Origin of the sequence: Vibrio sp. Y29_XK_CS5 (assembly GCF_024181835.1) — a bacterium.
GTDB classification, from domain to species: Bacteria; Pseudomonadota; Gammaproteobacteria; order Enterobacterales; family Vibrionaceae; genus Vibrio; species Vibrio harveyi.
In genome coordinates, this window is record NZ_JAMZAM010000001.1 from 631,019 (window position 1) to 746,361 (window position 115,343).

Below are 115,343 nucleotides of genomic sequence, written 5' to 3' on the forward strand. Positions count from 1 at the left end.
TGGTGGTGTGCAGTGCCGAGCATCCACGAATTCATGATGCTTGTTCTGTAGAACAATTTTTGGCGGAAGAACACGTCGTGGTTTCGCGTTGGCATGCGCGTAAAAGTTTGATGAATGAGGAAGATATTGCAGACCTAGCGCAAAGGAATATCGTGTATCGCGCATCTGGTGCAATGGAAATGCTGCCAGTCATTAATGGTAGTGAATACATCGGTATGCTGCCGTTGTCGACCATTCAACACTTTTCAAAAACGTATAATATTAAAGCTGTCCCGCTTCCTTTTAGTGACAAAATTCATGACCTTTGTGCAATCTGGCATTCTAGTCGTCACAATGAAAGTGCGCATCAATGGTTGAGAGCTCAACTCAAGCAAGCAGGGAAAGCAATCGAAGAGTAAAGGACCAGTATGAAGACAATACGAGCCATTCTAAACGGTAAGAAAGCCGGAACGCCTGAGCTTCGCAGTGAGATCATGCGAATGCGAGAACAAGGTGTGGATCTGCAAGTTCGGGTCACTTGGGAATCACAAGACATGACTCGTTTAGTGAGTGAAGCGGTCAATCAAGGAATGAAACGTATTGTTGTTGCTGGTGGCGATGGCACCGTTAACGAAGCGGTAACAGCTTTGAATCAGATTGAGGCGAACGTTCGTCCAGAATTGGCCATTATCCCCATGGGTACGGCGAATGACTTCGCGACAGCTACGAGAGTCCCAACCATGATTCGAGAAGCCATCGAACTTGCCGTCAATGGTGACGCTGTTGCGGTAGACTGCGTTCAAGCTAATGATCGCTATTTTATGAACATTGCTGCAGCTGGCTTTGGTGCAGAAATTACCGCTGAAACACCAGTTGAACTGAAAAACTTTCTGGGTGGTGGTGCCTACACATTAACCGGTCTAGTGAAGGCGCTTGGCTTTAAACCTTATGATGGCTCCCTCACAATTGAGCAGGGCAGTTATCAAGGGGAGATCTTGGTTGGGGCGTTTTGTAATAGTCGCCTTGCGGGAGGAGGTCAAGAGCTTGCGCCAAATGCATTGATAGATGATGGCTTAATGGACATTACTTTGGTGCATCCATTCTTGCCCCATGACCTACCTCAGGTCATTGATGAAATTCAAAATCCAACTGAGACTGGGCAGTTTGTTAAGCATACTCAGGCGAGTTGGTTGGAGATCGATTTCCCTAAAGCACTGCCTTTAAATCTTGATGGTGAGCCTTATCGTTCCCGTAAAATTCGATTTGATGTTAGATCTAAAAGTATTCGCTTGGTCCTACCGCCTAATTGCCCATGCTTGAGCGTTTGTTAAGAGATGCACAAAAGCCACCCAATGCGGTGGCTTTGTACTTAACAAGAGTAAGGATCTCGTTTGAACGTGTGGCTTATAGCTTTTGAATCGTATCGACGTCGATTTGAGTCTTTGTCCATTCAGAGTCTACTTCACCACGAATGGCAACGCGATCTTGCGGTGATACGTCTTGACCCATCCAGTCTTCGTTATCGATCTCGACTTGAATCTCACCTGTGTTGTCTTTGAATAGGTAAGTCTCATTACCAAGTGCTTGAACGATGTTACCTGTCAACAGTACATAGCTATCATCAGATGCATTTTGCGCCGCTTTTACAGTGCTGATTGCTGCGGTTTCAGGACCGTTGAAGGCAGCCAATGCAGAGCCAGAAATTAGGGCTAATGTTGTCGTAATAATCAGTTTTTTCATGCTAATGGCTTCCTAAGTTAGAAGTAGTAAGTAGAGCCTACGTTGATTGATGCTGTGTTTGCGTAGCTATCAAGCTGGTATTTTGCGTTCGCGCCGATGGTCAATTGAGGGAAGATTTTGTATTCCGCACCGATAGATAGCATTGCACCGAGCTCATTATTTTTTTCAGAACGGTGGAACAAGGTGTTGTTCATTTCGACGTCGTCATTCATAACAAGCTCATGTTCTTCTGATTTGCTTGCTTTGGATTCGTACTGAGTGTAAGTCAAACCTGCTTTAACTTTTGTTGTCCACTTTTCGTTTAACGCATAGCTAAACACAGGCGCTAACGTAATTTGTTTGGCTTTGATTGAAGCGTCCCAATCCATTTCATGATGGTATTTTTGACCCTTGATATCGACAATTCCAAGATTTTTGGAACGACCATCATCAAGATCAAATTGGTTATAACCCAGTTCTACAGCCCAAGAATCATTGATAGAGTAGCCAATGAAGCCACCAAAAATACCGTCTTCCAATTCAGGATTCAGATTCACACCGTCAGCTTGAAAAGATGGTTCAAAATCGTGATCTGTGGTGCCGAATCCGTATTCCAAACCCACGTAAGGTGCTGCTGCAACCGAAAATGAGCTTGCTGCGAGAATCGTCAGGACTGTTTTTTTCATTATATATTTACCTCTTCGTTTCGATGGGAGGCATTTTGTGTGAAGAGTCGTGAAGTGTTCGTGAAGAAAAGACTAACGTTTGAAAATTAATAAAAAAACTCCTCACTAAGGAGGAGTTTGTCAGTTGCAAAGGTATAGTTAATACACCGTGCACCACTCATTTTTCATGTCAATGAGGTGCCAGTTATCACGCTGATTGGCTTCATCCATTGCTTTATCTAAATGACCCACACTGGACTTGCGGTCGTATTTCCACTCACGCTCTTCGTCGGTATGGTGAACGATCATCGCCATAGAGTTTGGTTGACTGGTTGCCCATTGCATCATCGCGTGGTCACCGTCTGAGTTACCAATCGCGAGAACGGGTTTCTTACCGATGATGTGCTGAATGTTCTCAACTTTACCGGCTTTGTCATCAATCGTGAGGATTTCACCTAACTTGGTCACGGTTGGCTTACCGTCGTTGTAGTCGTACTTGTATTTTAGCGCGCTGCCAATGATTTGCTCTTCGGGAATACCGTACACCTCTGGTGCCCAAACGCGCATAAAGTCCACACCGCCACCTGATACGATGTAAGTCTTAAAACCATGCTCTTGCAGGTAGGTGACCATTTCGCGCATTGGTTTGTATGTAAGTTCGGTATAAGCTTTGCCAAAGCGTGGATCTTTCGCGACTTTCAGCCAATCGGCGACTTTTTGCTGATATTCCTCTACCGTCATACCACTATGAGTGACCTTGACGATCTCAAGTAGTGCTTTTTCACCGCCTTTGAAGACGCCTTCAATATCGTCATTCAGTACAGATTTAAATGGTTCTTGCGTCTTCCATTCTGGATGGTCTTTTGCCATCAGTTTCACTTCGTCTAGCGCATATGCCAGTTGGAAGTAAAACGGTTTTTCTGACCATAACGTACCGTCATTGTCGAACACCGCGATGCGGTCTTGTTCCGCAATGAAGGTTTTTTTCGAAGCATCAGTAGATTGATCAACATAGTTAACAATTGCGGATTTACTCGCGCCATCTTTCCAAGAAGGTAGTAAGTTTGGATCGCAATCTAAAGCCATCGCTGAGAATGATAAACCAGATAAGACTGCAAGGGCACAGATGTGTTTCTTCATATTATTATTTACCTAAGTTTGAATGTATTGTTTGTATACATTTGAGGTTAAATGAGAACAACGTAGATTTAGCCTCTTTCCCCTAACCATTTCCCTAACCAAGAGACGTCTTAATTGGTAAGAATGCGCAAAGGGGCAGTCACGTCGTTTCTCATGCGTAATCGTGCTTAATCAGCATCTTTCGCAAGGCGAAGTCCCATGTCCGACATAATTATAGACTGGCTGGCGAAGTCTCGGCGGAAATTCTCTGATTCATCAGAATCATAGGCAAAACTGCCGCCTCGTACGGATTTGTGTGCTAAGCCTGCTTTTTCGTCTTTAGCGTTGTTTGGATTTTCGGTTGGACCAAAGCGGTAGAAGGTGTCGTCATAAGCATCAATAACAAATTCACCAACGTTGCCTGTCATGTCATAAAGACCGAGTTCATTGGGTTGCTTTTGACCAACGGGGTGAGCTTGGTTTTTAGAGTTGTCGGCATACCACGCCACATCAGCAATGTTGTTCGAGCCTGCGTAAGTGAAACCTTGGCTCTTGTTACCGCCTTTCGCGGCAAACTCCCATTCCGCTTCTGTCGGTAAGCGGTAGTTTTCACCTGTGAGTTCGTTCAACTTCTCGATGAAGTAATTTGCCTGCTGCCAACTCAAGTTATTAACCGGAATGTTTGCGCCTTGGAAGTAACTCATTGAAGAACCCATGACAGATTCAAACAATTCTTGAGTGACCTCGAATTTGGAAATGTAGAAGCCGTCTACCTTTACTTCGCGTGCTGGGGTTTCTGCCTTCTTGGCGGAGTCGCTGTCCGATCCCATGACAAATGAACCGCCTTCCACCAACACCATGTCTTGATCAATGTTGAGCGCGATAGGGTGCGGTGATTGAGTTGCACAACCACTCATTAATACGCTGAATGATAGAATGGAAAGTGCGGTTAACGATTTGCTTTTAAATGATTTCATCAATAGTTTCTCGCCAAAAAAGTCACGATAAATATTAGCAATAAACGCTATGAAAAAAGGTTATAAACGGTATAACAAGCCTCTTGTATTAATGGGATTTATGATTAGGTCATCAAGGTGAGAATGGCACGCTTATGAGCGTTCTCAGCTGCATTTCATAACGAAAAAGGTGACGTATGCACATTACTCAAGGCCCTCAGTTCAGCGGTAAAGCCTCTAAGCGTTTACATGTCATGGCAAAACCTATTGGGGCGGCTTGTAACATTGATTGCACTTACTGCTATTACCTCAGCAAACAGGACTTACTTGAGTACAAAAAAGGCTGCACGCCTGTGATGGATGAAGAGACGTTAGAAACCTACATTCGTCAGTACATTGAAGGGCAGAACACGCCGGAAATCATCTTCTCTTGGCAGGGTGGTGAACCAACAATGTTGGGCTTGGATTACTTTAAAAAGATTGTTGAGTTTCAATCTAAGTACAAGCCTGAAGGCGTGGTCATTTCTAACGATCTACAAACCAATGGCACATTGCTCAACGACGATTGGTGTGCATTTCTGAAAGCAAATAACTTCTTGGTCGGTTTGAGTATCGACGGCCCAGAAATGATGCACAACGCTTACCGAACCAACCGCGCAGGTCGTGGTACCTTTAACCAAGTGATGAAGGCTGTTGAACTGCTGCACAAACACGAAGTGAAGTTCGCAACGCTGACTTGTGTAAACAATCTAACCAGCCGCAATCCTCTTGAGGTATACCGATTCCTGCGTGATGAAGTACGCTCACCGCAAATGCAGTTCATTCCCATCGTGGAACAAAAAACGTTCCGTACTACCGCACCTCAAACATGGCAGCCGCAAGAGCAACTGAAACAAGGCGACAAGCGTCTTATTCCTGGTCACAAAGACTCTGTAGTAGAGCCTTGGTGTGTGGCAGACGAGGCGTGGGGTAACTTCCTTATCGCGATTTTTGATGAGTGGATTCAACACGACATTGGCAAAGTGTTTGTGCAGTACTTTGAAGCGAGTGTAGAGACTTGGATGGGGCGCAAAAACCCACTTTGTACACTGGGCGAGATTTGTGGCAAAGGCTTGGCAATGGAACCAAACGGTGATGTTTTTGCTTGTGACCACTACGTTTATCCAGAGTACAAGATTGGCAACATCCACCACGAAAAATTAGACAAGTTGGCCTATGGTCCTGAGCAGCAAAAGTTTGGCTTTGCCAAGACTCGCTCGTTAACCAAGCAGTGCCAACAGTGTGATTACCAATTTGCTTGCTACGGTGAGTGTCCGAAAAACCGTTTCATCCGCACCAAAGACGGTGAACCCGGGTTGAACTACCTGTGTGCAGGTTGGAAAAAGTTCTTCTCTCATGCTGATAAGGCAATGGCATACATTCTTCGTGCAACGGGTAACCCTGTGGCACATGGCAAATACAGTGATGCAGTGTTACGCCAACAAGCGGTGAAGCGTCCTGTATTCGAAACCAAATTTTAAGGGGATTGATATGACATTCTCAAAAACACTGTTAGTTGTCGCTTTAGGTATCACCGCAAGCCAATCTGTCATTGCACAAGATGAAACCTTGCTCGCACCAGACCAAGTCTCATCAGCGAGCGTGACAAGCGCTCAAAAAGCAAACTCAGCGCAGATGTCGCCACAGCAAATGGTTGCGAAGCTGTCTTATCAAGCGCAGGACATCAAACAACCCGTTGAAAAGCGTATTGAAGCACTGCACGAGTTGGCGAACTACCCAAGTCAAAACGCGCTGGTAGCGGTTGCACGCAGCCTTCAAGACCAAGACCCTGCGGTTCGTGAAGCCGCGATTGTTGGAGCAGAGCCATATACGATTGAACATCGTTGGCGCATGATTGAGCCATTATTGAGTGACCAAGAAACCATGGTTCGCATTACTGCGGCGACCAACTTAGTGCGTGATTTTTCTAACGTGAGCAGCGAGCAAAAGCAAACGCTTGAAGCCCCGGTTGCTGAACTGATCAGCTATTTAGAGAACAAGCAAGATAACGGTTCCAAACTGTTATTGGCGGATGTCTATCGTTGGCATCATGAATGGGATAAAGCGGATAAAATCTATCAAGCTTTGGTGATCAATCAGCCGGAGAATTCACAGATCTGGTTAAGCTTGGCGGACAACTACCGAGCGCAGCAACGCGATGCCGATGCAGTAAAGACGCTGGATTCTGCAATTAAGCTTCATCCTGACAACGCATCTTTGCATTACTCGAAAGCGTTAACGCTTGTGCGTCTTGATGACAAGAAGAGTGCAGCTTTAGAGATTGAGAAAGCAGCCAACATGGCGAAAGATAACAGTTACTTCTGGTACCTCAATGGTGTACTGCAAGAAGAGTACAATCTAGACAAATCGGTGAAGTCTTTTGAGCAAGCGTATTTGATTTCTGGCGCGCCGGAGCAGCTTTATGCGGTTTGTGACATTTATGTTCGCTACGACAACCCGAAAACAGACGAGTGCTTGGGCGAACTAGAGAAAGTCGCACCAAGCTACGTGATTGATCAATTGAAAGAGAAGAAAGGGCAGAAGAACGCCAAAGTAAGTAGCTAAGACCATTCTGGCTCTTTTCTAAGCTTGTGCTGTTATACCCAAGTAACCTCAAGATGCTAGGTTCAGCGAGAATGACTTGGTTTGTAGACGCGGCGGCGATTTAAAGATCTAGTCACTCTAAATCAAGAATCGACAACAAAGTATACAAGCCAAGACAGCTCGCCCTTCGGGAGCGTGTCATTGCCCCGATCTCTGCGTCAAATAACTTGGAAAGAGCTGGCTATTACGCGGCGTCGTTTTCCTTGACCTCGAATCAATGACAGCGCTCTGAATCCTGCATCTTGAAGTCACTTGGGTATACATAACAGACTGAGAACGGTACATTGAGGCGATTGAACTCCTTGATCCAACGCCATTGGTTATCTTGGAGTTTATCGCCTGGGCCTTTCACCTCTATCCATTCAAATTTCCCTTCTTTAAATGCAATCAAATCCGGCATGCCGTTTCGATAGAGTTTCAGATCACTTAACTGCACGTTAAACAGTTCGACCAACAGGTCATTAGGGATGTGTTCAAGAGCTAGGGATATCAGCTCTTCGTTCACGTATGCCCAACTGACGAAGGGATTACTGATCCCAACTTTATCTCGGTATGTATCAAACAACGCCTGCGTCTTCCCTTGTTGAACTTGCTCAAGCGCATTGTCGATAAGTTGCTTCCTTTTGTCGGCAAAATTGGCGTGATACAAATCCAATGGTCGATGTTGATAAGCGTTAATAAATGCCCCCTCTATTGGTGCAAAAATCGCATCCCACAAAGTTAAGCCTAACAAGCCGTTGAGTAGGGTATTCTCAGAATAGAAAACGGTCCAACCTAAACTTTCGAAATGTGCTTTGGTTGCCAGTTCAACACGTTGCTGTGATAGATCCAATTCGATGTGGTATTCGCTGCATTTAGGCTTGGAGGCTCTCGGGACTTTAAAGCCCTGTTTACGTTTAACGCGTTGTTCAAGCTTTTGTGCCACTTCAAACTCGGAGACATCAATAGGGTGGGTGAGTATCTCCGTGACAATGTCACTAAATAAATCGTTTTGTTCTAATTTGTCGTAGATGCGAGCACGACGCTCTCGGCTTGGGGCGAGTGTGGTCGTCTCAAACAACGCAATTGCAATCTCAAGTTCGTTTATGCGCTCGTAATCACGGGCAATGTCGTTAATCATGTGTTCACGTTTACGGTCGACGTAGCGATGTTCAACCCGTTCTGGCATCGCTTCGATAAGAACATCGAGATTCGCTTTTTGTTTTCTGTCGCATTGCCAATAAAGGTTGGAGAGCTGGCTGAGCTCAATAAGACGGTCGATTTGCTCTCTGCTCTCGAAAAATCGACGCGCTTTACTTAACTGGTATTGTTCGAATTGGTGTAAGCCTAAATCATCGAGCACGAACTGGCTGAGGTCTTGATGGGTATTAGCAAAAAACAGCGTCAGCAAAACATCAATCATGTGTGCGGAGTTCAGCTTAATCACCGTGAAACCCAGAGCCTCAAATAGCTCGAAACGCTCTTCACTTAGGCATGCCACTAACGCCTCTTTCTTGAGGGATTTAGGATGCTCAGGATAGAGTGTGGCGATCTCTGGCTTGGTCAGTAGATTCGCTGCTAATTCTTGCGTTGTTAGGTCAGGGGAGAGCGAGACAAAATCATGAGCTGCCAATTCATCCAAAGCAGACTGGATATTCTCGATTTCTTGATAGTTGAGTTTGTCGCTGCGAAACCAGCACCCTTTACGGCTGTATAGACGAACAAGAAGACACTGTGCGGGTTTGTTTAAGCTTTCAAACGCGGATAGCCATTGGTGCTCATCTGAGCAAAGTAAGTCGCTGTACCACTCGGTAGCGTGCTGTGTGAGCATAAAGAAGTTATCGAGATAGTAATCTGGCGCGAGTTCGACGGTGTTTTCCATAACCAACTAACAATAAAAAAAGCTTAACCCTTAGGTTAAGCCTTTTTCGAATCAATTTCTGCAGATCTACTAGATAAATAGAACTGGACTGGCAATTAAGCGTTTTTCAGTTGTGCTACTTTCGCTTCAGTCAGTGGCTTAGTGATGAACGCCAGTACGATACATACCGCCATCATTGCCGCTGAGATAGTGTAAGCAAGCGTGTAACCGTCACCGTTAGTCATTGAGAAACCAACAACAGCAGCACCGATTGCACCACCGATACCCCATGCTGTGTATAGCACGCCGTAGTTAGTACCGTAGTTCTTCAGACCGTAGAATTCAGCCGTTAGAGTAGGGAATACTGCTAGAAGCGTACCGTAGCCTACTGCTGCGATTGCTGTACCGATGATCAGCGTAAACTCAGTTTTGAACGTTGCGAACAGAACCATGTTGATGCCCTGTAGAACGAACGCTAGAAGAAGAGTACGAACGCCACCGATCTTGTCTGCAAGCATACCTGCTGCTACACGACCGCCTGAGTTAAATACCGCAAGGATAGACGCTAGGTAAACCGCGTTTGGCAGGTTCGCTTGAACGCTTGCAATAGTCGTGATGTTACCGATGATCATAAGACCAACAGAAGCTGCAAATGCGTACATGATCCATAGAGAGTAGAACTGTGGCGTTTTAAGCATTGCTTTCCAAGTTAGGTCGTCAGACTTCTTCACAACCTTAGGCGCTTGACCTTCTTTTACTTTAGGCTCTGCTGGCGTGTAATCCGATGGTGGGTTGTTGATTGTTGCAGCTAGAGGAACTGCGATAGCAAGGATACCAACACCAAGAACTAGGAAGCTCGTTTGGATGCCCATGCTGTCAATCAGCGCAGAAGTCACAGGAGCTAGGTAGATAGCTGCTAGACCGAAACCTGCTGCGATGATGCCGTTAACCATACCTTTCTTAGATGCGTGGAACCACTTCATTGCTGAAGGAGAAAGACACGCATAACCAAAACCGATACCTGCACCAGTGATCACACCGAAAGTGATGTTCAGCATTAGTGGTGAGTTAACAAAACCAGACGCGATCATGCCTAGACCTGTTAGAACAGTACCTAGAATAAGGATCAAACGTGGACCCATACGGTCTTGAAGAATACCTGCAACAAGAAGACAGATAGAGAAAGTAATAGTTGCAGTCGCGTAAGGTGCAGATGCTTCTGCTGCGCTCCAGCCTGACTCAGTCACTAGTGCTTTGTTGAATACACTCCAAGCATACAGGATGCCAAGACAAAGGTTGATACAGAATCCTGCTAGCAGGATGCGCATAGCTTTATCAATCTTGCTCATTTTTGTTCTCAGTAATACCTCTTGGCAGATAGCAAAGAGGAGTCGGTTTAAAGATAGGGTTTACTCAAAATAAGTTTGCATTTTTCAACGCATAACGTAATGAGCGCGGATTATAACCAATAAATGTGTGATTGGAATCTCTTTTTACCCCTATTACTAAAAATAATTCGAAGCATTAAAAATGGTTGTAATGAGAGCGTTTTATATATGAAGGAAATGTTGATCTAACGTAAAGAATCGTTGGTTTGGTAGTGAGATCCTAAGTGAAACAAGGTTTATAGCTAGAGCATGGGTATTTGGCTCACAGTTTAAGCAAAAAGTTTTAAAATATTTTAGTGTTAATGTTCTGTAACAAAAGTGGGCAAAATAGAGACTGTTTTCTGTAAGTGCAGGATCTAAAGGGTTTATAAATTAGAGAATGTTAACTGCTTGTAATAACTTGATTCAAAAGGAGGGAGTGAACATAAATTGAGCAAAAAATGTGCTTGTAATTGCTAAATAGATAAGCAAAATAGGGCGCAAAATGAGTTTTCATTAATGAAAGGATGCTTTTCTCTACTCGTAGTGAGGTGACTTATGAAATTGTTCCTATTACTTATGGCTTCTGTTTCTGCAGGTGTCGCATCAGCAGATCACATCCATTCATTCATGCTAGGTCTTTCTATTGCATCGCTTGCAGTAGGTAGCTGCTACTTCTTCGCATTCCGTAGTTCGCGTTTCCCACAGCTTGCTTTGTTCTTACTGATCTGTGGCATGTTATCTAAATTGACGATTACGGTAATTGGCGTAATGTGGGGTATGTCAGCCGAGCTGATTACATCTCCAATCGTGTTTGCTTTGTCTTACTTGTTCTTCTCACTAGCGGTAACTTACTTGTGGTTCAGCTATCGTCAAAGCATCACTAAGATTCCAGAGCGCTTTAAAGCTGCTTAATCAGCGTCACTTATAGCCGAATACAAAAACGCCAGCGATCATCGCTGGCGTTTTACTTTTTGCAGTTAAAGCGTCACGGTAAGCGGCGGTTCTGGAACTTCCAAGAAACACGCTATCACGCGGTACAATTCGCCTTCCGCGACGGTGATCTTACCATCAGACTCAATTGCTAAACGACACGCCTTAACGAACTGTCGCCGTTGAAGGGGTTTAAGTTGCAACAACAGCTCCAATGCAGCGCGACTTAAACGCCAGTTGTTGTTTGGCGCTTCCAATGTCGTTTCTGCAAATCCTAGCGAGGTGAGCGAAGCGTTGAATGCGCGTTGTGCGCCTTCTCGTTCTGAATGCGTGACCCACGCCAATTCACGTAGCAACCAGTGCACGCTTTCTTGGAGTTGCTTGAATGTCTTGTTTTGGCGAGTAGAGCCAAAAGGCGCAAGAAGCTGCTTTTCCAGCAAGTTAATGACGCACCATTCACCCAGTGAGTAGTGATTGTCCGTTTGAGACAACTCTCGCAACACTTGGCAAAGTCTGTTTTTCTGACCTTCACTCATTGATTTAAGTGCTGGGATGGCGAGCTCTAGCAGAGGAAGTCTTAAGTGCAGGGGCAAATCGTAATCCAGCCATGGTAACAGCTTTGCGTGCGAGACCATTGGAATATGACCTTTGATCATCTCACGTTGCACATCGCTGCCATCAAAGATCAGGAGCAATGCAATAAAGCGCGAACTGTAGGGTTCACGGGCAATGTCTACCAAGTCTTGGGGCAATTGGCTGATCAGTTGTTTTCCTGTGTCACTTAGTTCTGAGGAAGTTGGAGTGACACTTTGTGGTTCATGGTCTTGAGAGCCGAAATCGGCATCCGAAGCAAATCCGCTGACTTGTTCATGGGCAAACGTCGAAGCTTGGCTATGATTTCTGCGCGAAAAACTGCCGTCCCAGTTGGGTTCAATGCGACGGATTCGTTCTTCGAGAGGCGGGTGAGTAGCGAAGAAGCCGGTGAAGCCAGACAAACTGCTTTGTCCAAACATCATGTGGCTCATTTGGCTGCTCGCTTGTGCATCCAAGCTAGAGCCAGATGCGTGACCACCAATCTTTTTCAACGCACCTGAAATACCTTGGTCATTACGAGTAAACTGAACTGCACTCGCGTCCGCCAAGAACTCACGTTGTCGTGAGATAGCTGCTTTGATCATTGAGCCAAATAAAGTACCAACCCAACCGAGCACCAAACACACAACCGCGATCAGCATGATGACAGCGAAGCCTTTATCGGAATCGGAAGAGCTTCTTGATGAACGGCTAGTGTAGTGTGTATTGTCGAGAACCAAGTGACCCAAGTGCGCAATACAAGTAATGCCGAACAAGACGCCAATCAAGCGCGTGTTCATGCGCATGTCGCCATTCAATACGTGGCTGAACTCGTGAGCAATGACGCCTTGCAGTTCATCACGAGAAAAGCTGTCGAGCGCACCTTGCGTGACACCTATAACGGCATCATCAATGCTCATACCTGCAGCAAAAGCGTTAATGCCTCGCTCTTCTGGCATCACATAAACAGGGGGGACAGGAATGCCAGAAGCAATCGCCATCTCCTCTACCACATTAAGTAATTGGCGGTGTTTTGTGTCCGTTGTATTTGAGGAAATAAGCTTACCTCCAATACTTTCAGCGACGCCACGACCGCCATTGGAAGAAAGTTCAGATAGGCGGAACATAGAGCTGATTGCGACGACCAGTGCCACACCTGCAAAGCACAGCAAGGTGTAAGTAATAGCGGTGCGTTGATCAAATGGCTCGCCGGTTACTACGTAATAAATAGTAATGGATAGTACGCTGACTAAACTTGTGATGATTAATACTGCTAAGGAGAACAGAAACACCAAAAGCCCGGTACGCTGACGTGCGGTATCTTGATGGTCGAAAAAATCCATTAGAACTCAACCTTTGGCGCTTCTTGGATTGCTTCGCTGTCTGCAAACTCCAGCAACTTACCATCTTGGAAGCCAAACATATTGGCAAACAAGACTGGTGGGAAAGTCTGTTTGTAAGTGTTGTAGCTGGTAACCGCATCATTGAAAGCTTGGCGAGCAAAAGCGACTTTATTCTCCGTGCTGGTTAGTTCTTCTTGCAACTGAGTCATGGTTTCGTTGGCTTTCAGTTCTGGGTAAGCTTCAACGACGACGTTTAACTTACCTAGTGCATTTTGTAGCATGCCTTCTGCTTGTGCCAGTTGGCTAATTGCCGCATCGCTGTCTGGCGCGTCACTTGCTGCTTTCAAACCCGAAATTGCCTGGTTACGCGCTTGGATGACTCGCTCGAAGGTTTCTTTTTCGTGTTCCATGTAACCTTTCGCTGTGCTGACAAGATTTGGGATCAGGTCGTAACGACGTTTTAACTGAACCTCAATCTGAGCAAAGCTGTTTTTAAAGCGATTACGCAGCGTCACTAGTTTGTTGTAAATACTGACCGCAAACACCGCGATAAGCAAAATGATGACGATGAAAACAATAAGTGAAGTCATAGTAAGTTCCATTTTGTGAATGTATTTGGACTTTATATAAGTAGTTGAGATATTAAGCAAATTAGACTTACTTATAATGTGCAATGTTTTGTAATTATGGGACGTATTGCGTATTCAGTACGAGGTATCAAAGAGGGGAAAGGTGGTGACAAGGTCTGTGGAATACAAATAAAAAAGCCCGACAAAACTGCCGAGCTTTTACGAACTAGATGATTGTGATTAGCGCTTACGCTGACATTGGTACAAGAACCATAGTACCGATGATCACAGTAATCAGACCCGCTAAAACTGGCACTGATGTGCGTTTTACTACCTCAAATGGGCTGATGTTTGCCATACCTGAAGTAGCAACGATTACGCCAGATACTGGCGAGATAGTACGACCTAGGTTAGAAGCTTGTAGCATTGGGATGATTAGGAACGCAGGGTTCAAACCCATTTTCGCAGCCAGTGAAGGAGCAAGTTCAACAAACGCGTAGAATGGTGCGTTACCAGAACCCGTTGCAATTGCTGCCGCCACGGTTAAACCTGTTAGGATAAGCATTAGTGCGATACCGCCTGCGCCTGCGTTATCCGCTAGGTGAAGAAGGTTGTCGATCGCACCGATAGACATAAGACCTTGAGCAAACACACCAGCAGCAACCAAAAGCATTACTACACCCTTAAACGCATCCGCCATGCCTGTGTAGCACGAGTCTAGATCTTCAAGAGATTTCTTACCGTCGAATTTATTAACAACGTAATGAATAACCGCACCTAAGAAAATCGAGCCAACCACGATCGTGTAGATATCTAGGCTTAGACCAGGGATTGTGCGACCGTTGAATAGGAAAACACCGATGATAGGTAGGAAAGGTAGCGCAGCGTAGAATGCTGGAGCATCTGCTTTGATCTCAGACACGTCGATTCTTTCCATTGGTGTGTTATCTTTCTTATCTAGGTATTTGTTCCAGAAGAAAGCGGCTGCCGCCATTACGATGATTGCACAGATAGAAACAGGAAGTACGGTTTGAACCGCAAATACGTCAAGCGCGAGACCAGATTTTTCTGCTGCGATAACCACGTCACCTGATGTTGGCGAAAGAATGATTGCCGCTGGTGAAGCACACACTGCTACTGCCGCTGGACGAGAAATACCCATTGCCGTCATCATAGGGAATAGGGTAGCCATTAATAGCACGCCCAGACCTGTTGCTGAACTCACTGCAAGAGACATCAAACATGCCACGATGTAAGCCGCTACCAAAAGGACGTATGGAGACTTGATAACAGAAAGCGGTTTAGAGAACTGTTTTACAACAACATTGTTTGCGCCGATATGTGTCATGTAAGACGCAAAACCACAAAGTAGCATGATTTGCATACCAAGACCGCCACCACGGTATTGAAGCATGTATTTTACGTACTCTAGTGCGTCCGTCACCATATTACCCGTTGAGGTTACTTTTGATGGCAGAACGTCATGGCCAAGAATGCCAGTCATAAGAAGCAAACTAATACCTGCGGTTAATAACACGCCAGCAGCTTTGTAGCCTTTGACAATGAAATAACCCACAGCAATGGTCACTACCAAGCCAATTAAGAGCTCTAACATAGGGTTGTCTCCAGATATTATGAAAAAAAGAAAGAAACTGTTTCAGTTTATGTCTGGGAATTTACAGAATTCTTTCCTGTGGCACGAGACTAAATTAGAGCTAGCATGATCTAAAACAAATAATAGATTAATAAATAATTGCATTGGATTATATTGTTTAAATTACGTTTTTTAGGTGTTATGTACTAGTTTTCTGGATTTTAAAGAAACGAAAATATGAACATTCAATCGAATAAAAATCGTACTAAATGATTAAAAAGTGAGAAAAGCGATAGTTCGAGCTAGATCACGTTAAAGGGGCTTGGTTGAACAAAAAAGCTCCGAATTAACGGAGCTTTTGTTTTGACGTCTTTATATTGAAGCGCGAGTTACACGTTACGCGTAGCGACGCACTAAGAGATTCCAACTGCGTTGTTGACGTTCAAATTCTTCCTTAATTTGTTGGTATTTTAATTTGGAAACGGATCGCTCATACTTTTTCACTACTGTTGCAGTTTTCTCACCAAGCACTTCTTTGCGCGCTTCGTAGTACTCCTGCATGTGATGTACTAATGCGTCGAACTCCTTCTGAAGCTGATCACGAATCGACTGGCTGTTTGGCTTACTCTCTAGTTTTTCTTTGGCTTTCTTCAATAACTGCGTCGCGCGTGCTTTTTCTATGCGAAACGTTGACGTCGTACGAAGCTTCGTTGTTAACCCCAGCCAAGAACAAGATTTGATCAGCCATTTGGTTGGATCGTAGTGCCACCAGTAAACGCCATTACGGTAATCGTTCTCAAAGATGTGATGGAAGTTGTGGTAGCCCTCACCAAAGGTAAAGAATGCCAAAATGCCATTGTCACGAGCAGTGTTCTTATCGGTGAAGGTTTGTTTACCCCAAACGTGCGCCAATGAGTTGATAAAGAAAGTGGTGTGATGGCTCAAGAACAGACGAGCAGCACCGACAATTAGGAACATTCCCCAGATATCACCGTATAGAAGCCCAAGAGCCAGTGGGAAACCAATGTTCGTTGCGATAGCCAAAGGGACATAATATTTGTGCTGCCACACGACGATTTTATCTCGCTTCAAATCTCGACAATTAGTGTACTCGTTCTCTTTTGATTTGTTGTAATCACGAAGCATCCAACCGATATGTGAATACCAGAACCCACGTTTTGCTGAGTATGGGTCTTTGTCGTTGTCGTCGACATGTTTGTGGTGAACACGATGATCGGATGACCAATGCATTGCACTGTTTTGAAGAGAGAAAGCACCACCGATGGCAAAGATGAATCGTAAAACTGGGTGAGCTTCGTAGGTTTTGTGACTCCAAAGGCGGTGATAGCCCGCTGTAATAGAGAGGTTGGTGAAACTAAAGGCAATAATGCCCCAGATCAGATGCTCCCAGCCTAAACCGAAGTGGTATGCATACCAAGGTAGTACAATAAAGGTGAGAATAAAACTGGCGGAAAATATCAATATATTCAACCAGATAAGTGGTGGTTTATTATGCTTCACAATGTGTCCCTAACTTTGAGCTAACAACTGTACGCCAGAATATCAGCGTACACGTGTAAGTCAAACTAAAGTTCGATGACTTTGTTTCGAGTTGTGACATTTCTATCGTTAAGCGAAAACTCGCAATAATTGGGTTTCGTTGGTGGGATATTTTGCTTTTAAACGAATAATGAGTAGTATTAATCAATGAGCTGTGGCTATAGATTTGTAAAATCTGCCAATAATATGCAGTTAATGAGGTGGAAAATGCCAAAGCTCGTTAGAGAAGCAATACAAGAACATAGGAATACGTAATGGAATTACGATTAGCGGAATATAAGGATTATGAACGCATCGCGCAGTTACACGCAGACAGTTGGAAGCGCCATTACCGTGGTGTGTTGAGTGATGGCTATTTGGATAGCGAAGCCATCGACGACAAACTGTTGATATGGCAAACGCGCTTAACCAATCCACCATTCAACCAACACATTGTTTTAGCCGAAGAGGGTGGTCTTCTTCTTGGTTTTGTTTGTGTGTTTGGTAATCATGATTTTGAACGTGGCAGCTTTATTGAAGCATTGCACGTAGATGACAGTTATCGCGGAAGAGGTATAGGCAAACAGCTACTTCTTGCGGTAGCGGAATGGCACCAGCAATACTTTAAGGACAGTGGTTTGTATCTTGAAGTCGTCTCTCAGAATGAACCTGCGGTTGAGTTTTATCAACATATTGGCGGGCAAGAGTGTCAGGAGCGAAACTGGAAAACTCCGGGCGGAAATGAAGTACTCGAAAAAGTGTTTCGTTGGTCTAACGCGCAATCACTAGTGAGTGGCATTGAAGAGAATGTTATTTACTCGTAACTCAGATTGAGTTTCCTTTAAACATACAAAGAGCAGCACGTCGCTGCTCTTTTTTGTCTGCATAGGGATACCACTTAGAAGGTGAGTCCTAGTGCTTTGAGTTCTTGTTCACATTGTTCAGCATTCTCAAATTGAATCGCAGAGATTCCAAGTTTTCGAGCGCCTTCTACGTTATAAGGCATATCATCAAGAAAAACCGTCTCAGCGGCGATAAGTTGATGAGTATCAAGCAAGCTCTGATAGATCTCAGGCTGAGGTTTTAGCAAACCAAGTTCGGCGGAAACCGTCGTTCCATCAAATAAAGGCCAAAACTCATAGGTTGTTTTTAAGTGTTCAACAATCTCAACAACATTATCGGTTAATGCATACACGGAATAACCAGCACTTTTGATGCGTGTGAGGAGTTCTACGCTGCCAAAGATCAGAAGTTGTGTTTGCTTAACATAGTAAAAGAATCGCTCACATTCGTTGTGAGACAGCTGTTTCTCTGATTGATAACGCTCTTTTGCCTCAGCTTCTGTGATTAAGCCTTTGTTTAAATCTAACCATATATCGTTTGCGAATAATGCTTTAGCTTTTGCCTCAGCATCAACGTGGTAGCCCAATGTCAATCTGACGATTTCTAAAGGTGACCATCTCACCATGACGTTGCCGATATCAAATACGACATTCTTAATTGAGTTAGCTTGCATAGGTATCCTTGGGTTAATTTGATTAGGTACGTGTTCAAATTCCGGCAATATCTTAATTGCAATATGTTTATGTAAAAATTGTTGCGTATAATCCGGTTTTTCAAATACTTTTCGATGTTATTTGACTAATTATCACCTTTATGAATGTAACGGATTGAATTTAAAGCAGACCGTCATAAACTTTTGAACAACACCTCGCTGTTTATGTGCGATAACTAATATATAATTATAAGAAAACAATGTAATAGACAGTTAAACGTTAGGGCTGAGTTAATTAAGTAATAATATGGACGCGATTCGCAAAGTTTATCAGTACGCAGAGCCAAACCTTACCTTAGTAGGGTGGATGGGCTTTGTGGGCTTCCCAATTTATTACGTGGTATGGGAATTCATGTTCCCACAACCGTATGAAAACTTGCCACTGAGAATTCTCTGCTCTTTCTTGTTCTTTGGTATCATTTATCGTAACCGCCTACCATTCGAGTGGCGAAAGTATCTGCCGGCTTTTTATCAAGTCGCAATTACCCTTTGTTTACCTTGTTTCTTCTTCTATATGTTGTTGATGAACAACTGGTCAAATGTTTGGGTAATGTCGTTTATGTCGGCGATATTCCTTCATATTTTGTTGGTTCATATTACTTGGGTTATGTTTGCCCAGACCTTTGCTGGTATTGGCTTGGCGACGTTTTTCGCTTGGGTAGCTCAAGGCTTTCATATTGAGCTCACCATGGATTGGACGCATGTACCAATCTTCTTGTTCATTTATCTATTTGGTAACTTGTTCTACTTCCGAAACCAAGTGGAGCACGAAGCTAAAGTTTCCTTGGCTAAGTCTTTTGGTGCGGGCATCGCCCATGAAATGCGAAACCCACTCAGCGGCTTGTTGACTTCAATTGATGTGATTCAATCAGTGTTGCCCAACCCGAAAGAGGGAAGAAAAGCACAATACGAGCTGAGTGACGAAGATGTGACCTTATTGCGTGAAGTCAGTGACGATGCAATGAAAATCATTCACTCAGGTAACGAGACCATTGATTTACTGCTAACTTCAATTGATGAAAACCGAGTGTCGCGTTCGACGTTCCAGAAACACTCGGCTCAATCTGTCGTTGAAAGTGCAATTGAAAGTTTTAGCTACAAACGAGCGACTGACCGTTTTGCCATTTCGTTGGATATGCGTAGTGAATTTGATTTCTTGGGCAGTGATACGCTGTTGAAGTACGTCATGTACAACTTGTTTAAGAATGCATTTCACCACCGAAGTTCGGAAGATTTTCATATCCACGTTACCATGTACAGTGACGATTTCAGCAATCAAATTGTGGTTACGGATAATGGTTCAGGCATCGCGCCTGATGTGTTACAAAGCATTTTCCAAGACTTCTACACTACAGGCAAATCGGGTAGTTACGGCTTAGGTTTGCCTTTCTGTAAAAAGGTGATGCGTTCATTTGGGGGGGACATTCGGTGTCAGTCAGAAGTGGGCGAGTGGTCGCAATTTACGATGACCTTCCCGGCTATTAACTCAAATGAAGTCAAAGAGATCAAAAGTGAGTTAATCAAGCTAAAAACCACACTCTTTGTGAGTGAGCAAAACATTCTAGTGTCTAAAATGACGGACATTGCTCGGTTTATGGGCTTTAGCCTTACGGTGTTAGACGTTGATGCTCTGCTCAAGAAGAAAGAATATGAATTTGAATACGATTTGATCTTTGTCGATATCGAAAGCCTAGACGCCCGAGGCAGTCATATGGACAAAATGGAGTCACTATTTTCATTCACTGAAGCTCGTATTGTTTATCTGTTTGAGCACCACCCAATTCAGAGAGCCAGAAAGGCATCTTTTGCGCCGATTTGGGTGGAAACACAAGCGTGGTTACTCAACACAAAAGCAACCATTGATCGTTTGCTATACGACGCCAACTATGTGGTTCCTCAGGTATCAACGAAGCCGCTAGATGCAACGAACAAACGAACGATTATGGTCGTTGATGATAACGAATCCTTGCGTAAGTTCACGGCAATGTTACTTGAGAAGCAAGGGTTTGAAGTGATCCAAACCGAAGACGGTCAGCAAGCTATAAGCGCATTAGATACAAATGACATTGATCTCATCTTAATGGACATCGAAATGCCAGTGATGGATGGGGTAGAGACATCTCGTCGAATTCGAGCGTCAAACAAACCTTATGCTTCCGTGCCTATCATTGCCCATACGGGAGACAGTTCACCAGTGACTCTCGATAAAATTGGCTCATCTGGCATGTCAGATTTTATTGTCAAACCGGCAGATAAAAACAGACTGTTCGATAAGATAGCGAACTGGATTTAATTCCATCGCCTAACGTACTCATTGCCTAGCATCATTATTGAAGAACGGAATGACGATAGAGCTCAGCATTGTGCTGAGCTCTTTGTTTTTCGGCAGCGACAAGCTTCCATTCAATTGTGCCGTTATCGATTCGTTATGCGAATTCTAGTTCTGGATGGTTAAATGCTTCCTGACAAGCGGTAAGTACGTGGTCCACATCGCGAGAAGTCATATCTGCATTGATTGAAAATCGGATGATGTTTTTGTTCTTACCTGTTGCTGGGCGACAGAATACTGCACCAAACACATTACGTTCTTCAAGAAAGTCACGTACACGTTCCGTATTTCTCTCGCTACCGCACTCCAAAGCGACAATTTGAGATTCACTACGGATATTAAAGCCAATTTGTTTTAATCCTGTTCTTAGCTCTTTAGCTCGGTTGAACAGTAAGGTTCGTTTATCGTCAGCCCCCTTAATCACCTCAAGCGTTTTTTCTAAGCGAATCACTTCTTGTGGCAACACCGTCGAACTAAAAATCGCTGGATACGCGACAAATGGGAGTGTCTTAGCTAGCTTTTCAGGACCAAGAATAGCCCCCGCACGGTATGCGAATGTCTTAGCCAAACTTACCGTAATGAAATCAACTTGATCGGTTAACCCTAACGCTTTCACAAGACCAGCGCCATTTGGACCGTGAGTTCCAAGTGAGTGGGATTCATCGACGACCAATGCACAATCAAATTCACGTGCCATTTCGTAGATGTCGTGAAGTGGGGCGATAGTACCAATCGTGCTATAGACCGAATCGACAACAATCACACCGGAGCCATGACGTTGGATCTGTTTACGCAAGTGGTTCATATTGTTGTGCATAAATGCATGCGCGTGTGCTCCCGCTGCTCGAATGCCTTCCCATAACGACATATGCGCAAAAAAGTCGATATAAACGGGCGTATTTGGTGGGCAAATCGTTTGCAACAACCCGATGTTTGCCGCCCATCCTGATTGTGAGAGCAAGCAGCTTCCCATTCCCACGTAATCGGCGAGTTGGGTTTCAAATGCAGGCTTGGAAGTATCATCTTGCAGGAAGATTGCAGACATTACTACGTTGTCGTCATGCTCGGTAATTGCATCACGATGTGCCTTTTGAATCAGTTGGTTGTGGGATAACGATAAGTAGTCGTTGCTTTGCATGACCACCGCTCCGGATTGTGGTCGCTTACCCAAAACCAAGTGCTTCTGGTTCTCGTTTTGTTCGATCAAGTCTTGAATATAAAAGTCTAGGCGTTCCTCAACAAAAGAAGGAAGAGGTTTCGTTTTCAGTTTATCACTCATAATAATTTCTCTTAGTAATACGAAAAACGCCAGCGCTGACAGTTATATAGTTTTAACTGATATGAGAGATGTGTCATTGCCAATGTTGCATAAGTTTGCGTACGCTTGCAAACTCGGTATTTAAGGGTTGGGTGCGGTTTGGAATTCCTTACCTTTCGGGAGTCTAACTATGATGGAGCTTAGAAAATAACCGTTAAAATACATAGTAAATCACTATGAATTTGTTTGGTTTTTTCTACAAAAATTAACGAATAGATGTCAAATCACAACGCCATTTTGTGGCGTTTTAGAGTGGTTCGTTCCATTTAATGTGGTTAACGAGTCTGTGGATTTTCAAGCTGATAAAAAAGATATACCCACGTGACTTCGCGATGATGTCTTCAAGATGAGGATTTCAGAGTGTTGTCATAGATTCGAGAGCAAGTACAACAACTAAGTGGAGTATCAAGCTCTTTTCAGATTGTTATAAACCTGGAAAATCGGCGAAAAAAGCGCGTATAAAACGCGCTTTAAAACAGTGATTGGATAGGAACTATCGTTTGTTACGTAGGTAACGCTTGCGACGTTCTTCCTTGCGTTTTGCTTTCTCTTCTTCTTTACGAGCGGTTTCGATTTCTACTTCGATCAGCTCTTGAGTAATCATCTCTGGCAACTCAAGGGTGATTTTCCCTAAGGTGCCCTGACGAAGTTCGTGTAGAAGGATTTCAGATACCTTGTGTAGGTCAACACGACCACCCGCACGAAGTGCTCCACGACGACGACCAATTTCTTCCATGATTTCGATATCAGACTCTGGAAGCTCTTCGATTTGATAACGCTCTTTAAGCTTCTCTGGGTAATGAGCAGCTAGGTATTCGACCGTGTAAAATGCCACTTCATCGTATTCCATTGCGGTATCTTTCACCGCACCTGTTGCTGCGAGTCGGAAACCACTGTGCGGGTTTTCAACTTTTGGCCACAAAATTCCTGGGGTATCTGAAAGTACGATGCCATTTTGTAGGTTAATACGCTGCTGACGACGAGTGACCGCTGGTTGGTTGCCTGTTACGGCAATCGTGCGACCGGCAAGAGTATTGATAATGGTCGATTTACCAACGTTTGGAATACCCATGATCATGGTACGAATGTTCTTACCAATTTCTTCACGGTGAGGCGCTAGCTTGCGGCAAAGCTCCATAATCTTATGTACTTCACTCGTCTCTGACGTAGTGATTGCCATTGCTTTTACGTTTTGCTCTTTCTCAAGGTGATCAATCCACACTTGAGTTAACTCCGGATCGGCAAGGTCGCGTTTATTCAGTACCTTTACTACTGGTTTGTCACCGCGAATTTGGGAGATCATCGGGTTTTCACTACTGAAAGGAATACGAGCATCCAGTACTTCGATGATCACATCCACTTGCGGGATCGCTTCTTCGATTTCTTTACGCGCTTTGTGCATGTGGCCAGGAAACCACTGGATAGAGTTGTTAACCATCTGAAAAATCGCCTTATTGTTTCATGGTTATGCTGGTGGGTTAATCAATTTACCTACATCACTAACGAAGATGTTAAGGGGAGCGGGGTATGTTTCCCCACTCAATACCACTACAGCGAGTCATGTGAGGATCTTAACACTTTATTGGATGGGCGGAAATGTTAGAGCAAGCTGACATCGCGATATTTAAGGGCTTGAGCGTTGCTTTGGCTTCGCTTTGGTTAGTTTCGAATCGAATATCAATGCCTCGGTAATGATGTGCCTTATCACGATAAAGAAAATGACATCCGGGTGATTCGAGCGTCAGACCAACAAGGTGAGTTATGAGGCATGTTTGTTTAATTCTCTGATCAGCTCTGCGCGTTCAGTCCTTGCTGCTAACATCATTTGCATGTTCACCAGAGGAGAGGGTACTTTTCTGATGTATTGTGCGTAATCAACAGGAACGCCATCAACGATCAACTCTATGTGCAGGTGAGGTCCGGTTGTTCTGCCTGTGTTACCTGAGCGACCAATAGCTTGTCCTTTCGTTACGTGGTCACCTACGCGAACGTTGCTGCGTGATAAGTGCAAGTAGCGGGATATAGAGCCATTTGTGTGACGGATGTTTATATAGTTGCCTGCAAAACGATTGTAGCGTGATTTGATGACGACACCGTCTGCAATACTTTTTATCGGCGTTCCAATTGGGACTGCATAATCTGTCCCTAAATGAGGAACAATCAAACCGGTTACTGGATGTCTTCTCTTTAAATTAAAGCCGGAGCTAATTTTGTAAGCTTTCGCTAGTGGAAATGAATAATAAGGCTTTTGAATTAGCTTATTTCCATATTCATCGTAAGCATTGTCTTTACCATCATTAATAATGAAAAAGTCTCTTTTACTACCGGAGTAGTAAAAAGAACTAATGTATCTTTCATTATAACTATTGGTTTTGATTTTTACTGAAAATCGGTCGCCTTTCTGTGCTGAACCAATAATGTTGAACTCATCTTCGATTAACTTGAACAAAGATTTGATCTCATGCGGGGATAATCCGGAATTAATTAAAGAGGCAACAAAGGAGTAATCAATAATGCCTGTGGTGATCTTGGTGCGTTGAAAGTGTGCTTCATAAGTCTGCTCGATACTATTACTATTTATCTTATTGTAACTTTCTGTTTTTGCAGTTGATTTTGTGGGAGTGGTCTGAAGTTCTGGGGTGAGAAAGTAATGAGTCAAAGATACGCCAGCAATGATAACGAATGCAATAAGAACAAGGGGTAAAGCAATATGCTGAGTCTGCTGTCTTAATATTAAACTTGTCATTAAATCGAAATTATGCTTATAGGCGAAAAATTGAGGGGAGTATAATATTTAAAATAAAATCTTACACGCCGTTAAGGGCAATTCCTGTGTTTTTACTAATTAAATAACGATAGATGTGAAGTGGCGCTGCTAAAGAGATTGAAAACTGCCTATTTCCTTAGCGTTTATGTTTGATTTTATGGTTATTTTGTCACGTTGAGAAAATTCTAGACAATAATATAATCGCGGCAAAATATACTCTGCCAAATTACTATGATCACTAAAAATACGCTAAAACCAACGTTAGGTCTCATGGCTGCTTCACTATTATTGAGTGCATGTGGCGGTGGGGGTGGGGGTGACAGCACGCCGCCAGCTAGGAAGACAGGAAGTATCTCAGGAAACGTTTTTGACGCTCCCGTCAATGGTGCGAAGATCGAGGTGTTTGAATACAAGAACGGAAAAGTTGGCAGGTTGCTTGCCAACACGACTTCTAACGCCTTCGGTGATTACAAGCTTGAATTCGAATCTTCATCGATGCCTTTGTATGTAGTTGCGCAACAAGGAAGCTATACCGATCCGCTTACGAAAGAGATCGTGTCGTCAAGTGCAGGTAAGACTTTGCGCCTAGAAGGTGTCGTCAACTTTAGTGAAGGCAGCAACCAGACATTAATGCTGACGCCTTTAACTAATATTGTTTCTGGTTTGGCAAAGTACAAAATTGCAGAAGGGGCATCTGGGGCGGATGCTATTTCTAAAGCATTGAGTAGTATCAATGGTATGTATGGGTTCAATGTCAATGAAACCACACCGATTGACATAACTAAAGGCGGTCAGAGTAGCTTTGCTACACCCGGACATCAGTACGGTGCGTTGCTAACGGCTTATTCTTCTTACTCTTATGATTTGATAGAGAAATACGGTCAGTCTAAAGACAATATATATACCTCAATGCATCTTGCAGACATTCAATTCCGCGATGTTATTGCAGACGGTCTTTTAGATGGCTTAGAAATTAGTGAGTCTACAGGTGCTGTTACTCCACTTACGTTCGGTCAGCAGAAAGTCACCAGTGACGTTTATACGCAAGATCTTTCGCAGCAAATTTTAATTGTGGTGAACGATCCCAAGCTCAATGTTTCTGGAACCGATGCTGATGATTACGTGGCGTTTAGCCAACAAGTCAATGATTTGGGGACTCATGGTCAGGCTGATGGCGTTATTCCGCCTCGCGACGAGACGGAAATTGACACAATTCCGCCAACTGTTACTCGCACAGATAGTGACGTTTTAGCTGGCACAGATAACGTCGATCTCAGAATCAACGACGATATTGGCGTTCAATCTATTTCTGCTTATGTTGAATACAAACTAAACGGCATTTGGTCAGGAGAATTTAAATGTAGTGACCAGCAAACTTCCGGTAGTGAGTTCTGTTCGGTAGATGCTAGCGGCTTTGAAGTTGGTGTTCGTGAAACAAACATCAAAGTAAGCATTGATACCAATGCGATTGATGCTGTAGAGCGTGATTCGGATACTGGTCTTTCTAATGTATCGGATGCTCGTTTGGTCTTTTACACTGCAGACGTTTTAGGTAATGAACTTGTTCCTGGCAGTAACAAAGGTCACTACGTTAATTTTTATTGGGATAATGACGCGCCTGTTATTACGGTGAGTTCAGCGAGCGCGATCAACAAGCAGCTTCCCGAATATGTGTTAAAAGGGACTGTTAAAGAGGCATCTCAAGACATTAAATCGGTTAACGTCTCCTTCAAAAACGGTTTACCAGAAGAGCTCAGTTGTACTCCGGTTATCACTGAGTCAGGCAGTGCTTGTGAATTCACCAGTAAACCTTATTCGACAGAAGAATTCTTATCTACGACCACGTTTGATATTACGGCGAAGGACACAAAAGATAATGTCGGTAAGCTAACATTTACCGTCAGTCGCGATGACCAAGCTCCAGCTCAGATCGTTGCTTACCCTGAAGGGGCGTCGATGAACTACGTCAATGTAAACCTTGATGGGGAGCGATCGACATACGAGGGGGTTTACACACAAGATACTTATACTTCTGATAACGTGCAGTCGAGTCGTGACTACTTGAAGATCGACTACGTCTACGCAAGCTCAGGTTTGAAATCTCTTGATGGTGTCGACTTCGCAAACTTTAACGTTAACTTATTAAAAGAAAAGAAAATTCCTTATGTAAAGGTTCGAGTTTCCGATGTGAGTTCAGACACTGTCTTGGGAACGAGTGCTGACAAACTGAAGCTAGTGGTCAAGTACTATGTAAGCCCAAACAATGATGGTCAATATGCCTTCCAAGAGAGAACACAAACAGTAGCCTCAACAGAAGACGTTACCGCAAATATTCCTCACGAAGCGATCATGGACAGCAACGGTCGAGTCAGCGAAGTTATCTATTATGTTCCTTTCGTAAGAGAAATCCTTGGTGAAGGCTTTAAGAACGTTTCTGAAAATGCGAGCCAAAAGCTGGAAATCCAAACCATCGATGAATCTGAAAACGTGAGTGCTGCGCAAGTCGTTTACTTCAGAAGCAGTTTTGACTTGCCGACAATGACTGTCGTGACGCCTTTTATTGGTGCGCGAGTGCAATTAGAAGGGTTGAACCCCAATGGCGAATTCACATCTTTAGCTAGTTGTACCACCATCCAGCAACCTGAAAGTGATCAGACAACCGCGCTTGACGTCGCGGTGTGTGAAACCACAACTGATGTGGTGAATTACGAATTCATGCGCGTACGTTTAATCGGTGTAGAAGGGATGGATCCTCATTACTACCAATGGAAAGATGATGAGGGTAAAAAGGCAAGTGTAAACTTAAATAACGCCAATATAGGCGCATATTTTGAGCTTGATGGCTCAAACACTTATTACATCACTGAGCTTGCAACCTACCAAACGGGTTTGTTTGATTATCGTTGGAACCAAGTAGAAGCAGGAGATAAAACGTCAGAACGTGCATCGCAAATTCTTACTGATGTGAAATACGCTTTGTCGGGTACCAACAGTAACAACAGCTCATTCTTTGGCTTTGACCCGACCGTGACGGCTTATGCCACGAACGAGATGTTAGAGAAACCAATACCTAATGTTTTGACCAATGACTACTTACATCGATTCCTTGTTGAGGCCATCGATGGTTTGGCGCAAAACCTGCCGAGAAACAACTCTTCTGATTTTGCCTCTGCTATCTATGATGATCTTAGCTACGATGGTAAAGCAAATGGTCTTGGAGCTGGTGGTAACAAAATCAAACTAGATGATTATGAGTTCAGTTCTGACACTTACAGGAAAGACCTTGCTCAGTCGTATTACAACATCATGACGGGTAAGTATCAGATTCCTGATAATATTGCTCAGCTATATGCTGATGATATTTCACAGGCAAACCCAAAACTTGGCAGTGACAGTATTTTTGATAGTGAAGGTGGAAGTATTGATGTATATCCACCGGAGAAAACGTTGAAGATAGTAACTGGTCGCCAAACGATGGTTGGTAACAAACGTTATGTCGCGGGGGAAGTGGTTTCCCAAGTCGTTTTGGAAGACCCATCAGGTATTGTCGAAAAGGGCGATAATGCACCTAAATTCAAAAGTATGTGGTATGCGGGAAGCAATCCAAATACGGCTATTCCACTGGATCTAAACATAGAAGAGTCAGGCGAGAGTGGGAAGTTCAAAAAAGAGTACTTCTTTACGCTTAACTCAGAGTCATCAGACTTAAAGGATATTATTGAATTTGCACTGGAGATAAGTGCGTTTGATACCAAAGGCAATGGTTATTCTGAGTCCAACCCACATGTAGAACGCCTTTATGTAGATAACGATTATCCGAAGGCGAGTTATGAGCCTCCCAAAGACATCAATGATGAAGAAATCAAAGATGGTGTTTATCTAAGCGTTAAGAATAACATTCACGATCTGACTTTTATCTTAGATGATGTCGTTGGCGATAAGCTCGATAAGCGTAGTCTTTTACTTTACAAAAGTTCAGGCGAAAAATATCCAGTTTCGTATGAGCAGTTTTATAAGAATGAAACAAAACGATTTGTAGTACGACTATGCAGCCAGAAAGACTGTTCGGGTCAAGGAGTCACCATCAACCCAGGGGATGGTAACTGGTTCGCAGTCGCTAGCGCAGAAGATAACTTGGGCAATGTCGTATCTGATGCTGATAGCGGTGCGCCAAGGTTCCGCATCTACATCGATTCTGAAGCTCCAGTTGTTAATGATGCGAATATTGCTGAACGATTGGGTGGCAACAGTGTTTGGACACCGATCATTGATTGGGGCGAACTCAGTCAGGGAAGTAACGTAAAGATTGAGTTGAGCAAAGGTTCGGGTCAGACCCAGACATTAGAGGCGTGTGACCCTGTAGCAAGTAGTTGTGATGAACCGTACCTTATTGGCGAGCAGCCAGATATTAAAGTTCAGTTGGTTGCAAATGCCTTTAGTTATGATGCTACCAATGAATTCTACGTGACGGCGACAGATAAAGCGTATCCGAAAAACGAAAGTAGAAAAGGTACGTTTACCTTCAAAGTTGATAACGAAGGGCCAACTATTTTACTTTCTACCCCTTGGGTTGAAGACGCTTTAACAAAGGAAAATGCAGTCGTTGGTCGTAATTTCAACGTGCTTTTTGATGGAGTGACAGATGATTCGAAAATCACGGAGGTCTCGTTATTCCAAGTTGGACAAGCAGATGCGCTGAAAACATTCAAACCCGCAGAACCAAGCCAAAAGTTTCCCATGCCACTTGTCGAGAGTGATACTGACAAAATTGATATGCCGGGTGAAGGGAACAGTGTCAGCCTTTACGTCAAAGCGAAAGATATTCATGGCTTTGAGAGTCAATCCAACACAAATAGCGTCATTTTTGACAATCAAGGTCCAGATTTTAACTTGGTTGGTCACGATGAAAGTAGCTATTACGTCAACGATTATGTGTTTGAGCTGAGAGCCGTTGACTTGGGCGCAAGCGGCAATGTTTCTGTTGAAGGTGTTGATAGAGAAAATCTAGAGTTCTGGATATTTGAGGATGCAGAGCCGCCTTTTGGTACGCAAGGTATGGACATAGTTAATGCCGAAACTCTAAAGGTTCCTTTAGGTGGTTTGAGTGATGGTGAGCATACTATTAGGATCAAAGGTCTTGATGTTCGTGGTAACTCTTCCCAAAAAGATTTCCGGTTTAATGTAAGTAACAAGGTTCCTCAACTGGATTTAAAAATCACTAACGTTGCGAACGGTGAAACAATAGATCGCGTCGTATATGACGAAGGTGACATCAAGCTGACGTTAAAAGTAACGGATGTGAGTGGTGTAAAGAACATTGTTTCTACTTATAAATACTCCGGTGAGAGCAAAGCTACGGACTTTCAGTTCGATGAAGTTGTGGGTGAAGAGGGTACGTGGACTGCTACCTTGAAAGAGTCTGAGTTAAAAGCTGATGGTAACTATGAACTCAGTATTAGTGTTTACAACAATGTCCAGCATAACAGCGACGATAATCCATTAGTCAGCAAGATAAACCACACGCTTAGTGTTCAGCGTAATGGTGTTGCTCTTGATGTATTAAAACCAACTCAAGACTTTCAAAACTATGTCTCTAATGGTGTGCTGGATGTCACATTCACAACGCTAAGTGAAGTTAAAGCGCAGCAAATTCAGTGCTGGGTTCGTCAAGAGTACGATGGTAATGAAGCCCCTGATGAGAACGAAAAGCCAACTTCTGGCAAGAAGAATATATCTCCAGGACAAGAACCTAGTTGTACCGTTGACTCTGAAAGTACCTCATTGTCACCGGCAATATTGATTGTTCAAACTAAGGGGACGAATGGCGCGGTAGCGGTTCAGAAATTTGACTTTAAAATGATGGACTCAGATTCCCCAGTAGTCACTCAACCAGCTACTGATACTTATCAATTCTCTGGTGGTGAAGTAACCCACAACCCTGGTGATGACACGAAGTTTCTAGCGTTCGAGCTTATGTTTAAAGATGAATTATCAGGAGTGAACATCACCAATGAAGACAACTACCCTAAAATAATTCGGAAAGCGGGAGCGATTCCTTTTAGCGCAGAAAGTTGTGTATTAAATGCGGATGGTCAGGTTGTGTGTCGCTACAAGGAAAAGTACTCCGACATTATCCAAAAGACCGCAGTTACACATGATTACAAAGTAACAAACATTAAAGACAATGCAGGTAATTTAGCCCTAGATCATGAGTTTGAATTTTTGTTACCGACTGAAGATCCAATCGTTGAAATTATCAGCCCAAGTGAAGGCAACGTTCTAAATGGTAAAACTCTTGATGTAGAGTTTAGAGTGAAACTGAGTAAAAATTCAGAACTAGAAAACGTAGAAGTCACCTTCGGTGACGAGTCCTACAATCTCAAAACGGATGATAACTTTGAAAAGTTCAAGCCTTGTGGTGTTGATGGAGAATATCGTTGTTCTATTTTCCATAGTGACCAATTAGAAAGCTCTCTAGAAAACAAAGCACTGACTGTAAATGTGACTGCCACAGATGTTTGGGATAACCGTGGAAGTGCAGCAGTTAAAGACATTCGATTCGATAATACTGCCCCAATTATTGGGGATGTGATCACGGTTTCAGAGCAACCAAACGATAAGGTTAGGTTCACTTTTGATGAGATGAGAGATGAAGTCAGTGGACTCGCTACGGTTAAATACACAGTGCGTGTGCTCAACTTTGAAGAAGAAAAAACGGAGAATGTGACCTATTTCGAGTTGCCTAAAGATCAGATCGCAGGTCGTGATGAAATCAGAGTTGAGGTTATCGCGACTGATGCTGTCGAAAACTTTGAGTCCGCAACAAAAACTGTTTATTTAAAAGCGCCAACAGTAACACTTGCTTTTGATGGCATTGCTGGCTTGCAAGGAAACAAGCTAGCGTTTGTAGATGAGAATCAATCATTTACGATTACCTCTAAAGATAGTGAGCACGTCAAGGCTTCTAGCTACTCTGTAGATATGATTCCGAAGGTTGGGGATACGCTTAATTTCAAGGGAAATATAACTTCATCAACGGCGTCAGGCACTATGGTGTTTGATGCCGATGACCAGGGTGAGTACACGTACAAAGTCACTGTCATAGATTCCATAGGACGTTCGATTACAGACTTTGAGCTTTTCGATAAATCTTATGATGCCAAAGGTCTCGACTCTGTTGTTGACCATGAGATACCAGTTATCACGGGTGTTCGCGCTGATCAAGTTTCTATGACTCCGACAGGTGATAAATACAATTTGGATGTAACCGCTTATGTTTCAGATAAAAACTTAAGTTCAGTCACATCAACGGCTGATAATGGGGCAGGGGTAATTGTTGGTCCACAATCAATCACACAGCCTGCCAACGATAGCGACCCGTATGTAATGCACTACCTATTATCAAAAGGAGACTACACGATAAAAGTAGTGGCGTCGGACCTCGTCAACCATAAGGCTGAAGAAACGATAACGCCGACAGTGGAAGCTGCAAGTGTCCCTGAACTCACAATATCGAGCTCTGGGAGTGCTCCATTAGCTGGTGGTGTTGAAGTTCAGCTTACGTTTAAGTTTACGGAAGACGTCAAAAACTTTGAGTTCTCTGATGTAAAACTCGAAGCAAGTGATGGAAGTGATATTGGAGAGCTGAAGCTTCTATCTTGGAATAAAACTGATGACAAAACATGGACTGTCAACTACTTAACTCCAGAAAGGGCGGATAAAGATATAACCATACGAGTCGATGATGGTAGCTATGAGAGCGTCAATACTATCCCCGGAATTGGGGATAGTTTGCTTCTAGGGGTTGAAGGTGTGTTGCCAACACTGACTAAGGTAACGTTTGACCCGATACATCAGGAAATCGGCAAATCTGTCAACATCCAGCTTGAGTTCGACAAAGAGTTGCAAGAAGCGACTGCATCACTAGGAAGTAATAACGTTACATCACTAGCGGTGACCGCAAATAAGAAGGTGTGGACAGGCACAGTTGAGGTTCCGAATGTACCGGAAGCTAGCGTTGGTCTTGTTGTCAGTCAATATAAAGACTTAGTGGGTAATGTGGGCGAAAACAATGCCTCAAACGCATTGCCAATAACTCCAACCTTAACAGTTGAGAATATCCGTGATGTCAATTCAACTGACGCTGCGACAGTAGCAGTCAATGGCGGGAGCACGCGCTTCGTAACCACCGACATATTAACCATCAAAGCGGTTGATACGGACAGTAAAGAAGTCACGAAAACCACTACTGCGAATGCTCTAGGTCAATGGAATACGTCCTTGGATGTCACAAGTCTAAAAGATGGCACTATTACCGTGACTGTTAATGGCACGAACGATTTGAAAGCCGTGGCGAAAGAGGTGTCTACAACGTTCACTTTGACGCAAACCAAACCAACGGTTGATGATAGCCAAACGACTATTTCATCGCAGTACGCTGCGGCAGGTGAGACCGTCACAGTGACAGCTACATTCGATAAAGAAGTGACGACTCCAACAGGTTCAACTTTAGGTACTGCGGCGATCAACTGGACGCCACAGGTTGGCACTCACACCCAATGGGAAGGTTTAGTTCAAGTGGCAGCGGTAGCCGATTCAGTGAAGAGCGTGTCGTTAACGCTGCAAGGCTTTGAGGATGCAACTGGCAATGCTGGTGAGCCGTTCACATTGAGTAAGGCGTTAGCTATGACACCAACTTTAACGGTTGAGAATATCCGTGATGTCAATTCAACTGGCGTTGCGACAGTAGCAGTCAGTGGCGGTAGCACGCGCTTCGTAACCACCGACACATTAACCATCAAAGCGGTTGATACGGACGGTAAAGAAGTCACGAAAACCACTACTGCGAATGCTCTAGGTCAATGGAATACGTCCTTGGATGTCACAAGTCTAAAAGATGGCACTATTACCGTGACTGTTAATGGCACGAACGATTTGAAAGCCGTGGCGAAAGAGGTGTCTACAACGTTCACTTTGACGCAAACCAAACCAACGGTTGATGATAGCCAAACGACTATTTCACCGCAGTACGCTGCGGCGGGTGAGACCGTCACAGTGACAGCTACATTCGATAAAGAAGTGACGACACCAACAGGTTCAACTTTAGGTACTGCGGCGATCAATTGGACGCCACAGGTTGGCACTCACACCCAATGGGAAGGTTTAGTTCAAGTGGCAGCGGTAGCCGATTCAGCGAAGAGCGTAGAGTTAACGCTGCAAGGCTTTGAGGATGCAACTGGCAATGCTGGTGAATCGTTCACATCAAACAAAGCGTTAGCTATCACGCCAACTATTATGCTCGAAACCATCAATGATGTATCAGGTGCGACAATGGTAACCGTCAATGGTACCAGTACTCGTTTTGAGGTAGATGACACAATCGAAATCAAAGCTGTTGATAGTGCTGGCGTAGAAGTAACAGGGAATACACTTGTGCTTGTCGGCGGAGCATGGACGATCGATTTAGACCTTTCAACCCTAAAAGATGGTGTCATTACTGTCTCCGCAAAAGGCACTAACGCGTTATCTGCGACAGCTGATGAGGAGAGCACAACATTCAATTACGACAGTACGACGGCTCTTGTTATTCCAACGTCTTGGGATAAACATCATGGTGATATCCCCTTGCTTAATGCAGCCTAATTGAAAGCGAGCTCTTAGCTCGCTTTTTTTACCTAGATTTAAGTGATCTAAATCAAACGATTCGCTTTTTATAATAATTTAACCGGATGATTCAATGGTCTTTCTACAAGGTGAATTATCTAGAATACCTATAAGTATTTTGTTTTTAGATGGTGTTGGTGTGATTGTGGTGGTCAATTTAGATATGTAATGGTGAATATGCCACGTTGAGAATATGTCGCAATATTATATAGTTACGGCTGATTGCTATACCCCAAGTATAGAGTTCTGCAAACGATAGGGTACAACCTATCACTTGTGTAATCGTATTGAAGTGACACCAACCTAGCATCACGTCAAAACGGTTATGCGTTTTTGTGGGTGTGATAAGCACTCACCTTTTTATTCACGCTTTCTCAGTAGTAATTAACCAACGTATTGTTACTGGGGAAGCTGCTCCCTTTAGAGCCTTGGCTTGCCGCTATATTTTGGTCTATTGAAATTGTTAACTTCTGCCCAAAAACGAAAAAAAACCGATTTCTGAAAATATAACTTTTGAAAGGTTTGGGTGGTTATTGTGCCTTTATTGCTAGTGATAATTACCAATAAGCCTGTCTTTTTGTTGTTTTTAATGGTTTTAACCTTTTCGTCGTTTTCTCTATCTGATTGAATGTTATAAATTTAATTAGTAGCATTGAGCCACCAAATCGTACTTGTAAGCCTTATCAGCTTAAATGTCACCGCAACCATATTTACGATGTTGGTTGTGGAGAATCCAAATGCATTTAGTTTGCAAATTTATACCTAGCTCGAAGCTATCCTCCAACGAGCTATCTTATGTTCTTACGCCAGACGAGTGTATAGGGCAGCTTTCGCGTTTGCGAAATTCAGATGATATTCTTAGAAACCTCCCTAAAGAGTTTGCGCAAAAGATTTCTCTCTCTGCCAAGAAAACGACCAGCGGATTGTTAGCTGCGATCAGAATCGAATTGGGCAAAGGTAGCTGGGTTCCATTATCTTCCTTCGCTCGTAGGTCGCCATTAACGGATTCTCAGTTGCAAAGTTTCCCTAGGCTTAAAACACTCGTTGACTCTGTTTCTGCTTCGAATGAAAGCAAAGTTTTCAAAGCGGGTTATAAGCAGGTTACTGATGATGTAGCTCTAGTCCGCAGTTACACGCATGTACCTTCTGAGCCAAGCCCAGAACAAAAAATCGTTGTCGAATTTGCAGGGCAGTGGGCTAGCAATGCAGCATGTTTGATGTTGGGTAAAACCGAAGCTCAAAAAGAAAAAGTGACTGTAGGCAAGGCCGATACCGAGAACAAACACCGCAGCCTCGCGACGTTTAAAGATCTCGAAGCTGAGGGCAAAACGCTCTATATCAAAATCCCTTGTTCCGACCAGCCTCAGCCGATCTTGCTTAAACTCGCCGAAGACCTGCAACCCGTTGATAAAGAAACTCAGATGGATGAGTGGGATAACGTGTTGGTGCCTTTGGTTCCAGTTCATAAAAGTGATTCAGGGTATGTATCTATTGAAAGCGGTTATATTTATGTCGTTTGGCAATCAGAAGTTTGGCGAGAAATCCAAGTTCAAAACGACGGACGCTTTTCTGATGTCGATCTATCACTCTACCAAAGCACTAAGTCCTCGCCTCAAAGATCAGTCGATATTAGCTTATATGACGAAGACTCCGAAGCATTTCTGTCAGGGGAAGCGTTTCAGTTGTACCAATACGGTAAAAAAGTCTATGAGGGTGTGTTGGACGAATATGCTTGCGCCCGTGTTTTTGGTCTTACTGCAGAAGAAGTTGAGGTAGTGGTCGCTGATTGGCCTAACGAAGGCGAAACATACACAGAATTACTTCAAACCGAGTTGAGTCCATTTAAGGCTGGAAGTAAAACTAAGAGAGAGCCGCTTGGTGTTCCTTTGCCTCATATTTGGCTTCCATACAAAATAAACGGCAGCGTACAAAGTGATGTTGCTCTTTATTATTCTCGGGCTCAACTCAATACTCAGCAACTCAATGAATTAAAGAGCGGGAATAACGAGAAAGCGATTAAAGTAGACCTCAGTGATTATTCTTCTGCTCATAACTTTGATGCGAGCTCCGAACCTGTGATTTCGCTGCCGAATCTAGATACTCAAGTGCTAAGCAAATCAGATTACAATGTCGTCAGTCAAAAAGAGCAGGGTGTTGCTGCTGCTGTTGTTAACTCCCCAAGTGAAGGCATTGTAATCACGTATAAAAGCAACCCTCAGTGCGATCAACCGGATGATTATTTCCAACTGACGTGTGTTGATGAAACATGGAGCCAAAAGATTTTTTTGCGCGAGGCTGAGTTTGTGGATCAGTATTGTAAAGAAGTCGTGTTTAGTGGTTGGTTACCAGAAGTTAAAAGGGTCAATCTAACCCGTCATTGCAGATCTCATAACTCAGATAAAACGGTCTTAATGTCAGTAATTTATCAAGACATTGAACTCACGGAACTATTATAAAATGAAACGAACAACGTTAAGTATCACACTTCTTTCGACAGTTATGTTATTAGCAGGCTGTGGTGACGAAAGTAATCAAGCTTCGAATGTTGCAACTACACAATCCGTAGAAAAAGAACCTACTCAGAAGGCTTGTTACGATGTCGGTGAAACAACGTCACTCGATCGCAAAGATGTAACCGGACCACGCTGCCAATGGCAAAGTGAGCACAACTTTATTGTTTACTCTGAAGATCTGTCCAAGCCTGAATACCCAGGTACACTTCCCGTAAAACCAGGCTATGCTGTTCGCAGAGCAAAAGAGTGGCCTCGTGAAGACTTGTCTGATGCGAGCTCTTATGACAAACCTCGAATTCAGTTTTGGTGGAATAATGTCAGCTCACGAGACCCTCTCGTAAACGATTACGAAAATGGCTACAAAATTTGGAGCGTGAAAATTGATGGGACAGATTTACGTTTAGTTACGGATGATATGCCAAGTATGGCGTCACCTCAGACCTTTGTGACGAGCCGTTCCCCTAATAATCGTTATGTGGCATACGCATACAGTTATGGCGAGCCTCTGATAAAAGCGATCTTTGACTTAAAAACGCAACAGACCATTCAGTTGGGCAGTGCGCGCACCAAGCCATATTTGGTCTGGGCGGATGACTCTAGCTACATCTATTTCTCAGACGGTTTTAAGCGCTATAAATACACACTCGCGACAGGAATCAAAGAAGAGGTAGACGTACCGTTGTCTGAAAATACGGTCATTGTAGACGGCAAATTAATCAATGCCGCGGGCTTGGGGGTTGGGGTTTATGACGCCAAGACACTCAAACGCTTATACACTATTTTACCTGAAAAAGAGTTTGAAGACTCCGTCGATATTGAAAAGCGTATCTACCGCCAAATTGCGATCAGCCCTAATGGTAAGTATGTATGGGGAATAAACTCGTATCGTAAGGTGCTGATCAACGTTGAAGAAAAAACGTGGCTTGCGTTTTCTAAGGAAGGCGATGAAAAGAACGTTTATGCTAAAGTGGGCAATATCAGTAACAACGGTAATGAAACACAAAGAGGAGCAGCAATAATAACCATAAGACGTTATGGGCCAGATCTCCGTTATGAAATGAATGGAAATGGTGCTCAGTCATGGAAGGTGATTCAATCTGGTCAAAACACGATAACACCAGTGTTATATAATGCCGATGCTAATTATGGACGCTTTCTGGAGGTAGATAACGATGAGTAATAACTTTAAGTATTTACCAACAGATGTCTATTTGTTCGGTGTCGATTTTCCTAATATTGGGGATGCACAGAACCCTCAATATAGAGCGATTAATATCGAAAAAGATCTGACCTCATTAGAAGAGTTGAAAAATATCCGCCCTATGTCACGTCTTCCTATTGCCATAAATTTAGGTGAGGAAAGCGCTGCTCTTTGGGCGACAGACGATTTAGGCCGTTTACATGTACTCGGTGATTCAACGCAGAAAAACCCAAAAACCAACGTCAATCAGGTTTTGGCACTGCGTTCGCCCGTACATGAACTAACACAGAAGACGTATAAGCTGTCTTTTCCTGAATGGTCAATGCTTACAGAGTTGGCGATTGGTGCGCAGAGTAAGGCTCGCCCAATCAAAAAGGCGTGCGCAGACCTCGCTTCTATCTTAGAAAAGCTAAAGGGGTATGGCGGTGATCAAACGCTTAACTCGCTAGAAAAAAAAGTGGAATATGCTGTTACAGAAGTAAAGCGTTCACAGCTCGCACCAAAATATGAAGTAGGTACTCAAGCGCTAACTGATGAGCAAGTTACATATAACAAATGGTATGACTCTGTACCTGAAGATAAGCCCATTCGTGGTTTTATCGTGCCAACTTTTTCATTTCTCGCTGTAGCGTTTTCAACCGATGATTATGACCTCGCTATTGTTGATGTAAAGCGTTTCGACGAGACAACGAGTACACATAAAAGCTTACAAGAAGAGGACACTGTAACGCAGGCTAAACTTGATAAAATCAGCGGTTCGCATCGTCCAATCGCGTTGTTTCCGTTGGCGTCAGAGGATTTTACTGATGGCATGTACACCATTGAAGTGGTTTTCGACCGAGAGTCTGCAGGTAAAATTCCCGAATTTGCCCAGAATGCCACTAATGTAACCAAAGAGTATGATGAGTTTGGACTTATCTCCAGAGTCACCTACGAGCTACGAGAGTACATCACGCTTAGCCAAACGACACCGTTTGGTAAGATCGCGGTTGTTGCGGGCGACATGATCTCACTTGAAGAGTCTTTGATATACCAATTTCCTACGCAGTTTAAAGCTCTACAAGCCTTCCGGATGGGGGAGCTTGAAAACCTAGAGAATAGCGGAACGACTGCCAGTATGAGTGCAGCGCTGTGGGAGATTGGAACAAAAGTTACACCAAGTTTGGTTAATGCTGGCATTAATATTCATCAAAATCCCTCAAGTAAACACGACGTGATTGGAAGTTTAGCAAATACGTTTTGGGGGCAAGTAGACAAGGGCGCTTTACCCCCAGCCATGATTTCGGCATTGGAGTTTTCATTTGGGGTATCGGCGACTGCAGCAGCTTACCAAACTCTTCAAGATTTACGCCAAGCAGCATCGGAATCTGAGCGTGCAGCTCAAGTGGGCTTAAAAACGCTTCTCAAAGAGAAAGGGTTTGATAAAAGTAAGTTCTTTACCAAGGTTATTGAACCTGCGAGAAATGGTAATGCCCACGTTGTGGCGGGGAGTGCTGCTAGAACGTGGTTGACAGGTAACGGCAGTGTCAAAAGCTTTTTGTCGCCCTTTGCTGGTGCCGGGCTCAATGCAATTAACACCTTCTATGAGATAAAAGAGATCACTGACAAAACCGAGCAATTACGCTTAGCAGAAGAGAAAGCTAAACTCAGGAAAAGTTATTTTGAGCAGGTATCACGTGATTATCTGAACTGGGTACCAGTCTGGAAAGAAAGTCTGAAGAGCGGGGAATTACTACTTAAGCAAATCATAGATAAGTTAGGCGACAATGTAACGTTTACTGACAGCATTCCGAATGACGTTGCTGAAGACAGTGCAATGTTTGTTCAAGACCATAAAGGTGCCGGTTTACGCTTGGTTTTTCCTTTTGATAACAATCAGGTTCAAGCCCCTCACTTGTCATATTTGGCTGCTGTTGATAAAGAATTATCCAAGATTCCAAATGCCGTTGTTGAAATCGAAGGGCATGCCTGTCAAAACGGTGATTCAGAATATAACCAAAACCTTTCGCAACAGCGAGCGCAGCATGTTGCTGAGTTCTTTTCTTCAGTCAGTGACATTCGATTTTTTGGCGAACGTCGACCGATAGTCGAGGTACCAAACAACGAAATCAAACGCGAAAACGCTCAACTTAATATTAACCGACGTGTTGAGGTTCGAATCTACCTACAAGAGTTTGCGGCGAGAATTCCACCGAGTCGACTCGGCTTTAAGGCTATGGAGCAAGCGCGTTTAGCTCAGTTAAATGCGAACTTGGGAGAAGAAGCAATTGCAAAAGAGCTCAAGCTAGCTATCTTCGAGATGATCGTTGGTATGGCTTGCTATGTTCCGATAATAGGACAGGCAGCAAGAGGCTTTTTCGTTGTCAAAGAAGGCGGGAAAATGCTGATGAGTGGCGCCCAGTTGCTAGACTCTGCGCTCTTCGATTATTACTTGTCTTCCTACAACGAAGTTAGAAAAAGCATATCTGCGATTGAACAACTTAGCCATGAAACCACAGAGATTATTGATTCATTGGCTGAAATTAATACTCAATTGACCGAGATGTATTTTACGTCTTCAGAGGCGTTAGTCGAGCACCTAGGAAAAGCAACGGGTGCAAAGGAGTTGATTAAGCGCTATCAACGCCGTGCACTTGCTATTAATGGTTTGGTACTTTTGATTCAAAGAGCTTGTGCTGAGGGCGAACAAGAGTTCACAAAGCAGTGGCAAGTATTAGCCATCGATGAATACATTCAGCGATATATCGAAACCGACGGCTGGATATTAAACACAGAGTTAAAAGAAAACTTGTGTAACTTGTGGCTCCAAGAACTCATGCGTCGTGAGGGACACAAGCAGTTAGTTGAAAGTTACGGTGAAGAAATCGCTGAACAAATCATCACTCGTAACAAAGCCAACTATATTGCTCCAAAAAGGAAAGACGTTTCTGGGGCGTTTAATGTCGCGTTTCCAGTGCAAGACAAGCTCTATAATCGTGATCAACAACGAGGCTTAGTGGAGTTTGCGACACAGTTTAATGTTGAGTCTAAAAAATTATCAGAAGAGGACCTAGGGTTCGTTAGGTTATTAGTCTCTGAGCCTCATGACAACTCTAAATGGGTCACCTTTGATGAGTGGGAGAAGGCACGATTAAAAGCAAATAAAAAGGTGCGATTATCGCCTTTCCACCGTTTGAAGTGGCAAATGGTGTTAGGCAAACAAAGTCTAAAACAGATGACGTCAAATGTGTTTCAGTGTGAGATGTCTTATCAGCGCACTGACGGTTTACTTAATACCAGTGGACCTAAGTTTAATTTGATGTTCAAACCGATGAAACACGAGGAATTTAGTGTAGACCCCAAAGGTGAGTTGGCCGAATTTTTTGAGGCGGAAAAAGCAGATAGCAAAGTCCTTATTGGTTGTGAGTTTGAGCCGTATTTTTACTTTGGTGATGATGTCTTCTCTGGAGTGAAGCCTTTGATCGCCAAGCATGATTTAGTCGATTATAGCGGCTACTTATCTAAAGTTGCTCTCGGTCCGATTTTTGGGCAGGTGATAAAAATTGACTCCCAACAAGATGTACTCAAAGAATATGTAAACAGCGGTGGCTTCAAAAATATGACCTATGAGTTCACTCTCTCTGGAAGCAACTATAAGCTACCAGTACGAGTGGACAAGACAGTCGGACGATTTATTACGTCACCTAGACAGATTCCTGTAGGGGTTGATACAAACCATAACTATACACTCTCTGCTAAATCGGGCTTTTTGGCGAACGGAAATAGTGTGTCAGAGAAAGATTTGTTAACGCTAGATTTTGTCTTACATAGTAAAGCTCATAAAGGCCCGACAAAGCCTGTTATCGATGACATTAAGCACAGTGCGATTGCGGTCAACTACGGGAATAAACGACAGTTTATGAACGAGGACAGTATGTTCACTACTGCAGATGAGCTAAAAGGCTTTGATTGGACTTCGAAGAAGTCATTCGCTATGGAAGTTATGCTCATTTGTGGCAAGCACAGAAAAGAGTCGTATCAGGGCCAAAATCTTGAATGGCAGAGTGTTCCAGTTTCACTAAAGCTCTCAACCACTTTTGATAATGAAGCTGTATTTGGATCTGAAACTACCTCTGGTCCTGAGCATCTAAGTAACCTTACTTATATTGGGATACTAAAGAAGGACGGTTCTAAATGGATGCTAGATGACAGCGATGTGATTAACAAAAATATAAGCGAAGATTTTGTCTCTGAGGCTCTATCCAACATAGACATGGAAGAAGATTTCGGTGGTAAGGTCGTCTACGCGTCTCGATTCGAGTTCGCATTTAAAGCGCTGAACGGGCAAGAAATCAAGGGACTTCGACCATTTGGCCCCGTTGTTTCGACATCTGGTAGATTCCAAGAAGCAGTTCTAAAGGTGTCCTCTCTAACACAACGCAATACAGCGGAAAAGACGCCGTTCAAACTTGGAAGCTTTGAGATGTCGTTAGGCAGGCAGTACAAAAATGTAGATGAATTATCTTATTTTTCTGATTGTGAAGACCCAAGCTATAAAGTTGATAAAGATATGTACATCAACTGGGCAAAACTGAAACCAGACGAGCGTACAGAACGTTTGGTAACTTGGATTAGAGACCCATACTTGGCAACCATAATTGAAGCGTCGATTCTCAACAAATAAAAAAACCGCCTTCGGGCGGTTTTTCTTTTCTTATCAATGAAAACTGAAGTAGGAGTTCTCGTTTCTCCAATCAACCCGCTGCAGAAATATCGTATTTTTTCATTTTGTGGTTGAGGGTACTCATTGGTAGAGCCAGCTGTTCGGCGGCTTTCTTGGTGTGCCAGTTGCAGGCATTTAAGCAGTCGATGATCACTGTGCGCTCGTACTGACTGACCACTTCCTTAAGACCCATCAAGCCATCGTCAGAATCAGAACGCCTTGGTTCTTGAACTGGCTGTTCAGGTTGCTCGGTAACAGGGGAGACAGCATTAACTTCGAAGCTTGGCACATCTTCTAGTATTTGTTCACCAAACTCAATGTGAGTGATGGTTTCAAAATCTGACAGTAGCACTGAGCGTTCGATGATGTTTTTAAGCTCGCGCACGTTACCCGGGTATGGGTACGCAAGAAGCTGTTTACGGACGTTGGCACTTAAGCCTGGTGCCTGTGGTAAACCTAACGTGTTAGTCGTGTGCTGAACAAAATGTTCCGCAAGTGGAATAATGTCCGACTGACGTGCTCTCAGCGGTGGTAAGGTAATCGGGAATACATTCAAACGGTAGAACAAATCGGCACGGAATCGGCCATCTTTGATTTGCTGCATGAGATTACAGTGGGTGGCCGCGATTACGCGAACGTCTACCTCAATCTCTTTGCTAGCACCGATAGGGCGAACCTTACGCTCTTGTAGCACACGCAAAAGCTTTGCTTGCAGTAGCATTGGCATATCGCCGATCTCATCTAAGAAAAGCGTACCACCATTGGCTGCTTCAAACAGACCGACTTTGTCTTTATCTGCACCAGTGAATGAGCCTTTCTTATGACCGAAGAGTTCCGATTCTAATAATTGCTCTGGGATTGCGGCACAGTTCTGAACGATCAAAGGTTGCTCTGCTCGGTTAGAGTTTTCGTGAATGTATTTCGCGATCACTTCTTTACCAGCGCCCGTTTCACCACGCAATAACACATCGACAGGAAGGGATAACACCTTATCAAGTCGATTCAAGACATTGAGCATTTCTTCGCTCTCTGCAATAGGACCCTGATAGGTTTTTTGGGTACGCTTTTTGAGTTGAGTGTTCTCACGAAGCAGTGCTTGGTTATCGGCACTCAGGCTTTTGATCACTTGCCCATATTGCTCTAACCAAACCGCTTGGCGAATATTGCTTGCGGCCATGCGACAGAACTCGGTGAGTGCGGCTTCGTTGTCGATAACACTTAAGTCGAGCAAGACCAAGAGTCCAATGGTCTTACTTTCGCTATCAATCAAAGGCCAAGCCAGTAAATTCTCGCTCTTTAATCCAAGCGTCTGCTCAGTTAGATAAATGCTGTCACAGTCGTAGCCGTTGTACTTATACAACTCGTTAATCAACACCACCTCACCATTGCGAATGGCAAAGTTAAATGGGTCGTTCTCACTAGCGGAATCTATCTGCAATGCCTCCCAAGGGTGGGAAACAATCGTTTTATCGTTATGGTGAGCGGTACTTGGAATCAACGCCTGGCCAGTCTGATCCAAAACATAAATGATGCCGTGCTTAGCGAGGGTCATTTGTCTCGCAGCAGTCAACACGGCATCTAAGGTTTGGGTAAGCTGGCTGCGATCAGCCAAAGATTGACTGATCGCAAGTAGGGCGTTGCTAAGTTCGCTATGGTTAGCTGAACGCATAGGTTAGTGTTCCTTGCTCATCGACAGACACTTCGATTTGCGTATGTGAATCATCCTTGTCATGCACTAGTAGCTGAGTCGATAGCTGAGGCAGTAGTTGACGGTTGATGACCGCATCAATGTTACGCGCACCTGTTTCAGCAAGACGACAGTTACCAAGTACGAACTCAACCAAGTTATCTTCGTAGCTCAAAGACAACTTATGATGACTCTGTAGACGCTGAGAGACTTTGTTGAGTTTGTGGTGAATGATTTCTGTCATTGCTTCATCAGACAGCGGAACAAATGGCAGTACCGACATACGTGCCAATAGCGCTGGTTTGAAATGCTGGTTCAACGTCGGGCGGATGGCTTCTGCGATGATGTTGGCATCGATGTCTTTTGATTGATGAACCAAAGATTCAATCTCATGCGTCGCAAGGTTGCTAGTCATGATGATTAGCGTGTTCTTGAAGTCGATAGTACGACCTTCACCGTCGTTCAGTGTACCTTTATCGAACACTTGGTAGAACAGGTTCAACACTTCTGGATCTGCTTTTTCAACTTCATCAAGCAATACAACTGAGTATGGACGTTGGCGAACGGCTTCTGTGAGCATGCCACCTTCACCGTAGCCTACATAACCCGGAGGTGAACCGATTAGGCGAGATACCGTGTGCTTCTCTTGAAACTCAGACATGTTGATGGTCGTCATGAAGCGCTCACCACCAAACATTTGGTCGGCAATTGCACGAGCGGTTTCGGTTTTACCCACACCGCTTGGACCAACGAGCAGGAATACACCTGTCGGTGCGTCTGGGTTTCCTAGGCCGGCTTTTGCAGTTTGGATACCTTCAGACAGTGCATCGATAGCGTATTCTTGACCTTTGATGCTTTGCGTTAGGCTTTCTTTTAGCTTGAGAGTGGTTTCTGCTTCGTCTTGAAGCATCTTGCCCATTGGGATACCTGTCCAGTCCGAGATAACGTGGCTTACTTCATCTGGTCCCACTTCAAAGTGAACCAAAGGGTTACCGCCACGAATCGCGTCTAGCTGTTCTTGGCATGTTGAAATTGCAATGCGAACTGCTTCTTCATCCATTTCTGCGCATGGAGAAATGTCTTGCTCATGTTCTGATTCTTCATCAGTAATCTGCTGTTCTTCGTCGGTTTCAGCAGACACTAACTCATGTAAACGAGAACGTAGTGCAATCATTTCTTCGATTTGCTCTTTCTCTTTGTGCCATTGTGCTTCTTGTTCTGCTAATTCTTCTTTTGTTGCTTCCATTGCCAGTTTTAGGTCTGGAATATTAGCAAGACTGTGTTTATCGCCTGTTTGTTGTAGCGCATCTCGCTCAAGGGCTTCGAGCTCGCGCTGTTGTGCAGCAAGCTCTTGTTGAAGTGTTTCTACAGACGCAGGAATGGCATTTAGACTGATGTTCACACGCGCGCATGCTGTATCTAGAACATCAATGGCTTTATCTGGCAGTTGGCGACCCGAAATGTAACGAGCTGAGAGCGCTGCAGCTGCGGTGATGGCATCATCGCGAACATATACATTGTGTGATTTTTCGTAAGCAGGGCGCAAACCACGGATGATCAATGCCGCTTGTTCCGGAGAAGGCTCGTCGAGTTTCACAAGTTGGAAACGACGCGCAAGGGCAGGATCTTTCTCGAAGTACTTTTTGTATTCCGACCAGGTTGTTGCTGCGATTGTCTTGACTTCACCACGGGCTAGTGCAGGCTTTAGCAAGTTTGCAGCATCGCTGCCGCCTGCTTGGTTACCACCACCAACTAGTGTGTGTGCTTCATCGATGAAAAGAATGATAGGGGTTGGCGAGTTTTTCACTTCATCCAATACAGCGTTTAGGCGTTTCTCGAATTCACCTTTTACGCTTGCCCCGGCTTGTAGAAGTCCCATATCCAAGCCATAAAGCTCGACACCTTTTAGGTTGTCAGGCACATCGCCTTGCACGATCTTAAGTGCTAGTCCTTCAACGACGGCTGTTTTACCAACGCCAGGCTCACCAACCGCAATAGGGTTGTTTTTGCGACGACGGGCAAGAATGTCCACAATTTGGCGGATCTCTTGGTCACGGCAGAATACTGGATCGATTTCGCCTTTGCGTGCTTTACCAGTGAAGTCGGTCGTGAACTTGCTCAGTGCTGAGCCATCTTCACGAGCTTGAGTGTTTTCTGACGTGGCGACTTGCGCTTCGATAGAGTGGCTCGTTAGCTCTGCAAAGTTGCGTTTGAGACTATCAGGATTTAGGGCTTCAAGGATAGAGGCGTAACCGTGTTGACCGTAACGTAGAGGGTTGCTAACAAGAGTAAGGAGTAGAGCACCGGAGCGGATTTGTGTTTCAGACAGATCTAAAGAAGAAACCAGCCAGCTTTCTTGTAACCATTCAATTAATAAAGCAGAAAAAACGGGTTTGCTGCCATTCCCTTTGGCGTTGGTATCGAGAGTAGATAGAACCGATTGTCTTAATAAGTTCTCTGAACAATCAAAATGACTTAATAAGACGTCAAAATCACTATTTGGTCTTTCTAATAGACTCAATAAATAGTGCTCAATTTGAACTTCGTTTGCTTTTTCAGAAACTGCAAGTGCAGCTGCGTCTTCTAGTGCAACTTTTGCTATCGGGTGTAGACGCTGAATTAATGAAGAAAGGTTTATATTTATCATGACCATTTAATTCTTTAGAGGAAAAGATGTAATGGCTATTATACTAAAAGTGACAATGCTCTTTTTTTATCAAGATGTTTTAACTAGCGTTTATTGGTGATTTTAATGAGAGTATTAGTGGTAATATTTATCGTGGCGAATCATACTTTGTTATTTTGAATTAATTAATAGTGAATATAACCAAAAGGCTAGGTTTATTAACTTTATTGTCTTGTTGTTATATGGTTATTTCCACTTTTTATATTCGAAACAATTTATTATTATCTGAATCCAATTTTTTGGTTTTTCAACCAATAAATTGTACTTAACAAATAGGTAAATAATGGCTGATTTCTTGTAAGTTATTGTATTTTATTGTTTATTTTAGTTGGCATGGAGTTTGAATATACCAAGTAGTCGCGGTGATAAGCGATTTGGTGATTAAACAAAACAGATTTTAGAAAAGGAAATAGCGATGCCAACTCCAGCATATATGTCTATCAACGGTGAAACTCAAGGTCACATTACAAAAGATACTTACTCTGCGGACTCTGTAGGTAACACATGGCAAGAAGCTCACGTTGATGAGTTCCTAGTGCAAGAGCTTGATCACGTGCTAACTGTTCCACGTGACCCACAAAGCGGTCAGCCAACTGGTCAGCGTGTACACCGCCCACTTGTTGTAACTAAAGTTCAAGACCGTTCTTCTCCACTACTATTCAACGCACTAGTATCTGGTGAAAAACTTCCTGAATGTGTGATTCGTTTCTACCGCACTTCAGTTCAAGGTAAGCAAGAGCACTACTACTCAATCAAACTGATTGATGCGCTACTTGTAGATATCCAAACTCGTATGAACCACTGTCAAGACGCAGCAACCGCAGACCGTGTGACAGAAGAAGTACTTAAGTTCACTTACCGTGCAATTGAAGTGACTCACGAAAACTGTGGTACAGCGGGTAACGACGACTGGCGTGCTCCACGCGAAGCTTAATTGCTCTTTGCGTAAAGATTCAGGGCCAACAATTGTTGGCCCTAATCCGATTATTTGTATCAGGTAAAAGATATGGTGAATGACGTAGAATTTAAATTTGAAGTGCCTGGATGTGGGCATGAATTTCGAGTAGAAAGTTTTCAAGTGAATGAAGAGCTTTCGAAACCTTTTCACATCAGTCTCTCATTACTTTCACTTGATCCAGATATCTCTTTTGATGCGTTAATACGAAAAGCGGGCACATTAACCCTTTATGGACAAGGTGTTGGTGCTGCACGTGTATTTAACGGTGTCGTGAATGAAGTTCGCTATTTGGGGACTGGGCGCCGTTTCTCTCGATACCAATTGGTTTTGGTGCCGCAAGCTTGGTTTTTATCTCAGCGTCAAGATTGTCGAATTTTCCAGCAGAAGTCTGCGCAAGATATTATTACTGAAGTGCTGGATGATGGGGCTGTCACCGATTATCGCTTCGAGCTTTCAGGCATATATCCTCCCAAAGAATACGTTCTTCAATATCGTGAATCGGACTTGCATTTCGTTCAGCGCATGATGGCTGAGCACGGTATGTGGTACTACTTCGACCATACTGATGCAAATCACACCATGGTAATAGTGGATAGTAATGATGCGATTGCACCTTTGGTGAGTTCGCCAATCAATGCTTCTTACATTGGACCGATTGTTTATCATGCTGATGGTGGTGGCGTTGCCGATCGTGAGCACATCTCCGATCTAGAGTTAGTTAACCGGGTGCGAACGGGTCAGGTTACGTACACGGATTATAACTATGAGCAACCAAAGATCCCGCAAGAGATGACACATGCGGGCGATCTTGACCAAGACTTGAAGCAGTTTGATTACCCTGGTCGTTACGTGGACCCTGCGATGGGGCAGGTAAGAACGACGGAATGGATGTCTGAACATATTGTTGATAATCAACAGGTTGAAGCGAGCAGTGATGTGATGCGTTTAGCATCTGGTTACAGCTTTAATGTCAGTGAACATCCTCGTGCTGAAATCAACCGTGACTACCTCATGTTATCTGTCATGCACACAGGGCAAGATCCACAGGTGCATGAAGACGAAACGAGTGGTATGCCAACCACTTACTACAACCAGTTCTCTTGTATTCCACGCGATGTGGTATTTAGAGCGCCTAAATTGGCTGCACCTGTTGTTGATGGTCCACAAACCGCTGTTGTGGTTGGTCCTGCTGGTGAGGAGATCTACACCGATAAACTCGGACGAATTAAAGTTCAGTTCCATTGGGATCGCTATGGTGATAACGATGAGCACTCAAGCTGTTGGATTCGTGTAAGTCAATCGATGGCAGCGCCAACTTGGGGGGCTGTGTATTTGCCGCGTATTGGTCATGAAGTGGTCGTCACGTTCCTTGAGGGTGACCCAGATCGTCCGTTAGTGACTGGGGCTGTGTACAACGGTCTGCATTTCCCTCCTTATGCGCTACCTGAGAACAAAACGCGTACTACGTTCCGTACCCAAACACACAAGGGGACAGGCTACAACGAGCTGAGTTTTGAAGACGAAGCAAACCAAGAAGAAGTCTACATTCATGCTCAAAAAGATATGTCGACTAAAGTACTCAACAACCGTTACCGCGATATCGGTCAGGATGAGTTCTTAAAGGTAGCGCGTCATCAAACCAACGAAGTGCATGGTGACCACAAAGAAACCATTGATGGTCATAAGACTACGCAAGTAAACAGCACATTTACCGAGACCGTAGAGCAAGATGTAACCGTCACTTACAACGCCAACGAAACTCAGTATGTAAAGAATAACTCTGATTTAGAAATTGGCGATAACCGCACAACTAAGATCGGTAAAAACGACGATTTGGACGTGGGTGAAAACAGTAACCTGACGGTAGGGGCGTCTAAGAGTTCGGACATCGGTGCCGATGACAATCAAACCGTAGGCGGCAATTTAACGGTATCGGTCAAAGGTAACACATCATACAAAGCCGACGGTGCGACGCAAATCATCAGTGGTGACAAGATTGTGTTGAAAACAGGCGGCTCTTCATTAGTGATGAACAGTGATGGCTCAATCAAGCTGTCTGGCTCTTCAATCACCATTGAGGGCAGCGATAAAGTCGTCGTGAAGGGTGGTAACGTAGCGATTAACTAATGATGGAAAAACAACCACTTACTACAGAAACTATCACGAAACAGCAAGCCGATACTCCGGCTTGCTTTTCGCGCTTTGGAACCATAGTCGCCATCAACGAATCCACAGGCAGTGTTCGAGTTGATTTTGATGGAAATCCATTTAACCAGCCACTTACCGCAAGGTTAGGGCGTGGCTTTCGTCGTTCTGAGTTACAAATGGCCATCGATAACCAGTTAAGTTGTCGAATTGAATTCCTGAACGAAGACTTAAGCTTGCCATTCGTGACGGACATATTCTTTTCCATTTTGGATGATTCTGACGAATTTGTATTAAGAGCCAAAAAGATGGTGATTGAGACAGAACAGGAGCTGATCGTTAAAAGCGGAGAGACAGAAACTCGCTATAGCGGGCGCGATGGTCGTATCACCACAAAAGCTAAGTACGTCACCTCTCAAGCAGAAAAAGCACAAAAAATTCAAGGTGGAACGATAGCAATTAACTGAGCACAACGAGCTGATTGTTAATAACTAACCATTACTAACTAATTGCTACTAGTTGACTGCTATCGCGTTCTCGTACGCTAACAATGGATAAGTAGATGCGACAAAGAATCGGTGTCGAGCACCTAAAGGCACCTATAACCAATCAAGACGTTGAAGGTGCGTTGGCGAAAGCCGAACGTGCAGTGAGCGACCTTTCCCAACTGCCAGCAACATGGCTGACCTTTTGCAACGAAAAGCTTTCTATCGCCTCAGAGAGCCTCGGATTCTTAATTAGGCAAAGAGTCCAAATTCATAAACGTGGTTATCCAAGTCGTGAATTGGAGTATCTCAAGCTCATTGAGCGCCAAATTGCTGAGCTCAAGCAGGTTTACTTATCGTTTTATCGATTAGCACCGGGGTTGATTCATCAATTAAGAAACCAAGAGCCAGAAATCTATACCTGGATCATGCTTCAAGGAGAGTTAGGCTCAGAGCTTGATAACCTTTTGTGTGGTCTGAGTTTACTCGAAGAGCTAGACAGGCATACCGCTATGGTGATTGTTACGCAATCGCCAGTAGAGCATATCGATAGTGTGATGTCTGAACTTATCGAAGGTAAAGTGAAAGCCAGCGCGTATTATTTTGAGTGCCTACGTGTCCGCCAAGCATTGAGTGTTGCGTTGATTAAACGTTGGCACAAAGCGGAAATCATCCTTTCCAATATCGCTTTGCCATTACTGGCGTTGCAGGATGTGGAAGAGGGTATTGAATGGATCAACGACAATGCTAATGGCGAACAGTATCTGTTTGAACGTTTGATTACTAAACGCGACCGAGGCACTTGGTTCCGTCAGTATTTTGGTACTGAACGGAGTCAGTTGCCTTCTGATCAAATACTCACTTTTGCAAAATTATTGGAGCTTAGAGAGTTTGAAGTGTTTGATATTTCTTCTTCGTTAGCTCCTGTCGATTTTGCACTGAGTGGGGATCACAGGCTAGTACCTAGAATCATCGATCACTTGCAAAGTTTAGAAGAAGATGAAGGCGAAGTTTGGATTCAAGCATTGTATGTGGTCTACGGAAAACTTCTTCCCCTGACTCCGCAAGACATTGGCGTTGAGCATGAGTGGGGAGAGATTATCGATTTGCTTAACGAGTGGGTGGAAGATGAAAAGTATGTCCAAAACCTACCCAGTCGTATGGGTTATGCATTGAGCTTCGAATCTACTTTAGCGGCGATGCAAGATGCCAATGTTGATGTCATGTTCCGCGATTGGCTATGGCGTCAAATCTGTATTCAATCAAGAGCTTATGTGCCATGGGATATGGCTATGCCGATCCATCAGCAAGACTGGAACTTTAACAATTTAAAAGCCGCACCTTCGGCGATCGAACGATTCAACTTAAGGAATAGCAATGCAGTTATGGGATATTGAAGCCAACCCAGAGCTATCACTTAAAGGGCGTTTTCAACGTGATGAAAACGGCGATGAAGTGTGGGTTGTTGTCGCTAAACGTACTTGGCAATTCGATGGAGTGGTTTGGCACGAATTAGGTGAAAGTGAAATCTTCGATGATCCCCAATATTTGGGCGAAGAAGGCTTCTCTGCGATGAAAGTTGACCACGAGTTTGCGTATACCAAAGACAACACAGATGTACTTGTTTACGGCAAAGCGCGCAGCTACGCGAAAAAGCCAGTGACATACCAAGAGTGCCGAGTTCTGATTGATGGTCATATCGATAAGACTCTCGCTATCCACGGAGAGCGCGTGTGGGTTGAACACGGGGGGAGTATCACACTCAGTAAACCGACGCCCTTTATAGAAAGAGATATTGATTACACCTGCGCGATCGGTGGTGACTTACGTAACCGAATTGGCGGTGGTGTCGCTGATTCCAATAAAGCGTTACTTGAGCAGAAAGTGCCCTCGGTTTTCTACCCGAGAGAAGAGTGGAGTGCTACTTCAAAAAATCTGCGAGTGGCGGGCTTTGGACCTATTCCCCCATTTTTTGAGTCTCGCCAAAAACTGGCTGGCACGTTTGATGAAGATTGGATTGAAAATCGCAAACCAATGCTACCGCTGGACTTCGATAGGCGCTTTTTTCAAAGCGCGCCCACCGACCAACAATGCAAAGGTTTTCTTCATGGAGGCGAGCGTTTAATGATGAGCGGCTTTTGTCATGATGACACGCTTTCATTTCGCATTCCTAAAGAGAAGTATCGTGCAACCGCCACTTTTAAAGACGGCAGCTACCAGGTCGATATGGCGATGTATACCTTGTTCGTTGATACTGAAAAGAAAGCCGTATCAATCACTTATACAGCCGCGTTTCCCTGTCAAGGCAAAGAACATTTGTTGGTCTCTACGTCTATCACCCTATTAGAAGAGGTAAGCGAGCATGCCTAATTCAACCGGTCGTTACGTGTTAGGCATGGAAGTCATGACGCCTACAGGAATGAACCTGGACGTTGCTACTAGCGTGGCAAAGGCGGACTTAGCTAGGTTTTATCAAATGGTTGGTAAAGACGGTATTGAACGATTTACGTTTGCCACAATCGAATACACGAAAGAGAGCGAATTATTTGGAAAAACCTGTGAGCTAACGGCTCACTTACTGGATTCCCTTTTGGTTCAACTACCTCGCTCCTTGAAGCCGATTCCGTTACTTATTTCTGTGCCAACGACAATTTCATTAGTGAAGATACAAGAGTGGCTCGGTGAAAGTGACTATTCTGACTTTCTTTCTGTGGTTGAAGCCGTGCATGCAAGCGGTCCTAGCTTCGTGCTACAGGCAATGAAGTCTATGGATAAATACGACGCCATGATGTGCATTAGCGTGGACTCTACGGTGAGTTCGATGCAAGAGCTTATTGACGATGCGATGGTAATGAGTACGAATAACCCATGGGGTGTTATTCCGAGTGAGGGGGGAGCGGGGTTAATTCTTTGCAGAAGAAATACTTTAGAAACATTGAAACTTAAGCCTCAAGCACAGCTTGGTTATATCGACACAGAATTGAATACCGCAGACCGAAGAGGCATGTTTAGACTTGTGCAGCGAGTGAGTAAAAAACTTGATTCGTTTGGTGAAGTTTATTCAGACATGACAAACCTGCGCGCGCATACGGAAGATTATGGTTTTGCTCTAGGTGCTAAAGCAGAACGCTTTATTGATCCAGAACAACCTAATCTTATCAATGAGTTATGGGGAACGATGGGCAGTTGTTCGTCACTTGCGCTTATCGTGTTTACGGTTAAAAATCATCACTTTAACCAACCGGCATCGTTATTAATGTTTGATTTTAATGGCGACAAAGGGATGCTTCAATTATTGGCATGCTAGTGTGATTCTTAAAGTAATATCCTTGAAGTCTTTTCAAGAACCTTTACTCGATAAAAACAACATAATTGATGTAGTGAAAGCGTAAGTTAATGAGTCTAATAACTTAGTAATTATCACTAAAGTAATAGGTTTACCGTTCGTTTTAAATACCAGCCTTGAAACAAGGATGTTTCAGCAAATATTATTTCGGCCTAATAATATTTGTTCGATAAAAGAGTGCAAAGTGTCAGATAAGCAGGGAGCAGCCAAAGGTTATATTGATCAATTGGTTGTTAAAGCCATTGAGAAAAAGAAACAAAACGAGCAAAGATTGGCGCAAAAAAATAAGCCAAAGCTTGAGTATGTACTTTTTTCACAATTTGATGTGCTAGACACACTGTTATCGAAAAATGGTAGGACGACCGTCTATCACCTCGCCAAAAAGGGTCAACCAGAAAAACAAATCTGCTGTAAAGTCGTCAATGAAGACGCCCCAGATATTGCCAATAAAATGTTGGTCAATGAAGCAAGCAGATTAGAGCTCTCTCAGCACCCAAGCGTCGCTGATTTTATTAAGATCGGTAACGAATTCGAACGCCCATATTTAATGTACGAGTGGATTCAAGGTGAATCACTGGCAGAGAAGATGGAACGCCATTCCTCTAAAGGTTTTCGCCACGACCACATTGCTTGGTTAGTGTATCAACTTGCGGGTGCGCTGGAGTTTATGCACACCCGAGGTATTTGCCATCTTGATATTAAGCCGTCAAATGTTCTTGTTAGTGAGGGCGACTACGTTAAGTTGATCGACTTTGGTGCCGCGCGCTACATCGGTGAAAACGAGTCTCATGCTGAAGCGAGTTTGAGTTATGCGTCACCCCTGTATCTCGAGACAGGTACGACAGAACCACAAGACGATGTTTATTCGCTCGCGCTATTAACTGGTCATCTATTTATTGGTTCGATCTTTGGTGATGCTTGGCACAAACAGTTAAAAGATCGCAAACGTCCGGCATTAATTCCAAACCATATTTGGAAACTGCTTAAGCAGGTGATTAATAACCCAAGAGGACACGGCTACACGGCAATTTCCTTTGCCCAGCAACTTGCACGTATTGACACTCAATCTATTGATTCACAATCGAATGCACCTATTTTTAGCAGTTTACGCAATGCCGATTTATTACTGACACACTGTAAACCTCAAGATAAAGCGAGTTACGGTCGCTTTAAAGTGCTAGAAGCGAGTTTGGTATTGAGTGTGGTGGCAGTAACGGGTCACTACTTGTACCAGCAGAATCAGCCAGAGTGGAAAACGATCGTTAAGTCGCAGCCTATCTCGCAAACGGAAACACCACTGGTGAGCACCATCAAACCAGCGCAAACGGCTTCTTTTTTGGCTCAACCCCCTTGGGCGATTGAAACTGCACTTAACGATATGGAAAAAGACGTGATTTCGACTGCGCCTTATCGTGAAGCTTACCAAGTACAACAAATGAAACTGTCTAAGTTGTACAAAAAGAATCAGACTCAATTGACGTCTTATCAAGCTTTGGCGGATGAGTTACCAAAAACGCTGGTGGATTTACGCAAAGAGCTGGTCACGCTGCGAGAAAAACTCGTTGATGATGGAGCATTATTCCCATACGCAGACAAAACCTTGACCAAAGTGATGGCTGGTTTGAATGTTGCTTCGATAGATTCAATGAAGATCTCTGCTGTTGCAGGAAGTAAAGACGAACAGATTGCGAACTTAATCCTCGATGGCGAAGCAAAGCTTGCAGACGAAGAAATGAAAGCTGCTTGGTTATTAAATCAATCTGAAGCTTATTTCTATAGCCAAGTCTTGCCAAACAAAGTGATGGAAAATATCAATGCGTCTATCGATTCACACGCAAAAGATCACTTTTATACCAAAGCCATTGAAGAGGCTAAAGCCGCTAAAGCTTACTTTGGTAATACGCCAGAGCTCAACAAAAAGGTGACGGATCTCATTGTTGCTCGAAGCGAGTTCATTTTGTTTAGTACAGTCACTGAGCAATCCGTATTTGATAAGCAAAAGCTGCACGATTCACTATCCGACCTTGAGCGAAATGCCCCAAAGAAATTTGGCGAAATTACCGACCTGCTTGAGAGCATGGCTAGAGACTCCATTGATAAAAGTCATCAACTTTCTCGTCCTGCGCGTGGTGCAATCGCGGTTGAACGCGCTCTGAGAGACTACTTAGCAGAGGGGAGAAGTTAATGTCAGTCATTGAAATTGAACGCTTGCTCGCTCCCATCTCTGATTCCGCACCTGTAGGTGAGGATGCTCGCTACGAATTTTGCTATGAAATGATGGAATCCGAAGTAAAGAAATTCGGCTCATTGTTTGGTGAAACGGTAGATTGGAGCGTCGTAAAAACACATGCCACTGAAGTTCTAGAGCATCACAGCAAAGATTTAAAAGCAATTTGTTACCTCGTTCGCGCTCTAACAGAAGAGTTTGGACTGCAAGGCTTTGAACAAGGTCTGAAGCTGCTTAGTGAGGCGTTAAATCGTTTTGGTGTTGAACTGTATCCGTCGCGAAAGCGAGGTCGAGATGGCGCAGTGGAGTGGCTGAACCATCAATTTAAGTTGGTGAGCAGCAAGTTGGCTGAAAGCCCTCAGTCTTGGGAATTAGTTTCAAGTTGTATTTCAACCATCGAAGATGTACAGCGTCAGTACGACGACGTTTATCAAGACTCGGAAGCGGACTTCTTCGAGATTCGTACGCAGTTAAATGTGTTGTCTCAACAAGTTGCTGTCGACAATCAGAGCGACGATGCAACAGCAGCTATAGAACAAGCGACACCAGCAGCACAGCCTGCCAAAGCCGAAGTGTTAGAAACGCCAGCGCAGAGTGATGTGCAAACTACGGCATCTAACACGGTTTTGCAGACTTCTAAACCTGCACCAGTTAAGAAAGCCGTCACAAAAGAAGTCGATATCGATACGGACTTCTCGTCGCCAACCGCTTCGAAACGCACCTTGAAGAAAGTCGCGGAAGTGATGCTTCATGCCAACCCAAGTGATCCTCTGGCTTACCGAATTTATCGTCATCTAACGTGGGATGACATTGACGGTCTGCCTGATCATCAAAACAATCAAACGCCTTTGAGTTTGGCGGTATCGTCCGATCAACAAACGGAATACCGAGATAAAGCCAATCAAGAAAGCGATATCGACACCATCAAACGCTTGGAGCGCACATTAACTGATGCGCCGTTTTGGCTGACGGGTCACTACTTGGTGTCTTTGATGCTCAATAACTTGGGTTTTGATGACGCAGCAATTGCTGTGAAACAGGAAGTGAAGCGTTTTGTTGATTCGCTAGAGGGCATCGAGTACCTCACATTTAAGAATTCTTTGCCATTTGCAGATGAAGCTACCTTGAGCTGGTTATCGACTCAAGATGCAACTTCTTCGTCTTCTCAACCCGTTGTTCAAACGGTTGTGATTTCTGAAGAAGATTCGCTGCCGATGGAGGATATCACTCTAGAAAATCTAGGGGAATATGCCGCTGAACTTGCCCGCAAACTTGAGCTGGATAGCTCGGGACGTGGACAGTTCATGCTGTATTTACAATTGATAGCAGCTTGCCAGTCTGTTGGATTATACCCGTTGTGTCTGCCTTATCTTGAGAAGGGTTGGGAAGTACAAAAAGCGTTTAATCTCGCGAGCTGGGAACCCCACTTATCTTCACAGTTAGAAGACCTGATTCGAAAAACACTCCATCAGTTATTCAGAAGTAAGGACCTTTTGCCTGAGAAGTATGAAGAGTGGAAAGCAATTTATGACTAATTAAAGAGTTAAATAAGGAACTAATTATGTCACGTGACGGCTCGGTGGCTCCTAAAGAGCGAATTAATATCCGTTATGTTCCAGCAACTGGTGATACGCAAGATGACGTAGAGCTGCCGCTGAGCATGATGGTTGTTGGTGATTTTACTGCACGTGCAGATGAGACGCCAATCGAAGAACGTACTCCAATCAATATCGATAAAGACAACTTTAACGAAGTGCTAGAAGGCATGTCTCCAAACGTTAAAGTTAACGTTGAAAACCGTCTTTCTGATGAAGAAGGTGGTCAAATCGGCGTTGATTTGACGTTCCAAAACATGAAGGACTTCTCTCCTGAAGCGATCGCGAAAAGCGTACCTGAGCTAAACAGCCTGCTTGAGCTTCGCGAGGCCTTAGTTGCACTTAAAGGTCCTCTAGGTAACGTTCCTGCGTTCCGTAAGAAGATCGCATCGGTTCTTCAAGATGAAGAAGCGAGAAAGAAACTGTTGGATGAACTAAGCATTGGCGATGACCAAGAAGCGAAAGAAGAGTAAGGGATACCATGTCTGCAGAAGCACAAGCGCCAGAACAAGAAGCAGCCTTAGTTGAATCAGGCTCACTTCTGGATAGCATTCTTAACGAAACTCGTTTAAAGCCAAGTGATGAAGGTTTTGACGTTGCGAAACGCGGCGTAGAAGCATTCATCAGTGAGCTACTAAGCAGCTCGAACACAGAGAAAGTAGATCAATCTTTAGTTGATTTGATGATCTCTGAAATCGACCAAAAATTGTCTAAGCAGGTTGATGCGATTCTTCACAGCGAAGAAGTTCAAGCGATTGAATCAACGTGGCGTGGTCTTAAGTACCTTGTTGACCACACCGACTTCCGTGAGAACATTCAAATTGAACTGATCTCAGCGAAGAAAGATGAAGTTCTTGATGACTTCGAAGACGCACCAGAAGTGGTGAAGTCTGGTCTTTACAAACAAATCTACACGCGTGAATACGGTCAATTCGGTGGTAAACCTGTTGGTGCGGTAATCTGTGACTACGACATGTCAGCGTCGTCGCCAGACATCAAACTGATGGAATACATGGCGAACGTAGGTGCAATGTCTCATGCTCCATTTATCACGTCAGCATCGGCTAAATTCTTCGGTTTAGACAGCTACGAAGAATTACCAAACCTAAAAGATCTTAAATCTGTATTCGAAGGGCCACAGTACGCGAAATGGCGTGGTCTGCGTGAGCACGAAGATGCGCGTTATCTAGGTCTATGTACGTCTCGCTTCATGCTACGTACGCCTTACTCTGTAGAAGATAACCCAATTAAGGCGTTTGACTACGATGAGCAAGTGACAGATAGCCACGACAACTACCTATGGGGTAACTCAGCGTACGCAATGGCGTCTAAGATCAGTGAATCTTTTGCTAAGTACCGTTGGTGTCCTAACATCATTGGTCCTCAAAGTGGTGGTGCAGTTCAAGACCTACCGGTTTACAACTTTGAAGCAATGGGTCAAATCGAAACTAAGATCCCAACGGAGATCCTTGTTTCTGACCGTCGTGAGTATGAGCTAGCAGAAGAAGGCTTTATTGCGCTAACCATGCGTAAAGGTTCTGATAATGCAGCATTCTTCTCTGCAAACTCAGTTCAAAAACCAAAAGTGTTTGCGAACACGCCAGAAGGCAAACAAGCAGAGATGAACTACAAGCTGGGAACTCAGCTTCCTTACATGTTCATCATCAACCGTCTAGCACACTACATCAAAGTGCTACAACGCGAGCAAATCGGTTCTTGGAAAGAGCGTTCTGACCTAGAAATCGAACTGAACAAGTGGATTCGTCAATACGTTTCTGACCAGGAGAACCCGCCAGCGGAAGTTCGTGGTCGTCGTCCACTGCGCGCTGCTAAGGTTGAAGTATCAGACGTAGAAGGGGACCCAGGCTGGTATAAAGTATCAATGTCTGTGCGCCCTCACTTTAAGTACATGGGCGCAAGCTTCGACTTGTCTCTGGTTGGTAAACTAGACCAATAGCCCTTTGCTTAAACCAACAAGCAGCCAGTGAAGACTGGCTGCTTTTTTCGTAGGACCGAACATGGAAAAAGGTTATCGTCTTTTAGAGCGGATCGAGCTAGGTGAACCAAAGAATTGCTACGAGAAAGTGATGTCTCACAAGCATTTGATCGAGTCCATTCATTCTCATCTTGCTGATTTGCTGAACACGCATTCTGGTAACGCGATGATAGACAGTGATTATGGGCTGCCAGATTTTAACGACGTGCTTTCCAACAATACGAACCTCGTTCGTCATATTCAAAAGAACATCACATCAACCATAGAACGCTTTGAGCCGAGGCTTCTGAATGTCGAGGTTCATTACCGTGAAGATCACCATAACCCACTACAACTCGGTTTTGGTATTCACGGCGAAGTTTCCCATAACGGCGGTAAAGTCCCAATGTCGATCGATGTCTACATGGGAACCGACGGTCAATTTAACGTTTAGTAGGTGCCACTTGAGTAACAGTAAATACTTTCAAGATGAACTCACGTATTTGCGTGAGTCGGGGAGTGAGTTTGCCAAATATCACCCGAAGTTAACTCACTTTCTCTCTGAAGGAACCTTCGATCCAGATGTCGAGCGACTGCTTGAAGGTTTTGCTTTTCTGACCGGGCGTATTCGAGAAAAGATAGACGATGAGCTACCAGAGTTAACACAATCGTTAATGACGTTGCTTTGGCCCCACTACATGCGCTCGATTCCGTCTTTGTGTATCAGTGAACTCAAACCACATACGGGCAGTGTTACTGAGAAAACCCTAGTAAAACGTGGCGCAGAGATGGCAAGCGAACAGGTGGAAGGTACTCAGTGCCTTTTCCGCACTTGTTACGATGTAAATCTATACCCAATCAGGATTGCCAACATTGAACAAACTAACAGTCGCACCAGCTCGGCGATTGATGTCACGGTGTCAACCGAGCATGGGCTTGAACTGTCTCGCATCGGTTTGGATACGTTGCGCCTACACCTGCATGGTGAGATTCATATCACTCGCACGGTGTTTTTATGGCTATTCCGTTATTTGGATTACGTTGAACTGGATGTCGGTGGCGGCTACAAACATCGTCTTGGTCCAGAATACGTTAAGCCAGTAGGGCATGAAGAAGATGAGGCGCTACTGCCTTATAGCAAAAACTCATTTGCGGGTTATCGTTTGCTGCAAGAGTTCTTTTCTTTGCCAGATAAATTTATGTTCTTTGATATAAAAGGACTCGAGTGGCTAAAAGGCATCCCACAGCGTAGTACGGTGAAAATCAAATTCCACTTTAAGCGCGCATTGCCATCAGAAGTCGTGCTTAAAGATAAACATTTAAGGCTGCATTGCACACCCGCCGTAAACTTGTTCCAAAAGGATGGGGATCCAATTCGTTTAGAGCACCGCCGGAATGAATACAAAGTTCGCCCGCAGAGCAGTACCCAAGAACACTATGAAGTGTATTCGATTGAGCAAGTAGAGAGCTGGAGTAAAGATGAGCGCCGTCGCAAACCGCTTATCGAATTCGAGTCTTTTGAGCACCAAATCAACCAACGTGATAAACGAGAGTTCTACAAATCGAAGGTAGGCGAGCGAGTAAGCGGAAGGGGTTTAGAGCGCTATATCTCGTTCCATACTCACAATGGTGACATTGCGGATTTAGGTACCGAAACAGTATTGATGAAACTGCAATGCAGTAACGCGGACCTAGCCGAACGTCTGTCGGTAGGTGACATCACTTATGCAACCCATAAATCACCAACGTATGCGACGTTTAGAAACATCACAAAACCGACCCAATCGGTCAGCCCTCAGGTAAACGGCGAGCTTCAATGGCAGCTGATCGCCAATATGTCGCTCAACTATTTGTCTTTAGCGAATATCGATGTGTTGAAAGTTCTGCTCTCTACTTACGACTTTCATTCTCGTGTAGACAGGCAAGCACATCGCGCGTCGATTCATCGACTTGATGGCATTATTTCTTCAGAGATGAAACCAATCGACCGTGTGTTCAGAGGCGTTTCAGTACGTGGTAATCAATTTAAGTTGGTTACTAACTCTCAATTCTTCGTAAACGAAGGCGATATGTTTCTCATGGCAACGGTACTGAACGAGTTCATTCGTCTGTATTCGAGTGTGAACTCTTTTACCGAGCTGGAAGTGTTTGATGAAGCAACCGGGGAAGTTTACAACTGGGCAAGCCTCATTGGGCAGCAGACGATTCTATGATTAATACACTTTCTGATAAGTCGAATGAGTTTAGCTTCTACCAAGCGGTGTTGCTGCTTGAGAAGCATTACCAGCTTGAACCAAATTCTAACTTTATCGCAGTCGGTGAGAACAAATACTTTCATCAAGAACGTATCGAGTTCAGTGTGTCGTCAAACCTTTGCTTTCCAAAGAGCGATATGGAATTTATCACCCATATGGAAAGAAACGGGCAGCAGTATTCACGCGTAGAAACGAACTTTCTTGGATTGCATGGTTCTAGCTCACCACTGCCAGCTTCTTATACTGAGAAACTTGCAGGGCGAGACCCAGATGACAATCCGGTAAAAGACTTTTTTGATTTCTTCCATAATCGCTATACCAGTTTGCTATATCGCGTATGGAAGAAATACCGTTACCATGTACAGTATCAAAGTGGTGCGAACGACGCTTTTTCCGGGCGTATACTGCATTTGGCTGGTCTATCCGGCGTAATGCAAGATTGCGACGTCGCTGAGTTAGATCGAGCGAAAATTCTCTCTTACGTGAACCAACTGTCCACACGCACACGTTCTCCTAAGTTGATTTCAGGTATAGTTTCACACTACTTTTCGTTACCTAGTGTCCGTATCGAAGAGTGGGTATATAGACGTGTTGAAATTGCTGAGAGTCAGCGAAACAAACTAAACCGTTCCAATTGTGTGTTAGGTCAAAGCTTACATTTAGGGCAAAGTATTGCAGACTTAAACGGTAAGTTTAATTTGTGCATCGACAACATTGATTTTGAAACTTTTAAGCAGTTTTCTTACGATGGTGAGTTACATAAAACCTTAGTAGGTTTGATGCGTTTTATTTTGCGTGACCCGATGTCTTGGGATCTTAAGTTAACGGTTAACCTCGATACTATCCCTGAAAACCAACTGGGGAATGGGGAAGGGAACCAGTTAGGGCAAACATTTTGGCTTGGTAATCCGGGTGACAAAGACGCCAAGATTCGTCTGATTGGCAGCATCTAATGCTTAGCATATGATGGGGAAAACGCCAGTTACAATAAAGCCGCGAGTTGTTCGCGGCTTTTTCGTCTGTATAGAATATTTGGCGGGAACCAAAAACTTATCGGCTGATTGGTTGATGAAGAACAACCGTCGTGTCGAGCTTCTGAATACCGCTAAAAGATTCAATCTCATTACATAGATGGTGAATAGACTGAAGGTCTGGTGCTTCTATAAGCGCGATAATATCGAAGCTACCACCTACAACGCTTGTCAGTCGTACCTCTGGAATTTCTTTAAGGGCATTTGTTACGTCGTTTTTTTTGCCCTTTTCGCAAGAAATCAGCAGGTAGCTGGCAGCTTTGCGACCTTCATTTTCAACGCGGATTTGTGCAGTGTAGCCTTTTATAATCCCCGTTTTTTCCAATCTATTAATTCTTTCTGCAACAGCAGTACGAGACAAACCGATATTTCGAGATAGATTCGCAATCGACTCTCGCCCGTTAGATAACAGACTGGAAAGTATTTTACGATCTAACTTGTCTAAGCCTTGTAAAGTCATGTTTGAAATCATGTGTTCTGCCTATTCTGGTTTTTATATTGTTATTAAATCGACTCTGGGAGTGTAAAGTTATACAGCTCAGCTAGAGTGAATGGGTTTTTCTGTGTTAAAGGGGTGATACGAAGGCTCAAATCCCTTCCTGACACTTTTATGTCACTGACGAAGCTACCGTTATGAGTGTTTGTCAGGGTCGAATCACCTAGCAATCTGTATATCGCCCACTGACCACTCTTATTTAGAACGTGTTGTTTGCCTTCGTCTGTCACATCTTGGATCGTGATTCTTATATTGAAGTCACCGTTCTGCGGCGGCCACTCCATTTCACGAATTCGGCTCGGACCATGATAGTAGTTGATATCAGTGTCTGAAATTTTCAGACTGGCTCTGATAGCACTGGAATCAAGGTCTAGTACTTTCGCACTGAACGGGATGTAAACTCGGTTTGTACTCTTATTGATTAACGTATCGCGGATAACGTTGTAGTTGCGCAATTGCACCAATAGGGCAGGAGAAAGAGGCATGGTTTCGCCATCTACCTGTTTTGGTGTCCACAAGTTAGTATCGTAGAACGGTGCGAAGTTCTTCTGAATAAAGGTGTCTAATAAACCACCTGATGCGAACAACAGCTCGAAGTCTTCAATTGAGATCTCTTCTGTCGCGTTCAGATCAAATGGGTATTTACCAAGCCCTAGCTCTTTAAACTTGGTGTAAATCTCGCTGTACCATTGGGTTTGAATGCCTTTTGCTGATTCTTTGATCATCACTGACCAGCTTTGCTGAACGACATCAAGTAACCAACTGCGCACTGGCTCTGGCGATTTCTGAGCAATCTGCTTAAGTTTAATCAATGGATCGGCTTCAGTGCTGTTCATTCGGTGCTGGGCTGCAACAAGTGCGGCCATTTGCGGGTCTGGCGCATCAGCAATGTCTTTCATATAAGTACGAACACGGCTTAATGCTGCAATCGTTTCATCCCACGGAGTAGGGGAGTTAGGTGTTTCACTGACTTGAAGTTGGTTCAACAGGTGGAAGGCTTGTTCGACACGCTTCATTAACAAGTAGTCAGGCTTCACTGCTTCTTCTACTGCTTCTGATGCCGAATCTGCTGCTTCTGCCAGTCTCGGGTTTACTTTAGCAATCAATGCATTCTTCTCGCCGACAGGGGAGAACTGAGTGTTGGCGTAGACTTGCTTTAACACTGTGGTCATCGGCGAAGATGGACCTGAAATTAAGTCGATAGCATTGGTTAGATCACCGACATTGTTGTAATGGTGGACTTTCAGTTCACTCAGTGCATTACGCCAGTAGTTGATGTAGTCATCGGTGTATTTCTTACGGACTTGAGCTTTGAACGCTTCTTGTTCTTGTTTCGTAGGGATCACATGGTTAGATAAACCAAGAACCCAGTTGTCACTGATCACTTGTTGTGACATCAAATCCACACGAGGGCGATAGAAGGTACTAAAGCCTGTTGAAGTGTAAACCTTATCGATGACCAAGCGGTTATCGTCGAGTGGTTCGTTGAAAACGTTATTGAATTCGAAGCCAACCGCGCGTTGAAGATCGAGCGTGCCAAGGTCGATGGCATCTGCTTGGTTCAATATACCAGCATAAACAAGATCTACGTTAGAGTGAGCAAGCAATGAGCGTCGAGTAGCGCGAACAATGTCCATGTTGATGTCGACAGGGGCAAACTGGGTACGGAAATAAGCATCCAAGTAACGCATTGCCTGATTCACAACATCTGGTTTGTCACTCAAATCGTTTAATGTTTGTAGCGTCTGACGACGTAGGAATTGAATATCACGCTTGGATGGATCATTCAGCATCAAGTAGCCTTTGAGTAAAGGCAGTGTCGCAGTAATGTCGTGCTGATTATGAGTCAGTTCCAGACGGTAGCCTTTCTCAACAACTGGCATGAGCTGTTGTGAGACTTCTTTGAGCAGTGCTTCGTAGGCCAGTCTTGTCGTTTGGTCCAAGCGGCTGATGTTCAAAGGTAGTACTTCTTCATCAAGCGCACGAGAACCTTCTAACCATGCGCTGTATGAAGGTTGAATTGCACGAGTTGCACTCACTAATAGCTGATTAAAGCTTGCTTCTTGTTCTACCTGCCCTTTGTCGTCAATGCCGAGCAGTTGGTTAATCACACGCAAGTTGCTATCTAGTGTTGTGACAAAGAAATAGCCGCCGCCAGCTAATAGAATAATTGATGCCAGCATAGCTAAATGGCTTTGGCGCTGAATCAAGCGCAGATACGTTTTGTTTTCTCCCGCAAAGTCGCTCTCCGGTAAGATCTGAGAATCAATCAAGAAACGAGAGAAGTAAGGGGTTTCTGTAAGTTGTGTGTGCTCAGAAGCAATGATCGGCAAATTGAAGTAATTGCTGCAGCTTTTCGCCAACAAGTTGTACTTACGACCGCCTTGCAAGCTAGAACAGAAGAAGATCTCACGAATATCGAGAGAGTAAACACCACTGTTTGCATCACAAAGGCGTTCAAGTACATAACTAATTTCTGCTTGGCAAAGTTCAAACTGTTTTGGGAAAGCAAGAATGGCTTGTTTTTCGTCGATATCCGCTGAGTTTGCGGATGCGTCTAACGCATTTGTTTCCAGCACTTTCACTAAGTTACGGAATCCGTCACGATAGTACTCAGTGATTACGCCTTTCGCTTCTTTTAAAGGAATGGAAAGAAACTCTACTCGAGTCTTAAGAGAACTGAAATGAACGTATTCTTTGAAACCATCTAGCTTATCAAGCTTAGACATCATCATGTAAACAGGCAGTGCTGAAGACGTTTTCTCGCTGATAGAGCTTAGTCTCTGCAACAGGGCAGTAATCGTGTAGTCTTTTTGCTCTGATTCTGAAACGATCATGAATTCAAAGTCTGTAAAGAATAGACATCCGGAAAATGGTTTTCTTGGGCGATGACGAATAACTTCATCAACGAATGTATTCCACAATGATGCGTCGCTACTGGATACCTCTTGAAATACGAGGCGTTGGTCTGGTTTGACATAAACGGCACTGTCAGACTCATACCATTCAAAGAAGTCATTTTTTGCCGTACGAGAACGGTCCATCGGTTTAATCGCACTGGAGTTAAACAAAAATTGGCGTCGTCCAGAACCTTTATTACCAATCATTAGATAAATTGGCTTTTTTCCAGCATTAGAAAGAAGAGGGCGAATCACCATTGAAAGCGCCTCTTCTTCGGTTTCTAAACGTTGTACTTTTGAGTTGTTCTTTTTCTTAAGCCACAGTGAAAACTGGAATATAAGATAAAAAGCAGCAATGACTCCTAGACCAATCCATAGATAAAGCTTATCTGCATCTTCGAGTAAGAATAAATATACTGCTGCAAATATTACAGCCAAGATTAAAGCCACTATGGTAGAAACCACGATCGGGTTTCTTAGTATTTTTTGTTTGAACATAAGCCTATAACTTCTTTACTTGTATTGTTATTTATTGTCGTTTGACGCAGTTTTTAACTGATTAATCTTATATAGGTAGGTGTTCAGTAAAAGGAGGGAGCGCTCAATTTCCTTTTGCTGCGCATTTTTTTCTGCAAACTCTATTCGACCCAGAAGGGGAAATAGCGAATTGCTATACTCATACGCCTTCTTAGAGTCTTTATCTGAATTCTGATTAGCGACATTAGCGAATACCGTCCTAGCATAGGTAAAGCGTTTGTATATGACATCGAATTCATTTTCGAAACGAGAACGTTGATCTAAAAAATTCTCACGAAGTTGTTGAGCTGAAGATGAGTCAGGGTAGATTTCCGTCAATTCATGAGTGAGCTCATCAATCGTATTTACTCTGCTTACTTTTACAGGATCGAGCGTCCAATCCGTCATCAACGTATCTAATCGTTCTATCGTTGCTGAACGTAAAGAGAGGGAGTGATCTTTGTTTTCAACGCTAAATGAGCCTACGATGTTCGTCAGCTCTGTCAAAGAGGCATGCTCAATCTCAACTTTTAGTGTCTGAAACTGATGTTGCTTATAAATAAAGTGAGAAGCCAAAGCCGCACCCAGTAGTCCAACCACGGAGAGCAGCACAACGCGGCTTGATTTGGATGTTTCAGGCTCTTGAGCTGGTGGTATATGTTTCGCATTGGTCTTCGGTGGTGGTGCGATATCAACTTTAATTCCAGTGACCGGTTTAGGCGGCTCTGGCTTAGTTTGCTTCGCTTCTAATGCCATGACTTCTTTGGCTTTCGCTTCCTTAATCTCTTCAATCCATTGATTCAAGATACGGCGAATACGACCAAAAGATGGAGCCTTAATGCCATAGTGAAGACGCAACTCTTCCTCAATGCGTAAACATAATTGATGTGCCGCTTCGATGAGAGGAAGTTCTTCTGGTAAAACTCGTTGTTTTTTGATTCGTTTCTCGGTGTATTCAACCATCCATTCGATGGCACTGATACGAGCATTAGCCTTTGCGTGTTCAGGGTAGGCGGTGTACCAATACACGACACACAAATCAAGCAACGAGTTCAAACCCTCAACTAAGCCTTTTAAGCCATCGTTGTGGGTGGCGGCTACCGTAAAGTAACAGCTACATCGAAAGTCTTTACCTTGAGTGCTAAGAATCTTCTTTGACAGAGTCTGAACAGTCTTCCATGAGACTCTTCCGGTTACTTTATTTAAGTTATTTATTTGACGCTTTATTTCGTCAAAATCATCTAAGCCATTAGGATTTGATCCACTAGGGTTACTTTCATCGATCGGTCTTCGAGTGAAGTCGCTGAAAAACATATTTTTTTAATTCCAACTGATTATATGGAAGGCAGAAGTTGACCATTTAATTATAAATGCACTGCTATCATCTTTTTTTTGAGGGATTTTATAGGCAAAAGAAAGAATTTGAATCTTAAATAATATCTAAATCAATATAAATTAACTTAGTGTGACGTTCCTTCACAAAAAAAGTCGGTTATGTTGATTTGTTTGGTATTAGCTTTAGTGATGTATATTCCAATTGTTGAGACAAAAAATGAAATTAATGGATTTCCTAATATTAAGCGTAGTTATGAGAAAAGTTATTTTTTTGAATTAAGATCAAATTATTAAAATTAAGACAATGTCGGTCTCGAAAGTGTCTCAATATCGAAAACTAATCATTTGTTTAACATTTCTGAATCTAGATGATAGTGGGTTTTCTAATTAAGAGTGCGCTAATTTAGTTGTTTTGATTGTGACCACAATATCTGTACAAATAACCTTTGCCGATTTTATGAATATATCAGTAGTTATATTGCTTTTATTTATAGGTAATTTGCCTTATTTAATGGGGCTATTTTTAACCATATTGAAAAAGAAAAGAGACTTGATATCTTTCGTCCCTGAATATTATTACTAGGTTTTCCAAGAGGGATGAAATGCTAAAACCAAGTCAAGTTGGGCTAATCTCAGCCATGTGTTTGTTCTCTACTTTTGCTGTCGCGAAAGGTGAGCGGTATGGTGGCTCGGTCAGTATGCTTACGATTGAGAGCATTGACTATGACGAAGGTTCTAGCGGAGACGTAGATACGTTGCGGTATGGTCTTGTGCACACACGTCCGATCGACGAAAACAACAACCGCTGGCGCTGGTGGCTTGGTCTTAATTACCTTACAGAGGATGTTGACGCTCCTTCAAATGGGATTTACCAAGAGGTCACAAACTATGAGCTTCGTGTCGTTCCTCAATACGCACTGAGCTCTTGGAGTATCTTTACTCCATACGTTGGCGCCGGGCTTTCTCTTGGTTACTCGCAGTATTCGAATCGCTGGAAAGTAGACTCGGATGGCTTTCGTTACGAAAGTATTGATGACATCGACCAATTCGAACTTGGTGCAGTTGTTACTCTCGGCACTGCAATCAAACTGGGCAGTAACCCAGATGCACATATTCAGATTATTCCTCAAGCTTCCTACATTCTTCCGGTAGTCAATGACGGAGTTGGTGGGGTAGAGCTTTCTGTCTCTTTACTATTTTAAGGTTTAGCAATGCAAACACATCAGCTAGTCCTATTCATTTCAAAGTGTCCAGAGGAATACACGGGTGCCAAGCATATTGAAATGCCAGAAGGTGGCGGTTCAGTTGGTAGAGCGCCAAGCTGTACTCTCGCTTTGACAGATCACAACCGTTTTATTTCTGGTACACACTGCTTGGTCAGCGTATACGGAGACACTTTTTACATCAGTGATGTGTCTACAAATGGCACTATGGTCAACGGTAACAAGATCCTCAAGAACCAGCCGGTTTCGATTGTGGACGGTGATGTGATTTCTCTTGGTCAATACGAGATTGGTGTTTCATTGGAGCATGTTTCGGCAGCTCAAGACATTGCTGCGGATATTGCTCCAGAGCGTGTTTCCAATGACCCTCTTGTTAATCTTGGCGAGGCTGTGGTCGAGGAAGAGGAAAAAGTCGGTGCATTGGAAGATTTGTTCATGGAAACAAAACAAGACGATGTGGACAGTGATGACCCGATCGCTCACCTGAAGTTTTCGATGCAACGCGACGACGACCATCTTATTCGTGACGTCGAAAAGCCAGATGCTTCTCATTCCAAACCAATCGGAAATACACGACAAGTTGTTGATGATAGCTTTAGCATTCACTCAGAATTCGATATCCCTAATTTGATTCCAGAAGATTGGATGGCAGGTACAGAGACGAGCCAGGCATCAGTTGGACCAGAAATAGTGTCCGCTCAAAATCGCACGGTTATCCCAGAGGATTTTGCCAACTCCGAACTTCTTGCATCTCAAACAGAGAGGGGGCGACCTGAAATCTATCAGTCTGGTTCGCAACCATTCGAGCAACGCGCTAATCCCTCAATTCAGCCGTCTCCACAAAGATCAGAGCCTGCCGGTCACAAGTGGGAAGAGGTAACACAAGCCTTTATTCCTTCGACACAATCGTCTCAACAAGAAATGAAAACTGCAGAAACGAAAGTGGGCTTTGTTAGCAATGAATCGTTGAACCCAGAGAAAGAAGGCGCTTCCTCTGACATTAGTAAAGCCTTCTACGAAGGTTTAGGGATCAGTAATCCAGATTTGATCAGCGACGAAGCCTTGCTGTTTAAGCAAATGGGAACGTGTCTTCGTCTGTGTATCGACAATTTGCAAAAAGACCTTCATGAGGTGGAATCACTTAAAGGTGAACAGGGATTAAGTGAAGCGGATTCGAATCTTGCGGAACTGATGTTGACGCTAAACAGCCAGAACCTTCTATCTCCTAACGAATTGGTAGAGCAAATGCTGGATGAGCTCAACGACCATCAAATTATTTTTAATAAGGCACTCAATGAGTTGCTGATCGAGCAGTCAGAGACGAATGACCCTGTCACGTTTGCAAGCGATGTGGCAAGTAAATCTATGTTCACCACTAAATCAAAGTTGTGGGGTGAATATGTGGAGTTTTACGCCAATAACCGTCGCCAGATGAATGAGATGTCATTGAAAGGTCTGATCAAGAAAAACTACACCAAAGCGATTAAGGGAAGTCATGCGTAGTATTGCGATGTTGCTCGGATGTGCTTTGCTATCCGGTTGTTCCATGTGGGACCAATTTAAAGAATCAACGGGAATTACACCCGAAACGTCCTCAGTCGAATTAGTGATTGAGGCATCTTCTGTGCTTAATGTTCGTGAAGGTGGTCAATCCTCCCCAGTTATTTTGCGTGTTCATGAACTGACATCACCAGTGCTATTTCGCAGCTTAGATTTCTTCGCACTGTTTGAAAACGACAAAGCGTCGTTAGGCGATGAATACATCAAACGTTACGAATACCAAATGCAACCGGGTGACAAAATCCATGAATTTTTGGAGCTTGACCCTGCCACTCGCGCTGTCGGATTTTCGGTAGCGTTTCGCGATATTGATGGCTCTTCTTGGCGCAAAGTTGAAGTGATTGAAGAGAAGAGCGAGTACTACATCAAACTTAAGTTAGAAGGCAGTGAGTTAATTTCTGACAACACTCGCGGCATTGAACAAGTTTACTTTTAAGGAATAAAATCATGTCTTTATACAATCCAGTTGTTTGGCAAGATGGAATGTTCATGAAGCCGCAGCACTTTCAGCAACTCGATCGTTCGCAAAGTAAACTGTCGAGTATGTTGAGCGCTAATGCATCGCCTTTGCATTGGGGAATTAAGCGTTTAGAGATTAACTCTCAGCTGTTAGCGCTGGGCAAAATTGGTATTACCCGCGCTGAAGGCATTCTTCAAGACCGAACCCCTTTTGATCTGCCACTGCTCGCTGAACTGCCAGAAGTAAAAGACGTTGATCCTTCGATTGCCGATAAAGTGGTTTACCTTTGCTGTCCGTTACCTTCTGAACGTTCAGAGCTATTCGGCACCAAGAAAGACGGCGCACGTTACACGATGGAATCGCAAGAAGCGGTTGACGCTTGCTATGATTCGGAAGACATGGCAAACATCGTAGTCGGTAAGCTTAACTTTTGCTTGATGTACGACCACGAAGACAAGAGTGCGTACACATCGATCCCAATTCTAAAGATTTCAGAAGTGAAGCCAGACGGCAGTGTTATCCTAGATGATAGCTTTATTCCGACTTGTATTGATATTCATGCTTCAACTGTACTGAACAAGTTCGCCACCGAGTTTGCCTCTATGTTGAAACATCGCGCAGAGTCTATCGTTCAGCGTTTAGGTGTTGTTGACCAGCAAGGTGTATCTTCAGTTTCTGATTTTATGCTGCTTCAAGCTCTCAACCGATATGAACCATTGTTTTGGCATTTCGCCAGTGCAGAAGGTATTCACCCTGAGTCGTTTTATCGCATTCTTCTTCAAGCAGAAGGCGAGCTTTCAACCTTGTGTTCTGCATCTCGTCGACCAGTCGAGTTCACTAAGTACAACCATGGCGACTTAACCAGTTGTCTATCGCGTACGCTTGATAGCGCAAAAATGACGTTAAGTGTGATGTCAGAGCAGCGCGCAATCCCACTGACGTTGAAAGACCAAAACTACGGTATTAGAACAGCAGCGATTCCAGACAGTAAGATCATCGACACAACGACCTTTATCCTTGCGGTTAAAGCAGATGTTACTTTGGATGTTCTTCACACCCAGTTTGTTAGCCAAACGAAGATCGGTTCTATCGACAACATTCGTGACTTGATCAATCTGCAACTGCCAGGTATCGAGATAAAACCAATGCCAGTTGTGCCTCGTGCGTTGCCTTACCACGCTGGCTACACCTATTTCGAACTGGATAAGACAGGTGAAGAGTGGGCGGCACTGAAAAACACTGCTGCGATAGCGGTTCACGTAGCCGGCGACTTTGCTAACTTATCATTGCAACTATGGGCTGTTCGTCTATGAGTTACGCAGAAACCGACGTTACCGTAGTTTTATTCCAACCAGAGCCTGGCAAACCTATGGAGGTGATGCCAGCGCCGGACCTGTCTCGTAATATCGCGGTACAAGACTTAAACATCGAAAACATGGGCATCAACCCTTTGGTCGACCAGTTCTCATGGTTGATCGCCAGTTTATCTTGTATGTCTTCGATTCCTTGGCTTGATGACCCAATGCCGTTTCGTGAGCAAGTGGCTCGTGAGATAAGAAAAGGCGAGCGTAAGCTCAATGAAATGGAATTGGATCGCGCATCCATTTTGGTCATCCGCTACTGTTTGTGTGCCGCGATTGATGAATCGGTCTGCCGACAAGAGTGGGGCGCTAACAGTCATTGGAGCCAGAACAGTTTGCTATCCGAGTTTCACAATGAAACATCTGGCGGTGATAAGTTTTTCGTCATTCTCGAACGTTTAAAAGCCGACCCACGCAAATACCGTCACGTTATTGAATTTTTGTACTTACTGCTTCAACTCGGTTTTCAGGGAAAATACGGTCGTGAAGAACGCGGTAACGAAAAGCTCGCTGAAATTGGCAATACCATTTATCGCTTGGTACGAGACGAACGCTTGGCAGAGCAAGAGAAAGTCTCTCTCGTTAACCTTAAGGCCAAGTATCTTAAGAAGCCGTTAAAAAGGGTTGTCTCACCCAAGCTGATTTTAGGTATCAGCGCGATTACCTTCGCAATCATGTATGCCGCGACTTACATCGTCATCGATTTAAAATTCCAGCAACTGCTTGAAGTGTATCGATAAACAGGAGATCTCAAAATGAGATCTTCTGCCAGTTTTCAGCTTTATCGTGAGTATTACTAGCTTATTAGTGAAATTCACTAGGTATTTAGAGAGATTGCAATATGCGATCTCTTTTATTATTCAATCAACAAAATTCAAATGGATTGGTTATGGGCGTAACAGTTGGTGCAAATGGACTTTCGATAGTTCATAAAGGCTCAGGTGGTGAAGCGAATGCAACGCTCCCAGATGTTTGTTTAACGAAGGTCGGCAAGCCGATCGTTCCTATCCCTTATGGCAACAATGCTAAATCAGCAGACCTTGCTGGTGGCACAACGACTATCTCAATGGATGGCGGCAACAGTGTCGCAATCAAAGGCAGTACATTCTCAAAAAGTACCGGTGATGCGGGCGGCGATAAAAAAGGCGTCGCATCCGGCACTATAGAAGCCGAAGCAAAATTCATCTCAGCCTCACCAACGGTTAAGTTTGAAGGTAAGGGCGTATGTCGCCTGTCCGACCAAATGACCATGAACAAAGCCAATACCATGTGTCTTGGCGGCGCACAAAACCCATCGGTTTCTGTTACGGAAGATCAGGAAGGGACTTACACGGTTGACTTATACCTCTCATACTCAGACGGTGAACCCGTTCAAGGCGCAACTTATACTTTAACCGACCAATCTGGCGCCGTATTTGAAGGAACACTAGACAACAACGGTAAGGCTTCGGTCGGTGGCGTTGCTCCGGGTGAGTTTGCCATTGAGTACGGCGAGGACAGCCGAGACTTTATGCCGAATGTGCCAACTAAGACCAATCCGAACTTTAATCCGAGTGCGAACGCTCAACTGATCATTGAAGAAACAAAGAAAGGTGAAGTTGGCTTCTGGGAAAATGCTTGGACGCGAATGTCTGGTGCTGCCAGTTGGATTTGGGGGGTGATTCTTGGTGATTTCAACGATGACGCTTCTGTAGAGCAAATCATCGCCAATACGGCGCTGACGATGATTCCTGTCGTAGACCAAGCCGCTGACGTGCGCGATTTATCTGCGAACATTATGACTTTGTTGACTGAAGAAGAGCGCGATAAGCCTGAAAACTGGTTAGCGCTTTCACTTACTCTTGTCGGCTGCGTTCCTACATTTGGTAGTGCAGTAAAAGGTACGTGTAAAGTTGCGCTAAAAGGCGGTAAAGGAACATCAAAAGATACTTTGTTAGCTGTTTTAAGAGGCATGGGTAAAGGCGATCCAGAAAAATTCTTGCGTACGTTAGATTGGATGGATTACGCCAAGCAAACCAGCCAGATTGTTAGTGATGTTCTAAAACCTTGTATTGAAGTGGCAACTGAGTTGGCTTCATACGCAAACAGAATGGGCGCAGATGAGCTTGGTGCGTATTTCTTGAAGTTAGCGGATGAGGTAAAAATCATCGATAAGATGGTACCGGACAAGCTTAAAGAAGCGATGGGCGAGTTTGATGATCTTTTTGCTCGTATCTTAGGTAAGGGCGAGAAAACTTATCCAGCAAAAGTAAAACATAATACCGGTGAGTCTGCTCAGTCAGGAAAGAACTCTGCAAAGGCGAATGAGGACAAAGATAAGAAACCTGTTAGGTGTAAGATTTGTCGCCGTATTGCAGGGAAGAAAAACGGTCAGTGTAAAGACGCATTAAAAGCTAGATATAGTTAAAAGGTAAGATCTATGCCAATAAGAGAAGGTAAAGGCAAGTGGGCACGAAGCAGAAGTTTGAGAGACTCAAAAGCTAAAAAGCGCCACCCATTAAACTTCAAATTAAGATCTGTTGCATCCCATCACGTTGTATCTTGTGACACGCTATCTCGGCTGTCCGAAGCTAGGCAGCAACAAATAGTGAGGAAAGGGTATGATGTGAATCATCAGAAAAACTTGGTAATTTTGCCAACTGTAGATGAAATATCTTGTCAATATAGTGTACCGCTACACAAATCCGGGCATACTGACAGTGACTTAATTGCACACTATGAGGATAGAACTGGCGAGGAAGTTGAGGGCGATTTGGCAAGCTTGGCAACAAATCCAGTTACTGAAGAGTCCGTTAAAGAAGATGTTCAATCACTTAATGGTGTACTCGGATACCATAAAGTTGTTGCTAAAAAATTGGCTTTAAGGCTCAAATCAATCAATTGTGACACGTTACCTAAAAGCTATATTGATACAATAGATGATGTTTCTATTGAAATCCTCGGTGATATAGCAAGTTTTGACCTTTTGTTAATAAGTAAAGGGAAACTAATGGAAGAGGGTGATAAAGGGTGTGTGCGTTGTATTAAAAAAGGTGTCCGGCATACGCATTACACAAAGCGCTTTAGATCACTCTTTAAGCTCAAAAAGCGAGTTCCTGAACAAGAAACGGTAGATGCATTTAGCTATATACCTGGAAAATATCGCCTGATGAGTGTAAGAGAGCAAAGCCAGATAATTACCAAACAATAAAGAGGTATAAGATGGAGTTTTCGGTAATCTCTGAGGACTTTATGAGAAGTTCATCGGCATTCCAAAGTGTGGATGACCGAGAGTTTCTATATAGTACAAATAATTTTCACCCAACGAGTTCGGAGAATCCAATAAGATGGGAGGACAAAAACATAACTTCCTCCATGGTTCACCCGATATCGGATAATGGCGACATATGTGTTTCGAAAGAACTTGCAGAACTTGTAATGAGTTTTGACCCTTATGGCGTTGAGTTTTATCCGGCATCCTTATTGACTAAAGACGGAGAAATCACTGAGCGATACATATTAGCTTTAAACAACATTCAAGATGTTGTCGACTTTGAACGAAGCGTTATAGAAGTATCACCAAACAGTGGGAACTTAATCGTCCACCGATTGTTTCTAAGTCCAGAAAAAATATTAAATATCCCTTTCCATAAACGGGTGGTTTATAGGGCTGAAGGAGCGGATACTGCAGTATTTTTTGCTCCAGAAATCTATGATTTGATTAGTAATGATTCAAGATTTTCTCTAGTTAGGAAAATGAAGAAGAATACATCTACGCGTGCACCTAAGTTTTAGGGAAAAATAATGAAAGAAGACTATATTATTTTAACAAAGCAAAGATTAACTAACTTTCCATTCCAACAAAGCCCTAAGCCAATAGTGCCGGTAGAGCCTGATCTGCTTTTGGAAATGACTTTTTCTCCAAAGCTATTTATCATCAGTGATATTGCGTCAAAAGTGGAGAAACTGGTCGTACACGGAGTAGAGTGGTTAGATGCTCGTGTCGATTGTTCTCCAAGCCAACCAACAGATGATCAAATTAAAGTTTATGAAGATTATCGTATGCCTTACATCCATCAAACTTATAAATTGACGGATAAAGAAAAACAATACGGTAAGTTGAACTGGTTAGATATCGAGTCAACAGAGTTTGACTTCTCTAAATTAGAAAATATTCCCTTAGAGGAACGATTAATATTTAAACTAGAAGAAGATTTTGGCTTAGTTTTTATTCACCAAAGTGTGATTGACCTTCTGAAAAAAGACGTCAAAGACGTTTGGGTAAGAGATGTATAGAAAGCGCCGAAAGGCGCTTTTTCATTTAATACTAGATTTAATCTATAAGTCATGTAAATACACCTTCTTAAGTGTTTTTACCGAAGGTCGGCAAGCCGATCGTTCCTATCCCTTATGGCAACAATGCTAAATCAGCAGACCTTGCTAGTGGCACAACGACTATCTCAATGGATGGCGGCAACAGTGTCGCAATCAAAGGCAGTACGTTCTCAAAAAGTACCGGTGATGCGGGCGGCGATAAAAAAGGCATCGCATCCGGTACCATAGAAGCCGAAGCAACATTTATCTCAGCCTCATCAACGGTTAAGTTTGAAGGTAAGGGCGTATGTCGCCTGTCCGACCAAATGACCATGAACAAAGCCAATACCATGTGTCTTGGCGGCGCACAAAACCCATCGGTTTCTGTTACGGAAGAGCAGGAAGGGACCTATACAGTTGACTTATACCTCTCATACTCAGACGGTGAACCTGTTCAAGGCGCAACTTATACTCTAACCGACCAATCTGGCGCCGTATTTGAAGGAACATTGGATAACAGCGGTAAGGCTTCGGTCGGTGGCATTGCTCCGGGTGAATTTGCCATTGAGTACGGCGAGGACAGCCGAGACTTTATGCCGAATGTGCCAACTAAGACCAATCCGAACTTTAATCCGAGTGCGAACGCTCAACTGATCATTGAAGAAACAAAGAAAGGTGAAGTTGGCTTCTGGGAAAATGCTTGGACGCGAATGTCAGGTGCTGCCAGTTGGATTTGGGGGGGGATTCTTGGTGATTTCAACGATGACACTTCTGTAGAGCAAATCATCGCCAATACGGCGCTGACGATGATCCCTGTTGTCGACCAAGCCGCTGACGTGCGCGATTTATCTGCGAACATTATGACTTTGTTGAGTGAAGAAGAGCGTGATAAGCCCGAAAACTGGTTAGCGCTTTCACTTACCCTTGTCGGCTGTGTTCCTACATTTGGTAGTGCAGTAAAAGGTACGTGTAAAGTTGCGCTAAAAGGCGGTAAAGGAACATCAAAAGATACTTTGTTAGCTGTTTTAAGAGGCATGGGTAAAGGCGATCCAGAAAAATTCTTGCGCACGTTAGATTGGATGGATTACGCCAAGCAAACCAGCCAAATTGTTAGTGATGTTTTAAAACCTTGTATTGAAGTGGCAACTGAGTTGGCTTCATACGCAAACAGAATGGGCGCAGACGAGCTTGGTGCGTATTTCTTGAAGTTAGCGGATGAGGTAAAAATCATCGACAAGATGGTACCCGACAAACTAAAAGAAGCGATGGGCGAGCTTGATGATCTTTTTGCTCGCATCTTAGGTAAGGGCGAGAAAACTTATCCAGCAAAAGTGAAACATAATACCGGTGAGTCTGCTCAGTCAGGAAAGAACTCTGCAAAGGCGAATGAGAACAAAAACAAAGCAGACTATGTATGTAAGTTGTGCGGAAAAAATAAGAAAAGCAAACTCAACCCTTGCAAGGCAAGGCTAGGCTCTAGGAAAAAATAATGACAGCGCTAATGGCAAAGCTTTTATCTGTAAAGCTATACGAAAAAGAAAACAAAAGTCAGATAATCAAGAACATTAAAATTGGTAGTCAAGGTGTCTTGGGACGAAAAGACTATTGGCCTATTGCTAATAAGGTCTTGAAGCCAAGTATCAAGTACCCAGATAAACATCCTTGGCACTCCAAAGCTTTATCAAGTCATATCACAGGGCATCACATCATATCAGTGGCAAGTCTAAAAACACTAAAAAGTGACTATAGAACATTATTGCTTCTTAGTAAGTACAATGTAAATCATCCGAGGAATATCGTTGGTTTGCCGACGTCTCCTCAAGTCGCTTGTCAATTGAATGTACCTCTTCATTATAGTAGTCATACTAGTGACGCAATACCGACTATTGAAGACTCGCCTTCTTATCATGTAATATCATCAATGCTGATAAAAAAAATGATCTCACTTTTGTTAAGTAAGGGGATATGCCCAGGTGATTCCTTAGAAGAACAAAAGAAAGTATTACTTAATATCGATTACATATCAGCTATAAAATTGAAATATATAACCAATTTTAAGATCGTTTTACATAAAACGGGAGCTGATTATTTGAAAGGAAATATTGGCTGTGGTGGTGTGGAAAAAGAAAGTCTAAAGGAAGAGGGGAGTCAATGTGAAGCAAGATCGCACAGTTACCCATTTAATAAAAATGACTTAATGACAAGTGACCATTCTAGGTTGTTAACTATCTATGAAATAGAAAATTCAAAGGTTGTATATAATGCCAATTAGTGAAGAATATTATGTGTTATCAAATGACTACTCAAAGGTGAATTTTGTAGTAAACATGGAAGATGAACGTGGATTTAGTTTGTTAATGGATAAAGCGATATCTACAACCATGCATGTTAACTTTGAATGTATTAGCTTAAAGAGTTTCAGCGCTATCGATGCTCCGTTTGATGTTTCTGTCAACACTGAGATATTATTTGACCTGGATTTTCTCGCAGTATTATCAGAATTAATGCTATACAAAAACTCACTTGTTCCTGCTAAGATCAAAGAGAAAGAGTTTGTTTATCTTCATTGTTATAACATTATCGATATAGAGGATGAAGTTAAGGGGTTTAACTTTGATCTATTATCAGAAATACCCATCGAGGAAAGGTTGGTATTCAAGCCTTCTTATGGATCTATCGTTGTTTTTTTTCATAAATCAATTATAGAGAAAATCAATTCTGTTAAGAGTTTTTCATATGCAAAGTATCAAAAGGCTTCCGATTGGTCAGTTGAATGGGAAATGTCATGAATTATACAGAGCTTAAAATTGATGACCTAGTTAGCTTGGATAATTATAAAATCCGACTTGTTAAAGTTGAGCCGGATATATATATATCCCAAACATACGGATTAAGTATTTTTATAAATGATTATGTTAAAAGGAAAATATGTCATATTGATGCTCTTAATTTAACTGAGGGTGTTATATCAATCCGTTATTTTAAGCCAGATGATTTTTTGTCTGGTTATTATAAGTTAGAACCAATATCACGAGATGAAAGTTCATTTTTTACAAATGAAGAAGGGAATGTTTTTATTTCTAAAGACTTATATGAAGATCTATTTACAAATAAATTTGATGTTTTGATCGATTTTTAGTTTCTAACATAACTGATCGTATTTGTACTGGTTGTCAACCTAGTTTACGTAGCTCTATAAAGCCAGTGTCTTAGTGTCACATTTATTACTAAACTTCGTTTAGTTAACCACGTGATTGCTTCATACATCCTTTTTGCTGTTCGCTTTTTATACTGCCTGTAAATCAATCACAACGACTTACAGGTAGTTTTAGATTATGAGTACGAATGCAAAAGCATGGGTAGAAGAGATTGTTTTACCGACTTACCCGACGGGCAAAGTTGACTCGAATCCGTTATTTTTGGAAAACCGTGTTTATCAAGGCTCTTCTGGCTCCGTATACCCTTACGGCGTGATCGACAGTATATCTGATCATCAAATAGAACAGACATATCAAGCGGTATATATCGAAAATGATTATATAAAAATCATGCTATTGCCTGAGCTTGGTGGGCGCATTCATCGTGCGTACGACAAGATGAAAAAGCGTGATTTTATTTACTACAACGAAGTCGTTAAGCCGGCTTTAGTTGGACTACTTGGTCCTTGGATTTCTGGTGGTATCGAGTTTAACTGGCCTCAACATCATCGTCCGACAACGTTCATGCCTACAGATTTTAAGATTGAAGAGCATGAAGATGGAGCCGTTACCGTTTGGATTGGTGAAGTTGAACATATGTACGGTTTGCAAGTAACCGCTGGCTTCAAACTTTATCCGAACAAGGCGCTTGTCGAGATAACAGGCAAGGTATATAACGGCAACGATACTCCTCGACAGTTCCTATGGTGGTCTAACCCCGCGGTAAAAGGTGGTGATGATCATCAAAGTATCTTCCCACCAGATGTCACTGCGGTATATGACCATGGCAAACGAGATGTTTCGGATTTCCCAATAGCGACTGGGGAATATTACAAAGTCGACTATTCGCCGGGTACGGACATCTCGCGCTACAAGAATTTGCCTGTTCCTACTTCTTATATGGCAGATAAGTCCGCTTATGACTTTGTTGGCGCTTACAGTCATGATGAGAAAGGAGGGTTGTTGCATGTGGCTAATCACCATGTCTCTCCTGGCAAAAAGCAATGGACATGGGGAAACTGTGATTTTGGATTAGCCTGGGATCGCCAGTTGACCGACAGCAATGGACCTTACATCGAATTGATGACTGGGGTTTACACTGATAACCAACCGGATTTTTCTTGGATTGATAGTCATGAAGAGAAAAAATTCACTCAACATTTCCTTCCATATAGCAATTTAGACAACGTTCATAATGCGAACACGGAAGTCGCGATTAAGCTGGATCGAAGCGGGAGTTTCGTTGAATGGGCAGTTTACGCTATTTCTGAGATTGCCAACTACGAGGTGGTTATTTCGGACAAAGCGAGTGTACTTGCTAAACACCAACTGACAATGACTCCAGGTGATGTGGTTGAAGAACGCATAGCGCTTGCTGAGAGCACGCGCTTAACCATCACAATCTTGAATGAGGATGGAAGAGTATGCCTGTCCTATCTAGAACATATTGACGCTAAAGATGAACCAACGCCCGAGCCTGCATCCGCACCAGAAAAACCTGAAGATGTATCGAGCGTAGAAGAACTGTATTTCATTGGACAGCATTTACAGCAATATCACCATGCAACGAGTGATCCTGCGGACTACTACCAAGAAGCCCTCAAACGCGACCCAAATCATTATGCAACCAACGTCGCGATGGCTTCGCTTGCTTATGATCGCGCGGATTATCAAGGCACACTTAAATATTCTGATGCCGCTTTGGAGCGTGCTCACAAGCTCAACAAAAACCCTTTATGCGGCAGAGCAAGCTACCTTCGTGGCTGTGCAAATGAAAAACTGGGGCGTCTTGATTCTGCCTTTAGCGATGTATTTAAAGCAACGTGGAGTAGTAATTGTCGTGATACTGGCTTTTTCGCCGCTGCTCGCATTGCCACAAAGCAAGACCGTTTAAATGAAGCATTAGAATACGCGGAAAGAGCACTGGAACTGAATGGTACTCACTACCAAGCTGCAACATTGAAGGTGTTTTTGCTTAGTGCATTGAACCGACACGCAGAGGCTCTTCGTTTTATTGATGAACAAAGTGAGATGCAGCCTCTTGGTTATGGCATTTCATTCGAAAAGTATCAGTTAACTCGCTCTGATATTGACTTATCAGCGTTTAAGCAACTTATGAATCAAAGAGAAGCTAACACGATTCATCTTATTAACTTTTATCTTTCGATTGATGCAAAAGAGCGCGCTAAAGCGGTCTTAGCTCTGAACGAGAGCACTGGTTCAATGAGTTTGATTTATAAAGCGTATTTAGTCGATGAACCCGAACAGGCGGAAGCCTTATTAGATGTCGCTGCCGATCGATTTAACGACAATGTTTTATTTCCGAATACCTTAGCCGAAGTTGAAGTTTTAAGTGCTTTTTCAGGGCATTACTTTACCCAATATCTACTGGGTTGCTTCTTCTATGCGAAACGAAGTTATTCAAGAGCGGTATATCATTGGGAAACAGTACTAAGGCTCAACTCACACTATGCGCCCGTACTTCGAAATCTATCTGTCCATGCCTATAACAAGCGTCGAGAGCTGGATAAAGCGATTTCTTTGATGGGGTTAGCATTCGAATTGTCTCCGAGCGATGCCCGAGTTCTCTATGAACTGGATTACTTGAAAAAAGCGGCGGGTGATACGCCATTAGAACGACTTGCTTTCTTGAGGGCAAATCTAGAAGTGGTCAATCAGCGAGATGACTTAACTGCAGAGCTGCTTAATTTGTATAACATCTGTGGTGAGCTCGAACTTGCACAGACATGCTTATCTACAAGGCAGTTCCACCCTTGGGAAGGGGGAGAAGGTAAGGTGACAGGGCAGTTCATCGTCAATAAGCTGAGATACGCATTGCAGTTTATGCAACAAGGGAGCTTCAATAACGCGCTTGAGTTATTGAATGACGCTCTGACTTATCCAACAAATTTGGGTGAAGGTCGCCTCGTTGGTCAAACTGACAATGATATCCACTATTTCTTAGGGCGTTGCTACCAAGAGTTAGGCGAAAGAGAGTGTGCCAATCAGCACTTTGCTCTTGCAACTCAAGGTAAACAAGAGATTAACCAAAGCCGTTACTATAACGATCAACCCGCTGATTACTTGTTCTATCAAGCGGCTGCAATGCACCAATTGGGAGATACCGCACAAGCAGTATCACTGTTTGAGGATATGGTGTCTTGGGCGGACTCAGAATGGAATGCGCCCGTAGAGGTCGACTTTTTTGCTGTATCACTCCCAGCGTTAATTGTCTTTGATAGCAATTTAACAACAGAACATCAGCAACACTGTTTATTTGTAAAAGCAATGGGTCAATTTGGCTTAGCTTTGATAGATGAACGTCATGGATTTGAAGATTTTGAACTTACATTGCAGGCACTGTTAGGACAAGCGCCTGCTCATACAAAAGCGAATCTATTAAAAGAAATCGCACAACATCGCTATGCGTTTGGCTGTAACAGTCAAAATTAATGGATAGGTCACTCCGGGTGACCTATCACCTGGGGTGACTCTAAAACAATAACTTTAATAGATATGTACCTCTACAAGGATTTACTATGCGTAAAACAAGCGATCAACTCAATATGAGAAACATATGGCTCATCAGTCTGGTGGCCGCCTGTGGTGGATTATTATTTGGTTATGATTGGGTCGTAATTGGTGGTGCCAAACCATTCTATGAGGCTTATTTCAACATTACGAATGCGTCATTGTCTGGATGGGCAATGAGCTCAGCGTTAATCGGCTGTATGGTTGGGGCATTTATTGCCGGTACCGTGTCTGACAAATATGGGCGTAAACGTCCGTTAATTTTAGCGGCACTGTTATTTGTTATTTCTGCATGGGGAACGGCCGCTGCCGATAGTTTTAATGCGTTTGTGGTGTTCCGAATTATAGGTGGCGTTGGTATTGGCTTAGCGTCAGCATTGTCACCGATGTACATTGCTGAAATTGCACCTGCTGATAAACGAGGGAAATTTGTCGCGATAAACCAACTGACCATCGTTATTGGTGTACTTGCTGCTCAAATCATTAACTTATTGATTGCGGAGCCTGTTGCTTCCAATGCAGCGCAAGCGGATATTTTGCAATCATGGAATGGTCAAATGGGTTGGCGTTACATGTTTGGCGCCGAACTTGTGCCTGCATTTGCGTTTTTACTGCTCATGTTTGTTGTGCCTGAATCTCCACGTTGGTTAGTAAAAATGGGCATGGTAGACAAAGCGAAAGCTACATTACTGCGTATTGGTAGCGAAAGTTATGCGTCTCGCACTGTGCAAGAGATCGAAAGTACCTTGTCTGCAGAAACTCGTTCACTTCCGTTTAGTGCGTTGTTTAAGCCAGATGTGAAGCCAATTTTGGTGATCGGTGTTGTTCTTGCTGCTTTCCAGCAGTGGTGTGGTATCAACGTCATCTTTAACTATGCACAGGAAATCTTTGCCTCTGCAGGCTTTGATATCAACGATACCTTGAAGTCGATCGTTGCAACAGGATTGATCAATCTCGTGTTCACCATTTTGGCGATTCCTTTTGTTGATAAAATTGGTCGACGTAAGTTGATGATTATCGGGTCGGCTGGCTTGACGGTGATTTATGGTTTGATGTCAGCCGCATATGCCTATGGAATGCTTGGTTTGCCGGTATTGATGCTCGTCCTTATCGCGATTTCTATCTATGCTTTGACGTTGGCACCAGTGACTTGGGTTCTTCTTTCTGAAATGTTCCCGAATAAGGTTCGTGGCACCGCGATGTCGGTCAGCACGTTGGCACTTTGGGTCGCGTGTTTCGCACTCACTTATACGTTCCCACTGCTTAATGCGGGGTTAGGTGCTTCAGGTTCCTTCCTACTTTACGGTGTTATTTGTGCCTGTGGTTTTGTGTTCATTTACAAACGCGTTCCAGAAACGAAAGGGCGCTCTTTGGAAGAACTGGAAAAAATCCTTGTTACTCGTGAAGCTGCGGTAGGTAAAGAGGTGAACGCATAACTCACTCAGTGCTTTCTATTGAGTGAAAATAACAGAGTAAGCTTCAAGAAGGTCGCTATTAAGGTGACCTTCTTGAAGCTTAAATTGGGAGTTACGTATAGAGGTTATCTAACTCTTGCTCAACCCATAGGTAGCTCATCCCGACTATTCGCTCAATTTGTGTTAAATGCCCGAACGAGACTACGGTGAGATCTTGTTTACGAGCATTCTCGTCTTCGAATGGATTAATGAGTGTTTGTTGTGTGATTGTCTTTAACCAACATTCACCTAGAGCACAAGTGTTTCCATACAAGATGATTTTGTTGATGTTGAGTGTGATAAGAAAGTTATAGAGAGATTGTCCAAGAATTGTGGCTGCGTGCATTGCAACTTCCTGTGCAATTGGGTCGTCGTTTTGATACAGCTTAACAAAATCATCGAATACAAAGTCATCGATACGTACAAGCTTGGATGTGTTTTCCTGACGGGAAAGGTATTGCTTACAAAGCGCTGTGGAACTGGCTTCCGTCTCTAAGCAGCCTTCTCGACCACAGCCACAAATGATGCCGTTATTCGCGACTTTAATGTGACCAATCTGCCCACTGCCAAACATCTTTCCTCGGTATATGTCATTGTGGATCAAGAAAGAAGAACCGATACCGTAATCAACGTTGAGTACGCAAAAATCTTCACCATGATGCCCGTCTAACCACTTTTCAGCTAAGGCTAGCATGACGCAATCATTGTCGACTAGGACCTCAACGAGCAAGCGTTGCTCAAGAAGATATTTTAGCTCGATAGGTTGTGTCCAAGGAGCTTGCGGCATTCGCATGGAAGATCCTACATGAGTATCCACTTGCCCGTGTACGGCAATAGAGAGTCGATAACTAGTATTTGGCTTGGACTGACGGCAAGCAACAATAGCCGTCACGATATCCTCAATTAGTTCGTCAGGTGTTTGTGGGGTAATGGCTTGATCAATAAAGTCCGAAGAGGGCGTCATTTCATTATCGACCATTACCGCTTGGATACGGGTAGGAGAAACACTCATGCACACGGTGTAAGGGCGATCACTTGATACTTTGTACAAGCCGCCAAAGTTACCCTTTGTCGCTTTGGATACACTGAAGTTTTCTGCTCGACCTTGCTCAACTAAAGCATCAACAATCTTACTAATAGCAGGAATGCTAAGTTGTGTTTCACGAGCTAACTCTGATTTGGTCATGCCTTTGCTTTTATACAGCAATGCCATCACAAGGCGACAGTTGTAGTGTCGAACTTTTTGATTATTCAACCCCTTATGGGCGCCAGATTGAAATGGTTTGTTAGGCATTGTTCGAACATGGCTCTTGGATGGTTTAACGTAGAAGGCGCTAACTAAATTCTGTTTAGTTATCTCTGTGACTTTGTTATCAGTTGTTGAATATCTAACTGCATAAAGTAGCTATAAACAAACATATCATAATGAAGTGAAGGTTTATCGATGGCTACTCACACTCTGAATAATGGCAAGTTGAAGTTGGTCGTGAATGAGGCTGGAGGGTGCGTTGATTCATTTCAGCATATTAACGGATTCACCTTTGATGTGTTGAGAGCCAGAGTCAATACTTCCAACGGCTTTGCCGGAGATTCAAGTATGTTTCCCATGCTGCCAATGGCGAATCGTATTCGCGGAAATCAATTTGTTTGGCGTGGGCATAAAGTCGTGCTGCCGGTTAGTCGTGCCATCGATGATATGTTTTTCTTGCATGGAAATGGATGGATTTCTGATTGGGGATTACTGACCAAAAACGCAGGTGATGACTTTTTGGAATTAGAGTTAACGTCAAGTATCGACGGCGTATGTGAATACCATGCCAAACAGTCTTATCAACTGTGTGATGACACCCTTATTGTTACCATGGTTCTGACCAACCTTGGGGATGATGCTTTTCCTTTCGGGGCTGGCTTCCATCCATTTTTCTCAGTTCAGCAAGATACACTTGTAGAGTTCCCGGCGATAGGTTTTTGGTTTGAAGATAAGCAGAATCTTCCTGATCGTTTCGTTAGGCAAATACCTTCAGATTACAACTTCAATAGCGAAAAAACAGTGCCCGATTTATGGATCAATAATGGATATCAGATGAGTGATAGCGGAGTTAGGGCGATGCTAAGGCACAAAAATGGCGTGTCGGTATTAGTGTCGAGCCCTTGTCGTTACCTGCAAGTTTATAAGCCCTCGGGTGAAAGCAACTTCCTTTGCCTTGAGCCTCAAAGTCATTATGTTGATGCGCATAACTTTGGTTGTGAAAGCCTGAGCGTTTTATCGCCGCAAGAAAGTATGCAAATCAGTATGTGTATACGAGTTGTGACATGAACTTGATGAGAAATGTGCCATAAAAAATCGGTATGAAAGCCCCTAGCGATAGGGGCTTATTCTGTGGAACCATTTATTCTGCGGAACTATTTGATAGCGAGTGTTAGAAATAGTGGAATAGTGGAGGTTCGTGCATTAAGAAGTTTTGATGAGAGATGTTCCAAGCATAGGCGCCAGCAAGCGTGAACACGACATAATCTCCAATATCGAGGTGAGTAATGTTTTGATTTCTAGCAAGAACGTCTTTTGGCGTACAAAGTTGACCGACGAATGTCGCGTGTGAGTGCGTAATCGGCTTTGATATGACTTTGGGTTTATTACTCGCTAAAATCGCAAATGGATGATCGTGACTTTGTGCCGCAGGGGTGCGGAAGTGATGTGTACCACCACGCGCAATGACAAAGTTCTCGCCTAAGTTTTGCTTGATGTCTAACACTTCCATAACGTAATAGCCGCATGGTGCAGAGATGTAACGTCCGCATTCAAATCGCAGTTTCCAATCTTGAACTTGTTCTTTCGCGATCAAAAACTCTAACTTGTCGCAAAATTCAATCCAAGGGAAGTGCTGCTCATCATTTTGGTAGTTAATGCCCATACCTCCGCCAAGGTTGATCATTACTTCATCCAGCTCAAATTGTGTTTGCCAAGCTTTAACGACTTGGAAGTAACGTTGCATTAATGCTAGGTGACGATCTACCTCGAGTTGATGAGACATTAAATGGAAGTGGAAACCTTTTAGGTGCACGTTTGGAAAATCACGCAGCAGAGTGAGTGCGTTACTTAACTCGCTTTCATCCAATCCAAAAGGCGTGGGTTTCCCACCCATGGCGAGTTTGCTTAAGGTGATATCGCCAATATCGATGTTCATTCGTAGAAAAATCGAGGCAGAACGGTTCAGCTTTTCTGTTAATGCACCAATGCGATGCAATTCAGTGAGGCTTTCGACATGAATTGCATCTACGTTGAGCTCAATCGCTTGCTTAAGTTCGCTTGGCATTTTGCCCGGACCACCGAAGATCAAGGGCATATTGAGTTGCTGTTCGTGCAGATGAGCAAGCTCTCCGCCGGACGCAGCTTCGAAACCGTCGACATAAGGCGCGAGTGTTTTCAAGATTGGCTCTGATGGGTTGGCTTTCGCGGCATAAAACAGCTCAACATTCTTGGGTAGAACGTGTTTCATCTGTTTAATGTGTTGCTCCAGCGCCTTTAGGTCATAAAGGTAGGCACATAGTGGCTGCATGTGTTGCTCTGCCAATTGCAAAACTTCTTGTTGGACGTGCAACGGAAGCTGTGAAGAATTAAGCATGATTGGCTCCTTGGTGATTCGCCCATGGCACTGGAACTTGGGTGTAGTTGGATTCTTTATCCGCTCTTTGCATTAAGCGCGTAGTAAAGTTGTTTTTGCTCGGGAAACTGCCGCCGTTTATCAAGGATTCAAGCTCAGGTTGTTTGCCATTGACGGATTGCCAGCGAACAATTGCGCTTTTAACCGAGTTCCAAAGCGTTTTCTCAAGCGTTTGGTCTCCTTCCGCAATAAAGAAAATGGCTTCACTGATGTTGTTGATGAAGGTACAGTAACCAATACGATTCCAACCTTGCTCCCGGCTGTAATAAACCGATTGGCGAGCGCGTTCAGAAAGCTGGTTCAATGACTCCGGTGACCAGAATTCTGGAAGCAATTTGGTGCCTTCTAGATCGCGTATCCACACGCAGCAAGGCATGCCTTTTTCAAACCCAATGAGTGTGTTTTGCAAATGAGGCTCAAATGCGACGCCATGTTTAAAGTAGTAGTTGAATACGCCGGGAATTAAGCAGTGTAAGTAGCGCTCAAACCATAAAATCGCGATGTCGTGGTACGTTGTTTCTGATGCTTGTGCTTTGGTTTCTAATTGAGCAGCGATACAGCTGTCGCCATTGCGATCATAGGCAAATAGTGCTCCCGCTAACGTTGGTTCTAGTACATCAATTTCACACAAGGATAGGTTTTCTCGATATAGGATACCAAACGACTCTCGGGCTTTCGTCAGATCTTCTTTTTGCTCGGAATCAATCGATTCCAAGTTGATGGTGGTGGCAAAAGGTTCCGTCATCACTTTGAAAACCGGATTCTGTAACTGCTCACTTTCTTTTATCGGATGCAAAATCGAGCTCAATTGCACCGCACTATCGAGTTCATACCATGCGTTTTTACGGACACAGTTGGTCAAGCGGACGTTAATCGAGAACTTGGCGAACCATTCTGTTTCAGGGTGGTACATGGTACGCACCGATGATGTCGGCAGCATTTTTTCTCCGCCTAGCCCTAGTGGCGTCATTTTGCCTTGTTCAATCGCTCGTTGAACTAATGGGTTTTGCAAGATCGTGTAGCTCTCCCATGGATGGCAAGGGTAGAGGGTGGCGTCTCCAGAATGCGGCTTTTCTGGTGCCAATTGCTCAATCATCGACTTAGGAGTATGACGTTCATCCGAGCGAAGCACATCGAGCAATGTATTATCCACTTCAAACCAATATAGCGGGACGCTGGCTCCCACTTCTGGTGAGCATGCTAATAGATCATCCATACTCACGCCGGAACGGCTTTTTGGCGTTGGGTGGAAGGAGTGCCCCCAAAGCAATGACTGCTCTGAAGCGATAAAAGCATTGTGCTGTTGAGGTCTTGTGTTTGCGTTTAGAAATTGCTCCGTTACCAACAGGCTGTTTTCCATTTGAGCCACAAGCTCGTTGTTGAATGGAATCGCTAACACTTGTTTTAGATAGTTCAGTAACAGTGTCAGTGTTTGGATTGCATCTAATTTATGCCATCCAGAGCCCGGCATTTTGCTCCAGGGCATATCAATCAGTTTGACTTTACCAAGCTGACTCACGTACTCAGCAGGCAACAACAAAACACCGTTTTGATGGGGAAGATGAATGCCCACGCGCTGTTGTTGTGAATAGTTACGCTTCAATGTTTGTGGTAAAGATGTTGAACGGTACTGCCATTCAACTTGCTTGTTAGGGATCGCGTATTCGCGTAGATAGCAGTTGACGACGCCCGTTATGGTGTTGAGCTGAGCTTTTCTATTGTTGAGTTGTGCTTGGCTTTTCGCAAGCGTTTCACTTGGAGACAATGGCGTTTGTAACATGTTGATGCCCAAATTTAGAATGGATGATCAGTGCGATAAGAGTCAAAGCACTGACCAACGCAGAAAGGAGAAAAGGAACGTCGAGCGAATAGAAGCGGATAATAGAAGATGCGCTAAGACCTGCGGCAACTCCGCCCCATTTAGACATTGCATCAAAGCGAGAAAACACTTTGCCGCATTGTTGCCTATTAAGTCGGGTTGCAAGCGCTTGATGTAAACCTTGGTAACAGCAAACCATGCCACAGCCAAACACGATGCGAGCTACGATCAATAAGACTTCATGTTGAACGAGGTGCATGACGCAACTGAGAGAGAGTAAGGCAAAACCCAACCAAAGTGTACGTTGCTGCTGGTGGCGGTTGATCTTCTCTGAAAGTGCATGAATCTTGGTTGCAAACACAAGATAAACACCATGCGGAAGCGCATACAAGAAGCCGATCCATGCCGGATTCACGTTGCCGTATTGCTCAACATAAGGCGAGAAGTACGGGAAGGTCACTACCATAGCGAAAGCAAAGCTAAACTGAGCGCCAAAAACCCAATATAGAGCACGTAACGAGCAGTCCGACATAACATCAGATTTGTCTACAAGAGCGTCCGATTGGGGGGAAGGCGTTTCGGTTTGATCGACGGGTAGGGTAAGCGTGATCGCAAATGCCACAAGTGGCAATACGGCTAACCACAGGTATGCATTCAGCGGGTTGGATTCCGATAACGTCCATCCTAGCCCAATGGGTGCCACTATCAGAGCCAAACGAGCAGATAGTTGGGTTTTATTGAGCGTTTTACTCAGCGCTTTCGCATCTTCTATTTGGCTTGAAAGGTAGCTATTAGACGCTGCCATTGTTCCGCCAAACGTTCCTTGAATAATGAGACCAAACACAAACATGGGTAGCGTTGTTGCTAAGCCACACAGCATAAACCCCGCGGCGAGACCAACTTGAGCGCGCAGTAGAGAACGGCGTCTGCCGTATTGGTCGGCAAACTGCCCCCAAAAACGAGCGGCCATAGCAGTGCAGAAGGTAGGGAGAATAAACAAAACACCTGCCCAGTCTGCATTTATGTGGGCTCCAAAAGTGGGTAACACCGTCGGTAAGAACAACGGCATGCCTAACGCAGCAAATGCAGCGATAAAATGGCAAAGCAGTACGCTGTAGATGAGTTTGGTCATGATTAATTAGCTCACGCTCTGTTTAATGGCAGTGAGATAAGCATGTTGAGCGTCTTCGCTGGTTAACAACAAGAAGTTGGGCGCGGATAACCCATAATATTTGTTGATATCGCTTGCACCTGATGCTTCTTTGGAAAGTAGACTCCCTGAGCTCAACAAATATTTGGCGTACAAATCTGGGGAATCAAATAAGAGTTCGCGTGCCAATTTTGTTTCGTGACCTTGTGCGCCTAAGTAGTCGATATAATAAGCGAGGCTTCGTGCGACTACTGCGTACAAAGAGGCGCTTGAAGCAATCCCTTTCGCTGCCATTGCCTCTACAATCGCGGCAATATCCAGTTGTAGCGTAATCGTGGTAAACATCTGACCCAACGCGAGTTCATTATCGACCTTAATTCGTTGATCCAGTAGTTGATCGCACTGAACAGGGGAATGCTGTTCAAACGCTTTGAAACGATTTGGCCAGATACGAGCGGCGTCATTGTCCTTCATAGCTAACGTCATTTTGCCTTCTTTATTGAACGCAATGATGGCGTTTTGCTGATTGGATTCCAAAGCAATGCCATAACGCAACCAAAGAGTCAGATGCACTTTACATAACAGATCAACGTAGTCGGTAAACCAAGCCAATGTATCTTGCTGGTAGTATTGTTCAGCGAGATGCTCAAGGAATAAGCGACCATCAGGCATTGGACTGGCAAGGGCTGCAACAGGCACTAATGCTTGGTCTTCGCAGTGGTGAACAGGGTATTCGCGCACAATGTAAGCGAACGTTTTATCATCGCCAACGTGCCCACCATGCTTTTCGTTACAGTGGAAAAGCGTGCCACTTAGCTCACTATCACTTTGCTCTAAATGCGTTAACAAACGCTCAAACCAATGACCGTCATACAGTGTCGATGGTTTAATAAGACGAATGTTCTTAGTTCCTAATGAACGCATAATAAGTGGCACTTTTATATGAACATTCGGTGTTTGGTTCACTACCACAGTGCGCACCGATAAGGTTGGTGTCACCTCAAGAAAAGCGAGTGGCGCTTCAATCACGCCTTCAGGTAGTGACTCTAAACTGCGTAAAGTCAACGGGTGAGCAGGGAACAAGTCATGACTCAGTGAGAAGTCGGCAGGCAATCCAACTTGCTCCATTGTCGGCCAGCACTCAGGAGGCGCAGAGGTTAAGGTCACTAGTGATTTTTCAATGGCTAACCAACGCAAAGTAAAACTCTTGGCAAACTCCGGTGCATATTGCGCTAAGTCATTATCACTCAGTCCAAATTTTGCTCGAGCTGTCGGATAGTATGGATGATCCAAATATGAAGCGATTTGGTCTGCTTGTAACAGTTTACGTTCCCAACCATTGAGTTCCGATATTGGCTGCATCAATGCTGCTGAGTTTTGCTCGAGTGCTTTGTCACATAAGCCTTTATGCTTTTCCGCACATTCGAGTTCTTGTAGATATCCATCGAGTAACGAATGAGAGCTTTCGTGAGCACAAGCTTTTAATACTTCAATCCAATCGCGGTAATGTTGTTGTGATTCAACGGTTCCATTTTTCTCTACAAACCAGCAGGTTGGCGCATGGTGGTTAGTCACGCCGTAGACCCATCGCTGCATGTAATAAAAAGGCGTAACAGGTAAGTAAAGATTTAAATCTTGTGTTGAGAAGGCGAGCCAAGTTTGGTCTGCGCCATAAGCATTGATGTTCAATTTGTTGGGTAAAGCATTAATGAAAGCGCCTTGAGAAACTAAACCAAATAAATCTTCACGTAGACACGTATCGATTAAACGCTGGGTGAGATATAAAACGTTGTCGTTCATGCCGTTACCTCTTCGACTGGCACAAGGTTGAAAGTGGCGAGAGCCTGTTTGAGTGAAGGCTGCAATGACTGTCCGGATGGTGAGCTAATGGAAATCCTGGCTAGGTAGTCTTTGTTTGAATAGCTTTGTTGGATGTGCTCTCCAGCGGGCTTAAGAACCTGTTGTTGCGTAACAATATCGCCTTCTTGATGAATGAAAGATGTTGATGTACCTGCTATGGTTCCGCTCGTGTCGGCGACAACATAGTGCACTTGAGCGCTACCTTGGATAGTGAAGTCCAGTTCAAGTTTGTCGCCAAGATGCAGTTTTAAAATGGTGCTAAACCACTGATGATAGCTCAGGTTATTAAGTAGAAACTCGCGTCCATCTCCGATACTGCGATAATTGACCTCCACCAACACGGGACCGGAATCGGTGATAATAAATTCGCTATGGCACACGCCGAATCCGACACCAAAGACTTTCAACTGGCGGAGGCATTCGTCACGAAATTGGACGCTGTGAGTACCATTCCAACACGCCGCCATCTCGATAAAGTGCGGTGGGGCAGACAGTTCGACATCAAACCCACCAACGGCGAGTAAGTTATCGCCATCCCCTAATGTTTCTATTGTGATAAGCGGGCCCTGCAAAAACTCTTCAACCAAGACAGGAGTGGTTGGGTGTTTTTGCCAGAATGCATCGCAATAATCCCCAAGTGCGGCATCGGTGTCGCAGCGTTGAACATCCAAACTTGCAACGCCTTCCTTTGGCTTTGCGACGACAGGGAAATTGAGTGTCTTGCGAGGCGATGAGTCACCTTGATGCAGCAAGATACTTGGTGTGCTTGGCAATGATTTGTCATTGAGGACTTGGCGAGTTAGGTGCTTGTTCTTAGCTTTTAACGTCACAGTCCAGTCTTTAGCGGGCAAGTTAAAGAATTGAGCACAGATAGCCGTTGAAGTTTGCAAATGATCGCTGTTACTAAAAATAGCGCTAGGGTGTAATTCGTGCTCCGTGATGACCTCGATGAGTTCAAGTGGATTGAAAACATCACATTCTAGAATGTCATCGGGGGTGAACTGGTTATCTTCACTGGCCAACTTGAGATGGTTGAGCTTATGGTCAGTGATCAACACGACGTGAAGACCCATCGCTTTTGCTGCAGGTACGAAGCCGTGGGTGACTGCATCATTAACGACATGACTCACGATGATCATCGTTGATTTCATGGGACTTTCCTAATTTTTCTAACGTTGTTACTGCGTGCTCACAGCCGGCTTCCAATGCGTCTCTTTCGCGGCATTTTAGGGAAAGGTTTTATTATTATTCTGATTTTATTGATTATTTTGTTATTTCCCCAGTTACATGGGGCAAACAAATATAGATCATAATTTTTATATTGCAAACACAAATGATATTGGTTTACATTCGCACCTGTTGGCAATTTTATAAACTAACGGAATTAAAAAAATGGAAATGAAGTTGACCTTGTCCCCATTAGCGTTAGCTATAGGTGGAACGTTAACTGCAGTGGCAGTCGTGCCGAGTGTATCGGCATCAGAAAACGTTGAAGCGAATGAAACCGTACAAGTTGTTGGTCATAGGTACGAAGGTTACGCCGAGCACATGCCACAGTCAGGCACCAAAACGGACGTTGAATGGTTAGACGTTCCGCAAGCGGTATCGGTTGTGACTAAGACTGAAATGCAAGATCGCGGAGCAGTGCGCTTAGTTGACGCGCTAGATGGTGTCGCTGGTGTGAACAATACCTTAGGCGAGGGTAGCCGAGATCAGTTTGTGATTCGTGGATTCGACGCCCTTAATGATATGTATCGTGATGGAATGAGAGATGACGGTACATTGCAGTCCTACCGTAGTCTGGCAAACATTGAACGTGTCGAGGTGGTAAAAGGACCTGCTGGTGCGCTGTATGGCAGAGGCTCGGCGGGTGGCATCATTAATTTGGTGACCAAACGTGCTAATGGTGACAATTTCACGAATGTGAATGGCAGTGTTGGCAGTAACAATCAATTTGTTGGTCAGATTGATAGTTCTATGGCATTTAGCGACAAGGTCAATGGTCGTATTAACTTAGAGTATCGCCAAGCAGACTCTTACGTAAACCATGTCGATTCTAATGATTTCTTTATTGCACCGACGATTCGCGTATTGCCTGCTGATGGGCATACCATTGATTTTGATGTTGAATATGCCCATCAAGAGCTAGTTCCTTACCGAGGTGTGCCATCAAAAAACGGCAAGCCAGTTGACGTTTCAGAAAGCACGTTCTTTGGTGGAACCAATGACTACCAAGAATCGGACAGCCTTCGTATTGCAGTTAATTATGAATGGCGTTTAAACGATGAATGGGCTTGGACAAACCGTGCTTCATACAACCGCATTGAACTGGAACAAAAGGGCACTCGTCAAGGTGCTGTTGTGGGTGATGAAGTTTCTCAAACGGTGAACAATTTTGGCTACGACCCTCGCACAACAACGACTCTGCAATCTGAGTTAGTTTGGGAGACAGAATCCAACCAAATGATGATTGGCGCAGACTATAACCAGATCAATATTGATTTGACTTTAGCCAGTGACAAGACGCTGCCTCCAAAAAATATTTACAACCCTACAGTAGGACCAACGCCAAACCCTGGCTTTAAACCTTTCCGTGATAACACGACCACAACAGCGGGCATCTACATTCAAGATGTTTACACGTTTGGTGATCTTTCTGTGATTGGTAACGTGCGTTATGACTCAATGGATCTTGAGCAGCAAAAATCCGGGGCAGCGAAAGAAGATCTCGACGATAACAAAGTCAGCTACCGTGCTGGTTTGGTCTACCGAATTAACTATGACATGTCTGTGTACGCGAGTTTAGCGCGTTCATGGCAGTTACCTTACTCTGGTATTTACATCAATCCAAAACTGGCTGAATTTTTCCATACCGACCTGAAAGAAGTTGGCGCAAAAGCCTATCTATTAGACAACGCTCTGATGCTGAACGCTGCTGTGTTCCAAATCGACCAAGAACAACCGCAAACCAATATCGATGGTGATGTGATCAATAAGATTGAAGCTCGCCACCAGGGTATCGAATTGGAAGCGCGCGGTCAGATCACGCAGCAATGGGATATCTCAGTTGGTTATAGCTACCTTGATGCGGAAGACAAAGACACGGGTAAAAAACCAAATGACGTGTCTGACCATCTGTTCTCATTGTGGAGTACGTATCAGCTTGATGACAACTGGCGTTTAGGCGGTGGTGTTAAGTACGTAGGTGACCGCTACGCTGGTAACGATGAAGCGGTGGCACTTGGTGATTACACTACAGTGGATTTGATGGCTGCCTACACAACAGGCCGTCACAAAATCCAAGCAAACGCTTACAACGTGTTTGATGAGAAATACATCCTAGGTGCCACCAATGGCAAGTCTGGATTGAACCAGATTGGTTACGGTGCGCCAGCAGAATTCATGCTCAGCTATGGATACCGATTCTAATTATTTTCGAATTCTCGCTACTTGTTAGCGAGCTTTCTTACCTCGTTTTGAGGATTGTTAGCCCATAGGGTCAAAGCCACTTTTTTCTCTTTGACCCTTACTTCTCTTAAAGGAGACCCCCATGCTTTACCAAAATATGGATGGTAACCCCCAAGCTAAGCTGCGTTTAAGTGTGCTTGCGACCGCGATTGCTTCTGTCACCTCCATGAATGCATTTGCTGCCTCTGAACCTCAAACCACTACGATGGAGACGGTTGTTGTCACTGCGAGTGTTATCGGCAATTCAGCAATAGAAGATGTAAAAGAATACCCAGGAGCACGTACGGTCCTGACGAGTGAGCAAATCGAAAAGACGGCTGCTCATTCAATCGATTCAGCGCTGCAAAGTGTACCTGGTATTAAGGTGCAAGATGAAACTGGCACCGGTGTACTGCCTAACATTTCGGTTCGAGGCTTAAAAGCAAGTCGCAGTGGTCATGCTCAGTTCTTGATGGATGGTGTCCCTCTTACGCTGGCGCCATATGGTCACACCGGACAATCCATTTTCCCAGCAACGTTATCCATGATTGATCGCATCGATATTGTACGTGGTGGTGCGGCTGTTCAATATGGTCCAAACAACGTGGGTGGCGTCATTAACTTGGTGACTAAACCGATTCCAAACACTTGGCAGACTGAAATAAGTAACCGCTTAACTGTGTTTGAAGGCGGCGATACGCCACTGAACGACTTCTATTTAAGAACGGGGGGGTGGTTAACGGATACGTTTGCAATTCAATTAGAAGGTAATTTTTTAAAAGGCGAAAGCTTCAGAGAGCATTCTGATACAGACGTAAAAAACTTCCAAGTTAAAGCAAACTGGTTGTTGAGCGACACTCAAGAGTTGCAAGCATTCATTCAAAGGTATGATGCGGACACACAAATGCCCGGTGCCTTGTCGCCAGACGATTATAAAAAAGATCGCAACCAATCTAAGCGTCCTTACGATGAATATCAGGGGAAATCAACGCGTTGGAGTTTGAAATACATTCAAGACTTAAACATTGCGGACAGTGCAGAGCTGCAAGTTCAAGCCTTTGGTCATAACTCTGAGCGTTTCTTCCAGTGGGGCTTTAATGGCGCAGGTGGTCACTGGGCAGATCCAGCTTTGCCTTCAACTGACGTGCGTACTTCTCCACGAGAGTTCAAAGTATATGGAGTAGAACCTAAGCTCGCGATGCACTTTGGCGAAGGCAGTGCGGTGACGCAAAACTGGATCGTTGGTGCTCGCTATGTAAATGAAGACATCGACTACAAGCTGACTCAAACTCCAATTGCTGGCGGTGCGACGAAAGTACCTCGTGATTGGCATTTGGATACCGATGCGTTTGCTGGTTATATTAGCAATGAAGTAGGTCTGTTTAATGATGCGTTAAAAGTAACTCCGGGCATTCGCTACGAGTCTGTCGACATGACGTTTGATGACTTAGGAAAAGCACAGAGTACAGATAACAAAGTGACGGAATGGCTACCGGGTCTAACGGTCGCGTATAACCTGACTGAGCAATGGGTTGGTTATGCAAACGTTCAGAAATCGTTGCGCGCACCTCAAATTGCATACATTCGAGGTTTAGGTAAAGAGGGCAGTGAGCTTGCGTGGAACTACGAGTTGGGTGCTCGTTATACACATGATTCAACCAGCTTTAACGCTGCTTTGTACCGCATTGACTTTAAAGACCAACTACAATGGCAAAGTGCAACCCAAACCTTTGAAAACATTGGTAAGACGCTTCACCAAGGTATTGAGCTATCGGCTCGTTACGTTCCTGAATCCGTACAAGCACTTAGCCTAGGTGCAAGCTACAACTACTTAGACGCAACGCTAGAAGAAGAGGGCGCCAACAAGGGCAATCAACTGCCTTATACGTCAAAACATCAGCTTAGCTGGGATGCTACCTACGCGTTCTCAAAAGTAGATACAACACTATCTGGCTACTATTTCAGTGACGCATATTCTGACAACGCAAATACGAGTGACGAAGACGCGACAGGTGCGAAGGGTAAAGTACCGGCTTACATGGTTTGGAACTTCAATCTTGGTACTGATCTGTACAAGGATGACAAGGGTAAGCTACGTATGAATGTTGCCGTGAACAACTTGTTTGATGAGGACTACTATTTCCGAGGTATTGATACCAGCCCTGTTGGTCGATACCCGGCGCCGGGACGTTCTTACACTTTGGATCTGAATTACCAGTTCTAACTCGTTATTGTTTGATGTTAACACAATTCAAAGTCGCCAATTTACGTTGGCGACTTTCACGATCTTAGTGTTGGGGATATAAAAACATGGAAAACGAATCTCGGTTTCTATCGATGAACTTACGACTTGCTGCATTTCTCTTATTGTTCATAAGCGTTATGTCTTTTCCAAGTTCAGCAAAAACTCGTGTCGTACAAGATGAACAGGGGACATTTAAATTAGAAAGCACACCCAAACGCGTTGTCGTTTTGGAGTTTTCTTTTGTGGATGCGTTAGCAGCAGTTGGTGTGTCACCCGTCGGTGTTGCAGATGACAACGATGCATCAAGAGTGATCACAGCAGTACGTGATTTAGTTCAGCCATGGCAATCTGTTGGTATGCGTTCTCAGCCGAGTTTAGAGGCTATCGCTGTGCTAAAACCGGATTTGATCATTGCGGATGCAGAGCGCCACCGCACGATCTATCAAGACCTCAATCGCATCGCACCCACGTTGCTGCTAAAAAGCCGTGGTGAAACGTATCATGAAAATCTAGAGTCTGCGCGTAAGATAGGAATCGCACTTAACAAGCAAAAAGCGATGAACAAGCGCATTCAATTGCATCAACAAACCATGACTGAGTATAAGCGGCATTTTGCGCTTAAACAGACGGTACAGTTTGCGGTGGTGTCAGACAAAGGTATGTGGCTCCACAGCCCTAAATCCTATGCTGGTGGTGTTCTTAGCGAGTTAGGCATTACGAGTCCGCTAGTGCAGGCTACGGAAAAAGCTTATCTGCCTGCGAGCTTTGAATTGCTATTAAAAACAAACCCGGATTGGTTGCTGATTGGTGCATACTCGCAACCAAACATCATTGATGAATGGAAAAAGAACCCGTTGTTCAAGTTGTTATCTTCAGCAAAAGCACAACATATTGTTGAAGTATCACCGGAGCTTTGGTCTCTTAATCGAGGCATGCTAGCAGCAGAGAAAATGGCGCAGAACTTAGAACAGATTTTGGCTTCGTCATGAACAAAGCAACGATATTGAAAGAAAGCCCTCATCAGCTTCAAGTGCCATGGAAAGCGATGTTTGTTGTCGTTATTGTTTTGGCTTTGGTTCTGACAGGGTACGTAGCTTCAATGCTTGGTTGGTCAAACTTTTCACTCACACTCAATGATTTAATGGGGTATTGGTTTTCATTTGATGAAACCAACATGAGCCATCAAATCCTTGCTACGTTACGTGCTCCGAGAGCGTTTGCTGGGTTAACAATTGGAGCTTGCCTCGCTGTTGCTGGTTTATTGATGCAGGGTTTGACGCGCAACGCGTTGGCATCGCCCTCAATTTTAGGTATTAACGCTGGTGCAGCGTGTTTTATGACGTTCGCTGCCATTGGCGTACCGATAGTCAGTGATATCAACCCAATTCTTAATGCTGTACTTGGCGCACTACTTAGTGGCGTTTCTGTAATGATGCTTGGTGGCTTTTTTTCTATTCGCTCGCATCCTCTGCGTTTGGTTTTAGCAGGTATAGCAGTTAGCGCTCTACTGCTTGGTCTTACCCGAGCTGCGCTTATTCTTTCGGATGACATGGCTTACAGTGTATTGCATTGGCTGACGGGGTCTTTAGCAAGTGTGGACAAGGAACAGTGGAACCAACTGTGGCCGCCAGCATTGACTGGATTGGTTCTCGCAATGGGGTTGGCTCGCAATCTCAATTTACTGGCTCTTGGAGAAGAAGTCGCGGTTGGATTAGGTAGCAACATCCAGATGACTCGGCTCGTTACGGGCATCACTATTGTTTTATTGGCGGGAACGTGCGTTGCCATTGCGGGGCCTATTGGCTTTGTTGGTCTTCTTGTTCCTCACTTAGTAAGACCAATAGTCGGTCATAACTATCATTTACTGATCCCATGCTCGGCACTGATTGGGGCGGCTCTGGTTGCTTGGTCTGATGCATTATCACGTGCCATCGCGTTTCCCACTGAAACACCGGTTGGCGTGCTTACCGCGTTGATTGGCACACCTTGTTTTATCCTTGTTGCGATGAGGAGGTCTTAATGCTTCATCAAACAAAACTGGCATTGTTGTTTGGGCTTGTTGCTTTGGCTGCTGTTGCGAGCTTATTAGTTGGAGCCGCTTCGCTTTCTGCTTCTCAAGTCATGACGCTCCTTGTTTCTTTTTCAAACGACGACTTTGTTATTCATCAATACCGCTTTCCTCGCACTTTACTCGCAATTGGCGTTGGAGCTGGGCTCGGGTTATCAGGATTATTAGTTCAAGGTGTGATTAGAAATCCGCTAGCTTCTCCGGACTTGATGGGAATTAGCGCAGGAGCGGGGTTAGCGGCAACGGCAAGCTTGGTATGGTTTCCTAATACCTCACTCAGTTGGCTACCTTTGATCGCAATGGCAGGAGGTCTATTTGCAGCAGGTTTCATTGCGATGCTGGCTTGGCGTTCAAAACCTACACCTGCAAGATTAGCGTTAATTGGTATCGCCGTTAGTGCTTTTCTCGCCAGTGGTATCGACTTCTTATTGGTCACGCATCCCATTGAAATCAACACTGCGATGGTTTGGTTAACAGGTAGTCTTTGGGGGCGAAACTGGCAGCAAGTGCCTTTCATTTGGGGGGCGCTCTTATTGTTGATACCGCTAGCGCTGTGGTTAGCGTGGCGATTAGATGTCATGGGGTTGGGTGAAGAAAGCGCAACTACTTTAGGGGCGAAGCCAACGCAGATCCAAGTGGTTGCGTTGTTAGCGGCGGTGCTTCTAGCCAGTATCAGTGTATCTGTTGCCGGTACGATTAGCTTCGTCGGACTATTAGCGCCACATTTGGCGCGTTTGTTGTTTGGGCATAACCATAAATTGTTGATTCCCGGATCTGCACTGGTTGGCGCATTACTGGTTACTTGTGCTGATGCCTTGGCTCGTGGGATTCAACCACCGATTGAATTACCTGCTGGAGTGCTTACATCCGTTATCGGAGCGCCTTATTTTATTTTTCTTCTATATCGTTATCGAGGTTGGTAATCATGCTAAAGACGCAGAACCTTTCCGTCGCCTATGGCAAAAATACAATCATTCCGAATTTGTCAGTCTCAATACCAAAAGGGAAAATTACCGCGTTGATAGGACCAAACGGCTGCGGTAAATCGACGTTATTGAAGACATTAGTAAGGATTAACAAACCTTTATCTGGTGATGTCTTTTTTAATGAAAAACCGTTGTCGAGTTATGGAGATAAACGCCTAGCTCGCTCGTTATCACTGTTGCCCCAAATCTTAGTAAGCCCAGAAGGAATCACAGTAAGAAAACTGGTTGAGTACGGGCGTTCTCCCTATTTGTCCCATTGGGGAAGGTTAGGGAAGGATGATAAAACGATTGTGGAACAAGCAATGCATGATACAGGCGTATTCGAATTTGCCGATAAACCGGTTGAATCATTATCCGGCGGGCAACGTCAAAGAGCATGGATTGCGATGGTCATGGCACAAGATACAGAGGTCGTGATGTTAGATGAACCGACCACCTACCTTGATATGTCGCATCAAGTCGAGTTGATGAATTTGATGCAACAAATGAATGCCAATGGAAAAACCGTGGTGGTTGTCTTGCATGATCTTAACCAAGCATGCCGTTACTGCGACCATCTCATTGTCCTTGAACAAGGTCAACTTATTGCAGAGGGGTCACCGGATGAAGTGTTTACTGAGTCATTACTTGATGAGGTTTTTGACCTGAAAGCGAAAGTATTCCGTGACCCGATTTCTGATACTCCTATGTGTGTTGCTGTCTAATAGACGCAAGATAACTTGCCCTTCAACAGTGACCAATTATTGGTTGCTGTTGATTGAAAACTGCTACAAGTTTAATCGTTTCGATAAAAATTACTCAGCGTAAAATAAGGTGGTTTAAAATGAACCGATAGGGTGCTAATGGTACACTGTACTCATATAGATACATTGTCATTTAGCGTTTGAACCACTCCCCCCGCTAATTAGCTAACCAAGCGTTCAAACGTTGAGAAATACCTTATGCGTTTGTCGTTCAGCTTCGTTTTTGCTTCTTCATTTGGCGTTGTTACGCCTGTGTTTGCCAACTATGACCTCGATTCTCTGTTGGAGATGCCTTTGTGCTCTCTAGCGGAAACCAAAGTGGTCTCAGCTACTCGTACCTCTCAGTCTTTGGCGGATACGCCAGCGTCCGTTTATGTTATCACCGCTAAAGAGATCAAGCGCTCAGGAGCTCGCTCTGTCGCTGATGCGTTATCTTTGGCACCCGGTCTTCATGTCGCTAAATATTCTAACTATGATTGGGGCGTGACGGTTCGAGGCAATAACGAAACGCTCAACAATAAAATGTTGGTGATGGTCGATGGACGTAGTGTGTTCAACCCGATGTCGTCTGGTGTGGATTGGGATCTCATTCCAGTCAGTATGGACAGCATTGCTCAAATCGAGATTGTACTCGGTCCTGTTGGGACGGTTTGGGGGGGAAATGCCGTCACTGGGGTAATTAACGTTATTACAAAAGAAGCAGAGGGCTCACCAAAAGGGCAGCTAGCCGCCAGTTTCGGCAACTACGACTATCGTGAGTATCAACTTCATCATGCTGGTGCAGTTGGTGAGTATGCCAATTACAGTCTGTATGGTGAATTTGTAGACCATATGCCTTGGACCAGTGAAGAGGCTAGGGTACAACCGTTTCAACATTTCAATGTATATACCGAGCGTTTTGGTGGGCGTTTGGATTACCAGAAGCGTGAACACACCCTAAGTGTCCAAGCCGGCGGTATTCGTTCTCGTGAAGATTACAACTGGGGTAATTATCAGCCGCATATGATCATGCCGGGCTCTGAACCCATGCGTACCTACGAAACAGAAATGACGATGCAGGAGTATTTCGTCGGCGGTCATCATATTTTCGATCGTGCCAATGGTGATAGCTGGGAAAACGAAGTCTGGTTTACGTACAGTTCTAATGATAGCACTCATGCCAATGCGCAGTTTTTTCGAACCGACTTAGACTCTCACTATACCTTTTCCGATCTTTGGGGAACGGAGTTTACCATTGGTGGAAACATTCGCCTTATTGACGAAAAGTTCGGTACGTTTTCAAAGTATGATGAACTCACCATGCCATATTTGCGCGTGGCAGAAGATCCTGATTTCTTAAATCAATCTTATGGTCTATACGCAAACTGGAGTGTGCCACTGACGGACAGAACCAAATTAACCCTTGGTAGTCGATGGCAATATAACAACCTTACTCATGATATCGACCCACAACCCCAAGTCCGCTTGAGCTATGAGCTTGCCGATAACCAAAGGATTTGGGCTGGCTGGGGTAAAGCAATCGTAACCCCATCGCGTTTGGAGCTGAGTACCTACATGCGTGAAAATCAGTACATGCAACATGTGCTATTTAGCAATAACCAATATTACGATTATTACTACAGTGTGCTTCTCGAAGGAAATGAAGATTTAGATGTAGAGTCAGTCTCGACTTATGAAGTGGGCTATCGTCTTTGGGATGACAATGCATTGCAATTTAGCGTGGGAGGTTTCTATACCCGCCATGAGAATATTCGAGTTTATAAGACAGAATCTGCTACTCAGAACATCATCACGGGTGGTTCTTCTCCAGGTACGGTTGGCACCGTTGTGGAGCAATATACCTCCACGCTGGTTGATCCTATTTGGAGTGAAAGCTTTGGTGGTGAAGTTGCGGTCAAATGGCAGCCCCGAGATGATGTACAGATCAATGCTAACTACAGTTACAAACGCATTGTTGGTCATTGTGAAGGTGATATTTGTGGTACAAACAATGCGGTAAAACGCAGTATCGAAAATGAGCCAAATCATTTTGTGAACGTGCAAGTGATGTGGGATATCACAGCTCAATGGTGGGTGAGTGTCAGTGGGCAATATGTGTCTGAATCCAAGTTGCATAAAGACTACGAGTCTGCACTAAACCCAATCAACGTGGCGAACAAAGATTATAACTGGCCCGAAGTCGTGTCTTTTGATGCATCCATTAGCTGGCAGTATAACGACTGCCTGCCAGAGATCACGGCATCAGTTGAGAATTTAGGCGCTGACCAGAGCAAAGAGTTTCCAACTAACTACAGTTCTTTTGCTAATGGTACTCAATATTGGCTAACGCTAGATTGGAATTACGCCAAATGGTAAAACGAACAGAAAAGGTTGTCGTCGTTAAATGGCTGATAGCTTTTTGGGCGCTGCTTAGTGCAACATTTGCGTTTGCTCACTACGAAGATGCGGATTTAAAAGCCGTGTATTTGTATCGTTTTGCCCTGTTGGCGGATTGGGTGGCGACGGGCGAACCTGTTGCTCCTGTAGAATATTGCGTATCTGAAAATGACTCGGTCGCAGAGCACCTCCAACGGATCGTCGCACGCAAACCTCAATTGTCACGGTTTTATGATTTATCCAAAGGCGAGACGCCAAGTTCTTGCCATATTTTATATTTAACTCAGGCGGATAGTTCAAAAATAGCCACCAGACGAAAACAGTTTCCCCATTCACTCTTAATTGGTGACGGAGATAAGTTTATTAAAAAAGGCGGTATGGTGGCATTTGTGAAAGAGAACAACCGCATCCGGCCCATGATATCTCGCAGCCACATTGCTCCAACAAAAGTCCAACTACGCGCGCAATTGTTGAGTATTTCTATCTTAGCTGAAGATGAGGTGGCTCCATGATCCGTTCTCGCCTTGCTCGGCTGCCTTTGCGCCACAAAATGATGCTTCCAACATGGTTGATGATAACTTTGATCGTGATTGGTTTAGGCACCCTAGCCATACAATACTTGGTGATTGCGCAAGAGAGTGCTTTAGATCGCCGAATCAATATCCTTGGTCAAGGCGTGGCAAATACACTTCAAGCATCCTTGATGTTTGACGATGCGTATTCTGCAAAAGAGCAATTGATTAACTTAAGCTTTGACCCAGATATTATTTCTGCTGTGGTGATCAACCAACACGACCAAACCATCGCTTCTATTGAAGATTTACCAAAAGAGTGTGCTTGGCATGGTCGTGAATTGTTGTGCGCTAATCAAAGCGTAGTCATGCGCCACAATGATGTATTGTTAGGAGGGGAGAAGCTCGGTGCACTTGAGATTTGGGTTTCGCTTGAAAGCTTGCTAATTCATGAACGTAAAATGTGGTTATCCTTGGGTGTGATTGTCCTGTTACTCTCAATCTGTGCTTGGGCATTAGCCAAATTATTGCATTCATTAATTTCGCTTCCTTTGTTGTCTTTACATCGCTCAGTTGAACATATGGGGCGGGTCGGTGTTATTCGCAAAGCATTACCGGTTTATCATCAAGATGAAGTGGGGAAACTGACCGAGTGTTTTAACGAAATGACAATGAGCCTTGCTGAGCGAGAATCTCAAGTGGCTCAAGTATTGAAACGAGTTGAAGACAAAAACCGTTATATTCGAAGCGCGCTCGATGCGATGCAACGTTGCGTTCTTGTTGTATCGTCGAATGAGCAAGTAACCTATTTCAACCCAGTGGCAGAAAGCGAACTTCGTGGCATAGAAGTGAACTCCAATGCCCGCAATTTGTTGATGAACTACTTTGAGCCTCAGCTAAAAATCGAGCGCATTATGTTTGCTATTGACACGCATACCACGGTAGAAGGAATCGAGGTACGCAGTGTCGATAAAACTAAGCGCTACCTTATTTCTTGCAACCCGATGGATACTGAAAAGAGTAGTCTGATTCAGCTTCGAGATATCACGGAGCACGCGCTGTCAGAACAAAGACGCAAACTTTTGGATTTGATGTTTGACCAAAACCAAGACGCTATTTTAGTACTCGATCGTGCTTTGAATATTAAGACGCAGAACAACTCAGCGACGCAGTGGTTTGGTGAAGTGGATGCGCTTAAAACACTGGAATTGCTTTCTCCATTTGAAGCAACAAAAGCGATCAAGTTACGCTTATTAAAAACAGGACATTACAAAACGCATGTGGAGCTGAAAAACCAGCAAGGTCGGGTGATACCATGTGAGTTGAAAGTGCGAGTATTAAAAAGTGAAACGGGCAGAGCTGAAGCCTTTGTGGTTTCCTTTACTGATTTGACGATAGATATTGAACTCAAACGTCTCAATTATCAGGCAAACCATGATCCCCTGACCGGTCTTGCCAACCGCGCTAAAGCGGTTCGTCGACTCCAAGAGAAGCATGATGTTGGCGCATCACAACACATCTTATTTGTGGACTTGGATGGTTTTAAGGCCGTTAATGACCAATATGGACATGCAGTTGGAGACCAATTGTTGAAGGTCGTGGCGCAACGATTAATGAACTGTGTCGCACGACGCGATCTGGTTTCGCGCTTGGCAGGAGATGAGTTTTTGATTGGGGTCCGTGATGCGTCGAGCAGTGAGCCTATTGCTAGGAGGATCATCGAGAGCCTCGAAAAACCGTTTCTTCTGGGAGACGTGACGTGTGAAGTTTCTGCAAGCATAGGTATCAGTTATTGGTCTCGTGAAGACTCTGCGACGTTAGATGAAAAGATCAACGAAGCGGATGTTGCGATGTATTTAGCGAAAAAAGCGGGGAAAAACCGGTACCACAGCGGCGCTGAAACGGTTTGTTTACTTGATTGAAGGAAAACCATGTCTTTGGGCATGGTTTTTATATTACGCAATTTGTTGAACATGCGATAAACGTTGAGCTGTTTAGTTGTTGAACAGCACATTTCAGTTTAATGATGGGATATCCTACCCAAATATGTTGTAGTCCAAGGTGGATAATCTTGTCAGAATGTCCTGACTAAAATCAAAAAAATGCTTTTATAACAATGAAGTAAACACAATTCAAAAATTGTCGAAGTTTGACATTTATGCTGTGCAAATTAGTCTGATCTCCCAAGTTGTGGAAGTCGTTATGTTCAGCATTTTAAGAAAAACCGTCATACTTTTTGTCGCATTTATCGGCACAATCTCTCCGTCATATTCCTTTGCTAGCGATGAGTCTAGTGAAACCGTGCTTGTCGGTGTGATAGCGCTACGCTCAGAAGATCCAGAAATCGGCAACAAAATTGGCACTTATTATGGGATCAACCTCGATTACCTGACTAACATCGCCAAAGTGCTCAATCTTGAACTTGAGTTACGTTCATACAATACGATTCCAGAACTGTTCGCTGATATTGAGAATGGCACGATAGACGGTGCTGTTGGTTTTAGTAAATCACCGGACAGAGAATCTCGCTTTATCTTCTCGGATGCTTTTTTCTCTAGCACCATCGCGGTTTGGTATCGTGAAGACAGCTATTACCAACGTGATCCACGAGAACTCCAATGGGTTTGTGTTATCGGCACCGTTTACTGTGAATACCTCGAAGATATGGGGGCGACGAAAGTCCGCACAGTGGAAAGTCGCCTTAAAGCCTTTGAAGAAGTCAGAGGCGGTCGCGCAAACGCTTTGATCTCAAGTTACGTTGCTATCAACCAATATTTAGACGAGAACGACATTGTCAATGGTGCGGTTGATATTCCCAGTTGGCTGAATGAAGAAGAATCGAGATTTATAGCTTCCAAATCAAACCAAGCGCTTGTTGACCGTATTAACAAAATTTTAAGCTGGGAACGCAATGGTAAAAACATTCGCTCGGTTGCGTCTACGAACCCATATCATGTCAACGACAAACTGCTGGTGGAATACCGAAGAGATTTAGAAAACAAGCAAATCATTACCTACAGCAGCAGTGAAGAAGCGTTTCCTTTCTTATTTAGAAACCCTCACACCGATGAGTTGGACGGGTTTCTGCCTGATTTCATCGATTTGATCCAGTCTCGCACTGGCTTGAAGTTCGAATATCAAAAGCCTAGCAGCAGCTTAAACAGTGGATTGACGGCGTTCAATGCCGACTTAGTTCCTGTGGCTTATGTAGAGAATCCACCCTTATCAGATTGGTTAGTCACCAAGCCGTTCATGCACAACAACTTTGTTGCAATAGAAGCATTGGACCCGAAAGAGCATCCCGCACACGACGCGCGATCTGGCATTCTAATGAGTTTAAAAAAACAAGGTTTGGTCAATCTCGACTCATGGAAGGAAGAGCGCTTTACTCGCTATGAAGACCTTAGGCAATTGTTGACTGATCTCAAACAGGGCAAGATTGAAGTTGCGTATATCCCTGATGACATCGTGCATAGCATGATCGCGCAGGACAACATTGATGGGTTGCTGATCAGTGAAAAAGATACGCTGACCTTGTCGATTGCTTTTGCGGTAGCGGACCATAACACCAAGCTAAAGAAAATACTCGACAGCATCATTGATACCATTGATGCCAAAGAGATAGAAAAGCTTAATAGAACTTACCGAAACTTCAATCTCGTCTACGGTTACGATGAAGAACATATCTTCACCATGATACTGATTGTTGTGGTTGTGTTTGTGATCCTCTTGGCGGTTGCGTATTTCGTGTTGGCGCACCTTAAGCTCAAAGTCAATTTGGCAGAGCTAAACGCAACGAATGAGGAGAAAGAAAAGCAGTGGTTGATGGAGATTATTCAAGAAATCAACAGCATTGTTTTTATTCACGGCGAAGATAACCAAATTCAAATGAGCAATTGCTCTTTATATAAAAACCATCGTTGCAAAGGCTGCACGATTCAAAGTCGAAAAAGTGCCAAACCTTTGGTCGACAATGTGATCGAATTGCGTCAGGTGATTGCAGGTAAACGCATCGCAGATATAACAGCATCCAATGGTTGTAAGCTTGGTATTCAGCATGTTTACCGAGAACGTAAAGCCATTCTTTCTCCAAGTAGCAAAAAGAAATTTGTCCTGACCGTACTTCAAGATATCACTGAGCAAAAAGAGCGAGAGTTTGCGTTAATTGATGCGCAAGAAAAAGCGCAAACTGCGGTTCGTTCTCGAGAGAATTTCTTGGCAACCATGAGCCATGAGTTAAGAACACCACTTTCCGCTGCGCATGGTCTACTCGACTTGTTAGACCGTCAGACCAGCAGTGAGGGGAGTAAAGAGCTTATCACCCAAGCGATGCGCTCACTAAACCACTTGAACCTGCTGGTGGATGAAGTCCTTGATTATTCCAAGCTAGAAGCTGGTCAGTTGAAAGTGACGCCAGTAAAAACTCATGTTGTAAACACCTTGTGTGACGTGATTCGTAGCTTTGAACCAAAAGCGTCCAGTAAAGGGTTAGAGTATCGAGTGACCTTCAAACCATTCTTAAATCCATGGTTGAAAGTGGATGCAGTGCGCTTAGTCCAAATCGCGACCAATCTACTCTCCAATGCCGTTAAGTTTACCAACGAAGGAGAAATCAGCGTCAGCATTGCCGTTCATGAAGGGCGATTGATCTTAAAAATCGCGGACACAGGTATCGGTATGACGGAAACGCAACTCGAAGGTATTTTGCAGCCGTTTGTTCAAGCAGATGACACCATTACGCGCAAGTACGGAGGAACAGGGCTTGGCTTGAGTATTGTCGACCGTCTCGTGGATTGCATGGGAGGGGAGTTATGTATTAATTCCCAGTTCGGTCTTGGCACCACGATGGTTGTGAAGTTGCCTATTACCTTCTGTGAACCAGAGCCTCAAGCGGCACTGTCTTATACATTTTCACCGATGTTGCCTGCCAATGTCCGTGATTGGTGTCTTGCGTGGGGGATGGCGTCGACAGATGTGAAGCCAAATTTGGTGGGGCAGTTTTCACCGCAAGGGAAATACCAAGGACTAAACCTTGATTGTGGTAGTAAAGGAAGCTGCGAGTTAACGCCGTCAGAAGCTAAGTATCCAGATACCTTACTGGCGTTGTTGCGTCAAGATTGCACCTTAAAGCCGACAGATGAAACAGAAGACACGAATAGCAATCTTGATTGGAAGCACGGAACTGTTTTGGTCGCAGAAGATAACCCGATCAACCAAAGCGTGATCACGATGCAACTGCGAGAACTTGGCATTGAGCCAGTCATCGTAAGTAATGGTCTTGAAGCATGGCAATACGTGAATCGCGATCATCAGGTGGCGTTGGTTCTTACAGATTTTCACATGCCCGAAATGGACGGTTTTGAGTTGGTGAAGAAGCTCAAAGCAGCACCAGAGCTGGCTTCAATACCTGTTATTGGTGTCACCGCGGAAGACTCTCGCTTAGCAAACGAACGGGCTAAACACATTGGCATCGATGACATTCTTTATAAACCTTATGACCTTGAAAAGTTAAGGTCAAAACTGCTGCCGTTCTTAGGGCAAGAGAAAATGGCACAGTGGCCAGATTGGATTGAGAAATTTAGAAAGCAAGACGCTAAGGAGATAGCCAACGTTTTTAAAAGCTCAATGGCGCACGATGTGGCAAACCTAAAAGCTGCGACAAGCAAACAAGATAAAAAACGCATTATTCACGGTATAAAAGGCGCGCTTGGCGCCATTGGAGTAACCATTTTAGCGGAGTTATGCATTGAAGCCGAGAAGGCCAGTGATGGTGAGTTTGAAGTTCATGTCACCGACCTTATTGAGCGCATAGAACAAGAAATCAACCTTGCAGAACATTGGATTAAAGCACATGAATAAAGATCTTAAAGCGATGGTGATTGATGACCATCCACTGCAAATCACTTTGCTAAAGCAAATGTTATCTCGGCATGGGGTTGACGTCTCGACATTCGATAATGTTGATAGCGCAATTCAGCACGTCAAAACATCGGACGTGGACATTATTTTTTGTGATTTGCAGATGCCGAATAAAGATGGTGTCGACATGATGATGATGCTCAACCAAATCGGCTACCAGGGAAAGGTTGTGTTAGTGAGCGCAATGGAACTGATGATTGTCGCCACCGTTAGAGCGATGTGCGAATCGTTCAGTTTCGAGGTTCTCGGTAAACTTCTAAAACCTTACGATGAAGAGCAAGTGGTCGAAATGCTCAACAAGTCGGGTGTTCAACCAGCGAAATTCACTTCATTTCAGCAACAAGTTTGCGTGCAAGACCAAGAGTTTTTGTTTGCTTTGGCTGAGGGGCGAGTTAAAAACTACTACCAGCCACTAGCGGACGCAAACACGGGAGAGATCATAGGCTATGAAGCCTTAGCGCGTTGGTTTCATCCCATTTACGGCGTTTTAGCTCCGTACAACTTCCTTTCTATTGTCAAGCGCTGCCATTTATCTGCGGAGTTGTTTGATGCGGTGTTTAGTAATGCGTTATACGACATGAAGAACCGTGGGCTGAGGTTACATGTTTCACTGAATGTTGATCATGACAACTTAGAAGATCCGGAATTTGCGACTCGCTTCATCGAACGTTGCCGTGAGCATGGCATCAGTCCAGACCAGTTTACGATAGAAATTACTGAGCGAGACACGTTTGAGACCAATGCCGCACTTTACAAGAACCTACTTAAATTCCGAATGAGTGGAGTAACGGTCAGCATTGATGATTTTGGTACGGGATCATCATCGTTGGAAAAGCTCGCTCAACTGCCTTTTAACGAACTGAAAATAGACCGATCTTTCATTCAAGGTTTGGTCAATGACCCTAAAAAGAAAAATATAGTATTAGCCATCTGTGCACTCGCAAAAAGCTTAAACATTAGTGTTGTCGCAGAGGGGGTGGAAGACGAACCGACGCTAAACGCGATGCGCCAATACACGGTTGATGTATGTCAGGGCTATTACATCGATAAACCAATGCCATTAGAAGCAATAACGATACTGAAATAAAAGCATGATGAATAAACTGAACTATCTGATCTTTGATGATCACCCGCTGGTTTGCATTGCCATTAAATCTTTGGTCGAGAGCCTAGGCACTGCAAATGATGTTTTAACGGTAACCAATTCAAAAGACGCCTTAAAAATATTGAAAGAGCAACAAATTGGGCTGCTCATTTTGGATGTAAATCTCGCTGATTGCGATGGCTACGATTTCTACAAGCGCATTAAATCGCACGGTTTTGCAGGAAAAGTGATCTTCTTTTCTGCGGAGACGAGTCATATGTATAGCCAAATGGCATTTCGCTCTGGTGCTGATGGTTATGTATGTAAATCAGAAAACCACGAAATCTTAAAAGACGCGATTGAGGCTGTTTCCAAAGGTTATTCGTTTTTCAAATTCAAGCAGAGCGTTGAAGAGCATCGTAATGTACCAGCGTTATCCAGCCGTGAGAGTGCCGTGATGAAGTTATTACTGCAAGGGAAAACCAATCGAGACATCGCGGATGTACTCTCGATCAGTGATAAGACGGTAAGTACCTACAAGCGCCGAGTTTTGGATAAGTACAATGTGAAGAATATCGTTGAACTCTCTAAAGTGCTCGGTACGTAGTAGGAGAAAGAATGAACCTGAGAAACGTTTATTTGTCATTCTTCTTTGCTGTGCTTTTGTTTGTGACCTCAATGACCATGATTGGAGCCATGCTCATTTCTCATGAGGTGAAGCAATTTAAAATCTACACACAAGGCATTTCAAAAACCAAACAAAAAGTCATCATGCTAGGGCTCTTATTGGAGTCTGAGCTAGCCCGTTATGAAGGAACTTCGGCTAAGGAGATTACTGATGCGACCGAGTTCAGCTTTCAAGATGCGATTTACAAGCTTGATCCAAAGAGCGAGCTAGACTTTGTAGAAGCCGTCGCGCGTAAAGTGCTACATGAAGCTGAAGGTTATCTATCCAATGTCTACGAGCGGATTGATATCGTCCTTTATTTTCGTTCATACACAGGAAACAAGTTGATTCTTGAAAATGCTATTGATGGACTACAAGATTTGACGGAGCCTTTTGATATTGATTGGTGTAAAGAGACAAATTCTTGTTCGTTGGCGGCATGGAAAGATCAGTTGTCTGACCGTATTCTGATTTCTAAACCTTTTAAAACCACCTATTCGGATAGTCGAGCCTTTAGCATTATTAGCCCGGTCTACTTCAAAGGGGAGCTGGTTGGTGAATTTGGAGAGCAAATCTTTCTCGATTCGCTAAAGGCAGAAGGAAAGCAACTCAAAGTCGATATTAATAACGGAAATAAGCACATTGTGGTGTACTTTCCTCATTATCCTTGGCCTGAGTTTGCATACACTCAAACGTATGTAGCAGATAATAATAACCTGATTGTGTACAAATACCCGTTTAGCAAGATACTTATCGATTTTGGCTGTTTGTTCTTTGTCTTTTTTGTTGTGATCTTTGCGTATTATTCAAAAGCGCAAGAGTCAAAAGAGAGCAAAATTCAACTGGCTAACGCAATCAGTGACGCAACGAAAGACGAGCTAACCGGGTTGTTTAATCGAAAAGTGTTCAAAGAGCAGGCTTTTAAGAACAAGATTAAGATGACACCGTTTACTGTGATTGCCATTGATGGCGATCGAGTTAAACGAATTAACGATAAATTTGGGCACCACGTTGGAGATGAAGTCATATCGATAATTGCTGACTCCATGAAAAAGGTCTTTCGGTCGACGGATTATCTTATTCGCACGGGAGGCGATGAGTTTATTGCGATATTACCCGATTGCAGTGAGAGCAAATCGTTAATTTTGGCGAAGAAACTACGCGCTGCAGTGAAAGAAAATCGCTTAAAAAGTATGGATGTA

General features: G+C 43.9%; 78 protein-coding genes (2 of these 78 running past the window's edge). 53 read left to right on the forward strand and 25 right to left on the reverse strand.

Annotated features, from left to right (window positions below; translation table 11 throughout):
* Both NL647_RS02900 and yegS read left to right on the forward strand, forming a co-directional pair.
* Window positions 1–398, forward strand: partial view of a LysR family transcriptional regulator gene (locus tag NL647_RS02900; protein WP_009697241.1) — the 3' portion only. 508 nt of this gene lie to the left of the window's left edge; the window shows 398 of its 906 coding nt (coding positions 509–906); its start codon lies off the left edge, out of view; the stop codon is at window positions 396–398.
* Window positions 399–407: 9 nt separating this feature from the next.
* Window positions 408–1,310: a lipid kinase YegS gene (yegS, locus tag NL647_RS02905; protein ID WP_253649595.1), complete on the forward strand. Its 903-nt coding sequence runs from the start codon at window positions 408–410 to the stop codon at window positions 1,308–1,310.
* A 73-nt stretch (window positions 1,311–1,383) separates the two neighbouring features.
* On the opposite strand, the gene NL647_RS02910 is transcribed toward yegS, so the two are convergent.
* From NL647_RS02910 to NL647_RS02925, 4 genes are all read right to left on the reverse strand, one after another.
* On the reverse strand, window positions 1,384–1,719 hold the full coding sequence (locus NL647_RS02910) for a YgiW/YdeI family stress tolerance OB fold protein (protein ID WP_005447161.1): 336 nt from the start codon (window positions 1,717–1,719) through the stop codon (window positions 1,384–1,386).
* Window positions 1,720–1,736: 17 nt separating this feature from the next.
* Window positions 1,737–2,384, reverse strand: a complete 648-nt coding sequence (locus NL647_RS02915; RefSeq protein WP_009697239.1) for an AcfA family outer membrane beta-barrel protein — start codon at window positions 2,382–2,384, stop codon at window positions 1,737–1,739.
* Window positions 2,385–2,522: 138 nt separating this feature from the next.
* Window positions 2,523–3,503: an HAD family phosphatase gene (locus NL647_RS02920; RefSeq protein WP_005447159.1), complete on the reverse strand. Its 981-nt coding sequence runs from the start codon at window positions 3,501–3,503 to the stop codon at window positions 2,523–2,525.
* 167 nt (window positions 3,504–3,670) lie between these two features.
* Window positions 3,671–4,459, reverse strand: coding sequence for an SUMF1/EgtB/PvdO family nonheme iron enzyme (locus tag NL647_RS02925; RefSeq protein ID WP_017819196.1), 789 nt, complete (start codon window positions 4,457–4,459; stop codon window positions 3,671–3,673).
* 176 nt (window positions 4,460–4,635) lie between these two features.
* On the opposite strand from NL647_RS02925, the gene NL647_RS02930 reads away from it, so the two are divergent.
* Window positions 4,636–5,958, forward strand: a complete 1,323-nt coding sequence (locus NL647_RS02930) for an anaerobic sulfatase maturase (protein ID WP_253649596.1) — start codon at window positions 4,636–4,638, stop codon at window positions 5,956–5,958.
* A gap of 10 nt (window positions 5,959–5,968) precedes the next feature.
* Window positions 5,969–7,042, forward strand: coding sequence for a tetratricopeptide repeat protein (locus NL647_RS02935; RefSeq protein WP_050903261.1), 1,074 nt, complete (start codon window positions 5,969–5,971; stop codon window positions 7,040–7,042).
* A gap of 253 nt (window positions 7,043–7,295) precedes the next feature.
* Here NL647_RS02935 and NL647_RS02940 read toward each other — a convergent pair whose 3' ends face one another.
* The gene (locus tag NL647_RS02940) at window positions 7,296–8,942 is read right to left on the reverse strand and encodes a VRR-NUC domain-containing protein (RefSeq protein WP_253649597.1); all 1,647 of its coding nucleotides are present in this window, start codon (window positions 8,940–8,942) and stop codon (window positions 7,296–7,298) included.
* 95 nt (window positions 8,943–9,037) lie between these two features.
* On the reverse strand, window positions 9,038–10,270 hold the full coding sequence (locus tag NL647_RS02945) for an OFA family MFS transporter (RefSeq protein ID WP_045489753.1): 1,233 nt from the start codon (window positions 10,268–10,270) through the stop codon (window positions 9,038–9,040).
* 576 nt (window positions 10,271–10,846) lie between these two features.
* Here NL647_RS02945 and NL647_RS02950 point away from each other — a divergent pair.
* Window positions 10,847–11,203 carry a hypothetical protein gene (locus tag NL647_RS02950; RefSeq protein WP_005447150.1) on the forward strand — a complete coding sequence of 119 codons (357 nt, stop codon included), beginning with the start codon at window positions 10,847–10,849 and terminating at the stop codon, window positions 11,201–11,203.
* A 65-nt stretch (window positions 11,204–11,268) separates the two neighbouring features.
* On the opposite strand, the gene NL647_RS02955 is transcribed toward NL647_RS02950, so the two are convergent.
* From NL647_RS02955 to NL647_RS02970, 4 genes are all read right to left on the reverse strand, one after another.
* Window positions 11,269–13,137: a M48 family metallopeptidase gene (locus tag NL647_RS02955; protein WP_114320961.1), complete on the reverse strand. Its 1,869-nt coding sequence runs from the start codon at window positions 13,135–13,137 to the stop codon at window positions 11,269–11,271.
* Window positions 13,137–13,727 (reverse strand): LemA family protein, encoded by a 591-nt coding sequence (locus tag NL647_RS02960; protein WP_005447146.1) that lies wholly within the window; start codon window positions 13,725–13,727, stop codon window positions 13,137–13,139. The genes NL647_RS02955 and NL647_RS02960 overlap by 1 nt, the downstream gene beginning before the upstream one ends.
* Window positions 13,728–13,953: 226 nt before the next feature.
* The gene (dcuC, locus tag NL647_RS02965) at window positions 13,954–15,321 is read right to left on the reverse strand and encodes an anaerobic C4-dicarboxylate transporter DcuC (RefSeq protein ID WP_005447145.1); all 1,368 of its coding nucleotides are present in this window, start codon (window positions 15,319–15,321) and stop codon (window positions 13,954–13,956) included.
* Window positions 15,322–15,696: 375 nt separating this feature from the next.
* Window positions 15,697–16,821, reverse strand: coding sequence for a fatty acid desaturase (locus NL647_RS02970; protein WP_017188909.1), 1,125 nt, complete (start codon window positions 16,819–16,821; stop codon window positions 15,697–15,699).
* Between the two features lie 293 nt (window positions 16,822–17,114).
* Here NL647_RS02970 and NL647_RS02975 point away from each other — a divergent pair, with 293 nt between their 5' ends.
* Window positions 17,115–17,663, forward strand: coding sequence for a GNAT family N-acetyltransferase (locus tag NL647_RS02975; protein ID WP_005447141.1), 549 nt, complete (start codon window positions 17,115–17,117; stop codon window positions 17,661–17,663).
* A gap of 74 nt (window positions 17,664–17,737) precedes the next feature.
* On the opposite strand, the gene NL647_RS02980 is transcribed toward NL647_RS02975, so the two are convergent.
* Entirely contained in the window at window positions 17,738–18,355 is a 618-nt protein-coding gene (locus tag NL647_RS02980; RefSeq protein ID WP_154202511.1) for an HAD family phosphatase, read from the reverse strand.
* A 286-nt stretch (window positions 18,356–18,641) separates the two neighbouring features.
* Here NL647_RS02980 and NL647_RS02985 point away from each other — a divergent pair, with 286 nt between their 5' ends.
* Window positions 18,642–20,687, forward strand: a complete 2,046-nt coding sequence (locus NL647_RS02985) for a hybrid sensor histidine kinase/response regulator (protein ID WP_253649598.1) — start codon at window positions 18,642–18,644, stop codon at window positions 20,685–20,687.
* A gap of 133 nt (window positions 20,688–20,820) precedes the next feature.
* Here NL647_RS02985 and cqsA read toward each other — a convergent pair whose 3' ends face one another.
* The 3 genes from cqsA to NL647_RS03000 form a co-directional block, all read right to left on the reverse strand.
* Window positions 20,821–22,002, reverse strand: coding sequence for an alpha-hydroxyketone-type quorum-sensing autoinducer synthase (gene cqsA / locus NL647_RS02990; RefSeq protein ID WP_026000191.1), 1,182 nt, complete (start codon window positions 22,000–22,002; stop codon window positions 20,821–20,823).
* Window positions 22,003–22,534: 532 nt separating this feature from the next.
* Window positions 22,535–23,479: a ribosome biogenesis GTPase YlqF gene (ylqF, locus tag NL647_RS02995; protein WP_187993642.1), complete on the reverse strand. Its 945-nt coding sequence runs from the start codon at window positions 23,477–23,479 to the stop codon at window positions 22,535–22,537.
* Between the two features lie 321 nt (window positions 23,480–23,800).
* Complete coding sequence (locus NL647_RS03000) at window positions 23,801–24,787, reverse strand: peptidoglycan DD-metalloendopeptidase family protein (protein WP_253649599.1); 987 nt, start codon at window positions 24,785–24,787, stop codon at window positions 23,801–23,803.
* A gap of 291 nt (window positions 24,788–25,078) precedes the next feature.
* Here NL647_RS03000 and NL647_RS03005 point away from each other — a divergent pair, with 291 nt between their 5' ends.
* The 4 genes from NL647_RS03005 (at window position 25,079) to NL647_RS03020 (ending at window position 42,848) form a co-directional block, all read left to right on the forward strand.
* The gene (locus tag NL647_RS03005) at window positions 25,079–34,450 is read left to right on the forward strand and encodes a tandem large repeat (protein ID WP_253649600.1); all 9,372 of its coding nucleotides are present in this window, start codon (window positions 25,079–25,081) and stop codon (window positions 34,448–34,450) included.
* 758 nt (window positions 34,451–35,208) lie between these two features.
* Window positions 35,209–36,927, forward strand: a complete 1,719-nt coding sequence (locus NL647_RS03010) for a hypothetical protein (protein WP_253649601.1) — start codon at window positions 35,209–35,211, stop codon at window positions 36,925–36,927.
* 1 nt (window position 36,928) lies between these two features.
* Complete coding sequence (locus NL647_RS03015) at window positions 36,929–38,164, forward strand: hypothetical protein (RefSeq protein WP_253649602.1); 1,236 nt, start codon at window positions 36,929–36,931, stop codon at window positions 38,162–38,164.
* Window positions 38,157–42,848, forward strand: a complete 4,692-nt coding sequence (locus tag NL647_RS03020) for an OmpA family protein (RefSeq protein ID WP_253649603.1) — start codon at window positions 38,157–38,159, stop codon at window positions 42,846–42,848. Before NL647_RS03015 ends, NL647_RS03020 begins: the two co-directional genes overlap by 8 nt.
* 70 nt (window positions 42,849–42,918) lie before the next feature.
* Here the strand turns inward: NL647_RS03020 and NL647_RS03025 are convergent, their stop codons facing one another.
* Together NL647_RS03025 and tssH are read right to left on the reverse strand one after the other, a co-directional pair.
* A complete protein-coding gene (locus NL647_RS03025) occupies window positions 42,919–44,556 on the reverse strand; it encodes a sigma-54-dependent Fis family transcriptional regulator (protein WP_253649604.1) in 1,638 nt (545 codons plus the stop codon).
* A complete protein-coding gene (tssH, locus tag NL647_RS03030) occupies window positions 44,543–47,221 on the reverse strand; it encodes a type VI secretion system ATPase TssH (RefSeq protein ID WP_253649605.1) in 2,679 nt (892 codons plus the stop codon). Before tssH ends, NL647_RS03025 begins: the two co-directional genes overlap by 14 nt.
* A gap of 454 nt (window positions 47,222–47,675) precedes the next feature.
* On the opposite strand from tssH, the gene NL647_RS03035 reads away from it, so the two are divergent.
* The 13 genes from NL647_RS03035 to tssG all read left to right on the forward strand — a co-directional run bounded on the left by NL647_RS03035 (window position 47,676) and on the right by tssG (window position 63,199).
* The gene (locus tag NL647_RS03035; protein WP_005449492.1) at window positions 47,676–48,194 is read left to right on the forward strand and encodes an Hcp family type VI secretion system effector; all 519 of its coding nucleotides are present in this window, start codon (window positions 47,676–47,678) and stop codon (window positions 48,192–48,194) included.
* Window positions 48,195–48,266: 72 nt separating this feature from the next.
* Window positions 48,267–50,345, forward strand: coding sequence for a type VI secretion system tip protein VgrG (tssI, locus tag NL647_RS03040; RefSeq protein WP_009696465.1), 2,079 nt, complete (start codon window positions 48,267–48,269; stop codon window positions 50,343–50,345).
* Window positions 50,345–50,830 carry a hypothetical protein gene (locus NL647_RS03045; protein ID WP_009696466.1) on the forward strand — a complete coding sequence of 162 codons (486 nt, stop codon included), beginning with the start codon at window positions 50,345–50,347 and terminating at the stop codon, window positions 50,828–50,830. The genes tssI and NL647_RS03045 overlap by 1 nt, the downstream gene beginning before the upstream one ends.
* 95 nt (window positions 50,831–50,925) lie before the next feature.
* Window positions 50,926–52,245, forward strand: a complete 1,320-nt coding sequence (locus NL647_RS03050; protein ID WP_045491067.1) for a hypothetical protein — start codon at window positions 50,926–50,928, stop codon at window positions 52,243–52,245.
* Window positions 52,226–53,218, forward strand: a complete 993-nt coding sequence (locus NL647_RS03055; RefSeq protein WP_253649606.1) for a DUF2169 domain-containing protein — start codon at window positions 52,226–52,228, stop codon at window positions 53,216–53,218. The genes NL647_RS03050 and NL647_RS03055 overlap by 20 nt, the downstream gene beginning before the upstream one ends.
* The gene (locus NL647_RS03060) at window positions 53,211–54,155 is read left to right on the forward strand and encodes a hypothetical protein (RefSeq protein WP_253649607.1); all 945 of its coding nucleotides are present in this window, start codon (window positions 53,211–53,213) and stop codon (window positions 54,153–54,155) included. Before NL647_RS03055 ends, NL647_RS03060 begins: the two co-directional genes overlap by 8 nt.
* A gap of 223 nt (window positions 54,156–54,378) precedes the next feature.
* On the forward strand, window positions 54,379–56,379 hold the full coding sequence (locus tag NL647_RS03065) for a protein kinase (RefSeq protein ID WP_005449479.1): 2,001 nt from the start codon (window positions 54,379–54,381) through the stop codon (window positions 56,377–56,379).
* Complete coding sequence (gene tssA, locus NL647_RS03070; protein ID WP_253649608.1) at window positions 56,379–57,956, forward strand: type VI secretion system protein TssA; 1,578 nt, start codon at window positions 56,379–56,381, stop codon at window positions 57,954–57,956. Before NL647_RS03065 ends, tssA begins: the two co-directional genes overlap by 1 nt.
* Before the next feature lie 26 nt (window positions 57,957–57,982).
* Window positions 57,983–58,489, forward strand: a complete 507-nt coding sequence (gene tssB / locus NL647_RS03075; RefSeq protein ID WP_005449476.1) for a type VI secretion system contractile sheath small subunit — start codon at window positions 57,983–57,985, stop codon at window positions 58,487–58,489.
* 8 nt (window positions 58,490–58,497) lie between these two features.
* Window positions 58,498–59,973 (forward strand): type VI secretion system contractile sheath large subunit, encoded by a 1,476-nt coding sequence (gene tssC, locus NL647_RS03080; RefSeq protein WP_005449474.1) that lies wholly within the window; start codon window positions 58,498–58,500, stop codon window positions 59,971–59,973.
* A 61-nt stretch (window positions 59,974–60,034) separates the two neighbouring features.
* Entirely contained in the window at window positions 60,035–60,445 is a 411-nt protein-coding gene (gene tssE / locus NL647_RS03085) for a type VI secretion system baseplate subunit TssE (protein ID WP_005449472.1), read from the forward strand.
* A 10-nt stretch (window positions 60,446–60,455) separates the two neighbouring features.
* Window positions 60,456–62,204, forward strand: coding sequence for a type VI secretion system baseplate subunit TssF (tssF, locus tag NL647_RS03090; protein ID WP_187993652.1), 1,749 nt, complete (start codon window positions 60,456–60,458; stop codon window positions 62,202–62,204).
* Window positions 62,201–63,199 (forward strand): type VI secretion system baseplate subunit TssG, encoded by a 999-nt coding sequence (tssG, locus tag NL647_RS03095; protein WP_009696473.1) that lies wholly within the window; start codon window positions 62,201–62,203, stop codon window positions 63,197–63,199. The genes tssF and tssG overlap by 4 nt, the downstream gene beginning before the upstream one ends.
* Window positions 63,200–63,296: 97 nt before the next feature.
* Here tssG and NL647_RS03100 read toward each other — a convergent pair whose 3' ends face one another.
* The 3 genes from NL647_RS03100 to NL647_RS03110 are packed head-to-tail and all read right to left on the reverse strand — an operon-like array spanning window position 63,297 to window position 68,503.
* A complete protein-coding gene (locus NL647_RS03100) occupies window positions 63,297–63,749 on the reverse strand; it encodes an Lrp/AsnC family transcriptional regulator (RefSeq protein WP_005449466.1) in 453 nt (150 codons plus the stop codon).
* 32 nt (window positions 63,750–63,781) lie between these two features.
* Window positions 63,782–67,171: a type VI secretion system membrane subunit TssM gene (gene tssM / locus NL647_RS03105; RefSeq protein ID WP_253649609.1), complete on the reverse strand. Its 3,390-nt coding sequence runs from the start codon at window positions 67,169–67,171 to the stop codon at window positions 63,782–63,784.
* Window positions 67,172–67,198: 27 nt separating this feature from the next.
* The gene (locus NL647_RS03110) at window positions 67,199–68,503 is read right to left on the reverse strand and encodes a type VI secretion system ImpA family N-terminal domain-containing protein (RefSeq protein ID WP_009696475.1); all 1,305 of its coding nucleotides are present in this window, start codon (window positions 68,501–68,503) and stop codon (window positions 67,199–67,201) included.
* A gap of 623 nt (window positions 68,504–69,126) precedes the next feature.
* Here NL647_RS03110 and NL647_RS03115 point away from each other — a divergent pair.
* The 15 genes from NL647_RS03115 to NL647_RS03185 all read left to right on the forward strand — a co-directional run bounded on the left by NL647_RS03115 (window position 69,127) and on the right by NL647_RS03185 (window position 85,585).
* Window positions 69,127–69,726, forward strand: coding sequence for a hypothetical protein (locus NL647_RS03115; protein ID WP_005449462.1), 600 nt, complete (start codon window positions 69,127–69,129; stop codon window positions 69,724–69,726).
* Between the two features lie 9 nt (window positions 69,727–69,735).
* The gene (locus tag NL647_RS03120; RefSeq protein ID WP_253649610.1) at window positions 69,736–71,250 is read left to right on the forward strand and encodes an FHA domain-containing protein; all 1,515 of its coding nucleotides are present in this window, start codon (window positions 69,736–69,738) and stop codon (window positions 71,248–71,250) included.
* Window positions 71,243–71,743 carry a type VI secretion system lipoprotein TssJ gene (gene tssJ, locus NL647_RS03125; protein ID WP_005449460.1) on the forward strand — a complete coding sequence of 167 codons (501 nt, stop codon included), beginning with the start codon at window positions 71,243–71,245 and terminating at the stop codon, window positions 71,741–71,743. Before NL647_RS03120 ends, tssJ begins: the two co-directional genes overlap by 8 nt.
* 11 nt (window positions 71,744–71,754) lie before the next feature.
* Window positions 71,755–73,080, forward strand: a complete 1,326-nt coding sequence (tssK, locus tag NL647_RS03130; protein WP_038899683.1) for a type VI secretion system baseplate subunit TssK — start codon at window positions 71,755–71,757, stop codon at window positions 73,078–73,080.
* Complete coding sequence (gene icmH / locus NL647_RS03135) at window positions 73,077–73,868, forward strand: type IVB secretion system protein IcmH/DotU (protein ID WP_025505396.1); 792 nt, start codon at window positions 73,077–73,079, stop codon at window positions 73,866–73,868. Before tssK ends, icmH begins: the two co-directional genes overlap by 4 nt.
* 149 nt (window positions 73,869–74,017) lie before the next feature.
* Window positions 74,018–75,535 (forward strand): PAAR-like domain-containing protein, encoded by a 1,518-nt coding sequence (locus NL647_RS03140; RefSeq protein WP_253649611.1) that lies wholly within the window; start codon window positions 74,018–74,020, stop codon window positions 75,533–75,535.
* Between the two features lie 12 nt (window positions 75,536–75,547).
* Entirely contained in the window at window positions 75,548–76,318 is a 771-nt protein-coding gene (locus NL647_RS03145) for an AHH domain-containing protein (protein WP_253649612.1), read from the forward strand.
* An 11-nt stretch (window positions 76,319–76,329) separates the two neighbouring features.
* Window positions 76,330–76,902, forward strand: a complete 573-nt coding sequence (locus tag NL647_RS03150) for a hypothetical protein (RefSeq protein ID WP_005437957.1) — start codon at window positions 76,330–76,332, stop codon at window positions 76,900–76,902.
* 9 nt (window positions 76,903–76,911) lie between these two features.
* Window positions 76,912–77,403 carry a hypothetical protein gene (locus NL647_RS03155; RefSeq protein WP_253649613.1) on the forward strand — a complete coding sequence of 164 codons (492 nt, stop codon included), beginning with the start codon at window positions 76,912–76,914 and terminating at the stop codon, window positions 77,401–77,403.
* A gap of 71 nt (window positions 77,404–77,474) precedes the next feature.
* Complete coding sequence (locus NL647_RS03160) at window positions 77,475–78,911, forward strand: PAAR-like domain-containing protein (protein WP_253649614.1); 1,437 nt, start codon at window positions 77,475–77,477, stop codon at window positions 78,909–78,911.
* The gene (locus tag NL647_RS03165) at window positions 78,911–79,693 is read left to right on the forward strand and encodes an AHH domain-containing protein (protein WP_017188936.1); all 783 of its coding nucleotides are present in this window, start codon (window positions 78,911–78,913) and stop codon (window positions 79,691–79,693) included. The genes NL647_RS03160 and NL647_RS03165 overlap by 1 nt, the downstream gene beginning before the upstream one ends.
* The gene (locus tag NL647_RS03170) at window positions 79,683–80,210 is read left to right on the forward strand and encodes a hypothetical protein (RefSeq protein WP_017188937.1); all 528 of its coding nucleotides are present in this window, start codon (window positions 79,683–79,685) and stop codon (window positions 80,208–80,210) included. Before NL647_RS03165 ends, NL647_RS03170 begins: the two co-directional genes overlap by 11 nt.
* On the forward strand, window positions 80,207–80,560 hold the full coding sequence (locus NL647_RS03175) for a hypothetical protein (RefSeq protein ID WP_069218595.1): 354 nt from the start codon (window positions 80,207–80,209) through the stop codon (window positions 80,558–80,560). The genes NL647_RS03170 and NL647_RS03175 overlap by 4 nt, the downstream gene beginning before the upstream one ends.
* 196 nt (window positions 80,561–80,756) lie before the next feature.
* On the forward strand, window positions 80,757–84,071 hold the full coding sequence (locus NL647_RS03180) for a DUF5107 domain-containing protein (RefSeq protein ID WP_253649615.1): 3,315 nt from the start codon (window positions 80,757–80,759) through the stop codon (window positions 84,069–84,071).
* An 86-nt stretch (window positions 84,072–84,157) separates the two neighbouring features.
* Window positions 84,158–85,585, forward strand: coding sequence for a sugar porter family MFS transporter (locus tag NL647_RS03185; RefSeq protein ID WP_005449432.1), 1,428 nt, complete (start codon window positions 84,158–84,160; stop codon window positions 85,583–85,585).
* Window positions 85,586–85,676: 91 nt separating this feature from the next.
* Here NL647_RS03185 and NL647_RS03190 read toward each other — a convergent pair whose 3' ends face one another.
* Window positions 85,677–86,897 carry an ROK family transcriptional regulator gene (locus tag NL647_RS03190; RefSeq protein ID WP_253649616.1) on the reverse strand — a complete coding sequence of 407 codons (1,221 nt, stop codon included), beginning with the start codon at window positions 86,895–86,897 and terminating at the stop codon, window positions 85,677–85,679.
* A 150-nt stretch (window positions 86,898–87,047) separates the two neighbouring features.
* Here NL647_RS03190 and NL647_RS03195 point away from each other — a divergent pair, with 150 nt between their 5' ends.
* Window positions 87,048–87,920 (forward strand): aldose 1-epimerase, encoded by an 873-nt coding sequence (locus NL647_RS03195; RefSeq protein ID WP_253649617.1) that lies wholly within the window; start codon window positions 87,048–87,050, stop codon window positions 87,918–87,920.
* A 103-nt stretch (window positions 87,921–88,023) separates the two neighbouring features.
* Here NL647_RS03195 and NL647_RS03200 read toward each other — a convergent pair whose 3' ends face one another.
* The 5 genes from NL647_RS03200 to NL647_RS03220 are packed head-to-tail and all read right to left on the reverse strand — an operon-like array spanning window position 88,024 to window position 95,245.
* Window positions 88,024–89,226, reverse strand: a complete 1,203-nt coding sequence (locus tag NL647_RS03200) for a type III PLP-dependent enzyme (protein WP_253649618.1) — start codon at window positions 89,224–89,226, stop codon at window positions 88,024–88,026.
* Window positions 89,219–91,045, reverse strand: coding sequence for an IucA/IucC family siderophore biosynthesis protein (locus NL647_RS03205; RefSeq protein ID WP_061066348.1), 1,827 nt, complete (start codon window positions 91,043–91,045; stop codon window positions 89,219–89,221). The genes NL647_RS03200 and NL647_RS03205 overlap by 8 nt, the downstream gene beginning before the upstream one ends.
* The gene (locus NL647_RS03210; protein WP_053050966.1) at window positions 91,017–92,216 is read right to left on the reverse strand and encodes an MFS transporter; all 1,200 of its coding nucleotides are present in this window, start codon (window positions 92,214–92,216) and stop codon (window positions 91,017–91,019) included. The genes NL647_RS03205 and NL647_RS03210 overlap by 29 nt, the downstream gene beginning before the upstream one ends.
* A 6-nt stretch (window positions 92,217–92,222) precedes the next feature.
* On the reverse strand, window positions 92,223–94,034 hold the full coding sequence (locus tag NL647_RS03215; RefSeq protein ID WP_253649619.1) for an IucA/IucC family protein: 1,812 nt from the start codon (window positions 94,032–94,034) through the stop codon (window positions 92,223–92,225).
* Window positions 94,031–95,245 (reverse strand): acetyl-CoA carboxylase biotin carboxylase subunit family protein, encoded by a 1,215-nt coding sequence (locus NL647_RS03220; RefSeq protein WP_253649620.1) that lies wholly within the window; start codon window positions 95,243–95,245, stop codon window positions 94,031–94,033. Before NL647_RS03220 ends, NL647_RS03215 begins: the two co-directional genes overlap by 4 nt.
* Window positions 95,246–95,486: 241 nt before the next feature.
* Between NL647_RS03220 and NL647_RS03225 the strand changes: the two genes are divergently transcribed.
* From NL647_RS03225 to NL647_RS03285, 13 genes are all read left to right on the forward strand, one after another.
* A complete protein-coding gene (locus NL647_RS03225) occupies window positions 95,487–97,523 on the forward strand; it encodes a TonB-dependent siderophore receptor (RefSeq protein ID WP_188014255.1) in 2,037 nt (678 codons plus the stop codon).
* A 121-nt stretch (window positions 97,524–97,644) separates the two neighbouring features.
* Window positions 97,645–99,765 carry a TonB-dependent siderophore receptor gene (locus NL647_RS03230; protein WP_253649621.1) on the forward strand — a complete coding sequence of 707 codons (2,121 nt, stop codon included), beginning with the start codon at window positions 97,645–97,647 and terminating at the stop codon, window positions 99,763–99,765.
* 86 nt (window positions 99,766–99,851) lie between these two features.
* Window positions 99,852–100,775, forward strand: coding sequence for a Fe(3+) dicitrate ABC transporter substrate-binding protein (locus NL647_RS03235; protein ID WP_253649622.1), 924 nt, complete (start codon window positions 99,852–99,854; stop codon window positions 100,773–100,775).
* A 56-nt stretch (window positions 100,776–100,831) separates the two neighbouring features.
* Window positions 100,832–101,806, forward strand: coding sequence for an iron ABC transporter permease (locus NL647_RS03240; protein ID WP_253650102.1), 975 nt, complete (start codon window positions 100,832–100,834; stop codon window positions 101,804–101,806).
* Window positions 101,806–102,777 carry an iron ABC transporter permease gene (locus tag NL647_RS03245; protein WP_017819179.1) on the forward strand — a complete coding sequence of 324 codons (972 nt, stop codon included), beginning with the start codon at window positions 101,806–101,808 and terminating at the stop codon, window positions 102,775–102,777. Before NL647_RS03240 ends, NL647_RS03245 begins: the two co-directional genes overlap by 1 nt.
* Before the next feature lie 2 nt (window positions 102,778–102,779).
* Entirely contained in the window at window positions 102,780–103,544 is a 765-nt protein-coding gene (gene fecE / locus NL647_RS03250; RefSeq protein WP_017819178.1) for a Fe(3+) dicitrate ABC transporter ATP-binding protein FecE, read from the forward strand.
* 237 nt (window positions 103,545–103,781) lie between these two features.
* Window positions 103,782–105,938: a TonB-dependent siderophore receptor gene (locus tag NL647_RS03255; RefSeq protein ID WP_253649623.1), complete on the forward strand. Its 2,157-nt coding sequence runs from the start codon at window positions 103,782–103,784 to the stop codon at window positions 105,936–105,938.
* Window positions 105,932–106,471: a YfiR family protein gene (locus NL647_RS03260; protein WP_017819176.1), complete on the forward strand. Its 540-nt coding sequence runs from the start codon at window positions 105,932–105,934 to the stop codon at window positions 106,469–106,471. Before NL647_RS03255 ends, NL647_RS03260 begins: the two co-directional genes overlap by 7 nt.
* Window positions 106,468–108,393 (forward strand): diguanylate cyclase, encoded by a 1,926-nt coding sequence (locus NL647_RS03265; RefSeq protein WP_017188957.1) that lies wholly within the window; start codon window positions 106,468–106,470, stop codon window positions 108,391–108,393. The genes NL647_RS03260 and NL647_RS03265 overlap by 4 nt, the downstream gene beginning before the upstream one ends.
* 280 nt (window positions 108,394–108,673) lie before the next feature.
* Window positions 108,674–112,330 carry a transporter substrate-binding domain-containing protein gene (locus NL647_RS03270; protein WP_253649624.1) on the forward strand — a complete coding sequence of 1,219 codons (3,657 nt, stop codon included), beginning with the start codon at window positions 108,674–108,676 and terminating at the stop codon, window positions 112,328–112,330.
* Window positions 112,323–113,477, forward strand: coding sequence for an EAL domain-containing protein (locus tag NL647_RS03275; protein WP_009696149.1), 1,155 nt, complete (start codon window positions 112,323–112,325; stop codon window positions 113,475–113,477). Before NL647_RS03270 ends, NL647_RS03275 begins: the two co-directional genes overlap by 8 nt.
* 4 nt (window positions 113,478–113,481) lie before the next feature.
* Complete coding sequence (locus NL647_RS03280; protein WP_005449405.1) at window positions 113,482–114,081, forward strand: response regulator transcription factor; 600 nt, start codon at window positions 113,482–113,484, stop codon at window positions 114,079–114,081.
* A gap of 11 nt (window positions 114,082–114,092) precedes the next feature.
* Window positions 114,093–115,343, forward strand: the 5' portion of a protein-coding gene (locus NL647_RS03285) for a GGDEF domain-containing protein (RefSeq protein WP_029789546.1). It continues 111 nt past the right edge of the window; only the first 1,251 of its 1,362 coding nucleotides appear in the window; the start codon lies at window positions 114,093–114,095; the stop codon falls past the right edge of the window.

Excerpts from the sequence above, each read along its gene's own strand:
- yegS (WP_253649595.1), top strand. The coding sequence starts at position 408 with ATGAAGACAATACGAGCCATTCTAAACGGTAAGAAAGCCGGAACGCCT.
- NL647_RS02910 (WP_005447161.1), bottom strand. The coding sequence starts at position 1,719 with ATGAAAAAACTGATTATTACGACAACATTAGCCCTAATTTCTGGCTCT.
- NL647_RS02915 (WP_009697239.1), bottom strand. The coding sequence starts at position 2,384 with ATGAAAAAAACAGTCCTGACGATTCTCGCAGCAAGCTCATTTTCGGTT.
- NL647_RS02920 (WP_005447159.1), bottom strand. The coding sequence starts at position 3,503 with ATGAAGAAACACATCTGTGCCCTTGCAGTCTTATCTGGTTTATCATTC.
- NL647_RS02925 (WP_017819196.1), bottom strand. The coding sequence starts at position 4,459 with ATGAAATCATTTAAAAGCAAATCGTTAACCGCACTTTCCATTCTATCA.
- NL647_RS02930 (WP_253649596.1), top strand. The coding sequence starts at position 4,636 with ATGCACATTACTCAAGGCCCTCAGTTCAGCGGTAAAGCCTCTAAGCGT.
- NL647_RS02935 (WP_050903261.1), top strand. The coding sequence starts at position 5,969 with ATGACATTCTCAAAAACACTGTTAGTTGTCGCTTTAGGTATCACCGCA.
- NL647_RS02940 (WP_253649597.1), bottom strand. The coding sequence starts at position 8,942 with ATGGAAAACACCGTCGAACTCGCGCCAGATTACTATCTCGATAACTTC.
- NL647_RS02945 (WP_045489753.1), bottom strand. The coding sequence starts at position 10,270 with ATGAGCAAGATTGATAAAGCTATGCGCATCCTGCTAGCAGGATTCTGT.
- NL647_RS02950 (WP_005447150.1), top strand. The coding sequence starts at position 10,847 with ATGAAATTGTTCCTATTACTTATGGCTTCTGTTTCTGCAGGTGTCGCA.
- NL647_RS02955 (WP_114320961.1), bottom strand. The coding sequence starts at position 13,137 with ATGGATTTTTTCGACCATCAAGATACCGCACGTCAGCGTACCGGGCTT.
- NL647_RS02960 (WP_005447146.1), bottom strand. The coding sequence starts at position 13,727 with ATGACTTCACTTATTGTTTTCATCGTCATCATTTTGCTTATCGCGGTG.
- dcuC (WP_005447145.1), bottom strand. The coding sequence starts at position 15,321 with ATGTTAGAGCTCTTAATTGGCTTGGTAGTGACCATTGCTGTGGGTTAT.
- NL647_RS02975 (WP_005447141.1), top strand. The coding sequence starts at position 17,115 with ATGGAATTACGATTAGCGGAATATAAGGATTATGAACGCATCGCGCAG.
- NL647_RS02980 (WP_154202511.1), bottom strand. The coding sequence starts at position 18,355 with ATGCAAGCTAACTCAATTAAGAATGTCGTATTTGATATCGGCAACGTC.
- NL647_RS02985 (WP_253649598.1), top strand. The coding sequence starts at position 18,642 with ATGGACGCGATTCGCAAAGTTTATCAGTACGCAGAGCCAAACCTTACC.
- cqsA (WP_026000191.1), bottom strand. The coding sequence starts at position 22,002 with ATGAGTGATAAACTGAAAACGAAACCTCTTCCTTCTTTTGTTGAGGAA.
- ylqF (WP_187993642.1), bottom strand. The coding sequence starts at position 23,479 with ATGGTTAACAACTCTATCCAGTGGTTTCCTGGCCACATGCACAAAGCG.
- NL647_RS03000 (WP_253649599.1), bottom strand. The coding sequence starts at position 24,787 with ATGACAAGTTTAATATTAAGACAGCAGACTCAGCATATTGCTTTACCC.
- NL647_RS03005 (WP_253649600.1), top strand. The coding sequence starts at position 25,079 with ATGGCTGCTTCACTATTATTGAGTGCATGTGGCGGTGGGGGTGGGGGT.
- NL647_RS03010 (WP_253649601.1), top strand. The coding sequence starts at position 35,209 with ATGCATTTAGTTTGCAAATTTATACCTAGCTCGAAGCTATCCTCCAAC.
- NL647_RS03015 (WP_253649602.1), top strand. The coding sequence starts at position 36,929 with ATGAAACGAACAACGTTAAGTATCACACTTCTTTCGACAGTTATGTTA.
- NL647_RS03020 (WP_253649603.1), top strand. The coding sequence starts at position 38,157 with ATGAGTAATAACTTTAAGTATTTACCAACAGATGTCTATTTGTTCGGT.
- NL647_RS03025 (WP_253649604.1), bottom strand. The coding sequence starts at position 44,556 with ATGCGTTCAGCTAACCATAGCGAACTTAGCAACGCCCTACTTGCGATC.
- tssH (WP_253649605.1), bottom strand. The coding sequence starts at position 47,221 with ATGATAAATATAAACCTTTCTTCATTAATTCAGCGTCTACACCCGATA.
- NL647_RS03035 (WP_005449492.1), top strand. The coding sequence starts at position 47,676 with ATGCCAACTCCAGCATATATGTCTATCAACGGTGAAACTCAAGGTCAC.
- tssI (WP_009696465.1), top strand. The coding sequence starts at position 48,267 with ATGGTGAATGACGTAGAATTTAAATTTGAAGTGCCTGGATGTGGGCAT.
- NL647_RS03045 (WP_009696466.1), top strand. The coding sequence starts at position 50,345 with ATGATGGAAAAACAACCACTTACTACAGAAACTATCACGAAACAGCAA.
- NL647_RS03050 (WP_045491067.1), top strand. The coding sequence starts at position 50,926 with ATGCGACAAAGAATCGGTGTCGAGCACCTAAAGGCACCTATAACCAAT.
- NL647_RS03055 (WP_253649606.1), top strand. The coding sequence starts at position 52,226 with ATGCAGTTATGGGATATTGAAGCCAACCCAGAGCTATCACTTAAAGGG.
- NL647_RS03060 (WP_253649607.1), top strand. The coding sequence starts at position 53,211 with ATGCCTAATTCAACCGGTCGTTACGTGTTAGGCATGGAAGTCATGACG.
- tssA (WP_253649608.1), top strand. The coding sequence starts at position 56,379 with ATGTCAGTCATTGAAATTGAACGCTTGCTCGCTCCCATCTCTGATTCC.
- tssB (WP_005449476.1), top strand. The coding sequence starts at position 57,983 with ATGTCACGTGACGGCTCGGTGGCTCCTAAAGAGCGAATTAATATCCGT.
- tssC (WP_005449474.1), top strand. The coding sequence starts at position 58,498 with ATGTCTGCAGAAGCACAAGCGCCAGAACAAGAAGCAGCCTTAGTTGAA.
- tssE (WP_005449472.1), top strand. The coding sequence starts at position 60,035 with ATGGAAAAAGGTTATCGTCTTTTAGAGCGGATCGAGCTAGGTGAACCA.
- tssG (WP_009696473.1), top strand. The coding sequence starts at position 62,201 with ATGATTAATACACTTTCTGATAAGTCGAATGAGTTTAGCTTCTACCAA.
- NL647_RS03100 (WP_005449466.1), bottom strand. The coding sequence starts at position 63,749 with ATGATTTCAAACATGACTTTACAAGGCTTAGACAAGTTAGATCGTAAA.
- tssM (WP_253649609.1), bottom strand. The coding sequence starts at position 67,171 with ATGTTCAAACAAAAAATACTAAGAAACCCGATCGTGGTTTCTACCATA.
- NL647_RS03110 (WP_009696475.1), bottom strand. The coding sequence starts at position 68,503 with ATGTTTTTCAGCGACTTCACTCGAAGACCGATCGATGAAAGTAACCCT.
- NL647_RS03115 (WP_005449462.1), top strand. The coding sequence starts at position 69,127 with ATGCTAAAACCAAGTCAAGTTGGGCTAATCTCAGCCATGTGTTTGTTC.
- NL647_RS03120 (WP_253649610.1), top strand. The coding sequence starts at position 69,736 with ATGCAAACACATCAGCTAGTCCTATTCATTTCAAAGTGTCCAGAGGAA.
- tssJ (WP_005449460.1), top strand. The coding sequence starts at position 71,243 with ATGCGTAGTATTGCGATGTTGCTCGGATGTGCTTTGCTATCCGGTTGT.
- tssK (WP_038899683.1), top strand. The coding sequence starts at position 71,755 with ATGTCTTTATACAATCCAGTTGTTTGGCAAGATGGAATGTTCATGAAG.
- icmH (WP_025505396.1), top strand. The coding sequence starts at position 73,077 with ATGAGTTACGCAGAAACCGACGTTACCGTAGTTTTATTCCAACCAGAG.
- NL647_RS03140 (WP_253649611.1), top strand. The coding sequence starts at position 74,018 with ATGGGCGTAACAGTTGGTGCAAATGGACTTTCGATAGTTCATAAAGGC.
- NL647_RS03145 (WP_253649612.1), top strand. The coding sequence starts at position 75,548 with ATGCCAATAAGAGAAGGTAAAGGCAAGTGGGCACGAAGCAGAAGTTTG.
- NL647_RS03150 (WP_005437957.1), top strand. The coding sequence starts at position 76,330 with ATGGAGTTTTCGGTAATCTCTGAGGACTTTATGAGAAGTTCATCGGCA.
- NL647_RS03155 (WP_253649613.1), top strand. The coding sequence starts at position 76,912 with ATGAAAGAAGACTATATTATTTTAACAAAGCAAAGATTAACTAACTTT.
- NL647_RS03165 (WP_017188936.1), top strand. The coding sequence starts at position 78,911 with ATGACAGCGCTAATGGCAAAGCTTTTATCTGTAAAGCTATACGAAAAA.
- NL647_RS03170 (WP_017188937.1), top strand. The coding sequence starts at position 79,683 with ATGCCAATTAGTGAAGAATATTATGTGTTATCAAATGACTACTCAAAG.
- NL647_RS03175 (WP_069218595.1), top strand. The coding sequence starts at position 80,207 with ATGAATTATACAGAGCTTAAAATTGATGACCTAGTTAGCTTGGATAAT.
- NL647_RS03180 (WP_253649615.1), top strand. The coding sequence starts at position 80,757 with ATGAGTACGAATGCAAAAGCATGGGTAGAAGAGATTGTTTTACCGACT.
- NL647_RS03185 (WP_005449432.1), top strand. The coding sequence starts at position 84,158 with ATGCGTAAAACAAGCGATCAACTCAATATGAGAAACATATGGCTCATC.
- NL647_RS03190 (WP_253649616.1), bottom strand. The coding sequence starts at position 86,897 with ATGCCTAACAAACCATTTCAATCTGGCGCCCATAAGGGGTTGAATAAT.
- NL647_RS03195 (WP_253649617.1), top strand. The coding sequence starts at position 87,048 with ATGGCTACTCACACTCTGAATAATGGCAAGTTGAAGTTGGTCGTGAAT.
- NL647_RS03200 (WP_253649618.1), bottom strand. The coding sequence starts at position 89,226 with ATGCTTAATTCTTCACAGCTTCCGTTGCACGTCCAACAAGAAGTTTTG.
- NL647_RS03205 (WP_061066348.1), bottom strand. The coding sequence starts at position 91,045 with ATGTTACAAACGCCATTGTCTCCAAGTGAAACGCTTGCGAAAAGCCAA.
- NL647_RS03210 (WP_053050966.1), bottom strand. The coding sequence starts at position 92,216 with ATGACCAAACTCATCTACAGCGTACTGCTTTGCCATTTTATCGCTGCA.
- NL647_RS03215 (WP_253649619.1), bottom strand. The coding sequence starts at position 94,034 with ATGAACGACAACGTTTTATATCTCACCCAGCGTTTAATCGATACGTGT.
- NL647_RS03220 (WP_253649620.1), bottom strand. The coding sequence starts at position 95,245 with ATGAAATCAACGATGATCATCGTGAGTCATGTCGTTAATGATGCAGTC.
- NL647_RS03225 (WP_188014255.1), top strand. The coding sequence starts at position 95,487 with ATGGAAATGAAGTTGACCTTGTCCCCATTAGCGTTAGCTATAGGTGGA.
- NL647_RS03230 (WP_253649621.1), top strand. The coding sequence starts at position 97,645 with ATGCTTTACCAAAATATGGATGGTAACCCCCAAGCTAAGCTGCGTTTA.
- NL647_RS03235 (WP_253649622.1), top strand. The coding sequence starts at position 99,852 with ATGGAAAACGAATCTCGGTTTCTATCGATGAACTTACGACTTGCTGCA.
- NL647_RS03240 (WP_253650102.1), top strand. The coding sequence starts at position 100,832 with ATGTTTGTTGTCGTTATTGTTTTGGCTTTGGTTCTGACAGGGTACGTA.
- NL647_RS03245 (WP_017819179.1), top strand. The coding sequence starts at position 101,806 with ATGCTTCATCAAACAAAACTGGCATTGTTGTTTGGGCTTGTTGCTTTG.
- fecE (WP_017819178.1), top strand. The coding sequence starts at position 102,780 with ATGCTAAAGACGCAGAACCTTTCCGTCGCCTATGGCAAAAATACAATC.
- NL647_RS03255 (WP_253649623.1), top strand. The coding sequence starts at position 103,782 with ATGCGTTTGTCGTTCAGCTTCGTTTTTGCTTCTTCATTTGGCGTTGTT.
- NL647_RS03260 (WP_017819176.1), top strand. The coding sequence starts at position 105,932 with ATGGTAAAACGAACAGAAAAGGTTGTCGTCGTTAAATGGCTGATAGCT.
- NL647_RS03265 (WP_017188957.1), top strand. The coding sequence starts at position 106,468 with ATGATCCGTTCTCGCCTTGCTCGGCTGCCTTTGCGCCACAAAATGATG.
- NL647_RS03270 (WP_253649624.1), top strand. The coding sequence starts at position 108,674 with ATGTTCAGCATTTTAAGAAAAACCGTCATACTTTTTGTCGCATTTATC.
- NL647_RS03275 (WP_009696149.1), top strand. The coding sequence starts at position 112,323 with ATGAATAAAGATCTTAAAGCGATGGTGATTGATGACCATCCACTGCAA.
- NL647_RS03280 (WP_005449405.1), top strand. The coding sequence starts at position 113,482 with ATGATGAATAAACTGAACTATCTGATCTTTGATGATCACCCGCTGGTT.